This is a genomic window from Micromonospora cabrerizensis, assembly GCF_022230955.1.
Classification (GTDB): domain Bacteria; phylum Actinomycetota; class Actinomycetes; order Mycobacteriales; family Micromonosporaceae; genus Micromonospora; species Micromonospora cabrerizensis.
This window is the reverse complement of sequence record NZ_JAKKFI010000084.1, coordinates 1-113,435: the sequence shown is the minus strand read 5'-3', so window position 1 is coordinate 113,435 and position 113,435 is coordinate 1. Positions and strand designations below refer to the sequence as shown.

The 113,435-nt window shown below is 72.0% G+C and carries 103 protein-coding genes, 1 tRNA gene, 1 other RNA gene, 3 pseudogenes and 1 riboswitch (1 of these 109 running past the window's edge); of the genes and pseudogenes, 52 read left to right on the top strand and 56 right to left on the bottom strand.

Going from position 1 to position 113,435, the window contains the following annotated elements:
* Window positions 1-149, top strand: partial view of a hypothetical protein gene (locus LADH09A_RS22835; RefSeq protein WP_238647503.1) — the final stretch only. The gene continues 241 nt to the left of window position 1, outside the view; the window shows 149 of its 390 coding nt (coding positions 242-390); its start codon lies beyond the left edge, outside the window; its stop codon occupies window positions 147-149.
* Window positions 150-344: 195 nt separating this feature from the next.
* On the opposite strand, the gene rnpB is transcribed toward LADH09A_RS22835, so the two are convergent.
* An RNA gene (gene rnpB / locus LADH09A_RS22830) (RNase P RNA component class A) lies at window positions 345-760 on the bottom strand.
* Between the two features lie 127 nt (window positions 761-887).
* On the opposite strand from rnpB, the gene LADH09A_RS22825 reads away from it, so the two are divergent.
* Complete coding sequence (locus LADH09A_RS22825) at window positions 888-1,649, top strand: sulfite exporter TauE/SafE family protein (RefSeq protein ID WP_238647502.1); 762 nt, start codon at window positions 888-890, stop codon at window positions 1,647-1,649.
* Between the two features lie 111 nt (window positions 1,650-1,760).
* Here the strand turns inward: LADH09A_RS22825 and LADH09A_RS22820 are convergent, their stop codons facing one another.
* Window positions 1,761-2,993, bottom strand: a complete 1,233-nt coding sequence (locus LADH09A_RS22820; protein ID WP_238647501.1) for an MFS transporter — start codon at window positions 2,991-2,993, stop codon at window positions 1,761-1,763.
* A 54-nt stretch (window positions 2,994-3,047) separates the two neighbouring features.
* On the opposite strand from LADH09A_RS22820, the gene LADH09A_RS22815 reads away from it, so the two are divergent.
* Entirely contained in the window at window positions 3,048-3,506 is a 459-nt protein-coding gene (locus LADH09A_RS22815; RefSeq protein ID WP_238647500.1) for a MarR family winged helix-turn-helix transcriptional regulator, read from the top strand.
* Window positions 3,507-3,645: 139 nt separating this feature from the next.
* Here the strand turns inward: LADH09A_RS22815 and mctP are convergent, their stop codons facing one another.
* From mctP to LADH09A_RS22775, 9 genes are all read right to left on the bottom strand, one after another.
* The gene (gene mctP, locus LADH09A_RS22810) at window positions 3,646-5,295 is read right to left on the bottom strand and encodes a monocarboxylate uptake permease MctP (protein WP_238647499.1); all 1,650 of its coding nucleotides are present in this window, start codon (window positions 5,293-5,295) and stop codon (window positions 3,646-3,648) included.
* Complete coding sequence (locus LADH09A_RS22805) at window positions 5,295-5,537, bottom strand: DUF3311 domain-containing protein (RefSeq protein WP_238647498.1); 243 nt, start codon at window positions 5,535-5,537, stop codon at window positions 5,295-5,297. The genes mctP and LADH09A_RS22805 overlap by 1 nt, the downstream gene beginning before the upstream one ends.
* 238 nt (window positions 5,538-5,775) lie before the next feature.
* Window positions 5,776-8,235: a M14 family zinc carboxypeptidase gene (locus tag LADH09A_RS22800; RefSeq protein ID WP_238647497.1), complete on the bottom strand. Its 2,460-nt coding sequence runs from the start codon at window positions 8,233-8,235 to the stop codon at window positions 5,776-5,778.
* 107 nt (window positions 8,236-8,342) lie between these two features.
* Window positions 8,343-8,423, bottom strand: a complete 81-nt coding sequence (locus LADH09A_RS32125) for a putative leader peptide (protein ID WP_350874228.1) — start codon at window positions 8,421-8,423, stop codon at window positions 8,343-8,345.
* An 89-nt stretch (window positions 8,424-8,512) separates the two neighbouring features.
* The gene (locus LADH09A_RS22795) at window positions 8,513-9,658 is read right to left on the bottom strand and encodes a bifunctional RNase H/acid phosphatase (RefSeq protein ID WP_238647496.1); all 1,146 of its coding nucleotides are present in this window, start codon (window positions 9,656-9,658) and stop codon (window positions 8,513-8,515) included.
* A 3-nt stretch (window positions 9,659-9,661) separates the two neighbouring features.
* Window positions 9,662-10,399, bottom strand: coding sequence for a zinc ribbon domain-containing protein (locus LADH09A_RS22790; protein ID WP_238647495.1), 738 nt, complete (start codon window positions 10,397-10,399; stop codon window positions 9,662-9,664).
* Window positions 10,389-11,261 carry a Nif3-like dinuclear metal center hexameric protein gene (locus LADH09A_RS22785; protein ID WP_238647494.1) on the bottom strand — a complete coding sequence of 291 codons (873 nt, stop codon included), beginning with the start codon at window positions 11,259-11,261 and terminating at the stop codon, window positions 10,389-10,391. Before LADH09A_RS22785 ends, LADH09A_RS22790 begins: the two co-directional genes overlap by 11 nt.
* Before the next feature lie 69 nt (window positions 11,262-11,330).
* Window positions 11,331-11,903 (bottom strand): flavoprotein, encoded by a 573-nt coding sequence (locus tag LADH09A_RS22780; RefSeq protein ID WP_238647493.1) that lies wholly within the window; start codon window positions 11,901-11,903, stop codon window positions 11,331-11,333.
* 16 nt (window positions 11,904-11,919) lie between these two features.
* Window positions 11,920-13,149 carry a helix-turn-helix domain-containing protein gene (locus tag LADH09A_RS22775; protein ID WP_238647492.1) on the bottom strand — a complete coding sequence of 410 codons (1,230 nt, stop codon included), beginning with the start codon at window positions 13,147-13,149 and terminating at the stop codon, window positions 11,920-11,922.
* A gap of 248 nt (window positions 13,150-13,397) precedes the next feature.
* Between LADH09A_RS22775 and LADH09A_RS22770 the strand changes: the two genes are divergently transcribed.
* Window positions 13,398-14,069 carry a bifunctional DNA primase/polymerase gene (locus LADH09A_RS22770; protein ID WP_238647573.1) on the top strand — a complete coding sequence of 224 codons (672 nt, stop codon included), beginning with the start codon at window positions 13,398-13,400 and terminating at the stop codon, window positions 14,067-14,069.
* 277 nt (window positions 14,070-14,346) lie between these two features.
* Here LADH09A_RS22770 and LADH09A_RS22765 read toward each other — a convergent pair whose 3' ends face one another.
* Genes LADH09A_RS22765 through LADH09A_RS22745 form a run of 5 tightly spaced genes read right to left on the bottom strand, consistent with a single transcriptional unit; the run spans window position 14,347 to window position 20,642 of the window.
* Entirely contained in the window at window positions 14,347-15,072 is a 726-nt protein-coding gene (locus tag LADH09A_RS22765; RefSeq protein WP_238647572.1) for an FAD:protein FMN transferase, read from the bottom strand.
* Window positions 15,073-15,121: 49 nt separating this feature from the next.
* Window positions 15,122-15,724, bottom strand: a complete 603-nt coding sequence (locus tag LADH09A_RS22760; protein ID WP_238647491.1) for an FMN-binding protein — start codon at window positions 15,722-15,724, stop codon at window positions 15,122-15,124.
* Between the two features lie 12 nt (window positions 15,725-15,736).
* Window positions 15,737-17,155 (bottom strand): ferredoxin reductase family protein, encoded by a 1,419-nt coding sequence (locus LADH09A_RS22755; RefSeq protein WP_238647490.1) that lies wholly within the window; start codon window positions 17,153-17,155, stop codon window positions 15,737-15,739.
* The gene (locus LADH09A_RS22750) at window positions 17,152-18,534 is read right to left on the bottom strand and encodes a DUF1501 domain-containing protein (RefSeq protein ID WP_238647489.1); all 1,383 of its coding nucleotides are present in this window, start codon (window positions 18,532-18,534) and stop codon (window positions 17,152-17,154) included. Before LADH09A_RS22750 ends, LADH09A_RS22755 begins: the two co-directional genes overlap by 4 nt.
* Before the next feature lie 8 nt (window positions 18,535-18,542).
* Window positions 18,543-20,642 carry a DUF1800 family protein gene (locus LADH09A_RS22745; RefSeq protein ID WP_238647488.1) on the bottom strand — a complete coding sequence of 700 codons (2,100 nt, stop codon included), beginning with the start codon at window positions 20,640-20,642 and terminating at the stop codon, window positions 18,543-18,545.
* A 431-nt stretch (window positions 20,643-21,073) separates the two neighbouring features.
* On the opposite strand from LADH09A_RS22745, the gene LADH09A_RS22740 reads away from it, so the two are divergent.
* Window positions 21,074-21,331, top strand: a complete 258-nt coding sequence (locus LADH09A_RS22740; RefSeq protein ID WP_238647487.1) for a DUF3040 domain-containing protein — start codon at window positions 21,074-21,076, stop codon at window positions 21,329-21,331.
* 4 nt (window positions 21,332-21,335) lie between these two features.
* Here the strand turns inward: LADH09A_RS22740 and LADH09A_RS22735 are convergent, their stop codons facing one another.
* From LADH09A_RS22735 to LADH09A_RS22725, 4 genes and pseudogenes are all read right to left on the bottom strand, one after another.
* Entirely contained in the window at window positions 21,336-22,244 is a 909-nt protein-coding gene (locus LADH09A_RS22735; protein WP_238647486.1) for an SWIM zinc finger family protein, read from the bottom strand.
* A 60-nt stretch (window positions 22,245-22,304) separates the two neighbouring features.
* Window positions 22,305-24,473: pseudogene (locus tag LADH09A_RS22730) on the bottom strand (DEAD/DEAH box helicase); the annotation flags it as partial.
* A 65-nt stretch (window positions 24,474-24,538) separates the two neighbouring features.
* A pseudogene (locus LADH09A_RS32120) lies at window positions 24,539-25,589 on the bottom strand (ATP-dependent helicase); the annotation flags it as partial.
* 225 nt (window positions 25,590-25,814) lie between these two features.
* The gene (locus LADH09A_RS22725; RefSeq protein ID WP_238647485.1) at window positions 25,815-26,333 is read right to left on the bottom strand and encodes a DinB family protein; all 519 of its coding nucleotides are present in this window, start codon (window positions 26,331-26,333) and stop codon (window positions 25,815-25,817) included.
* 82 nt (window positions 26,334-26,415) lie between these two features.
* Between LADH09A_RS22725 and LADH09A_RS22720 the strand changes: the two genes are divergently transcribed.
* Entirely contained in the window at window positions 26,416-26,622 is a 207-nt protein-coding gene (locus tag LADH09A_RS22720) for a DUF8847 domain-containing protein (RefSeq protein WP_238647484.1), read from the top strand.
* Between the two features lie 10 nt (window positions 26,623-26,632).
* Here the strand turns inward: LADH09A_RS22720 and LADH09A_RS22715 are convergent, their stop codons facing one another.
* Complete coding sequence (locus tag LADH09A_RS22715; protein ID WP_238647483.1) at window positions 26,633-27,775, bottom strand: polysaccharide pyruvyl transferase family protein; 1,143 nt, start codon at window positions 27,773-27,775, stop codon at window positions 26,633-26,635.
* Between the two features lie 104 nt (window positions 27,776-27,879).
* Complete coding sequence (locus LADH09A_RS22710; protein WP_238647482.1) at window positions 27,880-28,359, bottom strand: GNAT family N-acetyltransferase; 480 nt, start codon at window positions 28,357-28,359, stop codon at window positions 27,880-27,882.
* Between the two features lie 123 nt (window positions 28,360-28,482).
* Between LADH09A_RS22710 and LADH09A_RS22705 the strand changes: the two genes are divergently transcribed.
* Genes LADH09A_RS22705 through LADH09A_RS22695 form a run of 3 tightly spaced genes read left to right on the top strand, consistent with a single transcriptional unit; the run spans window position 28,483 to window position 31,304 of the window.
* Complete coding sequence (locus tag LADH09A_RS22705) at window positions 28,483-29,730, top strand: glycosyltransferase (RefSeq protein WP_238647481.1); 1,248 nt, start codon at window positions 28,483-28,485, stop codon at window positions 29,728-29,730.
* A gap of 29 nt (window positions 29,731-29,759) precedes the next feature.
* Complete coding sequence (locus LADH09A_RS22700; RefSeq protein WP_238647480.1) at window positions 29,760-30,368, top strand: Pr6Pr family membrane protein; 609 nt, start codon at window positions 29,760-29,762, stop codon at window positions 30,366-30,368.
* Window positions 30,369-31,304, top strand: coding sequence for an aminoglycoside phosphotransferase family protein (locus LADH09A_RS22695; protein WP_238647479.1), 936 nt, complete (start codon window positions 30,369-30,371; stop codon window positions 31,302-31,304). It abuts the gene before it with no gap.
* Between the two features lie 10 nt (window positions 31,305-31,314).
* On the opposite strand, the gene LADH09A_RS22690 is transcribed toward LADH09A_RS22695, so the two are convergent.
* The 10 genes from LADH09A_RS22690 to LADH09A_RS22645 form a co-directional block, all read right to left on the bottom strand.
* The gene (locus LADH09A_RS22690) at window positions 31,315-31,944 is read right to left on the bottom strand and encodes an HAD-IA family hydrolase (RefSeq protein ID WP_238647478.1); all 630 of its coding nucleotides are present in this window, start codon (window positions 31,942-31,944) and stop codon (window positions 31,315-31,317) included.
* A gap of 156 nt (window positions 31,945-32,100) precedes the next feature.
* The gene (locus tag LADH09A_RS22685; protein WP_238647477.1) at window positions 32,101-32,649 is read right to left on the bottom strand and encodes a hypothetical protein; all 549 of its coding nucleotides are present in this window, start codon (window positions 32,647-32,649) and stop codon (window positions 32,101-32,103) included.
* Window positions 32,650-32,745: 96 nt separating this feature from the next.
* The gene (locus tag LADH09A_RS22680) at window positions 32,746-33,228 is read right to left on the bottom strand and encodes a hypothetical protein (RefSeq protein ID WP_274529967.1); all 483 of its coding nucleotides are present in this window, start codon (window positions 33,226-33,228) and stop codon (window positions 32,746-32,748) included.
* Between the two features lie 135 nt (window positions 33,229-33,363).
* Window positions 33,364-33,438: transfer RNA gene (locus LADH09A_RS22675), tRNA-Val, on the bottom strand.
* A gap of 77 nt (window positions 33,439-33,515) precedes the next feature.
* Window positions 33,516-33,980 (bottom strand): peroxiredoxin, encoded by a 465-nt coding sequence (locus tag LADH09A_RS22670; RefSeq protein ID WP_238647475.1) that lies wholly within the window; start codon window positions 33,978-33,980, stop codon window positions 33,516-33,518.
* Window positions 33,981-34,066: 86 nt separating this feature from the next.
* Window positions 34,067-34,504 carry a DUF3052 domain-containing protein gene (locus tag LADH09A_RS22665; RefSeq protein WP_007463483.1) on the bottom strand — a complete coding sequence of 146 codons (438 nt, stop codon included), beginning with the start codon at window positions 34,502-34,504 and terminating at the stop codon, window positions 34,067-34,069.
* Between the two features lie 112 nt (window positions 34,505-34,616).
* Window positions 34,617-37,190, bottom strand: a complete 2,574-nt coding sequence (locus LADH09A_RS22660) for a thiamine pyrophosphate-dependent enzyme (RefSeq protein ID WP_238647474.1) — start codon at window positions 37,188-37,190, stop codon at window positions 34,617-34,619.
* 51 nt (window positions 37,191-37,241) lie between these two features.
* Window positions 37,242-37,646 carry a MarR family winged helix-turn-helix transcriptional regulator gene (locus LADH09A_RS22655; protein WP_179783512.1) on the bottom strand — a complete coding sequence of 135 codons (405 nt, stop codon included), beginning with the start codon at window positions 37,644-37,646 and terminating at the stop codon, window positions 37,242-37,244.
* A gap of 626 nt (window positions 37,647-38,272) precedes the next feature.
* Entirely contained in the window at window positions 38,273-38,677 is a 405-nt protein-coding gene (locus LADH09A_RS22650) for a secondary thiamine-phosphate synthase enzyme YjbQ (RefSeq protein WP_238647473.1), read from the bottom strand.
* A gap of 23 nt (window positions 38,678-38,700) precedes the next feature.
* On the bottom strand, window positions 38,701-39,054 hold the full coding sequence (locus LADH09A_RS22645; RefSeq protein ID WP_238647472.1) for a hypothetical protein: 354 nt from the start codon (window positions 39,052-39,054) through the stop codon (window positions 38,701-38,703).
* A gap of 175 nt (window positions 39,055-39,229) precedes the next feature.
* Between LADH09A_RS22645 and aceE the strand changes: the two genes are divergently transcribed.
* Window positions 39,230-41,968: a pyruvate dehydrogenase (acetyl-transferring), homodimeric type gene (aceE, locus tag LADH09A_RS22640; RefSeq protein ID WP_308194662.1), complete on the top strand. Its 2,739-nt coding sequence runs from the start codon at window positions 39,230-39,232 to the stop codon at window positions 41,966-41,968.
* Between the two features lie 243 nt (window positions 41,969-42,211).
* Here the strand turns inward: aceE and LADH09A_RS22635 are convergent, their stop codons facing one another.
* Window positions 42,212-42,658, bottom strand: a complete 447-nt coding sequence (locus tag LADH09A_RS22635) for an SRPBCC family protein (RefSeq protein ID WP_238647471.1) — start codon at window positions 42,656-42,658, stop codon at window positions 42,212-42,214.
* A 187-nt stretch (window positions 42,659-42,845) separates the two neighbouring features.
* On the opposite strand from LADH09A_RS22635, the gene LADH09A_RS22630 reads away from it, so the two are divergent.
* From LADH09A_RS22630 to gltX, 3 genes are read left to right on the top strand one after another with little or no spacing between them, the layout of a single operon-like run.
* Window positions 42,846-44,195, top strand: a complete 1,350-nt coding sequence (locus LADH09A_RS22630) for a GH1 family beta-glucosidase (RefSeq protein WP_238647470.1) — start codon at window positions 42,846-42,848, stop codon at window positions 44,193-44,195.
* Window positions 44,192-45,469 (top strand): MFS transporter, encoded by a 1,278-nt coding sequence (locus LADH09A_RS22625; RefSeq protein WP_238647469.1) that lies wholly within the window; start codon window positions 44,192-44,194, stop codon window positions 45,467-45,469. Before LADH09A_RS22630 ends, LADH09A_RS22625 begins: the two co-directional genes overlap by 4 nt.
* A 50-nt stretch (window positions 45,470-45,519) precedes the next feature.
* A complete protein-coding gene (gene gltX / locus LADH09A_RS22620; protein WP_308194661.1) occupies window positions 45,520-46,929 on the top strand; it encodes a glutamate--tRNA ligase in 1,410 nt (469 codons plus the stop codon).
* Window positions 46,930-46,998: 69 nt separating this feature from the next.
* On the opposite strand, the gene LADH09A_RS22615 is transcribed toward gltX, so the two are convergent.
* Window positions 46,999-47,613: a copper resistance CopC family protein gene (locus LADH09A_RS22615; RefSeq protein ID WP_238647468.1), complete on the bottom strand. Its 615-nt coding sequence runs from the start codon at window positions 47,611-47,613 to the stop codon at window positions 46,999-47,001.
* Window positions 47,614-47,883: 270 nt separating this feature from the next.
* On the opposite strand from LADH09A_RS22615, the gene LADH09A_RS22610 reads away from it, so the two are divergent.
* Window positions 47,884-48,534: a hypothetical protein gene (locus LADH09A_RS22610; RefSeq protein WP_238647467.1), complete on the top strand. Its 651-nt coding sequence runs from the start codon at window positions 47,884-47,886 to the stop codon at window positions 48,532-48,534.
* A gap of 18 nt (window positions 48,535-48,552) precedes the next feature.
* On the opposite strand, the gene LADH09A_RS22605 is transcribed toward LADH09A_RS22610, so the two are convergent.
* Window positions 48,553-48,882, bottom strand: a complete 330-nt coding sequence (locus LADH09A_RS22605) for a hypothetical protein (RefSeq protein ID WP_238647466.1) — start codon at window positions 48,880-48,882, stop codon at window positions 48,553-48,555.
* Window positions 48,883-49,053: 171 nt separating this feature from the next.
* Between LADH09A_RS22605 and LADH09A_RS31985 the strand changes: the two genes are divergently transcribed.
* From LADH09A_RS31985 to fabF, 8 genes and pseudogenes are all read left to right on the top strand, one after another.
* Window positions 49,054-50,487 (top strand): sensor histidine kinase, encoded by a 1,434-nt coding sequence (locus LADH09A_RS31985; RefSeq protein ID WP_238647465.1) that lies wholly within the window; start codon window positions 49,054-49,056, stop codon window positions 50,485-50,487.
* Window positions 50,484-51,176 carry a response regulator gene (locus LADH09A_RS22595; protein WP_238647464.1) on the top strand — a complete coding sequence of 231 codons (693 nt, stop codon included), beginning with the start codon at window positions 50,484-50,486 and terminating at the stop codon, window positions 51,174-51,176. The genes LADH09A_RS31985 and LADH09A_RS22595 overlap by 4 nt, the downstream gene beginning before the upstream one ends.
* Before the next feature lie 96 nt (window positions 51,177-51,272).
* Entirely contained in the window at window positions 51,273-52,112 is an 840-nt protein-coding gene (locus LADH09A_RS22590) for a septum formation family protein (protein ID WP_238647463.1), read from the top strand.
* Between the two features lie 11 nt (window positions 52,113-52,123).
* Window positions 52,124-53,425, top strand: coding sequence for a PucR family transcriptional regulator (locus tag LADH09A_RS22585; RefSeq protein WP_308194660.1), 1,302 nt, complete (start codon window positions 52,124-52,126; stop codon window positions 53,423-53,425).
* 78 nt (window positions 53,426-53,503) lie between these two features.
* Window positions 53,504-54,427 (top strand): annotated as a pseudogene (locus LADH09A_RS22580) (ACP S-malonyltransferase); the annotation flags it as partial.
* Window positions 54,427-55,371, top strand: coding sequence for a beta-ketoacyl-ACP synthase III (locus LADH09A_RS22575; RefSeq protein WP_238647461.1), 945 nt, complete (start codon window positions 54,427-54,429; stop codon window positions 55,369-55,371). The pseudogene LADH09A_RS22580 and the gene LADH09A_RS22575, both read left to right, overlap by 1 nt.
* An 83-nt stretch (window positions 55,372-55,454) precedes the next feature.
* Window positions 55,455-55,694, top strand: coding sequence for an acyl carrier protein (locus LADH09A_RS22570; protein WP_030330276.1), 240 nt, complete (start codon window positions 55,455-55,457; stop codon window positions 55,692-55,694).
* Window positions 55,695-55,696: 2 nt separating this feature from the next.
* Window positions 55,697-56,923 carry a beta-ketoacyl-ACP synthase II gene (fabF, locus tag LADH09A_RS22565; RefSeq protein WP_088949571.1) on the top strand — a complete coding sequence of 409 codons (1,227 nt, stop codon included), beginning with the start codon at window positions 55,697-55,699 and terminating at the stop codon, window positions 56,921-56,923.
* 48 nt (window positions 56,924-56,971) lie between these two features.
* On the opposite strand, the gene LADH09A_RS22560 is transcribed toward fabF, so the two are convergent.
* Window positions 56,972-57,190 (bottom strand): hypothetical protein, encoded by a 219-nt coding sequence (locus LADH09A_RS22560; protein ID WP_238647460.1) that lies wholly within the window; start codon window positions 57,188-57,190, stop codon window positions 56,972-56,974.
* 134 nt (window positions 57,191-57,324) lie between these two features.
* Here LADH09A_RS22560 and LADH09A_RS22555 point away from each other — a divergent pair, with 134 nt between their 5' ends.
* On the top strand, window positions 57,325-57,990 hold the full coding sequence (locus LADH09A_RS22555) for a lipoprotein (protein WP_238647459.1): 666 nt from the start codon (window positions 57,325-57,327) through the stop codon (window positions 57,988-57,990).
* 15 nt (window positions 57,991-58,005) lie between these two features.
* Here LADH09A_RS22555 and LADH09A_RS22550 read toward each other — a convergent pair whose 3' ends face one another.
* The gene (locus tag LADH09A_RS22550; protein WP_238647458.1) at window positions 58,006-59,739 is read right to left on the bottom strand and encodes a glycoside hydrolase family 3 protein; all 1,734 of its coding nucleotides are present in this window, start codon (window positions 59,737-59,739) and stop codon (window positions 58,006-58,008) included.
* 86 nt (window positions 59,740-59,825) lie between these two features.
* Window positions 59,826-60,317: a DUF3145 domain-containing protein gene (locus LADH09A_RS22545; RefSeq protein ID WP_238647457.1), complete on the bottom strand. Its 492-nt coding sequence runs from the start codon at window positions 60,315-60,317 to the stop codon at window positions 59,826-59,828.
* 308 nt (window positions 60,318-60,625) lie between these two features.
* Here LADH09A_RS22545 and LADH09A_RS22540 point away from each other — a divergent pair, with 308 nt between their 5' ends.
* Complete coding sequence (locus LADH09A_RS22540) at window positions 60,626-60,955, top strand: hypothetical protein (protein WP_030330285.1); 330 nt, start codon at window positions 60,626-60,628, stop codon at window positions 60,953-60,955.
* A 227-nt stretch (window positions 60,956-61,182) separates the two neighbouring features.
* Here the strand turns inward: LADH09A_RS22540 and LADH09A_RS22535 are convergent, their stop codons facing one another.
* Window positions 61,183-61,830, bottom strand: a complete 648-nt coding sequence (locus LADH09A_RS22535) for a carbonic anhydrase (RefSeq protein WP_238647456.1) — start codon at window positions 61,828-61,830, stop codon at window positions 61,183-61,185.
* A 147-nt stretch (window positions 61,831-61,977) separates the two neighbouring features.
* Here LADH09A_RS22535 and LADH09A_RS22530 point away from each other — a divergent pair, with 147 nt between their 5' ends.
* From LADH09A_RS22530 to LADH09A_RS22510, 5 genes are all read left to right on the top strand, one after another.
* The gene (locus LADH09A_RS22530) at window positions 61,978-62,916 is read left to right on the top strand and encodes an alpha/beta fold hydrolase (RefSeq protein WP_238647455.1); all 939 of its coding nucleotides are present in this window, start codon (window positions 61,978-61,980) and stop codon (window positions 62,914-62,916) included.
* A 108-nt stretch (window positions 62,917-63,024) separates the two neighbouring features.
* The gene (locus LADH09A_RS22525; RefSeq protein WP_238647454.1) at window positions 63,025-65,139 is read left to right on the top strand and encodes a HelD family protein; all 2,115 of its coding nucleotides are present in this window, start codon (window positions 63,025-63,027) and stop codon (window positions 65,137-65,139) included.
* A 107-nt stretch (window positions 65,140-65,246) separates the two neighbouring features.
* Complete coding sequence (locus tag LADH09A_RS22520; RefSeq protein ID WP_238647453.1) at window positions 65,247-66,164, top strand: cation diffusion facilitator family transporter; 918 nt, start codon at window positions 65,247-65,249, stop codon at window positions 66,162-66,164.
* 113 nt (window positions 66,165-66,277) lie between these two features.
* A riboswitch (cyclic di-AMP (ydaO/yuaA leader) is annotated at window positions 66,278-66,409 on the top strand.
* A gap of 5 nt (window positions 66,410-66,414) precedes the next feature.
* Window positions 66,415-67,479 carry a coiled-coil domain-containing protein gene (locus tag LADH09A_RS22515; RefSeq protein ID WP_372492335.1) on the top strand — a complete coding sequence of 355 codons (1,065 nt, stop codon included), beginning with the start codon at window positions 66,415-66,417 and terminating at the stop codon, window positions 67,477-67,479.
* A 240-nt stretch (window positions 67,480-67,719) separates the two neighbouring features.
* Window positions 67,720-68,220: a hypothetical protein gene (locus tag LADH09A_RS22510; protein ID WP_238647452.1), complete on the top strand. Its 501-nt coding sequence runs from the start codon at window positions 67,720-67,722 to the stop codon at window positions 68,218-68,220.
* Window positions 68,221-68,367: 147 nt separating this feature from the next.
* Here LADH09A_RS22510 and LADH09A_RS22505 read toward each other — a convergent pair whose 3' ends face one another.
* Window positions 68,368-68,835 carry an SRPBCC family protein gene (locus tag LADH09A_RS22505; RefSeq protein ID WP_238647451.1) on the bottom strand — a complete coding sequence of 156 codons (468 nt, stop codon included), beginning with the start codon at window positions 68,833-68,835 and terminating at the stop codon, window positions 68,368-68,370.
* A gap of 162 nt (window positions 68,836-68,997) precedes the next feature.
* Between LADH09A_RS22505 and LADH09A_RS22500 the strand changes: the two genes are divergently transcribed.
* Both LADH09A_RS22500 and surE read left to right on the top strand, forming a co-directional pair.
* Window positions 68,998-69,993, top strand: a complete 996-nt coding sequence (locus LADH09A_RS22500) for a 1-phosphofructokinase family hexose kinase (protein ID WP_238647450.1) — start codon at window positions 68,998-69,000, stop codon at window positions 69,991-69,993.
* Window positions 69,990-70,817 carry a 5'/3'-nucleotidase SurE gene (surE, locus tag LADH09A_RS22495; protein WP_238647449.1) on the top strand — a complete coding sequence of 276 codons (828 nt, stop codon included), beginning with the start codon at window positions 69,990-69,992 and terminating at the stop codon, window positions 70,815-70,817. The genes LADH09A_RS22500 and surE overlap by 4 nt, the downstream gene beginning before the upstream one ends.
* Before the next feature lie 10 nt (window positions 70,818-70,827).
* On the opposite strand, the gene LADH09A_RS22490 is transcribed toward surE, so the two are convergent.
* A complete protein-coding gene (locus tag LADH09A_RS22490) occupies window positions 70,828-71,190 on the bottom strand; it encodes an STAS domain-containing protein (RefSeq protein WP_088949581.1) in 363 nt (120 codons plus the stop codon).
* Window positions 71,191-71,578: 388 nt separating this feature from the next.
* Here LADH09A_RS22490 and LADH09A_RS22485 point away from each other — a divergent pair, with 388 nt between their 5' ends.
* From LADH09A_RS22485 to LADH09A_RS22465, 5 genes are all read left to right on the top strand, one after another.
* Window positions 71,579-71,719, top strand: coding sequence for a hypothetical protein (locus LADH09A_RS22485; protein ID WP_157744063.1), 141 nt, complete (start codon window positions 71,579-71,581; stop codon window positions 71,717-71,719).
* 138 nt (window positions 71,720-71,857) lie between these two features.
* The gene (locus LADH09A_RS22480) at window positions 71,858-72,256 is read left to right on the top strand and encodes a hypothetical protein (RefSeq protein ID WP_238647448.1); all 399 of its coding nucleotides are present in this window, start codon (window positions 71,858-71,860) and stop codon (window positions 72,254-72,256) included.
* A 735-nt stretch (window positions 72,257-72,991) separates the two neighbouring features.
* Window positions 72,992-73,678 (top strand): BON domain-containing protein, encoded by a 687-nt coding sequence (locus tag LADH09A_RS22475; protein WP_238647447.1) that lies wholly within the window; start codon window positions 72,992-72,994, stop codon window positions 73,676-73,678.
* A 64-nt stretch (window positions 73,679-73,742) separates the two neighbouring features.
* Window positions 73,743-74,240: a redoxin domain-containing protein gene (locus LADH09A_RS22470; RefSeq protein WP_238647446.1), complete on the top strand. Its 498-nt coding sequence runs from the start codon at window positions 73,743-73,745 to the stop codon at window positions 74,238-74,240.
* Window positions 74,237-74,785, top strand: coding sequence for a DsbA family protein (locus tag LADH09A_RS22465; protein WP_238647445.1), 549 nt, complete (start codon window positions 74,237-74,239; stop codon window positions 74,783-74,785). The genes LADH09A_RS22470 and LADH09A_RS22465 overlap by 4 nt, the downstream gene beginning before the upstream one ends.
* A 67-nt stretch (window positions 74,786-74,852) precedes the next feature.
* Here the strand turns inward: LADH09A_RS22465 and LADH09A_RS22460 are convergent, their stop codons facing one another.
* Window positions 74,853-77,750 (bottom strand): winged helix-turn-helix domain-containing protein, encoded by a 2,898-nt coding sequence (locus LADH09A_RS22460; protein ID WP_372492334.1) that lies wholly within the window; start codon window positions 77,748-77,750, stop codon window positions 74,853-74,855.
* Window positions 77,751-77,895: 145 nt separating this feature from the next.
* On the opposite strand from LADH09A_RS22460, the gene LADH09A_RS22455 reads away from it, so the two are divergent.
* From LADH09A_RS22455 to serS, 5 genes are all read left to right on the top strand, one after another.
* Window positions 77,896-78,336, top strand: a complete 441-nt coding sequence (locus LADH09A_RS22455) for a hypothetical protein (RefSeq protein WP_238647444.1) — start codon at window positions 77,896-77,898, stop codon at window positions 78,334-78,336.
* Window positions 78,333-79,469 carry an alcohol dehydrogenase catalytic domain-containing protein gene (locus LADH09A_RS22450; RefSeq protein WP_238647443.1) on the top strand — a complete coding sequence of 379 codons (1,137 nt, stop codon included), beginning with the start codon at window positions 78,333-78,335 and terminating at the stop codon, window positions 79,467-79,469. Before LADH09A_RS22455 ends, LADH09A_RS22450 begins: the two co-directional genes overlap by 4 nt.
* Before the next feature lie 50 nt (window positions 79,470-79,519).
* Complete coding sequence (locus LADH09A_RS22445) at window positions 79,520-80,716, top strand: saccharopine dehydrogenase family protein (RefSeq protein WP_238647442.1); 1,197 nt, start codon at window positions 79,520-79,522, stop codon at window positions 80,714-80,716.
* Window positions 80,717-80,759: 43 nt separating this feature from the next.
* Window positions 80,760-81,824, top strand: a complete 1,065-nt coding sequence (locus LADH09A_RS22440; protein WP_372492338.1) for a DNA polymerase III subunit beta family protein — start codon at window positions 80,760-80,762, stop codon at window positions 81,822-81,824.
* A gap of 96 nt (window positions 81,825-81,920) precedes the next feature.
* Window positions 81,921-83,204 (top strand): serine--tRNA ligase, encoded by a 1,284-nt coding sequence (serS, locus tag LADH09A_RS22435; protein WP_238647440.1) that lies wholly within the window; start codon window positions 81,921-81,923, stop codon window positions 83,202-83,204.
* Between the two features lie 44 nt (window positions 83,205-83,248).
* Here serS and LADH09A_RS22430 read toward each other — a convergent pair whose 3' ends face one another.
* The 4 genes from LADH09A_RS22430 to LADH09A_RS22415 form a co-directional block, all read right to left on the bottom strand.
* On the bottom strand, window positions 83,249-84,136 hold the full coding sequence (locus tag LADH09A_RS22430) for a cytochrome c biogenesis CcdA family protein (RefSeq protein WP_238647439.1): 888 nt from the start codon (window positions 84,134-84,136) through the stop codon (window positions 83,249-83,251).
* A complete protein-coding gene (locus tag LADH09A_RS22425) occupies window positions 84,133-84,741 on the bottom strand; it encodes a TlpA family protein disulfide reductase (protein WP_238647438.1) in 609 nt (202 codons plus the stop codon). The genes LADH09A_RS22430 and LADH09A_RS22425 overlap by 4 nt, the downstream gene beginning before the upstream one ends.
* Window positions 84,742-84,809: 68 nt before the next feature.
* Window positions 84,810-86,273: an NADH-quinone oxidoreductase subunit NuoF family protein gene (locus LADH09A_RS22420; protein ID WP_238647437.1), complete on the bottom strand. Its 1,464-nt coding sequence runs from the start codon at window positions 86,271-86,273 to the stop codon at window positions 84,810-84,812.
* The gene (locus LADH09A_RS22415; protein ID WP_238647436.1) at window positions 86,273-87,913 is read right to left on the bottom strand and encodes a ferric reductase-like transmembrane domain-containing protein; all 1,641 of its coding nucleotides are present in this window, start codon (window positions 87,911-87,913) and stop codon (window positions 86,273-86,275) included. The genes LADH09A_RS22420 and LADH09A_RS22415 overlap by 1 nt, the downstream gene beginning before the upstream one ends.
* Window positions 87,914-88,198: 285 nt before the next feature.
* On the opposite strand from LADH09A_RS22415, the gene LADH09A_RS22410 reads away from it, so the two are divergent.
* Together LADH09A_RS22410 and LADH09A_RS22405 are read left to right on the top strand one after the other, a co-directional pair.
* Window positions 88,199-89,644, top strand: coding sequence for an alpha-amylase (locus LADH09A_RS22410; RefSeq protein WP_238647435.1), 1,446 nt, complete (start codon window positions 88,199-88,201; stop codon window positions 89,642-89,644).
* A gap of 85 nt (window positions 89,645-89,729) precedes the next feature.
* Entirely contained in the window at window positions 89,730-90,638 is a 909-nt protein-coding gene (locus tag LADH09A_RS22405; protein ID WP_238647434.1) for a L,D-transpeptidase, read from the top strand.
* Window positions 90,639-90,654: 16 nt separating this feature from the next.
* Here LADH09A_RS22405 and LADH09A_RS22400 read toward each other — a convergent pair whose 3' ends face one another.
* Genes LADH09A_RS22400 through LADH09A_RS22385 form a run of 4 tightly spaced genes read right to left on the bottom strand, consistent with a single transcriptional unit; the run spans window position 90,655 to window position 94,144 of the window.
* Entirely contained in the window at window positions 90,655-91,287 is a 633-nt protein-coding gene (locus LADH09A_RS22400) for a response regulator transcription factor (RefSeq protein WP_238647433.1), read from the bottom strand.
* Entirely contained in the window at window positions 91,284-92,414 is a 1,131-nt protein-coding gene (locus LADH09A_RS22395) for a sensor histidine kinase (protein ID WP_238647432.1), read from the bottom strand. The genes LADH09A_RS22400 and LADH09A_RS22395 overlap by 4 nt, the downstream gene beginning before the upstream one ends.
* Window positions 92,415-92,441: 27 nt before the next feature.
* Window positions 92,442-93,242, bottom strand: coding sequence for an ABC transporter permease (locus tag LADH09A_RS22390; protein WP_238647431.1), 801 nt, complete (start codon window positions 93,240-93,242; stop codon window positions 92,442-92,444).
* On the bottom strand, window positions 93,239-94,144 hold the full coding sequence (locus LADH09A_RS22385) for an ABC transporter ATP-binding protein (protein ID WP_238647430.1): 906 nt from the start codon (window positions 94,142-94,144) through the stop codon (window positions 93,239-93,241). The genes LADH09A_RS22390 and LADH09A_RS22385 overlap by 4 nt, the downstream gene beginning before the upstream one ends.
* 215 nt (window positions 94,145-94,359) lie before the next feature.
* Between LADH09A_RS22385 and LADH09A_RS22380 the strand changes: the two genes are divergently transcribed.
* Complete coding sequence (locus LADH09A_RS22380; RefSeq protein ID WP_238647429.1) at window positions 94,360-95,214, top strand: alpha/beta hydrolase; 855 nt, start codon at window positions 94,360-94,362, stop codon at window positions 95,212-95,214.
* 51 nt (window positions 95,215-95,265) lie between these two features.
* On the opposite strand, the gene LADH09A_RS22375 is transcribed toward LADH09A_RS22380, so the two are convergent.
* Both LADH09A_RS22375 and LADH09A_RS22370 read right to left on the bottom strand, forming a co-directional pair.
* A complete protein-coding gene (locus LADH09A_RS22375; RefSeq protein ID WP_238647428.1) occupies window positions 95,266-98,502 on the bottom strand; it encodes an ATP-binding protein in 3,237 nt (1,078 codons plus the stop codon).
* Window positions 98,502-99,125, bottom strand: coding sequence for a hypothetical protein (locus LADH09A_RS22370; RefSeq protein ID WP_238647427.1), 624 nt, complete (start codon window positions 99,123-99,125; stop codon window positions 98,502-98,504). Before LADH09A_RS22370 ends, LADH09A_RS22375 begins: the two co-directional genes overlap by 1 nt.
* Window positions 99,126-99,527: 402 nt before the next feature.
* Between LADH09A_RS22370 and LADH09A_RS22365 the strand changes: the two genes are divergently transcribed.
* The 5 genes from LADH09A_RS22365 to LADH09A_RS22345 all read left to right on the top strand — a co-directional run bounded on the left by LADH09A_RS22365 (window position 99,528) and on the right by LADH09A_RS22345 (window position 107,451).
* The gene (locus LADH09A_RS22365; RefSeq protein ID WP_238647426.1) at window positions 99,528-99,857 is read left to right on the top strand and encodes a CU044_2847 family protein; all 330 of its coding nucleotides are present in this window, start codon (window positions 99,528-99,530) and stop codon (window positions 99,855-99,857) included.
* Window positions 99,858-99,868: 11 nt separating this feature from the next.
* The gene (locus tag LADH09A_RS22360; RefSeq protein ID WP_238647425.1) at window positions 99,869-103,966 is read left to right on the top strand and encodes a WD40 repeat domain-containing protein; all 4,098 of its coding nucleotides are present in this window, start codon (window positions 99,869-99,871) and stop codon (window positions 103,964-103,966) included.
* A gap of 236 nt (window positions 103,967-104,202) precedes the next feature.
* On the top strand, window positions 104,203-104,967 hold the full coding sequence (locus LADH09A_RS22355; RefSeq protein ID WP_238647424.1) for a hypothetical protein: 765 nt from the start codon (window positions 104,203-104,205) through the stop codon (window positions 104,965-104,967).
* Complete coding sequence (locus LADH09A_RS22350) at window positions 104,964-106,289, top strand: 7-cyano-7-deazaguanine synthase (RefSeq protein ID WP_238647423.1); 1,326 nt, start codon at window positions 104,964-104,966, stop codon at window positions 106,287-106,289. Before LADH09A_RS22355 ends, LADH09A_RS22350 begins: the two co-directional genes overlap by 4 nt.
* 7 nt (window positions 106,290-106,296) lie before the next feature.
* On the top strand, window positions 106,297-107,451 hold the full coding sequence (locus LADH09A_RS22345; RefSeq protein ID WP_238647422.1) for a site-2 protease family protein: 1,155 nt from the start codon (window positions 106,297-106,299) through the stop codon (window positions 107,449-107,451).
* An 83-nt stretch (window positions 107,452-107,534) separates the two neighbouring features.
* Here LADH09A_RS22345 and bdeA read toward each other — a convergent pair whose 3' ends face one another.
* The 3 genes from bdeA to LADH09A_RS22330 form a co-directional block, all read right to left on the bottom strand.
* Window positions 107,535-108,446: a bis(hydroxyethyl) terephthalate hydrolase gene (gene bdeA, locus LADH09A_RS22340; RefSeq protein WP_238647421.1), complete on the bottom strand. Its 912-nt coding sequence runs from the start codon at window positions 108,444-108,446 to the stop codon at window positions 107,535-107,537.
* 201 nt (window positions 108,447-108,647) lie between these two features.
* Window positions 108,648-109,931 (bottom strand): FAD-binding protein, encoded by a 1,284-nt coding sequence (locus tag LADH09A_RS22335; protein WP_238647420.1) that lies wholly within the window; start codon window positions 109,929-109,931, stop codon window positions 108,648-108,650.
* Window positions 109,928-110,698, bottom strand: coding sequence for a hypothetical protein (locus LADH09A_RS22330; protein ID WP_238647419.1), 771 nt, complete (start codon window positions 110,696-110,698; stop codon window positions 109,928-109,930). The genes LADH09A_RS22335 and LADH09A_RS22330 overlap by 4 nt, the downstream gene beginning before the upstream one ends.
* 101 nt (window positions 110,699-110,799) lie before the next feature.
* Between LADH09A_RS22330 and LADH09A_RS22325 the strand changes: the two genes are divergently transcribed.
* Window positions 110,800-111,228, top strand: coding sequence for a hypothetical protein (locus LADH09A_RS22325; RefSeq protein WP_238647418.1), 429 nt, complete (start codon window positions 110,800-110,802; stop codon window positions 111,226-111,228).
* 111 nt (window positions 111,229-111,339) lie between these two features.
* Here LADH09A_RS22325 and LADH09A_RS22320 read toward each other — a convergent pair whose 3' ends face one another.
* Window positions 111,340-112,269 (bottom strand): LLM class F420-dependent oxidoreductase, encoded by a 930-nt coding sequence (locus LADH09A_RS22320; RefSeq protein WP_238647417.1) that lies wholly within the window; start codon window positions 112,267-112,269, stop codon window positions 111,340-111,342.
* A 293-nt stretch (window positions 112,270-112,562) separates the two neighbouring features.
* On the opposite strand from LADH09A_RS22320, the gene LADH09A_RS22315 reads away from it, so the two are divergent.
* Window positions 112,563-112,874 carry an ArsR/SmtB family transcription factor gene (locus tag LADH09A_RS22315; RefSeq protein ID WP_088949605.1) on the top strand — a complete coding sequence of 104 codons (312 nt, stop codon included), beginning with the start codon at window positions 112,563-112,565 and terminating at the stop codon, window positions 112,872-112,874.
* Complete coding sequence (locus tag LADH09A_RS22310) at window positions 112,875-113,405, top strand: SRPBCC family protein (RefSeq protein ID WP_238647416.1); 531 nt, start codon at window positions 112,875-112,877, stop codon at window positions 113,403-113,405. It begins immediately after the preceding gene.
* Window positions 113,406-113,435: the final 30 nt, after the last annotated feature.

Genomic DNA, 113,435 nt, shown 5'->3' with positions numbered 1-113,435 from the left:
CGGACGCGGATGCGGAAGTACTGATGCTGGACGACCCTGTCGATTTCACTGCGGACTTCATTCTCAACCTCGAACGCGCCTGGCTGGTTGTCGAGGAGTTTGTCCGCACGGGCGATCCTGGTCGGGCGGGAAAGTGGCGCGAGTTCTAGTGATGGCCATGGTGAATCGCTCCTGTTCGCCGGTGCGACGGCCAGCCGGCACGAGGCTTGCTGAGCCACCGCCCAGGGCGTCGTCAGGGCGTCAAACGCCGCCCAATGTTGACCATCAACAACCATCAACAACCATCGACACCCGAACATAGAACCAGCTCAGAACCCTGATCGAGGCTCTGAGCTGATAGGCGACGGACGAGTCGACCTGTACGCCGGATTCTGTGCGCGGCGCGTACCCCAAGGGGTTTGCGCCGGCGGCGGCCATCCATCTCGGCCTGCCGTTGCCGGCAGGCTCCAGCGGCCTACCCGCAGACATCGGGCGGGCAGCCCTCAAGCGTCTGCGCCGGGTCGTCAGCTTGCGTTGACGGCCCTTGCTTGGCCTTGCTCCGGGTGGGGTTTACCTAGCCACCCCGGTCACCCGGGGTGCTGGTGGGCTCTTACCCCACCGTTTCACCCTTACCGTCCCCGTTGGGGTCGGCGGTCTGTTTTCTGTGGCACTGTCCCGCGGGTCGCCCCGGGTTGCCGTTAACAACCACCCTGCCCTGTGGAGTCCGGACGTTCCTCGGCGGCGGGCCTGAGCCCGCCGACGCGACCGCCCGGTCGACTCGTCCGTCGCTCTCCCATCCTAACGACGGACGCTCCGTCGGCACTCCCGCCCCGCCTGGGCAAGATCGCGCAGCTCAACGGCGGTCCGGCGAATGTGTCCCGGGAAGCGGCGGCTAGCCTCGTGGGGCTATGGATCTCTCCCACGCCGCGCTGCTGCTCGCCGCCGGTCTCGCCGCTGGCACGGTCAACGCGGTGGCCGGTGGTGGCTCCCTGATCACCTTCCCGGCGATGATCGCGGTCGGGTTGCCCCCGGTGCCGGCGAACGTCAGCAACTCGGTGGCCGTGTTCCCCGGGTACCTGGCCAGTGTGGCGGGTAGCCGGCAGGATCTGCCGCGTCCGCGGGCGCTGGCCACGCTGGTGCCCACCACCATCGTCGGCACGATCCTCGGGGCGCTGCTGCTGCTGGCCACGCCAGCTCGCGCGTTCGAGCTGGTCGTACCGTTTCTGGTCCTCGGCGCGACCGCGGTCCTGGCTTTCCAGGACCCGCTGCGCCGGCTGGTCGGCCACCCCCGGGATCTGTCGCCCCGCCAGCGGACGGTCGCGGTGCAGACGATGGTCGCGCTCGGCGCGGTGTACGGCGGGTACTTCGGTGCGGCGCTCGGGGTGATGCTGGTCGCCGGGTTGGCGCTGGTGTTGGACGCGACCCTGGCGCGGGTGAGCGCGATCAAGAATCTGCTGTCCGCGGTGGTGGGGTTCACGACGCTGGTGGTATTCGCCCTGTTCGGCCCGGTGAACTGGGCGGCCGTCGCGGTGGTCGCTCCGGCCACGTTGATCGGGGGGTACGCGGGTGCCCGGCTGGTCCGCCGGCTGCCGCCGGTGCTGCTCAAGACGCTGATCGTGGTGTTCGGTACGACGATCGGCCTCTACCTACTCTGGCGCGCGGTGAGCTGACGCCAAGATCCGCGCAAGTTCGGGGAAAGTGCGCGGATCTTGAGGCGGGACAGCGGATCTTGAGGCGGGACAGCGAATCTTGAAACGGGGTGCGCGGATCTTGAGGCGGGGTCAGTAGACCTCGCCGACCGGCTCCTCGGCGGAGCGTTCGCCGTCCGCGGCGGCGCGGTTCCAGCGGGACCAGAGGACACGCTCGCCGTAGCCGGCGGCCATCAGGTGCGCGAAGGCCAGGTAGACCAGCACGCCGACGGCGAGCACCCCGAAGCCGACCCAGAACGGCAGCGACAGCGAGTGCTCGGCGAGCTTGCCGGAGATGATTGGTGCCGGCGCGGCGGCGCCCCAGCGGACCAGGTTGAACGCGCCGGTGGCGACGCGCCGGTCGCTGGAGCCGAGGCCGAGCGCCAGGTCGGTGAGGTTGGCGTTGGCCAGGCCCATGCAGAGTCCGGCGAGCACCAGCACCACGAGGGCTTCGGCGGTGCTGCTGGAGGTGGCGAAGAGGACCATGCAGACCAGTAGCCCGGCGATGGCCACGCCGACGGTCTGCACGGCGCCGATCCGGTGGGCCAGCCGGTGGCCGATCACCATGATGCCGGCGGCCAGGCCGAGCCCCCATCCGGTGAAGGCGAGCCCCAGCGGGATGACGTCCAGGCCGAGGAAGAGCGGCGTGTAGCCGAGCACCACGAAGAACACGAAGTTGTACGCGGCGGTCACCACGCAGAGGGCGATGAACGCCGGCCGGCGGTAGGTGGCGAAGATCTGGCCGACGCGTACCGGGGCCTGGCGGTTGGTGGGCTCGCGGAGCTTGCGGGAGGCCACGCCGAGGGCGAGGACCATGAAGACACCGCAGACGAAGAACGGCAGCCGCCAGCTGATCTCACCGAGCAGGCCGCCGATCAGCGGGCCGACGGCGAAGCCCATGCCCAGGGCGGTCTCGAAGAGGCCGACCACCCACTCCCGGTCGACGGCCAGGTTGACCAGCACCACCATGGCGGTGGCGAAGAACATCGCGTTGCCCAGACCCCAGACGCCTCGCAGCACGGAGAGCTGCACGATGTTGTCGCTGAACGAGGCGAGGATCGCGGCGAGGCCAACCACGGAGACGCCCGTGACGAGCACCGGCTTGAAGCCGAAGCGGCCGCTGGCCAGGGTCGCGGGGATCATGCCAAGGGCCATGACCGCGATGTACGCGGTGAACAGCAGCTCGACCTGCCAGGCGGTGACGCCGATCGCCTCGCCGATGGCGGGCAGGATCGGGTCGACGACGGCGATGCCGGCGATGGCGAGGAAGGCCACCAGCGTGGTGGCGTAGATGGCACTGCGGTTCGGTTCGGAACGCCGATCCACTCCGACTCCTCAGATAGCTGTATCGTACAGGTACTTATCCTGTATCGTACAGCTATGAGCGACGACGACGAGATCACCCTCGGCCGCATCGAGACCGAGGTCGCCCTGCTGATGCGCTTCGGCGAGGCGACCCGGCGGGCCACCGGCACCGCCGAGCACCGGGTGCTCGACCGGGCGGCGTACGTGATCCTGCGTCACCTGGACACCGCCGGCCCGCAGAACGTCTCCGCGCTCGCCGCCCGACTCAACCTGGACGGCTCGACCGTCACCCGGCAGGTGTCCGCGCTGCAACGCGACGGCCTCATCGTGCGCGCCCCCGACCCGACGGACGGCCGCGGCACGGTCATCTCCCCCACCCCGGCCGGGCTCCAGCGGATGGCCGCCGTGCAGAACGCCCGCACGCGGCTCTACGGCGACATGCTGGCCGACTGGAGCACCGAGGACCGCACCACCCTGGCAACCCTGCTGGGCCGCCTCAACCAGGCCCTGGTGAACCGCAACCGCCCCCGCTAACCCAAACCCCGAAACCCCACCCCACCCCTCGGTCGATCATGGAGTTGTGATGGGGGACGACCGGCGTGAATCGCCATCACCCGGGCACCACAACTCCATGATCGACACGAGAGGGCGGAGACTCCCCTCGTACCCGAGGTCAGGCGACCGGCTCCCGGGCGGAGTCGGCGTCGCGGTCGGGGCCGGCGGTGACGCGCGGGTCGCCCTCGTCGGCGAAGTAGTCGTCCGGCGTCGTGCCGTCGACTCCCTCGTCCACCTTCGCGGCCCGCAGGGCCAGCGTCACCAGTGCCGCGACGGCCAGGTTGACGGCCACCGCCACGATGCCGACGTAGATCGTCCTGGTGGTGTCGAACCCGAACTCCGACAGCGGGAACGCCGAGCCACCGAAGTGCTTCCGGGTCGGGCTGGCCACCTGGTAGAGCATCCACATGCCCAACCCCATGCCGATCGCCCAGCCGACGATCAGGCCGGTGCGGTGGAACCAGCGGGTGTAGAGACCCAGCGCCACCGCCGGCAGCGTCTGGAGGATGATCACGCCACCGATCAGCTGGAGGTCGATGGAGAACTGCGGGTCGAGGAAGACGATGCAGGCCACCGCGCCGACCTTCACCACCAGCGAGGTGATCTTCGAGACGTTCGCCTCCTGGGCCGGGGAGGCATCCCGCTTCAGGTACTCCTTGTAGATGTTGCGGGTGAACAGGTTCGCCGCCGCGATCGACATGATCGCCGCGGGCACCAGCGCGCCGATGCCGATCGCCGCGTACGCGACGCCGGCGAACCAGTCCGGGAACTGCTGGTCGAACAGCAGCGGCACGATGGTGTTGTTGTCCACCGAACCGGCCGAGTTGCCGGGCAGCGGCTTCACCCCGGCCGCGATGGCCATGTAGCCGAGCAGCGCGATCAGCCCGAGCAGCAGGCTGTACGCCGGCAGCGCCGACATGTTCCGCTTGATCACGTCGCGGTTCCGGCTGGCCAGCACACCGGTGATGCTGTGCGGGTAGAGGAAGAGCGCCAACGCCGAGCCGAGCGCCAGTGTCACGTACTGGAGCTGGTTGTTGCCGTTGAGCAGGATGCCGTCGTTCGGGTTGGGCGAGGCGTCGAACTTCGCGTCCGCGGCGGCGAAGATGTCACCCCAACCGCCCAGCTTGTACGGCAGGTAGATGACCGCCACCAGGATGACGATGTAGATCAGGCTGTCCTTGACGAACGCGATCAGCGCCGGTGCCCGCAGCCCCGACTGGTAGGTGTACGCGGCCAGGATGGCGAACGCGATGATGATCGGCAGGTGCCGGGCCAGCGCGTTGTCGCCGGTGACCCCCATCGTCTTGAGTACCGCCTCGATGCCGATCAGCTGCAAGGCGATGTACGGCATGGTGGCGACGATGCCGGTGATCGCGATCAGCAGTGCCAGCACCGGTGAGTCGAACCGGTTGCGGACGAAGTCGGCGGGAGTGACGAACCCGTGGCGGTGCGACACCGACCAGAGCCGGACCAGCACCAGGAACACCAGCGGGTAGATCACGATGGTGTACGGCACGGCGAAGAACCCGGCCGCTCCGGCACCGAACATCAGCGCCGGCACCGCCACGAAGGTGTACGCCGTGTAGAGGTCACCGCCGACGAGGAACCAGGTGATCCAGCCGCCGAAGCTGCGGCCGCCCAACCCCCACTCGTCCAGGTGCGCCATGTCCTTCGGCGCCCGCCAGCGGGCGGCCACGAAGCCCATCACGCTCACCAGCAGGAACAGGAACGAGAAGACGATGATCTCAGTGAGATGGTCGCGCCACATCAGGATCCACCCCGCTTCTTCGTCATCTGGTAAACCAGCGTCGTGGTGCCGACGCCGAGCAGGATGAACGCCAGTTGCAGCCAGTAGAAGCGCGGAAAGCCGAAGACCCGGGGCGAGTCGCCATTGAAGAAGACCGGGATCAGCGGCACCACGATGGGAATGAAGAGCAACCAGTTCCAGGGGCTGTGGTCCTTCGCCCTGGTCGGCGCCGTGGTCGGCGCCTCCGGTTCCGGTGCAGCCATCTGACACACCTCCGGGGAGTCGTGGCTCTCGATGTAACGGCCGGAGGCTACGACTCTGTGACGGCGGTCACCCGACCCGCCCGGAGGGTGCTGCGCCGAACGGCCGACCGGCTGCGCCGAACGGCGGCCCGGCCGTCCTGACGGATGAGCGGGTGCACCGGCCGACGACGGCGCGGGGCCCGGGTGCGGTCGGCACCCGGGCCCCACATCGGCCGATCGACGGCTCACCCGGTCGGGGTCACCGCTGCGCCGCCCACAGCACGGCTCGGCCGAGCTGCGACTGCAAACCCTTCGGGTGCAGGCGGAACGTCGGGTCGGTGCCGAACAGCACCACGCCGTTTCCGGCAGCGGAGACGCCCCGCACGATGCTGGCCTGGTTGGCCGCCGCCACCTGCCCGTTGGTGCCGTCGGCGGCCCACCAGCCGGCGAGCAACGGGTCGGCGGCGTACGACTGCTCGACCTCGACGCCTGCGCCCAGGTCGGTGAACCAGACGGGCTGGCTGATGAACGCGTGCGGGATGGCGGAGGTGGTGACCGGTCCCCCGTTGTTCACGATGTTGGCCACCCCGCTGGCCAGGCTCGGCGCCGCGGTGGCGGTCACCGTCAGCAGCCCGGCGGCGTTGCTGAGGGACGCCCCGGCGGTGCCCAGGCCGACCAGGCCACCGCCCCGGGTGAGGAAACGGTCCAGGGCGGCCCGGTTCTCGGCGGTCAGGGTCGCCAGGTTGACGTTGTTGGCGACCAGCAGCACGTCGACGTCGTCGGTCAGCGCGCCGACCAGCGTCGCGGCGGTCAGCTCCCGGCCCTCGAAGCCGAGGTCGGCGAGGGTGTCGCGCTCCTCGACCGTACCGAGGTAGCCGACCACGACCCGGTCCAGCGGGGTGCCCTGCCAACGGGCCGGCGCGCGTTCGAAGCTGACCGCGTGGGCGCGGACCTCGGCGGCGGCCAGCTTGCGGTTGGCCGGGGTGCCGGGAACGACCACCGACCCGTCGGCGAGCCGGTGGACCGTGACGCCCTTGGCGAGCAGCGAGTTCACGGCGAGCAGGTCGGCCGCGTCGCGCAGGTCCAGGCGCAGGTCGGACCGGCCGGCGGGCAGCGTGCCCTCGGCCCGCCCGTCGTAGGTCCGCTCCAGGCGTACCCGGGGAAGGTTGTTGTCCCACACGGTGTCCACGGTGGCGCCCCAGGTGAGCCCCTGACTCCAGGCGGCCGGGCCCGCGTACAGGTCGTTCACCCGGTCGGTGATGTCGGCACCCGGTTCGAGCAGCGAGCTGACCAGGCCGCGCTTGGGTTGGTGCAGGTCCACGACGTACGAGCCGGCCTGGTAGCGCTTACCGCCGGCGGTGAACGGCGTCTTCGCCCGCCACACCCGACCACCGCTGTCGATCAGCAGGTCGACCAGGCGTGCCGCGGCCGGCTCGGACCGCTGCCCGGTGCCACTCGGGATGACGTACGCCCGGGGGAAGGTGGTGTGGTAGTTGTCCTCCGGACCCCAGCCCGGCACATAGCCGTCGGGGATGTCACGCAACGGCTCACCGGCCAGGCCCCGGCGGTAGACCTCGGCCTGGTCGTGCAGCACCTCGGCGCGGTGCTCCTGGATGTAGCGCAGCGAGGTGCGGATGGCCACCTCGTGCACGTCGGTGTTGATACCGGAGCGCCGGACCCGCTCGGCGGGGGTGAGCGTGCTGCCGCGCGGGTTCAGCGGGGCCTCGATCGTGTACGGGATGCTGCTCTGGAGCATGGCGAAGGACGGCACGTAGATCGGTGGGAAGTCGTCCCACACTCCCGGTTCGTCGTCGCGGAAGGGGATCCGGGCCTGCTGGGTCTCGGCGTACCCGAGGCCGCGCAGGTCCGCCTCGATCGCCAACGCGTTGGGCAGGCCGTGCTTGATGTACAGGTCGTACTCGTTGTTGACGTTGTGCGGCGGGGTGCTGGGGTGCAACAGAGTCGGGTTGACGTAGCCGTGCAGGTCCAGCGTGATGATCGGCTTCGTGTCGATGATCAGGTCGCGGATCAGGTTGGTCTCGGGCTGCGCGACGATCGTCAGGTCACGGTTGAGGTCGTAGCCGGCCGAGTTGGCCCGGGTGCCGGCGACCCGACCGTCCGGGTTCGAGGTGATGTTGAAGACCAGGCGGTTGCGCCGCAGTAACTCGGCGACCTGCGGGCTGCTGTCGGTGGCGAACTCCTCGATGACCCGCAGCGCCGCGTCGGTGCCCTCCCACTCGTTGCCGTGGATGTTGGCGTTGACGAAGAGTGGGGTCTTGTAGCCGGCCAGCAACCTCCGGTCCCGTTGCGCCCGGGCCGGTTCGTCCTCGATGAGCCGTTTCCAGGTCTCCTGCTGCCGTGCCTCGGCGCGACTCTCCGGCGCGGTCACGGTGACCGCGTACAGGTCGTGGCCACCGGCGGACTTCCCGGCGACCCGGGCGGAGACCCGGTCGCTGGCCCGCTGGAGCGCGTTCAGCTTCGGCGCGATCTCGTCGTACGGGATCACACCGATCGCGATGGAGGCGTCGGCCGGGTTGTCCGGCCAGATCGGGAGGGTGCTCTGCCGGGGATAACCCCGAACGTCGGAGAGGTCGACGGGGGCCGACGGCACCGTGGGCAGGGCGCTGGCGGACACCGGCCCGGTCAGAGCCACGGTCGCGAGCAGCGCGGCGCTCACCGCGGTCGCGGTGAGGCGGGCGAGAGGTCTTGCGGACAGCATGGGGGGATCTCCTGTCGGAGGGGTACGCGCAGGCGAAGGCGCCGCCGGGCCGGAGACCAGCGGGATGGGAGACGCCTGAAGCGTGCGAGGGAGGGAGGGACCCGGCGTCAGATGGAGCGTCGACAGGCCGCGCTGGCGACGCGCAGGAGGTCGATGTGACCCCGCTTCGTCAGATGAACGCTTCGCACGAAACGATCGTGAAGCGGGGTCCATCCACTGTCAACACTTTCCCCACAGGTTCGGGCCCTCGACCCAAAACCCTCCCGACAGATGGGAATTACTCGATCTTCGCGAGGTGGGCGGTGTCGTTGACCGTGCGGACGGCGACGCCGCCGTCGGGCCACATGTCGAGCACCGAGATGCCGGCCGCGTCCAGGAAGAGCCGGTGCAGGAACCCGTCGCCGGCGGCGAGCGCGTCGCGCAGCACCAGCTTGATCGGCGAGACGTGCGAGACCACCACCACGGTCTCCCCGGGGTACGCGGTGAGCAGCCCGGTGACGACGCGGTGCGCGCGTTCGGCGACGTGGGTGAACGACTCCCCGCCCGGCGGGGCGATCCGGGGTGAGGCCAGCCAGGCGTCCATCTCCCCCGGCCACTGCTCACGGACCTCGGTGAAGGTGCGACCCTCCCACTGGCCGAAGTCGCACTCGATCAGGTCGTCCTCGGTGCGCACCGGCACGTCACCGTCGAGCGCTTCGACGATCGACGCCGCGGTGGCCGTACACCGGGACAGCGGTGAGCTGAGCACGGCCCCGACGGACGGGGCCAGCTCGGCCACCCGGGCGCCGGTGGCGCGGGCCTGCGCGCGGCCCTGCTCGGAGAGCGGCACGTCGCCGCGGCCGGAGTAGCGCCGCTGCTCGGTGTACTCGGTCTCGCCGTGCCGGACCAGGATCAGCCGGGTGGCCGTGAAGCTCGGCCGGGGCTCCCACGACGCCGGCGCTGTCGCCGGGTCACTGCCGGTCGCGGGCGTCGCCGGAGGTCGGCCCGCCGCCGGGGCCGACGGGGGCCGGCCGGCGGCGGCGTCCATGGCGGCGTTGGCGAGCGCGTCGGCGTGCCGGTTCTGCTCGCGGGGGATCCAGGTGAACCGGACCGCGGTGAACCGGCCCACCAGCCCGGCCGCCTGCGCGGCGAGGGGCCGCAGGCCCGGGTGCTTGATCTGCCAGCGGCCGCACATCTGCTCGACCACCAGCTTGGAGTCCATCCGGACGTCCACCTCGGCGGCGCCCAGCTCGGCGGCGGCGGTCAGCCCGGCGATGAGCCCCTGGTACTCGGCGACGTTGTTGGTCGCCGTGCCGAGCGACTCGGAGCGCTCGGCGAGCACCTCGCCGGTCTCCGCGTCACGCACGACCGCGCCGTAGCCGGCGGGGCCGGGATTGCCCCGGGACCCGCCGTCGGCCTCGACGCTGACCACCCGCGGTGCCACGACCTACAGACCCGACTCGTTGGTGCGGACCATGATCCGCCGGCAGTCCTCGCAACGGACCACGTCGTCCGGGGCGGCCTTACGGATCCGGGCCAGGTCGGCACCGGAGAGGTCCAACCGGCACCCGCCGCACCGGCCGGCGGTGAGCAGCGCGGCGCCCAGCCCGGTGTCCGCGCGGATCTTGTCGTACAGGGTGACCAGGTCGCTGGGGAGATCAGCGGCGAGTGGCTGACGGGCCCCGCGCTTGAACTCCTCCTCCTTGGCGATCTCGGCCATGGCCTCGTCGCGGCGCTGCTCGGTGGCGGCCCGCTTGTCGCGGGTGTCGGCCAGCCGCTGCTCCACGCCGTCCAGGACGCCCTGCGCGGTCTCCCGCTGCTCCATCAGCTCCAGCTCGGCGTCCTCCAGGTCACCCTGGCGCCGGTTGAGGGAGACCAGCTCGTGCTGGAGCGCCTCCAGCTCCCGGGCCGGGCCGGTGCCGGCGGCAAGGCGGTTCTCGTCCTTCTGCTTACGGGCCCGGACCTGCTCGACGTCCTTTTCCAGCCGGGTGATGTCCCGGTCCAGGTCGTCGACCGCCACCTGGGCGCGGACCCGCTCGTCCTCCAGCGACGACAACTCCCGGGCCAGCGACTCCAGCTCGGCCCGCTCGGCAAGCGTGCGCCTGCGGTGGGCGAGCTGGGCGAGGTTGGTGTCGATCGCCTGGAGGTCGAGCAGGCGGCGCTGCACCTGAGGGTCAGCCTTCACGGTCGGGCTCCTTGTCGTCCACAACGGGTGCGGCGGCGTGCACGGTCCACGGGTCGGTGGCCAGGTCGGACACCAGCGTCTCGACGCCCAGCGCCTCCCGGAGGAGGGCGGCCAGGTCGTCCAGCCACGGTCGTTCGGTCGCCCAGTGGGCGGCGTCGATCAGGGCGGGACCATCGGCGGCGAGGTGCTCGCCGGCCGGATGGTGCCGCAGGTCGGCGGTGAGGAAGGCGTCCACCCCGGCGGCGGTCGCGGCGCCGAGGAAGCTGTCCCCCGACCCGCCGCTGACGGCGAGGGTACGAACCATACGCCCGGGGTCCCCCGCGGCGCGAACTCCCCAGGACGTGACGGGAAGCACGGCGGCGGCGTGCCGGGTCAGCTCGGCGAGGGTCATCGGGTGGGGCAGCTCGCCGACCCGCCCGAAGCCCCGGTCGTCGCCGTGGGCGGGTGAGCCGGGCGCGGGCCGCAGCAGCGGGCGCAGCCCGGTCAGCCCGAACCGGGCAGCGAGAGCGTCCGAGACGCCCGGGGAGGCCACGTCGGCGTTGGTGTGCGCCGCGTAGAGCGCCACCCCGGCCCGGATCAGCTGGTGGATGATCCGCCCCTTGAAGGTCGTCGGAGCGACCGACGAGACCCCGCGCAGCAGCAGGGGGTGGTGCGAGACGATCATGTCGGCTTCGGCGGCCAGCGCCTCGGCGACCGTCTCGGGCACCACGTCGACCACGCAGAGCACCCGGCGCACCGGGGCGGACGGCTCACCGAGCACCAGGCCCACCCGGTCCCACTCCTCGGCCCAGACCGGCGGGAAGCGCCGTTCCAGCTCGGCCACGACGTCGGTCACCGTCGGCGCGGATCCGCTTGTGCTCACGGCGGCCCAGCTTACCGGCGCGGGGTCGCCTGGCGGTGACGCCCGGCCCGGTCGCGCCGAGCGGGAGCCCTAGACGGCGCTCACCGAGACGGCGCGCAGCGCGGCCAGCGGCTTCGCCCAGGGGAAGGCGGACAGGTGCTGCTCCCCCGTTCCGGGCGGGTGCAGGGCGATCACGTGATCACCGAAGAGCACCGTGACACCCCACTCGGCCAGCCGGGCCACCCCGGCCCGGAACGCCGGATGGGAGGCCATCGCGACATTGGTGTAGGGCACCGCCACGATGGGGACGCCCTTGCCCTGCGCCTCGACCAGCAAACCGAGCGCGAGGGTGTCGGTGATCCCGGCCGCCCACTTGTTGACCGTGTTGACGGTGGCCGGGCAGACGATCATGGCGTCGGCGGGCGGCAGCACGTCCGGGTCACCGGGGTTCTTGTAGTGCGTCCGCACCGGGTGGCCGGTCTGCCGGACCAGTGCCGACTGGTCGACGAACTTCGCGCCGTCCGGTGTGGTGACCACGCAGACGTCCCAACCATCCTGTTGGGCAAGGTCGACCAGACGGCCGACGTGCCGTGCCAACGGCGAACCGCAGGCGATGACATAGAGCACCTCGCGGCGCCCGCTGGTGCACGGTGATCCGGCCATCAAACCGGCTCCGCGCTCATACCCCTACTCCCATGTGCTCAGCCAACTCCGCTACCGGAGAAGGCGGCGCACCACGTGTGCGACGAAGGATGTCGGACATCACCTCGTGCGCGATCGGACGGCAACGGATCTCGGACGGGGCGAGTCGGTCACCGAGCAGCAGCATCTCGCCGGCGTTCGCCACGTCGCCGATCTGGGCGTACCCGCGGGCGATGTCGAGCAGGTGGTGGGCGCGACGTTCGGGCAGCAGCGCGTTGAAAGAGGGCTCCGCGATGCGCAGCTGGTGCACCTCCACGGCCCGACCGCCGTCGCCCAACTCCACCGCGGCGGCAGCCCGGTGCAGTTCGACATTCGTCGGGCCGAACGACGTCCAGTAGTGGTTGTGGTCGCCACCGAGCAGGACGGCGGCCTCCTGCGCGCAGTTGATCAGGTCGTCGACGCTGGCCGTGTCACCGATGCGCGACGCGGCCATCGCACCCTGGAGCAGCAGCATCCCGTAGACGGACAGGCGGGCCGGGGAGACCTCGTTGCTGCCGCCCGGTGCCAGCCGGTTGGCGATCTGGACGTTCAGCTCCAGCGCGGGACGGGCCCGCCCCATCGCGACCAGGGCGGCGCAGACCCGGGTGGTGGCGATCCCGGCCAGCAGCGGGTCGTCGGCCCGCTGGGCCACCGCCATCGACCGGTCGGCGGCCAGCCAGGCCAGCTCGCACTCGCCGAGCTTGCGCAGCACCGAGGAGGCGATCTGGTAGACCTGCCCGAGCAGGTGGGCCGCCTCGGCGGCCCGCTCACCGCCGTACGCGGCGTCGGCCGCCTGGGCGTCGCGCAGCAGCTTGGGCAGCGCCCGGGTGAGCATCCCGTAGCGGCCGTACTGGTAGGTGAGCCAGGCGTGGTTGACGGCCTTGCGCATGTCGTCCAGCGGCGGCGGGGAGGGCGCCGCGTCGAAGTACGCGCTCATCGAGTCGTAGCGTTCCAGCGCCGCCCGGATCTCCTGCACCTCGATCTGGTCGATGCAGTTCAGCGCGTCGGTGCGGCGCTCCGGGTCCTTACCCATCAGCAGTTGGACGTCCACCTGGAGGATGTCGGCGATCTCGTAGAGGACGGAGAACTTGTCCAGTCGACGGACGCCGCGTTCGACCTTGTCGACCCAGCTCTTCGACTTGCCGAGCCGGTCCGCGAAGACCTGCTGCGACATCTTGCGTCGCCCCCGCCAGTAGGCCACTCGCCGTCCTATGGGTAGCTCGTCCATCTGCCCATCCTCCCCTGCCGCGCACGACCCATTGAGTCGAGGCGATGTCCGCGGGTGCGGCGACTCTCGTTCATTTTCAGGTTTTCGCTGGTCGCACACGATGTACGTCAGCCGTACAGCCAGTCCTCGTACTTTTCGTGCAAGTTGCACGAGCCGTTCGTCAACCTCAACGATCGTGGGTTACGGCAGTGACGGTGCTCGACATGCGACCTGGCGACCGCCGGGCCAGAAGAGGGGAGATGGCACACATGTGGGGAAATGTCGCACCGCGCGTCGCCGAACTGTCGCCGCTGGAACGGGTCCGGCTGCGCCGGGTCGCCATGCGGTACGCCGCACACGGCTGGGAGGTGACCCCGGGTGCCTGCCTGGCCCGCAGCCGCTTCGTCTGCGGTCGGGCCGGCTGTCCCACCGTGGGCTGCCACCCCGCCCTGGAGAACTGGGAGCTGGCAGCCAGCACCGACCCGGCCCGGGTGGCGACCTGGTGGCGCAGCCGCCCGCACGGGGTGCTGCTGCCCACCGGCCGGGCCTTCGACGTGCTGGAGGTGCCCGCCCACCTCGGCCGGCACGTGCTCGACGCGGTGCAGATCCACCCCGCCGGCACCGGCGTACGCGGGCCGGTGCTGGTCACGCCCACCGGGCGGTGGATGTTCCTGGTCCGTCCCGGCGACCCGCTCCGGCCGGAGCTGGAGCACTGCTTCCACGTGGTCCGGCACGGGCCGGGCTCGTGGATCCCCGCGCCGCCGACCCGGCTGCCCGAGGGCACCGTGCGGTGGGCGGTCGCCCCCGAGCAGGCCCGCTGGCAACTCCCGGATTCCTACCTCGTGCAGAACACGTTGATCGGGGCGCTGCGCGCCACCGGGGTGACGCTCACCCCCGACCTGATCCCCGGCCACCTGCCCCTGCCCCGACGGGGCATGTGAGAAAAGCCCGGATCGACGATTCCATCCGGTGCCCGACAGCGTCTCCGGAGCGCCGGTCCTCGTTGACAGGGGGACGGCGCGAACGCGCGCCACGAACGGGGGAACGATGTCCACGGACGACAGAGCCTCTCATCCCGGCGGCACCGAGCCGCCCCGGCGCAACCACCCACGACACCGCTGGGCCGGCACCCGACCGTCCGGCTCGCGCCCCGGCCGTCCACGCCCCACCGGGTCCCGCCCTGCCGGCACCCACCGCCCGGTCCGCTAGGGCGCGTTTCTAGTCGGTCAGCGGGATGGCGGCGGAGTAGTACTGGCGGCCGTCGTCGGTGACGACGGAGTGGGTGTGGCCGTCGTCCAGGCGGTCCAGCCAACCCAGACCGGGGGCCCCCATGGCGAGGGCGGCGGTGGCGTACGCGTCGGCCACCCCCAGGTCGGTGCCGACCACGGTCACCGAGCGCAACCCGCTGGCTGGCGCGCCCCGGCGCGGGTCCAGCACGTGCCGACCCCTCTCGTACACGCCGGACGTGGCCACAGCCAGGTCGGTCCCGGTGAGCACCAGGCAGGTCGACATGGCGTCCCACGGGTGCCGGATGCCGATCCGCCACGGCTCCCCCGACGGCGACAGGCCGCGTACGCGCACGTCACCGCCGGCGTTCACGCAGTGGTTCGCGGCACCGGCGGCAAGCAGGCGGTCCGAGGCGACCTGGGCCGCCCAGCCCTTGACGAAGCCGGACGGGTCGAGCCGCCCGGTGGCGTACGCGTCGAAGAACCCGTCGGTGACCCCCCACAGGTCGGCGCAGGCCTCCAGCACGAACCGCAGGTCCGCGGACGCCTCGGAGAGCAGCACCTCACCCCGGTCGAAGCGGCACACCTCGCTGTCCGTCTTGTAGGTGCTGAACCGGGCGTCCACCTCACGCATCCAGGCGAAGACCTGGTCCGCCAGCTCGCCCAGGGTCGCCGGTGGCAGGTCGTCGGCGAGGTCAAGGGTGATCGCCGTACCCATGATCTGTTCGACCCGGCACAGCCCGGGTCGGGTCAGCGCGGCCGGCACGTCAGAATGCCTGCTCGATCGCGGACCGCAGCGACTGCTTGTAGGAGTTGCTGGTCTCGGTGGCACCGGAGACGGTGTTGAGGTTCGCGTTCTGCTTCTGCACGACCTCGCCGCCCTTGCCGTCGTAGCGGTTGCTGACGTCGCCGCTGTGGATGTCGGATTCACCCCCGCTGGGCAGCGACAGCGCGACAGCCTCGATGATCCGAGTACCGGAGACGACGATCTGCACCTGCACGTACCCGTACTCGTTGTCGAAGCCGTTGCCGGTGACCCGGCGGGTGGTCGACTGGGGCGCCTTGGTGGTGCGCGGCGCGCTGGGGGGCTTGGTGGTCGCCTTGGTGCCCGACGGGCGGGCGGTGGTCTTGCCGGGCTTGGGCGACACCGGGGCGCCGGCGCTCGTCGACGGCGTCGGCGCGCCGGCCTCCGGGTCGGTGCCCGGTGCGTCCGGGGCGGCGCTGGGATCGGTGCCCGGCCCGGAGGGGTTGACCGGCTGGGCGGTCGGCAGGTTCTGGGCGACCGGGGTGGCGCTCGGCGAGCCCTTGAACACCACCAGCGCGGTGGTGCTGGCGGCCAGGCCGGTGATCGCGAGGAACGCGCGACGCATGGGATGCCTTTCCTACAACTCGAACGTGGCCAGGTGGATCTGGCGTCGGGGCACGCCGGCTCGGCGCAGCGCCCGCACCGACTGTTCCACCAGACCGGGCGGCCCGCACAGGTAGACGTCGCGCCGGGCCACGTCGGGCACCAGCTGACGCAACCCGTCCGGGCTCATCACCTGACGGGGGCCGGGGTCGTTGCGGGAGCCGATGACGTACCAGACGGAGGTGTCGCGCTCCTGGGCCAGCCAGTCCAGCTCGCGGCTGAGCAGCACGTCGGCCGGGGTACTCGCGCGGTAGATCAGGGCCGCGCCCGGGGGCAGCTCCTCCAGCATGGCCCGGATGGGGGTGATGCCGCTGCCGCCGGCGATCAGCAGGGTCCGTTCGCGGACCCGGTGCGCGGCGGTGAAGGTGCCCGAGGGGCCCTCGGCCCAGACCCGGGTGCCCGGTTCCAGGTTGCGCAGGTCCGCGGTGTGCCTTCCGACGATCTTGACGGTGAGCCGCAGCCAGCGGCCGTTCGTGGCGGCGGAGACGGAGAACGGACGCGAGTGCCACCAGGAGCCCCGGGTGAGGAAGCGCCAACGGAAGTACTGGCCACCGAGCATCGCCAGCTGGCCGAGCCGCTCGCCGGTGAGGTAGATGGAGATGGTGTCCGGGCTCTCGGCCACCACGTCGGCGACCCGCAGCCGGTACCGCAGGTTGAACGCCAGCGGCGCGATCACCCGACCCCAGAGCAGGGCGGCGACCACCAGCAGGTACAGCGCGATCCAGCCGGTGCGCACCGGACCGGGCTTGTACAACTGGGCGCCGTGGGTGAACTGGTGACCGAAGCCGAGCAGCAGCACCAGATAGCTGGACAGGTGCAGGGTGTGCCACAGCTCGTAGGGCAGCGCCCGCCGGATCGCCCGGATGCTGCTGAACCCGACCGTCATCATGATGCCGGTCGCGACGAACGCCGAGACCATGTCCTCGTAGTCGCCGAGCAGCGTGCCGACCTCGGCGACGACCGACTGGTTCCGCAGGTCCGCGTAGCCCACGAGGATCAGCGACATGTGCGCCAGCACGGTGATCAGCAGGGTGGCACCGACGTCGCGGTGCCAACGGGCCATCTGCTCGCCGCCGATCCACCGCTCCAGCACCGGCAGCCGGCTCATCATCAGCACCTGCACCAGCAGCAGGTAACCGGCGATCAGACCGGTGATCCGGCCCGCCGCCGTGACCGTGGCGGCGGTGCTGCGCAGCGAGCCGGCGGGAGTGCCCAGCCACCACGGCAACACACTGGCGACCAGGCCGACCAGGAGCAGCACGCCCAGCAGCCGCCGGCCGCCGGGTCCGCGCCGCTCCGGGACCTGCGGGGGTACGGGCGCAGCCGACCGGCCGCCGTGCCGGGACGAGGTCCCGGTACGACGGCCGGCGGCGTGGGTGTGCGGGTACGTCACGCGTACAGCTTCATCGGGGCGTACTTCTGGCGGGGGAAGACCTTCTCGACCTCCGCGTTGGTGAGCCCGAACCGGCCCTGCGCCACCGCGCCGTAGACGTTGAACATGTTGTTGTACTCCGGCACGTCACCGGAGTCCAGCTTGTCCAGGCCGTTCCAGGTGCCGAGCAGCGAGCCGGCCAGCTTCTTGCCGGAGAGCACGGTGACGACACCGCCGTGACCGTGGTCGGTGCCACCGGTGTTGGAGCCGACCCGACGGCCGAACTCGCTGGACACCATGATCGTCACGTCGGCGGCCTGCGGGCCGAGGTCGGTGAAGAAGGCGGCCATCGCGCTGGCCAGCTCGTTCAACCGACGGTGCAACTGGCCGCCCGCAGCGGTGCCCTGGTTCTCGTGGGTGTCGTAGCCACCCATGCCGACGGTGGCTACCCGGACGTTGGCGCCACCCTTGATGAGCTGGGCGAGCTGCTTGAACGCGTTGCCGACGCCCTCGTACGTGACGCCCTCGACGGGCACGTACGGCTTGGCGGCGAGCTTCTGGGCGGTGGCCAGCGCGCCCATGCCCTCCTGCACGGCTTCCTCGACCGGGTGGTTGATCCCGGTGAACAGGCCCTTGATGGCCTTCTCGGTGGCAGCCCGGTACCGCTCGTCACCGTTGAGCCGCAACGACCCGATGTTGTTCAGCGAGATCGCGCCGTTGTTGCCGACCAGCGAGCGGGGCAGGGTGCTGCCAATGCCGACGCTGCGGAACGCGGTGCCCTTGCCCAGGTTGTCGACCAGACCGTCCAGCCAACCCCGGCCGCCGGTCTCGTTGGGCAGTCCGCCCAGGTTGCAGGCGTCCGCGGCCTGGAAGTGGCTGCGCGACAGCCGCTCGTCCGAGGCCGCCGGGATGAAGCCCAACTGGCCGGCGTTGAGCCACTTCTCCAACGGCTTGAAGGCGCTGGTCAGCTTGAAGCCCCGGCTCAGGGCCAGCGAGTCGTTGCCGAGCAGCAGGTCGGGGCGGGCCTTGGCGAGCACCGGGTCGTTGTCCGGTGCGACCAGGCTCAGCCCGTCCAGCCCGCCGTAGAGGAAGACGTGGATCAGGGTGCCCGTCTTGGTCGCCGCGAACGACGCCGACGTGGTCACGAACTGGGCGGTGGCCAGGGCGGTGGCGGTGGCCGCGGCACCGGCGACGAAGGTACGCCGGGTGACGCCACGACCGTCCTGCTGGGCCTCCTCGAGGTTCTCCAGGGTGCGGTAGCGGTCGAACTCGGCGGCGTTCTCGGCGGCGACGATGTCCGCCTCCGCGCGCAGCAACGCCTCGGCCGGATTGTCGGCGAGCCGTCGCACGTCGGGGCATTCGGGGTGCAGGGGGAAAGAGTTGTACACAGTCTTCTCCATCGGGTGCCTCACCGGAGGTGGTGCTGGGGGGAAGCGAGGATCGCCCGCGCGACGGCGGTGATGGCCCCGTTGAACGTGGCGTCGACCTTGGCGGTCGCCGGCACGCCGGCCACGCCGAGGATCAGATTTTTTTCCCGCGTGCTCAGCTTCTGGCCCACCAGCCGCTGGGACAGCGCGTCCACGTACGCACCGGCGGTGGCCGGCGGCTTGGCGACCAGCTTCTCCGCCGCCGTGTACGTGAAGGCGGTGCGGTAGCCGCCGAGGACCTCGCCCGCCTCGTTCCAGCCGTTGACCATGGTGCCGGCCGACGTCCAGGCGACGTAGACGTCCGGGTAGCCGTCCGGGGTGGGCTGACCCATCGGGTAGTGGCCCAGCTCGCGCAGCTTGTCGTGGATCTGCCGCAGGCCGCGGGCGTACGGGGTGCGCTTGTTGTCGCCGTTGTTGTGCTTCGGCGACGCCTCCGGCGAGACGCCCAGGGTGCGGTACGTGGCGACCAGGTACTCCATCGGCCGGCGCACCTTCTGGCCCACGCCGGCCCAGAACTCGGAGGAGCAGAACAGCGCCATCAGCACCGGCTTGATCAGGCCGTTGTTGGTGGTGTAGATCTTGGCCAGCCGGTCCACCAGGGACTTCGGCGGGGTGTCCGAGACGAAGCGGGTCGCCAGGCTCTGCGCCACGTACTTCGCGGTCGACGGGTGCAGCGCGATGTAGGTGATGTACGCGTCGATCGCCGCGTCGGCCTTCTTCGGGTCCGACGAGTTGTTCGGGTGGGTGAAGCCGAGGATCTTCACCTTGCCGACGTAGTGCTGCTCGGGCTTGAAGACGTACTTGCCGTCCTTGTCGATGCCGCGGCCGGTCTGGAGCATGGCCGCCTGGCGCACGTCCGGCTCCTTGTAGCCGCCGTCGACGCCCACCGAGTAGAGCTCGAGGTTCTCCCGGGCGAGGTTCTCGTTGATCGCGTCCTTGCGGGAGTCCTTCTGGTTCAGGTAGATCAGCAGCGCGGGGTGCTTGTTCGCGGCGACCAGCATCTCCGGGTAGCTGCCCAGCGCGTGCTTGCGCACCACGTCCTGGTCGAACGAGTTGCGGTACACCTCACCACCGTCGAAGTCGGCGGCGACGTGCAGGAAGTCGTTCCAGAAGTCGACCATCACCTCGAACAGCTGGCGCTTCGACCAGATCTGCCGGGCGATGGTGGCGTCGACCATCTCCCGCTCCGGCTGGGCGCCCTGCTCGTTGAGCTGGTCCCGCTGGGTGCGCAGCTGCTGCACGGTGAGCTTCTGCGTGGGCAGCTCGGCGAGCTTCAGCTCGGCCTTGCTCGGCTCGATCTTCTCCGGGGCCAGCTGTGCGCGGATCCAGGCGTCGATGCCCTGGTTCTTGATGTCGGCGATCACCGCGGGCGTCGGCCCGAAGGTGGCCCGCCGAGCCAGGTGCAGGATCGGGTCCTTGGCCAGCACCGTCTTCACGGTCACCTGGGTCGCCGCTGCGGCGGCGGCCGGGCCGGAGAAGCTCCGCCCACCGGCCGGCGCGTTCTTCTTCAGCGCCTCACCGGCCCGGGAGCCCATGTAGCTCTCGTTCTGCTCGGTGTAGGTACGCACCGTGCTGGGCTGCTGCCCACTGGGCCGCGCCGCGGTGCCGTCGGTCACCGTGCTGCCGGTGGCGTCACCGGCCAGGGCCTCGTCACCGAAGAGGCTGCGGATCTGCGGGGTCATGGCGAGCGCCGCACCACCGGCGACGACGGCGGCGGTGCCGCCGAGAGCCACCATGGCCTTGCGCCGGCCGACCTTGCGGCCCGACTCGTCGTCATCGTCCAGGGTGGGCAGTCCCGTGCCGGCGGGCCGCGCCGGGGCCGGGCGTCCGAGGCCCTCCGGGCCGACCCACTGCGGTCCGCGCGGGGCGGGAGCCGGGTGCCCGACGGGCGGGTAACCCTCGCCGTACTGCTCGCGGGGGTCGGCCTGCGCCGGGTAGCCGCCCTGGTAGGGGTGGGGCGAGTCGTACCCGTAGGGCGCGGACGAGTTGGGGTCGCCGTAACCGTCCGCATCGTGGTGCTGGCGTCCGTCCCAACCGCGGTCGTCCCGCGGTCGACGTGGTGGCACATTCTGGTCGGCCATGTACCAATCCCGATTTCTGATGAGCGCCGGAAGCTGCGACCGGACAGGTGCGGCAGGTGCGGCGACTGTTGCCTGAGGGGGTTGCTACGGCAAGGTAACCAAGGGCTCAGGGGCCTTCAAGGTGGGCCGAACACCCTCGTGAGGGCACTTAAGACAGCGCTCAGTGCGACGCCGGCGACCAACGGCCGGCCGGGCACGGGCACAGACCTCCCGAGCAGGGCGTACGTGCGGCAGCCGGGCACGGACCGGACCACGCGGCCCTACGCGACACTTTCCGCGCCGTTCACCACCACAGACAAACTTAAGGTTCAGATAAGCCGGACGTGAGGTGCCCTCGCGTGGAGGAAAAGTAGCAGCGGCGGTCGAGCGTGAGCCACCACCGCAGCGGGTATGCCGCCGAACCGCTGAACGCGTGAGGGGAAGGCAGCGCCATGCTCAGCAAAGAGGATCAGCGCAGGTTCGACCAGATCACCCGTCAGCTCCGGGAGAGTGACCCGGCATTCTTCAACCGGCTGGACCACCGGGCCCGGGCCCGTAGGGGCCGCTATCTGATGTTGTTGACCATCGTGTTGTGGGCGTCGCTGCCAGCGATCGCCGTTTTCGCCGGTCGACTGACCGGTGCGATCTGCGCGGTGGTGCTGGTGGCCAACGCCGCGATCATGTGGCGGTTCCGCCGTCGCTGGGCGTGACGGCTCAGCGCTCGGTTGGGCCGAATGCCCGGTACGCGCGGCGCAACCGTTCGAGCAGTCCCGGCCCGCCGATGGCCGGGGCCGGCGCCCCGAGCTGGCGTAGCAGCAGGTCGGGGCCGGTCACCAGTCGCGGCGGCCGATCGGGCAGCGGCACCGGTGGCAGCCAGAACCGGTCCGCCGCCTCGGGTAGCGGGGTGGTCGACAGCCCGGCGAGCGCGCGGGCCGCGCCGACCGGGGCCGCGACGTCCACTGTCGAGTCGTCACCGTCCGGTTCGGACGCCAAGGTGACCGGCTGGGGCGGTGGGGCGACACCGGTGGCCTCGACCCGACGGGCGCGCAGCTCGGCCAGCAGCTCGGCGCGGGACCGGCCGCGCCAGTGCAGCAACTCGAACGGGTCCGCGTCGAAGGCCTCGGCCAGCAGGTAGAACGTCGCCGCGAGGTGTTTGCACGGCACCGCGAAGTCGGGGCAGTTGCACCGTTGGGTCAGCTCGCCAACGGCGGCCGGGAAGAGCGGCGCGCCCGCGGCGACGAACAGCTCCTCCAACTCGTCGGGGAGGTCCCCGGCGAGCAGGCGGGCGCTGAAGAACGCCTGCCCGGCCAGCTCCTCCCCGATCCGGGACCAGAGGGCGGCCGGGAACGGCCGCAGCGCGATGGACACCTGGTACGGCTGCGGCCGGGAGCCCTGCACCACGGCGCTGACCAGCCCGGGTGTGATGTCGAGCGAGAGCACCTGACCGGCCCGCGCGTACGACCGGCCGCGGGTCAGCCGGGTGCCGAGCGCGAACGACTCCAGCACCTCCAGGAAGCGCCGGGACCACCAGGACCGGCCGATCGCGCCGCGGGCGCTGCGCGCCCGCAGACCCCCGTCGACCTTGCGGGGGCGCCCGTAGTCGGCGAACCGGTCAGTGCTCACGCCAGCGCTCCACGCTGCCGCGAGGCACAACCATGCTGTGTCTGATGGTTCGCTCGCTCATCACTCCACCACCGCCCCGGCCTCCAGGGCGAACAGCTCTCGCAACTGGCCGGTGGACAGCTCGGTGATCCACTGCTCGCCGGTGCCCACCACCCGCTGGGCGAGGGCCCGCTTGTCGGCGATCATCGCGGCGACCTTCTCCTCCACCGTGCCGGCGCAGACGAACTTGCGGACCTGCACCCGCCGGCGCTGCCCGATCCGGAACGCCCGGTCGGTCGCCTGGTCCTCGACCGCCGGGTTCCACCACCGGTCCACGTGCACCACGTGGTTGGCGGCGGTCAGGGTGAGCCCGGTGCCACCGGCCTTGAGGGAGAGGACGAACAGGGGCGGACCGTCCGCCGACTGGAAGCGCTGCACCATGGCGTCCCGCTCCGCCTTACCGAGACCGCCGTGCAGGAACAGCACCTCCCGGCCGAACCGCGCCGACAGGTGACCGCGCAGCATCGCCCCGAACTCGGCGTACTGCGTGAACAGCAGTGCCCGCTCCCCCGCCGCCAGCACCTCCTCCACGATCTCGGTCAGCCGGGAGAGCTTGCCGGAGCGGCCCTCCAGCGCCGAACCGTCGCGGAGCAACTGCGCCGGGTGGTTGCAGACCTGCTTGAGCCGGGTCATGGTGGCCAGCACCAGGCCGCGGCGCTCGATGCCGTCACTGGTCTCGATCCGGGCGAGCATGTCGTCGACCACCACCCGGTACAGGGCGGCCTGCTCCGCGGTGAGGTTGCAGAGCACCTCCATCTCCAGCTTCTCCGGCAGATCCGAGATGATCGACGAGTCGGTCTTGAGCCGGCGCAACACGAACGGGCCGGTGATCCGGCGCAACCGCTCGGCGGCCTCCGCGTCGCCGTGCCGCTCGATCGGCTCGGCGAACCGCTTGCGGAACGTCGCCGCCGGCCCGAGCAGGCCCGGGTTGGCGAACTGCATGATCGACCACAGGTCGGCGAGCCGGTTCTCCACCGGCGTACCCGTCACCGCCACCCGCTGCCGCGCCGGCAACGCGCGGACCGCCTCGGCCTGCCGGGTCGACGCGTTCTTGATCGCCTGCGCCTCGTCCACCACCACCCGGTGCCAGTCGATGCCGGCCAGGTCGACGGCGTCGCGGGCCGCCACCGAGTAGGTGGTGAGAACCAGGTCCGCGCCGTGCGCGGCCGCGGTGAACTCCGCCCCCCGCGCCCGCTCCGCCCCATGGTGTACGTGCACACGCAGCGTCGGCGTGAACCGTGCCGCCTCCCGTTGCCAGTTGCCGACCAGCGACATCGGACAGACCAGCAGGGTCGGGCCCGCCTCCGGCGGGTCCCCGGCGAGCAGCGCGAGCAGCTGGACGGTCTTGCCCAGCCCCATGTCGTCGGCGAGCACACCACCCAGACCGAGCGAGCGCAGGAAGGCCAGCCACGCCAACCCACGCTGCTGGTACGGGCGCAGCGTGCCCACGAAGCTCGGCGGCGGGTCCAGCGGGGTGAGTCGGCGCTCGACCGCACCGGCGAGCAGGTCACCCAGTGCCCCGTCGGCGGTCACCTCCAGCACCGGCAGCGCCCCGGTGGCCTCGCCGTCGGCCAGCCCGAGGCGCAGCAGGTCGGCGACGGTCAACTCACCCGCGGAGCGGAGCAGGCGCAGACCGGCGGCGAGCCGCCCCGGGTCCAGTTCCACCCACCGGCCACGCAGCCGCACCAGCGGGGTCTTCATCTCGGCCAGCGCCGCCAACTCGTCGGCGGACAGCGGGTGGTCACCGAGAGCGACCTCCCAGCGGTAGTCGACCACGGCGTCCAGACCGACACCGGCCTCGGTGCCACCCACCGTGCCGGGCGCGGTGCGACTGCGGGCCCGCAACCGGGCGCCGAGCCGCGCCGACGGGCGCTGCCACCAGGACGGCAGCAGCACCCCGAAACCGGCCGCGTGCAGCACCGGAGCACCCTCGCTGAGAAACCGGTGCGCCCCCTCGACGTCGAGGTCCATCGCCTCGGGGGCGGCGGTCCGCAGCGCCGCGTCCAGATCCGGCCAGAGCCGGCTGGCCCGACCCAACTCGGCCAGCAGCGTCTCCTGCGGGCTGGTCGTCCGGCCGGCCAGGCCGAGCGTCTGGGGCGCCCGCCACACCTGCCCGGCGTCGACGTGCAGACCGGGTTCGTCGGCTGCCTGCAACCCGAACTCCAACCGCCAGCGCCCACCGCCGGTCGGCTCGACCGACGCCGGCACCACGTCGGTCGGCCCTGGGCGGGTGGCCAGGATCGGCTCGGTGACCTCGTCGGGGGCCGGTTCCACCAGCCGGAAACTGGCCCGCACCGGGCCCCCGGCGGCGTCGCGCTGCCAGGCGTCCAGCTCGGCGTGCAGGGTGGCCAACGCGGCCGGGTCGAGGCTGAAGTCGCGCCGGGGGCCGGCGAGCGCCGCCAACCAGGCCGGCGCCGGCCCACCCGGCCGCAGCCCTCGCGCCAGGGTGGTGGTCGCCAGAGCGGCCCGCGCGGCGGCGTCGGTCAGCGCGTCCAACGCATCCGCGACCACGTCGGCGGCGGTCAGCTCACCACCGCCCGAACCGGTGGTGGCCGGCGTCGTGGCGGCCGGTGCCGTGGTGGCCAGATTCGTGGCGGTGAGGTCCGTGGCGGTGCTCGCGGTCAGCGGCCGAGCAGCGGCGATCGGCCTGGACCGAGAGGGAACGGCGGTGGACACGACGGCGGCTCGGGCGGCTGGCGGCAGGGCCAGCGCCAGCGAGCGCGCCCAGGCGGCGTCGGTGCCGGTCAGCAGCGGACGCCAGATCGCCTGGGCCGGCACCTGCGCGCCGGCTTCCGACAACGCATCCGCGCCCGACCGCGTGTTCGGCTCGATCGTGCGGACGCCGGGGAGAACTCGGCCACGGGTCACCAGGTCGGCGGCGAAGTCGGCCAGCTCGGCGAGGTGGCGCAGGGTGGCCCCGGGCACCGCCGGGAGTTCGTCCAGGGCGCGCAGGAGCGGCAGCGCGTCGTCCGGGGCGTACACCAGCACGGGGACCCGCCACCCGGCCAGGGTGAGCCGGCCGCGGGCCGGGGGTGCGACGGCGGTCCGGATCAGCTCGGGTGAGTCGGTCGGCGTGCCGCCCCGGGTGGGCAGGGTGAGCAGCGCGCCGTCCGGGCGGGCGGGCTCGGCGACGTCGGCGAGGACGGCGACCAGATCGGTGTGCCCGGCGGCGAAGGGATGTGGACGTTCCCGGGGCGGCCGACCGGCACGGGGAGGCTCCAGCGGCGCGGCGCTGTCCTCGGCCCAGACAGCCAGACCGCCGGTCGAGCTGTCGCCGGGCAGCCACAGCCCGTGGATGACCAGCACCTGCTCCCCCTCGTCGCCGCCCGCGCCCAGGATAGGCGGCCCCGGTGAGCTGGCGTCGGCACCCACCGACGAACCGGCGTATCCCGCCAGGGCTCACCGCGTCGCGGCAGAGCCTGCCCGGCGTGATCGACGCGGCTTCATTGAAATCGCGGTATCCCGGCGGGCCGGACACCCCGACTTCAGTGAATCCGTGTCAACCAAGCGGTTGCGGATGGCGGGTGGTGATCAGATCGCGCCGGACTCGCCGTCGGTCAGCTCGCGCAGGATGTCGGCGTGACCGGCGTGCCGGGCCGTCTCCTCGATCATGTGCACCAGGACCCAGCGCAGTGACACCTCGCCGAGCTGCGGGTGCGGCACCACGTGGTCGAGGTCGAGGCTCGCGGCGACCGACCGGGACCGGGCACAGGCCTGCTCGTACGCCTCGGTGAGCCCGACGACGGTTTCCTGCTCACCGAGCGTGAAGCTGGCCGCCGCGTCCTCCTCCGAGGTCAGGTAGACGTCGCCGGGCTCGGGGGCCAGCAGGGTCGGGAACCAGTTCCGTTCGACCAGGGTCAGGTGCTTGACCAGCCCGGCGAGCGTGGTCGCCGAGGGCACCAGCCGGCGGCGGGCGTCGGCGTCGGAGAGACCGCGCAGCTTGCGCAGCAGCACGCCCCGGTGGAAGTCGAGGAACGAGGTCAGGATGGCGCGCTCGTCGCCAACACGGGCGAGCACCGGACCGAGCATCGGATCGATCGTCTGCTCCATCCGCCGACCCTAGTCACGAAGCGGACTCCCCGCTGCCCCGCTATCCGCTGCGAGCGGGCGGCACTACAGGCAGGATGGGCGCATGGGTTCATCCGTGCAGATCCTTCTCGTCGGCGGCACGGCGGACGGGCAGACCATCACCGTCGAACTGGACAGCAACGGCCGTCCACCGCTGACCCACCACCACCTCGGCTCGGGTGGGCTCGCCGACGCACAGATCTACGAGTTGGAGACCGCCCGGGAGGACGCCCGCGAGTGGCGCTACCGGTGGACCGGCCCGGCGGTGTGACCGCCCCGGGTCAGACCCGGGTGAGGGCCTGACTGCGCAGGCTCTCCAACACGCCACGGATGACCTCCGAGGTGCCCCGCGCCTGGTCACACACCTCAGCCACCCGGCGGGCGGTGGCCTCGGCGCGTTGCTCCCGCTCGTCCCACAATCGGTCCACCTCGGCCAGCAGCGGCCCCTCGACCTCCCGCTCCACGCCGCGCAGGGCCGGCACGCCCAGTCGTTGGGCCAGGTCGAAGACCTTGCCGGCGTACGGCAGGGGCAGGAACGGTGTGCCGACCATCGCCGCGAAGATCAGGAAGTGCAGGCGCATACCGACAGCCAGGTCGAAGTGGCGCATCAGCCCGAGCACCTGTTGCGGCGAGTAGGTGCCGTGCAGGATCCGGCCCCGATCGGCGGCCACCATGTGCGACAGGACGCCGTGGGCGTGCCGGATGTCGTCGCGTTCCATCGGCACGAACAGGACGTACGCGTCGATCCGGTGCACCAGGAAGTCACCGATCTGGGCCAGCAGGCGGTGGTAGCCGTCCACGTCCAGGCGTTCGGCGGCCCGTCCCGGCTCCCGCACGCTGATCCCGACCAGGCGCTTGCCGACCGGCACACCCTCCTCGGCTAGCAGGTGCGCCGGGAAGTCCTCCGGCTGCAACAGAAAGGCCGGGTCCGCGGTGACCGTGATCGGGTTGAGCAGGCCCGCCTCCTCCAGCACCATCCGGGACTCCTGGTCCCGGACGGTCACCTGGGTCGCGCCGGAGAGCGTCTCCCGGACCATGCCGGTGTCCACCCCGTCGCTGAGCGGCCCGACCCCCACCGCGTACGTGATCAGCGGCAGGCCCCGCTCCTGCGCGACCCGGACCACCCGCAGGTAACGGCGGGCCTCCCGGTCGTAGAGGATGCCGCCGCCGCCCAGGATGAGCAGATCGAGCTGGGCCAGGACCAGGGCCGAGTCGGTGCGGCTGACGCCCTCCCAGGGCACCGCCTCGACGTCCGGGTGAGCGGCCCGGGTGTGCTCCGGGTTACGGGAGAAGACGATGATCCGGGCATTGGGCTCCTGCGTACGCAGATCGGTGAGCAGGCCGGTGAGGATCGCCTCGTCGCCGAGGTTTCGCCCACCGTACGAGCCCAGCACACCGATTGTCAGTCCGGCACCGTGCGTCATCCGTCGCTCCTCCCCAGGTGCGGTCCGCGCCGGTTTCCCGCTGGGCAGGTGAACAGTCCTGCCGGGGGGACCGTCCTGGATCTGCGTCCGGTCGCGCCGCCGACTCAGCCCGCCGGTTCGATGCGCTTCGCCATCTGCTGTGAGGTGACCTCGAAGCCCAGACTCCGGTAGAGCCCGATCGCCACGGTGTTCGTCCCGAACACGTTCAGGCCCAGCTCGGGCACCTTGAGCTGGGCGAGTTCGACTTCGATGAGCTGGATCATCCGCCGTGCGTAGCCGCGTCCCCGGTGCGCCGGCTGCACCTCGATGTTGTGGATCCAGGCGCGCTGGGAGTCGGTCGCGCCGGGCACGGCCACCCAGATCCAGCCGACCTCGGTGTCGTCGACCCGGGCCACGCGCAGCAGCGCCCCCTCGGTCGCCGCGCCCGCCGGCAGCGACTCCCGGATCTGGCTGGCCGACTGCGCGAGGGCCGCCTCCGGGGTCAGGCCACGGTGGGCCACCAGGTCCTCGGCGAACTCCTGCTCCAGCGCCACCAGCAGCCGGGCCAGGTCCTGCGCCGTCATCGGCGTCAACGTCAACTCCACAGTGGCTCCCCTTCGTCGTTGCCAGCGGGTAGTGCAGCAGAACCCACCCGGACTCGCCACCGGGTTCACCACGGCGGAACGGACGGGACGACCCGGGGGGCGCGACCCGGCCATGATGGCGACGTGCGGATCGCTCAGGTCAGCGACAGCCACCTCGACAATCCCGAGGGGGTGGCCACCTCTGTCGCCACCACCGTGGCTCTGCTGCGCGCCGCCGGGCACCGGGTCGTGCTGCACTGCCCCGGCCCCCTGTTCCGACGTCGCCGCCGACCGGGCGAGACGCCCTCGTTGTCGGTGCCGACCCGGCCGTACCGGCTGGCCCTGCCCCGGCCACCGGGCGCGCCGGTCGACGTGGTGCACGTGCACACCACCGGCCCGCTCGGCGTCGCCGGCCTGCGCTGGGCCGCCGCGCGGGGCGTACCGACCGTGCTGACCTGGCACACCGACCTGGTCGCGTACGCGGCGCACTACCCCGAGATCCCGATCGGGGCCGCGTACGCCGGCCTGCGGCTCGGCCTGCGCTGGCGGGTGCGGGACCTGTGGGCGCTCGCCCGTCCGGGGCGCGGGCGGCAGACGCGACTGGTGGCGCTCGGTCGGTGCCTGCTGGCGCACACCAGCGTCCTGATCACGCCCTCGGCGAAGACCGCGACGATGATGGCGGCGATGGGTGGGCGTACCCCCATCGTCGTCCTGCCGACCCCGACCGCCGCACCGCTGGCCGACGCCGACGACCGGCGGCGGTTACGGGCCCGGCTGGGCATCGCGGCGGACGCGCCGGTGCTGCTCGCGGTGGGCCGCGCCACGCCGGAGAAGAACCCCGGGCTGCTGCTGGCCGCGTTCGCCCAGGTCCGCCGCGAGTTGCCAGCGGCCCAACTGGTGCTGCTCGGTGCCCGGCGGCACCGGCTCGCGGTCCGCCGGACGGCCCGCCGGTACGGCGTGGCCGACGCGCTGCACCTGCTGCGCCCGGTGCCCCGCGACCGGGTCGGCGCCCACTACCGGACGGCGGACGTGCTCGCGTTCACCTCCACCACCGACACCCAGGGCCTGGTGCTCTGCGAAGCCGAGGCGTACGGACTGCCGGTGGCCATGGTGGACACCCAGTTGGTCGAGCGCCCCGGCACCGGCACCACCCGGCCGGTCGCCGAGCCCACCGCGGCGGCCTTCGGGGCGTTGCTGACCCGGCTGCTGACCGAGCGGGAGCTGCGCGCGGGCGTGATCCGGGACGGCCGGGCGGCGGTGGCGGCCTGGTCCGGTGAGCGTTACCTGGCCGAGTTGGTCAAGCTGTACGCGACGCTGCCGCCAGTCAGCGCAGCGGAGGCGACGACAGCCGGCCCATTCGGGGGCAGCTGCTCGTCGAGGCGGCGGTGGTAGCGCCGCGGGTGACCGGCCGGATCCTTCGGATGAGCACCGCGGTGGTGGTCGCCGCCGGGCTGGTCCTCTCCGTGGTCGCCGCCCGTGACGAGCCCGTCGAGCTGCTGTTCTACTTCACCGTGCAGGTCAACCTGGCCTACCTGGTGGTGCTGCTGACCGGCGGCGGCGACCGGGTGCGCACCGCGCTCACCGTCTACCTCGTCGGCACCGCCCTGGTCTTCGTCCTCGTGCTGGCCAACCCGTGGAGCGGCTACGCCATGGTGGCCGTCGCCGACGCTCGGGGGCCGGTCTCCGACGCCGGCAACCTGCTGCTGCACGTTGTGACGCCGCCGCTGGCCGCCGCCCTGTGGCTCAGGCACCGACCCCGGGTCGCGCTGCGCCCGGCGTACGCGGTCAGCCTGCTCGGTTATCCGCTGCTGTGGCTGACGGTCATCCTGGCCCGGGGCACCGTCAGCCGGGCCGAGGACCGCTATCTCTACCCGTTCCTCGACGTGCCCCGACTCGGCTATCCCACGGTCGCCCGCAACGCCCTGCTCTTCGCGGTCACGCTGCTCCTCATCGCGCTGGCCGCAGTGCACCTGACCCGGCGGCGGGCAATTGGGTTGTCCGGTGGCGTGGACGGGGCGCACGGTGAGTAGGTGACGCAGCAGACCACCAACCGGATCGGCTGGACGGACCTGCCCGAGCGGGTCCGGACGTCGGTGCAGGAAATCATCGGCGACCGGGTGGTCGAGGCGGTGTCCCAGCCGGGCGGCTACTCGCCGGGCACCGCGGACCGGGTCCGCACCGCGACCGGCCGGCGAGCGTTCGTCAAGGCGATCAGCCCGGCACAGAACCCGGACAGCCCCGGGATGCACCGAGCGGAGGCCCGTACGGCCGCCGCAATGCCGGCCTCGGCACCGACGCCCCGGTTGTTGGGCTGCCACGACGACGGCGAGTGGGTGGCCCTGGTCTTCTCCGACGTTGACGGGCGACACCCGGCCACCCCGTGGCGGTCCGACGAGCTGACCCGCGTCCTGAATGCCCTGGAGGTGATGGCCACCGCGCTGACGCCGAGCCCGGTGACGCACGTGCCGACCGCCGCCGACCGGCTCGCCGAGAACTTCGCCGGCTGGCACCGGATCGCCGCCGACCCACCGGCTGTGCTGGCCCCCTGGGCACGGGAGCACCTGGGCCACCTGCGCGCCGCCGCCGACCACGGCCTCGCCGCGCTGACCGGTGACACGCTCTGCCACGTGGACATACGGGCCGACAACCTGCTGCTCGACGCGACCGGCACGGTCACCGTCGTCGACTGGCCGTCGGCCTGCCGAGGGCCGGCCTGGCTGGACACCGCGCTGCTGCTGGTCAACGTCCGCCTGCACGGTGGGCACGACACCGAGTCGCTGCTGCGCCGGCTGCCCATCACCGCCGAGGTCGACCCGACGACGCTCACCGGGGTGTACGCCGGGCTGGCCGGGTACTTCGCCGACCGCGCGCGTCGTCCACCGCCGCCCGGCATCCCCACCGTCCGCGCGTTTCAGCAGGCCCAGGCCGACGCCCTGCTCCCGTGGCTGGCCACCCGCCTCCGCTGACCCGGCGGGGTCAGGGTGCCGTCGGCGTCGACTCCAGGTGACCCGCCAGGTGCGCCAGGTCGGCAAGGCGCAGATCGCCGTCGAGTCCCTTCAGCGCGGCGGTCATCGCGCCGGCCGCCCGCCCCGCCCGCAGCCCGACCTCGGCGTCCTCCACGACGAGGCACCGCGCCACGGGCACGCCCAGCAGAGCGGCGGCCCGCAGGTAGCCCTCCGGGTCCGGTTTGCCCACCCGCACGTCCTCCACCGTGACCAGCACCGGCGCGACGATGCCGGCGGCACCGAGCCGAGCCTCGGCCAGTCGCGCGTCGGCGCTGGTCACCACCGCCCAGGGCAGCCCCAACCGGGCCAGCGCGCTCAGCAGGTCGTGCGCCCCGACGGTGGCCGTCACGTCGGACAGGTCGTCGTACTGCAACGAGAGCTGCCGCGCCGCCGCCACGGCGACCGCGCTGTCGTCGAGCGCGGGCAGCAGCCGGCGGATGGTCCGGTCGGCGGGGCTGCCGTGCGCGATCGCCAGCGCCGCAGCCGGGTCGACGGCGTACTCGACGGCCCACCGCTCCCAGGCCCGCTCGACGGCGGCGTCGGAGTCGACCAGGGTGCCATCCATGTCGAACAGCACCGCGCCAATGCCTGCCAGGTCCACGCTCACGCTCCCCCTGTGACTCGTCGGACGACACTAGCCGCTCCCCCACCCCAAGATCCGCGCAACGTCGGGGATCCTGCTGCCTCGCCGACTGCTGAGGCAGCAACAACACTGACGTTGTGCGGATCGTGACGGGTTGGCGTGGGGTGGTGCGCTTCAGGCATCGTTGTGCAGCACCCCGCGTACCGCTTCTACGAACGAGATCCGGTGCTTCGTCCGTGCCTCGATCGCGACCAGCCAGCGTTCCCGATGGCCCTCACGCAGGGGCACCGGTGGGCCGCCCGGCTCCTCGCCCAACCGGCGCTGGTCCGCGTGCTCCGCACCGATGCTGGTCAACACCGACCGGGCCGCCGACACCACCTCCGCCGGCCCCTCCAGCAACACCAGGTTGTACGCCTCGTCCACGCCGCGCATCGCCGCGTACGCCTCGTCGTAGCCCGGCACCGGCTCACTCCCGCCGGCGTCGAGCCACCGCCGGTCCAACTGCCGGTACGCCTGGTCGCACGCGCTGAGGAACCCGACGTACGCGTCCCGCCGTAGCTCGTCCCGGCGCGTCGCCCGCCGTTCGACGCTCTCCTGACCGGCCACGGTGAGCTGGTGGGCCAGTTGCCGTCGGGTGCTCAGCGCGCCGACCAACCCGGTCAGGGCGGCGGCGGCCAACGTGGACAGTGAGGTGATCAGCGCGACGGCGACAGTGTCCTGCACCCGCCCATCATGGCGGTGCCCCGCGGCGGTCGTCGCAATGGCCGGCGGATGAGCGATGGGAGAGAAATTCCGTTTGCTCGCCGGCCACTCTCGCTCTTACTGAGCGAACTCCGCCTCCAGCAGATCAGCTGCCGCTTCGCCGATGGAGGTGAACTCTTCCCGGGGGATCCTGGCAACGAAGATTTTTCCCAGCTCATCCGGAAAGGGGTGGGTCCCTCGCCAGAACTCGAACATGATCACCAGATCGTCGTCCAGGTAGGCGAACGTTGACACGTTGTCGACGGTCTCGTTCCACCGCAAAAACCAGAACTGCTGCGCGAACTCCGTCTCATCCGTGCGGAGCAGCCGGAATATCTCCTCCGGTGCCCGGCCCGGGAAGGGGCAAGGGGGGACGTCGCCTCGGCGCACCCGCTCTGCCTCGAGCCGCAGGTAGTGAGCGAAGGAAGGAACGTAGGCCGCGTTGTCGTCGGTGGTGAGCCACTTACCAGCCGCCCACAGATCGACGACGCGGAGCGCGGGCGAGATGGCCTGGCCCACTTCCACGCAGAATCTTGCTCGATCACCGAATCGTCGTGCCATCAGTCCGCGAAGGTAGCAGCCTGCTGGGACTGACCCTCCCAGAGAGGTGTCGTCTCAACGTGGGCGGGTGCTCGCTGGACGATCAAGCGTGCGGAACGTGCTGGACGCCCTCGACGTTTTCCTGGTCGGAGGGGGTGGTGGGCGCGGCAGGTTTCGAACCTGCGACCCCCCGCTTGTAAGGCGGGTGCTCTCCCACTGAGCTACGCGCCCGGATCGCCCGTGCGGCGGGCCGGTGGTGGGCAAGCTTACCTTGCTCGCCGCCGGCCCGGGCGCACGGCGTACCCCGGTCAGATGGCCGCTTCGGCGATGGCCTTGCGCCAGCCCTGCTGGTCGCGGGCCTCGCCCGGGCCGTTCATCTCGGCGAAGCGGACCACGCCGGTCCTGTCGATGACGAAGGTGCCCCGGTTGGCGAACCCGGCGACGTCGTTGAAGACCCCGTACGCCTGGGCGACGCCGCCGTGCGGCCAGAAGTCCGCCAGCATGGGGAACTGGTAGCCCTCGCGGTCAGCCCAGATCTTGTGGCTGTAGGCAGAGTCGACGCTGACGGTCAGCACCTGGACGTCGTCGTTCACGTACTCGTCGAGGTTGTCCCGTATCTCGGACAACTCACCCTGGCAGGTGCCGGTGAAGGCGAGCGGGTAGAAGACCAGCAGGACGGCGCGGCGGCCCCGAAAGGCGGAGAGCCGGACCTCCTGGTTGTTCTGGTCCTTCAGCACGAAGTCCGGTGCCTCGGCACCAACCTCGATGGGCATACGAACTCTCCTCGGGTCGGGTCACGGAAACGGCACCGGCTTGCCACCCGGCGGTGCGGACCGCCGGGCGTGCGAAGCGGCACGGGCTACTTCTTGGCCTTGGCCCCTCGGCGCAGCACCAGGCGTGCGCCGCTCCAGTCCCGGCCGGCGTTGACGGTCGAGGTCTGCTGAAGGCCGGCGGTGGGCGCGGACTCCGCGACCTCACTCGGCTCGACGTGCCCGTCACGCCCCGCCTTCGGGGTGAGGAGCCACACGACCCCGTTGTCGGCCAGCGGGCCGAGGGCATCGACGAGAAGCTCGAAAAGGTCACCGTCGCCGTCGCGGTACCACACCAGCACGGCGTCGACCACCTCGTCGGTGTCCTCGTCGACCAGATCTCCACAGCGGTCGGTCAGGGCGTCTCGGAGATCCTGGTCGACGTCGTCGTCGTACCCCATCTCCATGACGACCATCCCCGGTTCGATTCCGAACCGGTCCGCCAGGCTGCGTACCCCGTCGGCGGCCTGACCAGCGGTCGCGCTCACTGTCGCGTGCCTCCTCATCTCGTCCCTGCTCGCGGCGTCGGTGCGACGCCGTCAGGCAAAGTCCACACAGTTGTGCGTCCGCGCGCAAGTGGCGCACCGGGTGGAACGGAATTTACCGTGCCAGCAGCGTACGGGCACCGTCGGTAATGGCTTCCGCGGAGACCAGTACGTGACGTGCTGCCGGACCTAATGGTACAAACGAGTCAACTCCCGCCACTCGCCGTGCGGCACCGACATATCCGGCGTCGACCAGCGCGGCGATCACCCCCTCGCCGACCCCGCCGGAGCGGCGTGTCTCGTCGACGACCAGCACCCGACCGGTCGCCGAGGACTCCCGGATGATGTCGGCCACCGGCAGGGGTGCCACCCAGCGCAGGTCCACCACCCGGGTGCCCACCCCCTCCTCGGCGAGGACGGCGGCGGCCCGCAACGACATCCGCACCCCGTTACCGAAGGTGATGATGGTCAGGTCGTCCGCCGAGCCGACCCGGTAGACCCGGGCCCGCCCGATCGGCACGTGCCCGGCCACCCACGCCCCCGGCTCCGGGTACCCGGCCAGCCACTCCCCGTCACCATCGGCGTACAGGTCACGGGTGTGGTAGAGCGCGATCGGCTCCAGGAACACGCAGACACTGCCGTCCACCGCCGCGCTGGCCAGGCAGGTCCGCAGCATGGGCGCGGCGTCGTCCGGCCGCGCCGGCACCGCGACCACCAGACCGGGCACATCCCGGAGTACGGCCACCGAGTTGTCGTTGTGGAAGTGCCCGCCGAACCCCTCCTGGTACGCCAGCCCGGCCACCCGCACCACCATCGGGTTGCGGAACGCCCCCTGCGAGAAGAACCGCATGGTGGCCGCCTCGCCGCGCAGCTGGTCCTCGGCGTTGTGCAGGTACGCCAGGTACTGGATCTCCGGCACCGGCAGCATCCCGGCCAGTCCCGCGCCCAGGCCCAGCCCCAGCACCGACGTCTCGTCCAGCAGGGTGTCGAACACCCGGGCCGCCCCGAAACGGTCGCGCAGCCCCTTCGTCACCCCGTACACGCCGCCCTTGGCGGCCACGTCCTCCCCGAAGACCGCCATCTGCGGGTGGTCGAGCATCCCGTCGGCGAGCGCGGCGTTGATGCTCTGCGCCAGGGTCATCGGCCCGCTCAGCTCCGGCGGCTTGCCACCGAACGCCTCCGCCCGGGCACCCGCACCCGGGCCGCTGGCCCGCGCCGCGGCGTCGGCCACCGCCCGCGCCACCCGCACCGGGCGGCGTGGCGCCAACGCCGACACCACGTCGGCCGCGGAGGCCAGCTTCGGCTCGCCCAGCACCTCCTCGGCCAGCCGGCGTACCTGCCAGCCGGTCTCGTCGTACCGGGCCAGCAGCTCCTCGCCGGTCGCCACACCGGCGTCGACGAGCAGCCGCGCGGTGGCGGCCACCGGGTCCCGGTCCAGGTCCTCGGCCAGCTCGGCCGTGCTGCGGTACGCCGACTCCGCGTCCGCCCCGGCGTGCCCCATCAGCCGTACGGTGCGCAGGTGCAGCACGGCCGGGCGCCGGTTGCGACGTACCCAGGCCGCGGCCTCCACCGCCACCGCGTACGTCTGCACCGGGTCGGCCCCGTCCGCGCTGAAGTAGCGGATGCCCGGCTTGGCCCGCAGGGTCGCCTCGACCCAGCCCTCAGGTGTTCGGACGCTGATGCCCAGCCCGTTGTCCTCGCAGACGAAGAGCACCGGGATGCGCAGGCCGGCGTGGTCGTACCACCCGGCGGTGTTGAAGGCGGCGGTGGCGCTGGCGTGGTTGACCGAGGCGTCGCCGAACGAACAGACCACGATCGCGTCCGGTGGCCAGGGGGCGTGGGCAGCGCCCGCACCGCTGCCGACCCGGACCCCCGCCCCGGTACGCCGCCCGGCGCTGTCCAGCCGCCGCAGCCGTTCCACGGCCAGTCCCATGCCGACCGCGCGGGGCAGGTGCGAGGCGATGGTGGAGGTGGTCGGCACGATGGCCAGATCGGCCCGGCCGAACACCTTGTGCCGGCCGCCGGCGATCGGCTCCTGGCTGGAGGCGACCATGCCGCGCAGCACGTCCCGTGCCGCGTCCACGTACGCCGCGAACCCACCGGTGGGCGGCTCGGTGCCGGACGGCTCGGACTGGTCGGCTGGCTCGGACTGGTCGGCTGGCTCGGGTTCGGCGGTCAGGTCCGGGTCCACGGCTCGCTGCGGGTTCGCGGTGGGCTGCGTGCCGGGCTGCGTGCCGGCGGCCTGCGTGCCGGCGACGGGCTGCGTGCCAGCGGCCGACTGCGTGCCAGCGGCCGACTGCGTGCCGGCGGCGGCCTGCGCGTGCACGACCGGGGTCGCTTCGGCGGCGGCCTGCGCGGCGCGCTGGCAGTAGAACGCGCCGGAGCGGTAGTGCAGCAGCGCCGGATCGGTGGGGCGCAGGGCGGCGGCGACCGCGGCGTTGCCCTCGTGCCCGGCCGAGCTGATCGTGTAGAAGCCCTCCCCGAAGCTGCGCAGCCAGCGGCCGGCCAGGTCGAGCTGCCGGCTGGTCACCTGGGCGTCGAACAGGTCCAGCACCTGGGCACCGGTCAGCGGGGCGTCGTCGGTGACCGGGTCAACGGGATCACGCCGTCGCTGCGCGGCGGGCAGCGCCGCCAGCGTCTCCCGGAATCGGTCGTCGAGGTCTTGCGGGGTGGTCACGTCGGACAGCATTACCGACGGGAGGCCTGGTCGCCCAGTGGGACACGGCCGGCGCGGGTCGACTCACTCCGGCCCGCAGGGCTCCGGAAAGCCACCGTCGGACACCTTCCACACCAGGTCACGAAGGGTGCTCAGCTCCCGGTCGGTCAGCCCCGACAGCAGTCGGGAGTCGGACATCACCTCGGTCACCCGGTCCCGTTCGACGCGGCCCTTCTCGGTCACCACCAGGGTCTTCTGCCTGCGGTCCGCCGGGTCGGTGCGGCGTTCGACCAACCCGGCCTGCTCCAGCTTGTCGACCAGCACCGTCACGTTCGACCGGTCGCAGCCCAGTTGACCGGCGAGGTCACGGGCGGGCAGCGGGTGGTCCGGGTCCAGTTCGCGCAACGCCCGGGCCGCCGCCGGGGTGAGTCCCAGCTCGGCGAACGCGGAGCCCTGCCTGTGACGCAGGGCGTCGCTCACGTGGGCCATCCGGCGCAGCACATCGGCGGCGAGACCAGCCCGGTCCACCGGTCCACCTGCTGCGGAACCCACCTCCTGCGTCACGGCCACATCGTACGCACGGCGCCCGGTCGGCAAGGCCAGCGATCACGTTGGAGCCCACCGCCCACGGCGGCGACTCGGTTCGCGCCGCGGCTCGCTCGATCGGGGGTCACCGCAACGGTCGAGCCGGTCGTTCCGGGCGTCGGCCGGGGTCCCGCTGACCTGCCTGCTACCGCAACCGGCTGTGGACCGGCACTGGACCGGCCGGCCGAGGCAGCACCGATCCTGGCCGCAATCGGGCCGAAACGGACCGACCTGAACCGACCTCGGAGGCAAGCCCCTCGCTGACAACCCGACCGAAGCCCAAAGATCCGCGCAACATCAGGGAAAGTGCTGCCTCGGCGCGCGTCGAGGCAGCACTTTCGGGGAAGTTGCGCGGATCTTGAGGGCGCGACGGCGGCGTGAGGCGGCGATCCGCCGGCAGGGACGGGGCGATGGGCCTCCGCCCCGCGCAACATCCTGGTTGTAGTGGCATCCCGCGGGACCGACACCACTACAACCAGGATCGAGCACGATCTTGGCGCGAGGCGCGAGGCGCGAGGCGCGAGGCGCGGTCAGCCGGGGAGGAACGAGAAGCGGACCTGGCGGGTCGGGTTGTCGCCGTTGGTGTCGACCAGGCAGACGGACTGCCAGGTCCCGAGGGCCAGCCGGCCGCCGAGCACCGGCAGCGTGGCGTACGGCGGGACGAACGCCGGCAGCACGTGGTCCCGGCCGTGGCCGGGTGAGCCGTGCCGGTGTCGCCACCGGTCGTCGGTGGGTAGCAGCGCGTCGATGGCGGTCAGCAGGTCGTCGTCGGAGCCGGAGCCCGTCTCGATGATCGCGAGGCCGGCGGTGGCGTGTGGCACGAAGACGTGCAGCAGGCCGTCGCCCTCACTGGAGACGAACTGCTGGGCCTCTGCGGTGATGTCGTGGACGCTCGGGCGAGACCCGGTCCGGACGGTGATGACGTCGCTGCGCATACGTCGCATTCTGCCCGAGCGGGTCAGGACCCGCCGCCGCCACCGCTACCGGAGTCGCCGCCTCCACCGGAGGAGCCGCCACCGGAGTCGCCGCCGGACCAGCTCCAGCCATTCGAGTCGCCGTAGTACGTCGACGGGATGCTGGTGTCGGCGTGCCGTCGACGTGGGCCGGGCACGGCGCGTGCGGCCCGGCGTGACGCCGGAGCCCGGAGCCCGTCGCGTAACCGAACCGCACCGAACACGGCGGCCCCGCCCCCGAAAATCAGGATCGGCAGTGTGGCGAGGTTCCCGGCCAGCAGCACCGGCACGGCGAGGGCCGCCGCGAGCGTGCCAACCGCCAGGAGTGTGCCGCCAGCCACCACTCGTCGCGCGTTCATGTCCCGCACCGTAGCGGGGCCGGACAAGAGGGCGGTTTGACCCGCCGTCGCGCTAAGTTACCGGTGGGTACCTGTGTTGAGCGTCGCGTCAGGGGGCCCTAGACGTGACGACAGGTGCCACCAGAGGGCAGGATGGCGCTAGAGACCTATCCCACACACAACCGAGGGAACGCCTGTGGCTACGGAACGCAAGCGCCCGGTGATCAGCGACGGCCTACCGAGCCAGCTTCCGGACATCGACCCTGAAGAGACAAGCGAATGGGTCGAGTCGCTTGACGGTGTCATCGACGAACGCGGCGCCAAACGCGCCCGCTACGTCATGCTGCGCCTGCTGGAGCGGGCCCGTGAGCGCCAGGTCGGGGTTCCGCCCCTGACCACCACCGACTACATCAACACCATCCCGTCGGAACGCGAACCGTGGTTCCCGGGTGACGAGCACGTCGAGCGGCGGATCCGGGCGTACGTCCGGTGGAACGCCGCGATGCTGGTGCACCGGGCGCAGCGCCCGGAGATCGGCGTCGGCGGGCACATCTCGACCTTCGCCAGCTCGGCGTCGCTCTACGAGGTGGGCTTCAACCACTTCTTCCGGGGCAAGAACCACCCGGGCGGCGGCGACCACATCTTCTACCAGGGCCACGCCTCCCCCGGCATGTACGCGCGGGCGTTCCTGGAGGGGCGGCTCAGCGAGCACCAGCTCGACGGGTTCCGCCAGGAGTTGTCGCACCCCGGCGGTGGGCTGCCGTCGTACCCGCACCCGCGGCTGATGCCGGACTTCTGGGAGTTCCCCACCGTCTCGATGGGTCTCGGCGGTCTGAACGCGATCTACCAGGCCCGGTTCAACCGGTACATGCAGCACCGCGGCATCAAGGACACCTCGCAGCAGCACGTCTGGGCGTTCCTGGGCGACGGTGAGATGGACGAGCCGGAGACGCTGGGCGCCATCGGCGTGGCCGCCCGCGAGGAGCTGGACAATCTCACCTTCGTGATCAACTGCAACCTCCAGCGGCTGGACGGCCCGGTCCGGGGCAACGGCAAGGTCATGCAGGAGCTGGAGTCGTTCTTCCGGGGTGCCGGCTGGAACGTGATCAAGGTGGTCTGGGGCCGCGAGTGGGACCCGCTGCTCGCCGCGGACACCGACGGCGCGCTGGTCAACCTCATGAACACCACGACCGACGGCGACTACCAGACCTACAAGGCGGAGTCGGGCGCGTACGTGCGGGAGCACTTCTTCGGGCGCGACGCGCGGACCCGCAAGATGGTCGACCCGCTCAGCGACGACGAGATCTGGAACCTCAAGCGGGGTGGGCACGACTACCGCAAGCTCTACGCGGCCTACAAGGCGGCCACCGAGCACACCGGTCAGCCCACCGTCATCCTGGCGAAGACGATCAAGGGCTGGACGCTCGGCTCGCACTTCGAGGGCCGCAACGCGACCCACCAGATGAAGAAGCTGACGCTGGAGGATTTGAAGACCTTCCGCGACCGGCTCTACCTGGACATCCCGGACAAGGCGCTGGAGGACAACCCCTACCTGCCGCCGTACTACAACCCGGGTGAGAAGTCCGAGGAGATCCAGTACCTCAAGGAGCGGCGCCAGCAGCTCGGCGGCTACCTGCCGTCCCGGCGGACCAGCACCAAGCGGCTGACCATCCCCGGCCCGGAGCGGTTCGCCGACGTCAAGCGCGGCTCGGGCAAGCAGAAGGTGGCCACCACGATGGCCTTCGTCCGCCTGCTCAAGGACATCATGAAGGACAAGGAGTTCGGCAAGCGCTGGGTGCCGATCATTCCGGACGAGGCCCGTACCTTCGGCCTCGACTCGATCTTCCCCACCGCGAAGATCTACTCGCCGCACGGTCAGCGCTACACCTCGGTCGACCGGGAGCTGTTCCTGTCGTACAAGGAGTCGACGACCGGGCAGATCCTGCACGAGGGGATCAACGAGGCCGGCTCGGTGGCCTCGTTCACGGCGGCCGGTTCGGCGTACGCCACGCACGACGAGCCGATGATCCCGATGTACATCTTCTACTCGATGTTCGGGTTCCAGCGGACCGCCGACGGGCTGTGGGCGGCGGCCGACCAGATGGCGCGGGGCTTCCTGCTCGGCGCCACCGCCGGTCGCACCACGCTCAACGGTGAGGGCCTTCAGCACGAGGACGGCCACTCGCTGCTGATCGCCGCCACCAACCCGGCCGTGGTCGCGTACGACCCGGCGTTCTCGTTCGAGATCGCGCACATCATGGAGCACGGCCTGCACCGGATGTACGGGGACGCGCAGGAGAACGTCTTCTACTACCTGACGGTCTACAACGAGCCGATCCTCCAGCCGGCCGAGCCGGCCGGGGTGGACGTGGAGGGCCTGCTCAAGGGCATCTACCGCTACTCCCCGGCACCGGCGGTCGACGGCCCGAAGGCCAACGTGCTCGCCTCGGGCACCGGCATGCAGTGGGCGCTCAAGGCCCAGCAGCTGCTCGCCCAGGACTGGGGGGTGGCCGCCGACGTCTGGTCGGTGACCTCCTGGACCGAGCTGCGCCGCGACGCGGTGGAGACCGAGGAGTACAACCTCCTCAACCCGGGCGCCGAGGCGAAGGTTCCGTACATCCAGCAGAAGCTGGCTGACGCGGACGGTCCGAAGGTCGCGGTCAGCGACTGGATGCGGGCGGTGCCGGATCTGATCGCCCGCTGGGTGCCCGGCGACTACACGTCGCTCGGCACCGACGGCTTCGGCATGTCGGACACCCGGCACGCGCTGCGTCGGCACTTCCACGTCGACGCGGAGTCGATCGTGGTGGCCACGCTGCGGCAGCTCGCCCGCAGCGGCGCGGTGGCGGCCACCGTGCCGGCCGAGGCCGCCAAGAAGTACGCGATCGACGACGTCAACGCCGCCCCGGTCGGCGAGACCGGCGGCGACAGCTGATCCAGCACGACCAGAAGGGCCCGGCGCACAAGCGCCGGGCCCTTCTGTTTGGTACGACCGATCATGGAGTTGCGGTAGGGGACGAAGCGGTCAAGCCCCCTCGAACCAGGCACCACAACTCCATGATCGACCGGAGTGGGGGGCCCAGCACGGTTCGGGAGCCGGAAGCGGCGGCGGTCCGGGGTCCCTGGCGGGGATCCGGACCACCGCCGTCGCGGGTGACGCCGGGAGGATGGGCGCTCGTCAGCCGACGGCGGCCAGGTCGGTGAGCCGGGCCAGCGAGTCCTCCAGGTCGGCGCCGACCCGACGTAGTCCGAGGCGCAGCAGGGCCGCCTTGACCGGGCCGGCCGGCCAGCGGACCACGATGAGCCGCACGATGGTCCCGCCCTCCTCCTCGTCGGTGGTGAGCTGGACGTAGATCTCGGTGCGCGCCTCCGCCCGAGAGCCCGCGCCCCTGGCCCGTTCCCGCCAGCCGATCAACGTCGGCTCCTGGTAGGCGATCACCTCGGCCTCATGCGCCGAGCCGCGCCCCGCCTGGACCAGTTGTCGCCGGCCGAAGCCCTCTCCCGAGAGCACTTCGGCCGCGCGGACCCCCGCCAGCCAGGCCGGCAACTGCTCGGCCCGCTGGACGACATCCCAGACCACTTCAATCGGCGCCGCCACGTGCGCACTGCGTTCAACGAGGATCATTTCCGTCTTCCTCCGGTGAGGACATCCCACGATATCGGCACTCTATGCGTTAAATCGGACTTACCTGGACGGGTTCGGAAAAAGACACGCCGATCAACCATTGCGGATTGCGCCAGGCCGGCCTATGGCGCATTCATCAGGAGCGCTTTAAAGTCCCGAGCACGTTTCACGTTGACCGGGAGGGCGCATGTCGACCGCACCGATGCCCCAGTTCCCCGCCGGGTTCCGTTGGGGTGTCTCCACATCGGCCCACCAGATCGAGGGCGCCACCGCGGCCGACGGGCGCGGGCCGTCCATCTGGGACACGTTCGCGCACTCCCCCGGCCGGATCGGCGACGGCAGCACCGGCGAGGTGGCCTGCGACCACTACCACCGGCACACCGAGGACGTCGGGTTGCTGGCCGGGCTGGGCGTCTCGGCGTACCGGTTCTCGATCGCATGGCCCCGGGTGCAGCCAACCGGGACCGGCCCGGCCAACCCGGCCGGCCTGGACTTCTACGACCGCCTGGTCGACGAGCTGCTGGCCGCGGGCGTCGACCCGGTGGCGACTCTCTACCACTGGGACCTGCCCCAACCCCTCGAAGACGCCGGCGGCTGGCTGCACCGCGACACCGCCGCCCGGTTCGCCGAGTACGCCGACCTGACCGCCGCCCGACTCGGCGACCGGGTCCGGCTCTGGATCACCCTGAACGAGCCGTTCATCCACATGAGCCTCGGGTACGGCATGGGCGTGCACGCTCCCGGCCGGATGCTGCTCTTCGACGCCTTCCCGGCCGCCCACCACCAACTGCTCGGGCACGGGCTCGCGGTCGCCGCGCTGCGGGCCCGCACCACCAGCCCGGTGGCTATCGCCAACAACTACTCGCCGGTGCGGGTGCTCGGCGACCGCGACGCCGACCGGGCCGCCGGAGCCGCCTACGAGGCGCTGCACAACCGGCTCTTCACCGACCCGCTGCTCGGGCGCGGTTACCCGGAGCTGCCCGGCCTCGACCCCGGCGTCATCCACCCGGGCGACCTCGACACGATCGCCGCGCCGATCGACGTGCTCGGGGTCAACTACTACAACCCCACCGGCGTACGGGCCGCCGAGGAGGGTTCACCGCTGCCGTTCGACCTGGTGCCGTTGGACGGCTATCCGCGGACCGCCTTCGACTGGCCGGTGGCCCCCGACGGGCTGCACGAGCTGCTCGGCTGGCTGCACGACACCTACGGCGACGCGCTGCCGCCCATCGAGATCACCGAGAGCGGCTGCGCGTACGACGACGTGCCGGACGCCGACGGCCAGGTGGCCGACCCGGACCGGGTCGCGTACCTCGACGGGCACCTGCGCGCCGTCCGGGCCGCCATCGACGACGGTGTCGACGTGCGCGGGTACTTCGTCTGGTCGCTGCTGGACAACTGGGAGTGGGCCGAGGGGTTCACCAAACGCTTCGGTCTGGTGCACGTCGACTACGCCACCCAGAGGCGTACGCCGAAGTCGTCGTACACCTGGCTGCGGGACGTGATCGCGGCCTCCCGGGCGGGGTCGGCGCGGTGACCACCCTCGACCCGACGCCGGCGTCGCTGCCGGCGGCGCTCGCCGAGCCGACCGTGCCGGTGCGGCGCGGCTGGATCGGGTTGATCTTCGCCGCCAACCTGGGCGTCTGGATGGCGTTCTTCACGCCCATCCAGGTGCTGCTGCCCCAGCAGATCGAGCAGATCGCGCCCGGCGACAAGGAGAACATGCTGGCCGTGGTCACCGGCCTCGGCGCCCTGGCCGCGGTGCTGGCCAACCCCCTCGCCGGCGCGTTCTCCGACCGGACCTGCCTGCGGGTGGCCGGCCGCGAGTTCGGTCGCCGGCACGTCTGGACGGCGGGCGGGGCCCTGCTGGGCGCGGCGGCCCTGGTGTTGCTGGCCCAGCAGCGGACCATCCTCGGGGTCGCCCTCGGCTGGGTGGCCGCGCAGGTCTGCTTCAACGCGATGCTGGCCAGCCTCAGCGCCGCCGTCCCGGACCGGGTCCCGGTCACGCAGCGCGGCGGCGTCTCGGGCTGGGTGGGCATCCCGCAGGCGCTCGGGCTGGTGCTCGGCGCGGTGCTGGTGACCGCCGTGGTCACCGGCAACGCCGCCGGCTATCTGGCCATCGCCGTGGCCATCCTGCTGTTGTCGCTGCCGTTCGCGCTGTTCACCCCCGACGAGCCGCTGCCCCGTACGCATCGGCCGGTGGTGCGCACCCGGGCGCTGCTGGCCTCGATGTGGATCAGCCCGCGCCGGCACCCGGACTTCGCCTGGGCCTGGATCACCCGGTTCCTGGTCCAGCTCGGCAACGCCCTGGGCACCCTCTACCTGCTCTACTTCCTCACCGACGGGGTGCGTCACCCCGATCCCGAGGGTGGGCTGCTGGTGCTGATCCTGCTCTACACACTCGGCATGATGCTGACCGCGGTGGTCGCCGGGAAACTGTCGGACCGTTCCGGACGCCGCAAGATCTACGTCATCGCGTCCGGGCTGATCATGGCGGTGGCGGCGCTGCTGCTGGCGGTCGCGCCGGTCTGGCCGATGGCGATCGTCGCCGCGCTGCTGCTCGGCGCCGGCTACGGCGTCTACCTCGCCGTGGACGCCGCGTTGATCACGCAGGTGCTGCCCCGGGCCACCGACCGGGCCAAGGACCTGGGCGTCATCAACATCGCGAACTCCGCCCCGCAGGTGCTCGGCCCGGCGCTCTCCGCCCCGCTCGTCGTGTACCTGGGCGGCTACCCCACGCTCTACGCCGTCACCGCCGTGGTCACCCTGATCGGCAGCGCGCTGGTCGTCAAGATCCGTTCGGTGCCCTGAGTCGAGGCCCCTGGCGGAATGCGCGCGACGGTCGCCGTAGGCTGGGGGACGTGACAGTACGTGTGCGCTTCGCCCCCTCCCCGACCGGCATGTTCCACGTCGGCGGCGCCCGCTCGGCGCTGCAGAACTGGATCTACGCCAAGCAGCAGGGTGGGGTGTTCGTGCTGCGTATCGAGGACACCGACGCGGCACGCAACAAGCCCGAGTGGACCGAGGGCATCCTCTCCGCGCTGGACTGGATCGGCATCTCCCGGGGCAGCTACGAGGGCCCGCACTTCCAGTCGGAGAACGCCGGCGAGCACCGGGCCGCCGCCGCCCGTCTCTACGAGTCGGGCCGCGCCTACTACTGCGACTGCACCCGCGAGGACGTGCAGGCCCGCACCGGCTCGCAGTACCAGGGCTACGACGGCTACCACCGCGACCGTGGCCTCGGCCCGGGCCCGGGGCACGCGCTGCGCTTCCGCACGCCCGACGATGGCACGACGGTGGTCGTCGACCTGATCCGCGGTGAGCCCACCTTCGAGAACAAGCTCATCGAGGACTTCGTCATCGCCCGGGGTGACGGCTCGCCGGTCTTCCTGCTGGCCAACGTCGTGGACGACATGACCATGGGGATCACCCACGTGATCCGGGCCGAGGAGCACCTGCCCAACACCCCCAAGCAGCAGCTGCTCTGGGACGCCCTCGGGGTCAAGCCGCCGATCTGGGCCCACGTGCCGGTGGTGGTCAACGAGAAGCGGCAGAAGCTCTCCAAGCGTCGCGACAAGGTCGCCCTGGAGGCGTACCGCGAGGAGGGCTACCTCCCCGGTGCCATGCGCAACTACCTGATGCTGCTCGGCTGGGCGCCGTCGGGCGACCGGGAGATCGTCCCCTGGTCGGTCATCGAGGAGGAGTTCCGCCTCGAAGAGGTCAACCCCTCCCCCGCGTTCTTCGACGAGAAGAAGCTCCGCGCGTTCAACGGCGATTACATTCGCGCGCTGCCGGTGGCCGAGTTCGTCGACGCCTGCCAGCCCTGGCTGACCGGCACCGGCACCATCGCGCCCCCGCCGTGGCAGCCGGAGGAGTTCGACGCCGACGCGTTCGCCGCGGTCGCCCCGCTGGCCCAGACGCGGATCACGGTGCTCAGCGAGATCGTGCCGAACGTCGACTTCCTCTTCCTGGCCTCGCCGCTGATCGACGAGGCGGCGTGGGCCAAGACGATGAAGGACGGCTCCGCCGAGCTGCTCGACGACGCCGTCGCGGCGTTCGAGGCGCTGGAGTCCTGGGATGCCGAGTCGTTGAAGTCGACGCTGGAGGCGGTCGGCGCCGAGCGTGGCCTCAAGCTCGGCAAGACGCAGGCACCGGTACGCGTCGCGGTCACCGGCCGCACCGTTGGCCTGCCGCTGTTCGAGTCGCTGGAGGTGCTCGGTCGTGAGCGCACCCTGACCCGGATGCGCGCCGCCCGGCTCCGCCTGGTCTGACCTCCGAGCACCGACTCTCGCGCCGTCTCCGCGGCCGGCCGCCAGCCCACCGGGCCGGTGCCCGGCCGCTCAGCGGCGTCGGGCTCGAAGCCGCCGCTGCAACCAGACGACGAGCGCGCCCACCAGCAGAGCCGACGCGATCGTCCACAGCCAGCCGCGCACCTGGCTGCGCTCCTGCGCGACCGGCACCGGGCTGCCCGCCGCAGTCGCACCGGCGGTCGCGGTGGGGGCCAGCGCCGACGAGGACACCCCGCTGGCGGTCGGGCCCGCCGCCGCGGTCGGGGCGGTGCCACCAGCGGTCGGGGCCGCGCCACCGGCGGTCGACGGTGAGGCGGACGGGTCGGCGGCGGTGCCGGTCGTGAGGGTGAACCGCACCTCGCCCTTCACCGGGTGCCCGTCGGAGGACGCGAGCTGGTAACCGATGGTGTAGAGGCCGGCCGCCGCCGGCTTGAACGGCACCCGCACCCGGCTGCCGTCGAAGGCCGGTGTGCCCCCGGCGACCACGTTGTCCGGCCCGGTTATTGTGATCTTCGTCGTAGCCGGTGCCGGCTTGGCCAGGAACCGCAGCTCGATCCGGGCGGGTGCCGTCGCCACCCGGGCACCGTCGCGTGGATCGCTGCCGGTCAGCGAGTTGTGCGCGGCGGCCGGCGTTGCCGGCGCCAGGAACGACACACCGAACGCCACGCCGAGCACCACTGGCACAACCCGCGCCGTACGTGTAACCCTGCCCCCCATGAACCCCTCCGTAAGGGTACGATCCGCCCGCTGATCTAACCGCTCCTCATTAGTCGAGCAGAGATCGCAGATAGTTCCAATTACTGTTCCACAAGCTGCAACTCATCGACGTTTTCCGGAGTCTGTAAGGGTGAGACCGACCAACTGGTCGGTGCCGCACCGGCAGACCGGTCCAGACGTCACAACGATGCCATCCATCGAACGGGGCGAGGAGGCGGGATGGTCCGTCACATGAGGTGGTTGGCAACCGTGCTGGCGGGCGCGCTGGCGACGGCGTTGCTGTCACTCGGCACTTCCGGCCCGGTCTCGGCGGCGCCGAAGCCGGCACCCGCCGGAGTGGACATCGCCGGCGTGGGCCTCTCCGCGCCGCTGCGCTTGCGGGCCGACACCCAGCCCACCCACGTGGGCGCGGTCATCGACCAGGTCAACTTCCTCGCGCACACGGGCGCGCCGAAGGGCCCGAAGGCGGCAGACCTCGGTCCGAAGTACACGGTCGTGGTGCTCGCCGGGGAGACGCCGAAGCAGACCTACGATCTCTACCCCAAGGCGATCGGCGGCCCCCGCGTCTTCCGGCCGGCGAAGCAGCCGGACGGCCGTAAGACCAGCGCCGGTTGGTTCCTGGGTCGGCTCAGCATGTCCGAGACCCTGCGCACCGCCGGTGTGCCGCTGGAGCGGCAGTTCGACACGGTCAGCGGTGGTGTGGGCGGCGGCGAGCGGGTGCTCCCGGAGGACACGCTCGACCCCGCGAAGGATCTCGACGAGGCGCTCGGCGACCTGCAACGCCTGCTGCTGCTCAACGTCGGGGTGATGCTCACCATCACTGTCGGCCTCGCCGGGATCGCCCTGCTGATCCGACGCCGCACCCGCTGAGCTACCCCCGCCTGGTGGTCAGCACCAGCGGCGCGGGGGGCGCTGCCGGCGGGTGGCCCGCGGCCGGGGTCGGACCGGGCCGTGCCGGTGCGCACCGGCCCAGCCGGGAAGTTCGCTGAGGCAACCAGCGGGAACGTCCGCGTCGGGCTCGGCGAGGGTGTTGGGCTCCCCGGAGCGCTGGCGCGGCAGGACGGTGTCGTCGTCGGCCCGGCCGGCGAGCGGCTCCACCGGGTGCGACGGCGCGCCGCCGACCGGCCGGCGGTGCTTGCCAGCCGCCTGCGGGTCGTGGTGCCCCGGTCGGCAGGGCTCGCCCTGGGCGCAGCCGTGCTCGGCCTCCCCGTGCGCCATCCCCGGTCTCCTCACGCTCGTCCCACCCTCGGGTCTCTCCCCCGACGTGCCCCTCACCGTACTGGCCGGGACCGACGGGCCGCGCGGCAGCGTACCCGGGGTCAGGGCCGGGGGGTTCACCACGACGACGGGGAGCGCGGGAGCCGGTTACGCAGTTCACAGCTTCTTTTCGTGCCGTTCACCGAGGGGCTCCCGGCCGGGGCGGACCGGCCGTCAGTGACCGGGGTGAGCCTCCGGCCGGCCCGGTGCGGAGTGCCGGACGCGCCGGGTTCCTACACGGTCGAGCTGATCATCGTCGCGGCGGCGACGGTCCGCGTACCCCTTTCGGCGCATCTCGACGCCGTCGGGCTCCTCCTGCGGGCGGTGCCCGAGGGTCGGCGGCTGTGGTGGGATCGGGGCATGCGTCCGCCACCGTGGCTCGGTTCCGGCACCCTGGCCCGCGACGTCGGCCTCGCTGGCGCGTCGCTCGTCGGCGGCCTCGTGCTGTACTCCCTGGGTTGGCAGCCGCAGGTCCGTCCGGGCACGGACGTGCCGTCGGTGCTGTTCCTGCCGCCGCTGCTGGCGATGTGCGTGGCCGTGGGGATGCGCCGGGTCGCCCCCCGCACCAGCCTGGCCGTGGGCACCGGTGCGCTGGTCGTGGACACGGCGCTCGGCAACTCGCTGGGCACGATCCTGGTCTACACCCAGGTTCTCTACGACGCCTGCGTGTACGGCCCGCCACGGCTGTGGCGGTGGCTGCTGCGGGTGACCATCGCGCTGAGCCTGGTCGGCGCGGTCCTCGGCGTGCTTCTCCTCGGCCACTGGCGCGGGGTCACCATCGGGGTGCTGGTGGTGCTCGCCGGGCTGTTGCCGGTCCTGACCGGGATCAGCGTTCGGCAGTACCGCGACCAGGCCGCCGCCGAGCGGGCACGGGCCGAGCAGACCGCCCGGCTGGTCGAGTTGGACCGTCGACAGGCGGTCAGCGCCGAGCGCGCCCGGATGGCCCGGGAGCTGCACGACGTGGTCGCCAACCACCTCAGCGCGGTGGCCATCCACGCCACCGCCGTGCTGTCCGTACCCGGGTTGGATCGCGGCCAGGTCGAGTCGGCGTTGCGGGTGATCCGGGAGAGCAGCGTGCAGGGGCTGGCGGAGATGCGTCAGATGATCGAGGTGCTGCGCGAGCCGGGGACCACCGGTGGGTCGGCGTCATCGGGTGACGATCCGACCGTGCCGGAGGTGATCAGCGCTCGGCTGGCCGAGGCGGACGGTCTGGTCGACCGGATCCGGGCCGCCGGCCTGGCGGTGCGGGTCCGCACCGACGGCACGCCGGGGCCGCTGCCGGTGGCGGTGGACCTGGCCGCGTACCGGATCGTGCAGGAGTCCCTGACCAACGCGCTCAAGCACGGCACGGGTGAGGCCGACCTGACGATCGCGTACGGGTCGGCGGAGGTGGTGCTGACGGTGGAGAACCCGGTGCGCCGGCACGGGCTCGGTCTGCCGGGCGCCGGGGCCGGGCTGATCGGGATGCGGGAGCGGACCACGCTGCTGGCCGGTCGGATCAGCGCGGGGCCGCAGGATGGTCGCTGGCTGGTCCGGGCCGCCCTGCCCACCGGGGAGGCCGGGTGACCGGGCCGTCGGGCGACGCGGGCACGGCGACGGTACGGGTGGTGCTCGCGGACGACCAGCCAGCGGTACGGGCGGGGCTGGCCCTGATCCTGGGCGGCTCACCGGGCATCGAGGTAGTCGGCGAGGCAGCCGACGGCGACGAGGCGGTGCGGTTGTGTCGGGAGTCGCGCCCGGACGTGGCCGTGCTGGACGTCCGGATGCCCCGCCGGGACGGGATCTCCGCGACCCGGGCCATCGTCGCCGACGGGCTCGCCGACGTGCTGGTGCTCACCACCTTCGACCTCGACGAGTACGTCTTCGGCGCGTTGCGTGCCGGTGCGGCCGGCTTCCTGCTGAAGGACACCGACGCCGACGGCCTGGTGGCGGCGGTGCGTACGGTGGCGCGCGGCGACGGCTTCATCGCGCCTGCGGTGACCCGCCGGTTGATCACCGCCTTCGCGGCCACCACGCCGGGCGCGTCCGCGGCCACCCGGGCCGCACTGGACACCCTCACCCCACGCGAGCGCGACGTGCTGGCCTGCCTCGGCCTGGGCCTGTCCAATCAGCAGATCGCCGATCGGCTGGTGCTGGCCGAGAGCACCACCAAGACACACGTGAGCCGGATCCTGGCGAAGCTGGGCCTGCGTAGCCGGGTGCAGGCCGCCATCCTGGCCCAGGAGCTGGGGCTGCCCGCTCCCCCACAACCGTGAACCGGTCTCAGTCCACTCCGGACGGTGGGGGATCGCCCCGCTGCCGTACGCTGCGCGCCACCGGCGTCGACGCCGGCCGCTCAGGATGGGGAAACCGTGCGACGGTGGTGGGGAACGACGATCCTGACGGCGCTGATCGTGGGAACGGGCGGTTGTGACGGCGGTTCCGCCGAGGAGCCAACCTCGGCCTTCGCCCCCAAGGCGGGCGGGTGCCACGCCACCGCTTCCGACGAGCGCAGCCCCGAGGCGTACACCCCGATCCCCTGCTCCTCGAAGCACGAGGCGGAGACGTTCCTGGTCGGCCGGATCTCCGGCGCGGAGGGTGCCGCGCCGAAGCCGCCGGCCGCCGACAGCGACGGGCTCTGGCGGCTGTACGAATCCTGCGACAGTGAGGCTGCCCGCTTCCTGGGCGGCGAGTGGCGCGAGTCCCGGCTGGCAATGCGGACGCTGACCCCGTCGGCCACGCGATGGGAGGCGGGTGAGCGGTGGTACCGCTGCGACCTGCTGGAGATGCATGCGGTGGACCGGTGGTTTCCGAACCCCCGGGCGAACAGTCTGCGCGGCGCACTGACCGGCGATTCGCCGCTGCGGTACACCTGTTTCACCGAGCTGGCCGAGACGGGTGATCTGCCGCCCGCCTCCTGCACTGGGCCGCACGAGACCGAGTTCGCCGGCATCTGGCGGGCTGACCCGGAGGTCGAGGAGCTCACCGACGACATCACCAAGGCGGGGTGCCTGTCCACCGTCTCCCGGTACGTCGGGTTGCCGGAGGGTGACCTGGGCAGCCGCTTCCAGGTGTTCGGGGTTTCGCCGGAGGGCGAGCCCGAGTGGCTGGCGGGCACGCTCAGCGTCCTGTGCTTCCTTTACAGCCCCGGTCGCGCGCTCGACAGCTCAGCGAAGGGTGGCGGTCGAGCCCTGCTTGCGGCGGCCCGCTGACCGGTGCCGACGTGGATGGCCTGCTCACCACGTGTCAGGCTAGGGCGGTGAGTACGCCGGGCGGTGGAGACCTGTCGGCCACGCTGCGCCGGATCGAACGTTCGGCGGGGGCGTTGGCCACCTCCAGCGTGGCCCGGATGGACGACACGCTGCCGTGGTTCCGGGCCCTGCCGGCCGACCAGCGCTCCTGGGTGATGCTGGTGGCCCAGGCGGGCGCCCGGTCGCTGGTGCAGTGGCTGCGCGACGGCGGCGGCACGGCCGACAGCACCCAGGAGGTCTCGGACGAGGTCTTCGCCGCCGCACCGCAGGCGCTGGCCCGCTCGATCACCCTGCAACAGACCGTGGCGTTGATCAAGGTGACCATCGACGTGGTCGAGGAGCAGGTGTCGCACCTGGCCGCCGAGGGTGAGGAGCAGCAGCTCCGCGAGGCGGTGCTGCGCTTCTCCCGGGAGATCGCGTTCGCCGCCGCCCGGGTGTACGCGCGGGCCGCCGAGTCGCGCGGCGCGTGGGACGCCCGGTTGCAGGCCCTGCTGGTCGACGCGCTGCTGCGCGGTGACTCACCGGACGTGCTGGCCAGTCGGGCCGCCGCGCTCGGCTGGGCGGACGCGCCGCCGGTGGCGGTCGCGGTCGGTCGGTCGCCCGGCGGTGAGGTCTCCGCGGTGCTGCACGTGGTCTACCGGCAGGCCCGCCGGATCGGCGTGGAGGTCATCGGTGGGGTGCACGGCGACCGGCTGGTGATCGTGCTGGGTGGCGCGGCGGACCCGTTGACGGCGACCGCCAAGTTGTTGGGCGCGTTCGGGGACGGCCCGGTGGTCGTCGGCCCGGCCGTACCGAGTCTGGACGAGGCGACCGAGTCGGCGCGGGCGGCGTTGTCCGGCTTCCGGGCGGCACCGGCATGGCCCAGCGCCCCCCGGCCGGTGCCGGCTGCTGACCTGTTGCCGGAGCGGGCCCTCGCGGGGGACGCGGAGGCCCGTCGGCGGCTGCGGCACGACGTGTACGCGACGCTGGTACGCGCCGGTGGCGAGCTGCTGGCGACCCTGGACGCGTTCCTGGCCGCGGGCGGCACACTGGAGAGCGCCGCACGGGCGCTGTTCGTTCATCCGAACACCGTGCGTTACCGGTTGCGGCGGATCGCCGAGGTGACCGGCTTCTCGCCGCTGTCACCGCGGGACGCGTTCGCGCTCCAGGTCGCGTTGACCGTGGGCCGGTTGGATCCGGTCGCCCCGCTCATCTCGCCTGTCCCGAGTCAGACAATGACCCCGGCCACCCGGAAAACCACCCAAAACGAGGATGATCCCCGCCGATCTTTGTAGGAAACCTCCAAAGGTACTAGTGCGGTTTGGTCGGAGGCGGCACAGCGTTACCCGCGCGTATCCGGGAGAGTCATAGGCGTGCTCGCCGTACTTAGTCCCGGCCAGGGTTCCCAGAAACCCGGCTTCCTGACCCCCTGGCTCGACCTGACCGGCACCGAGGCGCGTCTGCGCGAGTGGTCGGCGTTGGCCGGGGTCGACCTGATGCATCTGGGCACCGCCGCCGACGCCGACGAGATCAAGGACACCGCCCGCACCCAGCCCCTGCTGGTCGCGGCGGCGTTGCTGGCCGGCGAGCACCTGCCGTTGGACGACGTGACGCTCACCGCCGGGCACAGCATCGGCGAGCTGGGTGCCGCCGCCCTGGCCGGCGTGCTGTCGGCCGAAACCGCGATCACCCTCGCCGGGGTCCGCGGCCGGGAGATGGCGGCCGCGTGCGCGCTGGAGCCCACCGGCATGGCCGCGGTGCTCGGCGGCGACCCCGACGAGGTCCTCGCCGCGATCGAGGCGCACGGGCTGTACCCGGGCAACCGCAACGGCGCCGGTCAGATCGTCGCCGCCGGCTCGCTGGACGGGCTCGACAAGCTCGCCGCCGAGCCGCCCGCCCGGGCCCGGATCATCCGGCTCAAGGTGGCCGGCGCGTTCCACACCCCGTACATGGCCCCGGCCGAGACCGCGCTGGCCGCGGTCGCCGCCGAGATCACCCCCGCCGACCCGGCCCGCCTGCTGCTGTCGAACCTCGACGGCACCGCGGTCGACAACGGCGCGGACATGGTGCAGCGCCTCGTACGCCAGGTGACCGCACCGGTCCGCTGGGATCTGTGCATGCGTACGCTGGCCGACCTCGGCGTCACCGGCGTGATCGAGCTACCACCGGCCGGCACCCTCGCCGGGCTGGTCAAACGGGACCTCAAGGGCGACGGCGCCCCGGAGATCGTCACCCTGAACACCCCGGACGACCTGCCGGCCGCACGGGACCTGATCGCCCGCACCGGAGGTCGCGCATGACTGGCAGTCGCATCGTCTCGATGGGGCACTACCAGCCCTCCCGGGTGGTGACCAACGACGACATCGCCCAGCTCGTCGACACCAACGACGAGTGGATCCGCGACCGGGTCGGCATCGTCAGCCGGCGGATCGCCGACAGCGAGACGGTGGCCGACATGGCCGCCGCGGCCGCCGGCAAGGCGCTGGCCAACTCGGGCCTGACCGCCGCCGACATCGACCTGGTCGTGGTGGCCACCTGCACCTCCATCGACCGCAGCCCCAACGTGGCCTGCCGGGTCGCCGCCAAGCTGGGCATCACCGCGCCGGGCGCGTTCGACGTCAACACCGCCTGCTCGGGCTTCGCGTACGCGCTGGGCACCGTCGACCACGCCATCCGGGCCGGCGCGTCGCGCAACGCGCTCGTCATCGGTGCGGAGAAGCTCTCCGACTTCACCGACTGGACCGACCGTTCCACCTGCATCATCTTCGCGGACGGCGCCGGCGCCGCGGTGGTCAGCGCCACCGCCGACGACGAGCCGGCCGGGATCGGGCCGGTGGTCTGGGGTTCGGCACCGGAGAAGAGCGACGCGGTCCGCATCGAGGGCTGGCGCCCGTACGTCCAGCAGGAGGGGCAGGCGGTCTTCCGCTGGGCCACCACCGCGATCGCGCCACTCGCGTTGCAGGCCTGCGAGCGGGCCGGGGTCCACCCGTCGGAGCTGGCCGCGTTCGTGCCGCACCAGGCCAACACCCGGATCATCGACGGCATCGCCAAGCGGCTCAACATCCCCAACGCGATCATCGCGAAGGACATCGTCGAGTCCGGCAACACCTCGGCCGCGAGCGTTCCGCTGGCCCTGTCCAAGCTGGTCGAGCGCCGGGAGGTGCCCTCGGGCGCACCGGTGCTGCTGTTCGGCTTCGGCGGTGGCCTGACCTACGCCGGTCAGGTCATCCGCTGCCCCTGATGACCCCCTCGGCGCGTACGCGTCCAGGAGTGGCGGTCGGCGACGCCGTCCGCCGGAAACCCCGATGAAAGGAACCAACCGTAATGACCCGTGACGAGATCACCACCGGCCTCGCCGAGATCCTCGAAGAGGTTGCCGGGGTGAACCCGGACGACGTGGCCGAGGGGAAGTCCTTCACCGACGACCTCGACGTCGACTCGCTCTCCATGGTGGAGGTCGTGGTCGCCGCCGAGGAGAAGTTCGGCGTCAAGATCCCGGACAACGAGGTGCAGAACCTCAAGACCGTCGGTGACGCCGTCAGCTACATCGCGGCGCAGTCCTGATCATGAGTCGTCCTGACGTCGTCGTCACCGGGCTCGGCGCGACGACCCCGCTTGGCGGGGACGTCGCGTCGACCTGGGACGCCATGCTCGCCGGCCGCTCCGGGGTGAGTGCCCTCACCCAGGAGTGGGCCGCGCAACTGCCGGTCCGGATCGCCGCCCAACTGGCCGTGGAGCCGTCCGAGGTGCTCGACCGGGTCCGGTTGCGCCGACTGGACCGTTCCGAGGCGATCGCGATCATCGCGGCGCAGCAGGCCTGGGCGGACGCCGGCCTCGCCGGCTCCGACCTCGACGGGGAGCGGCTGGCCGTCAGCGTCGGCTCCGGCATCGGTGGCGCCACCACCCTGCTCGCCCAGGACGACATCCTGGAGGCGTCCGGGCCACGGCGGGTCTCCCCGCACACCATCCCGATGCTGATGCCGAACGGTCCGGCCGCCTGGGTCGGGCTGGAGTTGGGCGCCAAGGCCGGCGTGCACTCGGTGGCCAGCGCCTGCGCCACCGGCGCCGAGGCGATCGCCCTCGGGCTGGACATCATCCGCGCCGGTCGTGCCGACGTGGTGGTGGCCGGCGGCACCGAGGCGGTCATCCACCCGCTGCCGATCGCCGGCTTCAGCTCGATGCGGGCCATGTCGACCCGCAACGACGACCCCGAGCGCGCCTCCCGGCCGTGGGACCGGGGCCGCGACGGCTTCGTCCTCGGCGAGGGCGCCGGCATCGTGGTGCTGGAGCGGGCCGAGCACGCGGCAGCCCGGGGCGCCCGGGTGTACGCGCGCCTCGCCGGTGCCGGCATCACCTCCGACGCGTACGACATCGTGCAGCCTCACGCCGAGGGCGAGGGCGCCATCCGGGCCATCGCCAAGGCGATCGCGGACGCGGACGTGGCGAAGCGGGACATCGTGCACGTCAACGCGCACGCCACCTCGACCCCGGTCGGGGACATGCTGGAGATCAGCGGGTTGCACAAGGCGCTCGGTGACCACCCGGTGCTGTCCGCGACGAAGTCGATGACGGGTCACCTGCTCGGTGCGGCCGGAGCGCTGGAGTCGATCGCCACCATCCTGGCGATCCGCGACAGTGTCGTCCCTCCGACGATCAACCTCGACGACCCCGAGCCAGGCCTCACCCTGGATGTCGCCGCGCACAAGGCCCGCCACATGGAGATTCCGGCCGCGTTGAACAACGCGTTCGGCTTCGGCGGCCACAACGTGGCGCTCGTCTTCGCTCGCCCCTGAGATCACGCGGACGGGCCCCTCCTCGTCGAGGAGGGGCCCGTCCGTCGTTCAGGCCCGGTTGCGGGGGTGCTGCTTCGCGGTGCGCTCGTTGCCGTGGCGGTAGTTGCCCGTCCAGCGGGCCATCACCAACTGCGGATCGTCGTCGACCTCGGCGAGGAACGCCGCCGCCCGAGCACCGCGCAGTGTGCCCGCGACGCGGCCGTGGTGGGTGATCACCACCGTGCCGTCGGCCCGCCGCACGTGCCGGAATCCTTCTGCCGCTCCCATGCCTGGGAGGTTGTCAGGCCGACCGAACCGACGCGACCGATTATCAGCGCCCGTGGAGAGGTTCACGGTTGACGGTGCGAGGCCGTACGGCTTGGATGGGCGAACTGATGATCGACAAGCGGGGGACAGCCACTGTGGACACTCGTACCCGCGCTGCCGTGCTGGCCGCGGTCACCCTCGGCCTGCTGGCCGGCTGCGGCCACGATGCCGACGCTCCCACCGGGCAGCCGGCTGCCGGCACGGTCCCACGGGCCACGGGCGAGCCCTGGTACGACGAGGTGACCCCGGCCTCCCCCGCCGGCACGACCGGCGGCACCAGCTCGCCCTGCCCGCTCCCGGTGTCGTTCCCGCTGGCCGACGGGTGGACGGCGAAGGCGGTCGAGGCACCCAGGGGCGAGCTGGCGGAGCTGGTCGGCGAGGCGCTCACCAAGCGTGGTGGCACCACCGTGCGCTGCGAGGTCGACGGTCGGAAGGCCGGCGGCGGTTTCCTGCGGATCTGGGCGGCCGACGCGCCGGCTGTCACGCCGCGCACCGCGCTGGAGGGCTTCGCCGGCGGCGGCGACGAGACCGTCGGTGGCCAGCAGTTCAGGGACATCCGGGCCGGTGGCTTCGACGCCACGGAGATGAGCTGGCTGGCCACCAGTTCGTTGACCGAGGAGACGTCGCGGAACTGGGCGCTGGCCGTCGAGTCGGCGGGGCAGACGCTGATCTTCGCGGTCAGCGAGGGCATGGTCACCGAACGGACCGACGTGCTGCCGGCGTACCGGCTCGCGGCGCAGGGGCTCGCGACCGCCGGGTGAGGCCCGGTCCGGGTCTCAGGTGCCGCAGGTCGTCGCGGGCAGGCCGGGGACGGTCACTGGGGACCGGCCGCCCGGTCGGGCCTTCCCGGCCAGCACGGCGGCCAACCCGGTCATCGACGCCCGGCTGGAGGAGTACGTGGCCAGCAGCGTCGGTGACTTCGCGCCGCTCAGCACGTACGGGGTGTCCATCGCGACCGTGACCGCCGCGTCGGCGCGCAGGTCGTTGGCGCCGTCGCCGTAGCCCACCAGGTGCACGATCGTGCCGCCACTGGGCTTGACCTGCACCCCGGCGGCGGTCAGTGCGGCGGTGAGCACGGCCCGGGTGCCGTCGCGACCACCGGAGGAGGTGACGGTGACCGGTCCGCGTACGGCCCCGCCGCAGGCGCCCCGCAGCACGGTGACGGCGGCGGTGGCCAGCGCGTCGGCCGCCGCCCGGTGCGCCGGGGCGTTGAGCGTGGACATCTGCGCGGCCGGGGTCTCCGCGAGCCGGAACTTCATGGTCAGGACCCGGGTGACCGCCTCGACGAGTCGGGCCCGTGGCAGTGAACCGTCGCGCAGCGCGGCGAGCAGCCCGTCGTACGCCTGACCGACGTTCGGGGTCATCAGGATGAGGTCGTTGCCGGCGTTCAGCGCGCGGACCGCCGCCTCACCGGGAGCCCAGCGCTTCGCGGGCGGCATGTTCATCCCGTCGGTGATCACCACGCCCTTGAAGCCGAGCTGGCCGCGCAGGACGTCGGTGAGCAGCTTGTGCGAGAAGGTCGCCGGGGTGCCCGGGTCGATCGCGCGCGCGTCCAGGTGACCGGACATCACTGCCATCGCCCCGGCGTCCATCCCGGCGGTGAACGGCGGCCACGCGCCGCTCTGCAACGCCTCGGCGGACTGGGTGAGCACCGGCAGGTCCTTGTGCGAGTCGTCGGCGCTGTGGCCGTGCCCGGGGAAGTGCTTCAGGGTGGCCGCGACCCCGGACGCCTGGAGGCCACGAACGGCACCGCCCACCTGCGCCGCTGCCTGCTTCGGGTCGGAGCCGTACGACCGCGAGCCGATCACGGTGCTGCGGGTGGCCAGCACGTCGGCCACCGGGGCGAAGTCGACGTTGATCCCCATCGCCGCCAGCTCGGCACCGGCGGCCCGCCAGGCGGCCTCGGTCAGCTTCGGGTCGCCGGCCGCGCCTGCCGCGAGGGCGCTGGGCAGCACGGTGACGCCGTCGGTCACGCGGGTGACCACCCCGTACTCCTGGTCGGTCCCGATCAGCAGCGGCGCGGGGCCCGCGGCGAGCCGACCGGCGGCGGTACGCAGCCCGGTGGTGAGCTCGTGCACCTGCTTCGGGTTGTCGACGTTCGTGGTCTCCTGGTTGCCCTTGGTCGGGTCGTCGGCGCTGAAGCCGACCAGGATCAGGCCACCCAGCCGGTACTTGCTGATCATGTCGGCGGGGGTGTCGACCCCGGCCAGGGCCTGGTTGCCGGCGGCCGAGCCGGCCGAGACCTTGGTCGCCGAGTCGCCGTAGGCGTACGGCATCAGCACCTGACCGGCCAGGTCCTCGTCGGACAGCGTCGCGACCAGGGCTGCTGCCCGGGCGGTCGGGTCGCTGGCCGGTGTCGGGGCGGGGCCGCTCGGGGCGGCGGATGTGCCGACCGGGCTGGGCGTCGGCGCGGGGCGCTCGGGGTCGCTCGAGCAGCCGGAGGCGAGCAGGGCGGTCAGGGCGGCGACTGCGACAGTGGCGCGCCACGGGCGATTCGACACGCCGCCCATCCCACCAGCTTCCCCCTTATCGGGGCAACTTGACCTTACCGGTCGCTGCACCCCGGGGGCGCACGGCCAGCGGACCGACGGTCGGGTCAGCCGACGCGAGTGAGCAAGGTCACCGGTGCACCGTCGCCGGCGTACCGGTAGGGCTCCAGGTCGGCGTCCCAGGCGGTGCCGAGCGCCTTGTCGAGGGCGTGCGCCAGCGCCTCCGGGGCCCGGGAGGCGACCATCAGCGCCCGTAGCCGGTCCTCCCCGAGCTGGATGTCACCGGCCACGCCGACGGTGGCCCGGAACAGACCACGGGCCGGCACGTACATGAAGCGTTCACCGTCGGCGCCGGCGCTCGGCTCCTCGGTGACCTCGAAACGGATCATGGGCCACTGCCGTAGGGCAGCAGCCAGCTCGGCGCCCGTTCCCGGACGACCGGTCCACCCGCACTCGGCCCGGCGTGCGCCGGGGTCGACGGGCTGAGCCGTCCACTGCAGGTTGACCGGCGCGGCTAGGACGCGCGCGATCGCCCACTCGACGTGTGAGCACACGGCGAGCGGGGTCGAGTGGACGTATACGACGCCACGCGTTGGCACGGTGACCTCCCGGAGAGCGAGGTGCGTCTTCCCCTACGACCTCGGCCACCCAGGTGGTTTCTGCAACACATGATGACTCCTGTGACGCGTGGTGCGCCAGGGAATCGGAAAAATCGCCGGGTGGAATAGCCGGACGGGTGGTGGCCGTTGCCTCTCAGGACACCGCGACGACCAGCGTGATGTCGTGGTCATGTACAGTTCCACCGGCGGCTTATGCCGCGTTACACCTTCGCGAGCCGAGTCAAGTACGGCCCGCACACAGCCCCCGGACGTCCAGTCCTCCCGTACGTCTTGCAAGGAGTACCTCCGTGGCGAGCAACACCTCTAAGACCGCGCGCGCGTCCGTCCGGGCCGGCCAGGCTGGCCAGGGTGGCGCCCTCAGCGTGCTGGGCGAGTTCAAGTACCTCATCCCGCTCAACGGCGGCAAGCACGCCTACGTGCGGAACCTGACCAACGGCAAGACCGCGCACCTGCGCACGGACTCCGACGCCTTCGTCGAGGAGATCCGCGTGCTGGCCGCCGCCGGCCACGCCGCCAAGATCCGGGCGGAGATCAACAACCTGGCTGCCACCCACCCGGGTGACGGCTGGGAGGCCACCGAGAAGCGCCTGGTCGCGGCCGGCGTCTTCGAGGGCTGAGCTCTCCCCCACCGCACCACGCAGAGCGCCCGCCGGGAGTCCCGGCGGGCGCTCTCGCACGTCCGGAGCTAGGGCGAGATCCACTCGACTTCCTGGAAACCGGGGTGTCCGGCCTGCTGGGACACCCCGGTTTCGCCAAAACCGAGTCGATCATGCGCTCGGCGCGGGGATCGGGGACCGGCCGGGCCCGTCGGAGCCGGGGACCGGTCGAGCAGGTCGGGGCGGGTTCAGGCCGGGTCGAGCAGGGCGACCTCGCCGGTGGCCAGGTCGTAGAGGCCACCGACCACCGCCACCCTTCCGGCGGCGACCGGCCCGGCCAGCAGGTCGTCTTCGCGCAGCGTGCCCACCGTCCGCCGGACGTGCCGGCGGATCGCCAGCGGGTGCACCGCCGGGTCGTCGATCCCCACCTCGGTAACCGCCGGGGCGATCTCGTCCACCAGGTGTGCCAGCGACCCTCCGGGACGTTGCCCGCTGCGCAGCGCGTCCACCGCCGCGCCCACCGCGCCGCACCGCTCGTGGCCGAGGACCATCACCAGAGGTACGCCGAGCTGGCCGACCACGTACTCGATCGAGCCGCACACCGCGCGGTCGAGGACATGCCCACCGGTACGGATCACGCAGATCGCGCCGAAGGTCTGGTCGAAGATCGCCTCCAGCGGCACCCGTGAGTCGATGCAGCCGAGCACCACCGCGTACGGCTGCTGGTCGCCGGAGGCGGCGGCCGCAGCGGCCGTGACGTCGTGTCCGTGGATCGGCTGGCCGCTGACGAACCGCCGGTTGCCGGTGAGCAGGTCGGCCAGCGCGGCGCGGGGCGTACCCCCGGGCTGTCGCCCCTGCCCCGCCGTCCCGCCCATGGACGCCCCCGACGACCCCATGCCGTTCAGCTTGGTCCTCCGCCGGCGACCACGGGCGCGGTCGGGAATGTTAGTCCCGGCGCGATTGACGTGGTCTGATGGCGGGTAGCCGGTGTTACCGCCGGGTATCCCGGTGCTGGTGATGCTGGGCGGCCCTGGGAGGTGGCGATGCCGGAGCGGTTCGAGGTCGGTCTGCCGGACGGCGTGCGGCTCAACGTCGAGGTGACGGGGCCGGCGGACGCCCCGGTGACCGCCGTCCTGCTGCACGGCTGGACGCTGGACGGGCGAGCCTGGCACCGACAGGTCGACGCGCTCACCGCGACGCCGGTCGGCCCGGCGGTGCGGGTGGTCACCTACGACGCGCGGGGGCACGGTCGCTCCAGCTGCATGGCGCTGCCCACCGCCACCCTGGCCCAGCTGGGTGACGACCTGGCCGCGGTGATCGACGCGGTGGCGCCGACCGGGCCGGTGGTCCTGGTCGGGCACTCGATGGGCGGCATGACGATCATGGAGTACGCCCACCGCCACCCCGCGCACTTCGCCGCCCGTACGGCCGGGCTGGTGTTCGTCTCGACCACCGCCGAGGGGCACACGCACACCGTCTACGGGTTGTCGCCGCGGATCGCCCGGTTGATCCGGCTGGCCGAGACGACCGGAGCCGGAGTGCTGGCCCGGTGCGGCTCGTGGCGGGCGCCCCGGGCCCTGCTGAACGCGCTGCAACCGAGCATCCGGTGGATGCTCTTCGGCGACCGCTGCGAACCCTCCGACATCCGCCTGGTGACCTCCGCGGTGGCGCGCGCCTCGCTGCGCTCGATCGGTGGGTTCCGCGCCTCCATCGGCACCCAGCACCGACTGGAGACCCTCGCCGCGTTGGCTCACCTGCCGGCCGCCGCCCTGGTCGGCGACCGGGACCGGCTGACCCCGCCGCCGTGCGCCGAGTCGATCGCGGCGGCACTGCCGGCCACCGAGCTGACCGTCTGCCCCGGTGCCGGGCACATGCTGATGATGGAGCGCCCGGACGAGGTCAACGCCGCCCTCACCGGCGTCCTGCACCGGGTGCTCACCGCACCGCAGCGCGGGGTGACGCCCGCCGGAACGGGTGTCTGAGCGCGTTCCCGCACCTCGGGCGCGGCGGGCCGGGCCGGACGCCGTACCCTTCTGCGGTTGGCCTGCGCGGTTCCCGCCGCCTGCCGGCGACCTTCGAAGGAGCGTGCGTTGACCGACCAGACCGGCCTGGAGCAGGAGATCGCCGTCGAGCAACGCCACCTCGACCGGGTGTACGCCCGACTCGCCGAACTGCGGCAGTCGGCGGTCCGCGCCGAGCGCGACGGCTACCGGATGGCCCGGGTGGGTACGCACGGGGCGCTGGTCGAGCGCGACGCGATGGTCTTCCACGCGGCACAGCGACGACACACCCTGGACGCCGAGCACGAGGGTCTGGTCTTCGGCCGGCTGGACCTGCGCGACCGTCAGGTGCTGCACGTCGGTCGCCTCGGCATCCGCGACGAGGACGCCCGCACGCTGGTCGTCGACTGGCGGGCGCCGGCCGCCGCCGCCTTCTACCAGGCCACCCCGGCGCAGCCGCTGGACGTGGTGCGCCGCCGCACGATCCAGTCCCGCGCCGAGCGGGTCACCCGGATCGAGGACGACCTGCTCGACCCGAACGCGGCCCCGGAGGGGATGACCGTCGTCGGTGACGGCGCGCTGCTGGCCACCCTGTCCAAGGCCACCGGCCGGGGCATGCGGGACATCGTGGCGACCATCCAGCGGGAGCAGGACGAGGCGATCCGCTCCCCCGGCTCCGGGGTGACGATCGTCGCGGGCGGCCCCGGCACCGGCAAGACCGCTGTCGCCTTGCACCGGGCCGCCTTCCTGCTCTACTCCGACCGCAGCCGGTACGCGGGCGGCGGCATCCTGGTGGTCGGCCCGTCGTCGGTCTTCGTGGAGTACATCGGCTCGGTGCTGCCGTCGCTCGGTGAGGACACCGCGACCCTGCACTCGCTGGGCACCCTCTTCCCGGGCATGAGCGCCACCCGCACCGACCCGCCCGAGGTGGCGGCGGTGAAGGGCTCGCTGCGGATGCGTCGGGTGCTGGAGCGGGCGGCCCGCGACGCGGTGCCGGGCGGCCCGGGTGAGCTGCGACTGCTCTACCGGGGCACGCTGCTGCGGCTGGACCGGGCGGCACTGGACCGGATCCGGGACCGCGCGCTGCAACGGGGCGCCCGCCGCAACGAGGTGCGCCGGGCCGGCTTCGACGGGGTGTTCGCGGCGCTCTGGGCCCAGGCCCGCGAGGTGGGGATTCGCCTGCCGGAGCAGCGCACCTTCGAGGCGGAGATCGCCGAGCGCTCGGAGTTCCGGGAGTTCCTCAAGGCGTGGTGGCCCCGGCTGCACCCTCGGCACGTGCTCGGCTGGCTGGCCCAGCCGGATCGGCTGCGCCGGTACGCCGGGGGGATCCTCTCCACCGGGGAGATCCGGCTGCTCACCGCCGCGTACCGGCACCTGGACTCGGCCGGGCTGACCATCGCCGACATCGCGCTGCTGGACGAGTTGGACTCCCTGCTCGGCAAGCCGGCGCAGTCGGCCAAGGCCCGGCGCGACCCGTTCCAGCTGGCCGGCGGCGTACGCGAGTTGAGCACCCTCGGCGAGCGGCAGCGCGCCGCCCGCGCGGCGGCCCGGGAGCGCCCGGAGGACTACCGGGACTACGCGCACGTGGTGGTGGACGAGGCCCAGGACGTCTCACCGATGCAGTGGCGGATGGTGGGCCGACGTGGCCGTCTGGCCTCCTGGACGGTGGTCGGTGACCCCGCCCAGACCGCGTGGACCGGTGACCCCGACGAGCTGGACCGGGCCCGCGACCAGGCGCTGGGTCGACGCAAGCGGCACGATTTCACGCTCACCACCAACTACCGCAACTCCTCGGAGATCTTCGCGGTGGCGGCGGCGGAGATCCGCCGGCTCTACCCTGACCTTCCGCTGCCGACCGCCGTCCGCTCCACCGGGGTCGACCCGGTCGAGCTGGTGGTGCCCCCGACCGGGCTGGAGGGCGCGACCGTGGAGGCCGCCGCCGGCCTGCTGGCCGAGGTGGAGGGCACGGTCGGCGTGATCACGCCGGTCCCCCGCCGGGACGAGGTCGCCGGCTGGGTCGCCGCGCTCAACGCGCCGCGGTTGCAGGTGGTGACCAGCCTGGAGGCCAAGGGCATGGAGTACGACGGTGTCGTGCTGGTCGCCCCGAGCGAGATCCGGGCGGATCCGGGTGCCGGGGTGCGCACCCTGTACGTGGCGCTCTCCCGGGCCACCCAGCGCCTCACCACCATCGACCCGACCGGCTGATCCGCTCTGGCGAGCCGCCGGCGACAGCGGCGACCTCTACACTTGCATACATAGCGATGTGAGCATACATTTGACCGGGTCCCGACTGGCAGCGGAGGGTGGTTCTCGTGGGCGCAGGTCATGACCACCACCATGGGTCCGTCGCCAATGCCGCACACCAGCACCGGGGTCGCCTCTGGGCGGCATTCGGGCTGCTGGCCACCCTGATGGTGGTCGAGGCGGTGGCCGCCCTGCACACCGGCTCGCTCGCCCTGCTCTCCGACGCCGGGCACATGTTCACCGACGTGCTCGGCATCGGGATGGCGCTCGCCGCGATCACCGCGACCCGGCGGGCCACCGTCGACCCACAGCGCACCTTCGGGCTCTACCGCCTCGAGGTGCTCGCCGCGCTGGCCAACGCCGTCCTGCTCTCCGGCGTCGCGATCTACGTGGTGATCGAGGCGATCCGCCGCTTCGGCGACCCGCACGAGGTCATCGCCGGCCCGATGCTCGCGGTGGCCGTGCTCGGCCTGCTGGCCAACGTCGCCGCCTTCGCCCTGCTCCGCGCCGGAGCCAAGGAGAGCATCAACCTCCAGGGCGCCTACCTGGAGGTGCTCGGCGACCTGCTCGGCTCGGTCGGCGTGATCGGCGCCGCGCTGCTCATCACCGTCACCGACTGGTGGTGGGCCGACCCGCTGGTCGCCGTCGCCATCGGTGTGTTCATCCTGCCGCGCACCTGGCGGCTGGCGCGCGCCGCCGTCCGCATCCTCGTACAGGCGGCCCCGGAGCACCTCCAGGTGACCGCCGTGCACGACCGGCTGGCCGCGGTCCCCGGTGTGGTCGAGGTGCACGACCTGCACGTCTGGACGCTCACCTCCGGCATGGACGTGGCCTCCGCACACCTGACCATGGCACCCGGGGCGGAGGTCGGCGCGGTGCTCACCGCCGCGCGTACGGCCCTGCACGACGACTTCCGGATCGAGCACGCGACACTGCAGATCGAGCCGGGCGCGGCCTCCGGGGCGTGTGGCTCGATCGAGTGGTGACAGCGGTTTCTCGTGATGACGCACGCACCGTCCGTCACATTGGCTGCAGCCGCCCCACCCGCACCGGTAGGCTCGGTCCCGGCCTCCACCAGGCGGCGCCCTCCCGGCGCCGGTGATGGTCGCCGCCTAATCGCCCGCAGGGGCGAACCGGGGAACCACGTTCCTGGGGTGCATCCGCGTCAGCGGTAGGGATCTTCCGTCCCGAACCCGTCAGCTAACCCGGTCGGCGGCTGACGGAAGGACATGCACTGTGGCACCAGCACGACCACCCGCCGCCCGACTGGCGGCCCTGATCGTCGCGATGTTCGCCCTCGGCGTCGCGCTCCCGGCCGGCACCGCCTCGGCCACTCCCCCGACCGGCCTGCGGGCCGCCGCTCCCGACTCCGACGAGGAGGGCGGCACCCCCGCGCTGCGAGCCCAGCTCGAGGCCGCCAGCAAGGGTTACCTGGACGCCAAGCGCGCCCTGGACGCCTCCGTACAGCGGCAGCAGCAGCTCACGGCCCAACTGAAGACCATCGAGGTCGAGCTCGACCAGCGCAACGGCAAGGTCGGCGAGATCGCCGGCGTCGCCTACCGCACCGGTCGGCTCAGCGCCATGTCGGCGCTGCTCAACAGCGACAGCCCGGAAGGCTTCATGGACCGGGCCGCCGCACTGGACGCGGTGGCCGCCAACGAGGACCGGGTGCTGCGCGACCTGCTCACCAGCAAGGACCAGGCCAACCGCACCCAGGTCGCCCTGAACGGTGAGATCAACGAGCAGCGCAAGCAGGTCGCGGTGATGGCCAAGCGCAAGGAGCAGGCCGAGCGGGCCCTGACCGTGGCCACCGCCCCCAAGCCGCAGGTCGCCGCCGACACCGACTCCAACCGGGGCACCTCCGCCGCCAACGCGAAGGCCGCACCGCGCAACTCCGACGGCTCCTGGCCGTCGGAGACGTGCAGCGTCAACGACCCCACGCCGGCCAACGGCTGCATCACCCCGCGCACCCTGCACGCCCTCAACCAGGCCAAGGCCGCCGGCTTCACCCGGTACGTCTCCTGTCACCGGCCCAGCGGCTCCGGCGAGCACCCGAAGGGCCGAGCCTGCGACTTCGCCGCGCAGAAGAGCGGCTTCGGCGGAAACGCCACCGGCGGCGACAAGACGTACGGCAACAACCTGGCGGCGTACTTCATCCGCAACGCCGACCGGCTCGCCGTGCTGTACGTGATCTGGTACCGGCAGATCTGGCTGCCCAGCAGCGGGTGGAAGTCGTACAGCGGGGCGAGCGGCACCCCGTCCACCGACCACACCAACCACGTGCACCTGTCGGTCTACTGATCCGGCCGATCCCCGACGTGCTGATGCCTGTGAGTCATCGTGATGACTCACAGGCATCACGTTCGTCCGGACAGGTCCGGCCGCACTGACCCGTCAAGGTCTGCTCGATGCGCCGGGCCGGGCCGCGGCCCGCTCCCCAGGAGGGCGGTCGGCGGCTGTGGCGGGCTACGTCGCCGGGCGTACCCCTGATGTCGTCGCTCGTCGGACGACCCGGGCGAGGCCCGCGGGCAGCATCGCGGTATGCCTCGGATACCACCCGCCGCCCGCAAAGGGCTGCTCACCCTGCACCTGGTCACCTCGCTGGGGTGGCTCGGCGCCGACCTGGTGCTGCTGACCCTCGGCATCGCCGTGCAGCGTGGCGCCGACCCGGCGGTGCTCTACCCGGTCGGCGCGCTGGTCGGCACCGTCCTGTTCGCGCCGCTGAGCGTGCTGGTCTGGCTCGTCGGTGTCGCCAGCGCGCTGCTCACCCCGTGGGGGCTGCTGCGCTATCGCTGGGTGCTGGTCAAGCTCGTGCTCACCACGGTGATGGTCGGGCTGGTGCTGTTCCTGCTCACCCCGAATCTGCGCCACGCCGGAGCGTTGGGCGCCGCCCTGCCCGCACGGGACCGCGCCGACCTGGTGATCGCACCCGCGGTGTCGACCAGTCTGATGATCATCGCGACGGTGCTGTCCACGTACAAGCCGTGGGGACGGCGTCCCGCAGCCCAACCCGCCCTGGCGGGCCGCGCCCCCAACCGGTGATCCCGCTGCCGCGTCGCAGCTGTGCCGCGCTGCCAAGATCACGCTAGAACCAGGATGTAGTGGCCTCCCGACGCTCGTAGGCCACTACATCCACGATCGAGCACGATCATGAAGCGGGGCTGCGGGCGACGGGGCCGCGGGGGTGGGTCAGGCCGGGGGCTGCGGGTCGCCGCCGCGGTCCAGGGCCGCACCGAGGCGCGTGGCCAGGGCGAGGTGGGCGACCCGGGCCTGGCGGAACGCGTACCGGAACAGGGGGGTCGGCGCGGTCAGCGTGATCTCGACGTCGATCCGGGTCAGGCCGTCCGGCTCGGGGTGCAGCCGGGTGTGGTTACGCACGGTGGTGGCCGGCCACTGGCGGGCCACCATGACGATCTCGTCGTCCTCGCTGATCAGCACGTCCGCGTGGTAGGTGGTCCGGAAGCGCAGCGGGCCGGCCGCCAACTGGTCGTTGATCGTGTAACTGGCCTGCGCACCAGGTCGGGGTGGTAGTCGGCGGACCCGGACGATCAGCGGGTGCAGCTCACCCTGCCGGGTCAGGTCGCTGAGCATCGCCGCCGCCTCGGCCGGCGAGCACCGGGCCTGCACGGTGTAGCTGAAGGTATCGCTGCTGAGCACACCGTCTCCCGCCGTCGATGGTCGCACGATCGTCCCGTACCGATGTCTGGCTGGCAACGCCCGGCGCCGGACCGGACCGGTGCGATGGCACGCCGAGTTGCCGGTTGTCGCATTAAGGTCGTTTAGTGAAGAATCACCCGACCGTGCTGGAGGGCGGACATCATGAACGGCGACGATCCGGTGAGGGGGCACGTGATGGTCTTCGCGCCCACTCCACAGCTGACGGTGACCGTGGACCAGCCGAACGACCACCCCGAGCTGCACCTGCACCCCGGCGGGCAGGGCGTCTGGCAGGCCCGGATGGTGATCTCACTCGGGGTCGACGTGGTGCTCTGCGCCGCCCTCGGCGGCGAGATCGGCCAGGTCCTGGAGCCACTGCTGGTCAGCGAGGGCGTGGACCTCAAGGTGGTGGCCCGTGACTCCGGCAGCGGCGGGTACGTGCACGACCGCCGGGACGGCTCCCGGCAGGAGATCGCCGACGTGCCCGGTCAGCCGTTGAGCCGCCACGAACTCGACGAGCTGTACAACCTGGCCCTCGGCGAGGGCCTGTCGGCCGCGGTGAGCATCCTCAGCGGGCCCAACGAGCCATGGCTCGTCCCTGCCGACCTCTACCGACGCTTCGCCGCCGACCTCAGCGCCAACGGCGCTCGGGTGGTGGTCGACCTCTCCGGCGACCACCTCGGCTCGGCGCTGGAGGGCGGCGTCTTCTTCCTCAAGGTGAGCCACGAGGAGCTGATCCGCGACGGCCGCGCCCGCAGCGACGACAGCGCGGAACTGACCCGGGCCATGTACGAGCTGCACGCGGCCGGCGCCGAGACGGTGGTGGTGAGCCGGGCCGACCAGCCGGCGCTCGCGCTCATCGACGGGGAGCTGTTCGAGGTCGAGATGCCCCGGTTGGAGGCCGCCGACCCGCGCGGTGCGGGCGACTCGATGACCGCCGGGGTGGCAGCCGTCGTGGCCAGCGGCGGGGACATCCGGACCGCCATCCGGACCGGCGCCGCGGCCGGCGCGCTGAACGTGACCCGGCACGGCCTGGGCACCGGCCGACTGGATTCGATCACCGGCCTGGTGGACCGGGTCCGACTCGTGCCGGCGGACAGCCGACCGCAGGAGCGGACGACCCCGGACGAGCTGGCCGACCGGGTGGTCGACCGATGACCCTGCGGGTGCTGATCACGAACGACGACGGGATCGCCGCGCCGGGCATCCAGGCACTGGCCTGGGCTGCCCGACAGCGGGGCCTGGACGTGGTGGTCGCCGCACCGCTGGAGGAGGCGAGCGGCACCAGCGCCGCGATGAGCGCCGTGGAACGGGACGGGCGGGTCGTCGTGAACGAGCACCCGCTGCCCGACCTGGAGGGCGTGCCGGCGTACGGGGTCGGTGGCTCACCCGGCTTCATCACACTGATCGCCCTGCATGGCGCGTTCGGCCCGCCGCCGTCGGTGGTGCTCTCCGGCATCAACCGTGGCGCCAACGCCGGCCGGGCCGTGCTGCACTCCGGGACGGTGGGGGCCGCGTTCACCGCCGCCACGAACGGCTGCCGGGCGATGGCGGTCTCCCTCGACGTGCTCTCCGCGGGCGAGGCGACGGCGGCCAGCGGTGGGGCGGCGGTGGACGCGGCCGCCCGGGTACGCGACGCCGAGCGGCACTGGAGCACCGCTGCGCGGGTCGCCCTGGACCTGCTCCCCCGGTTGACGTCCGCGCCGATGGAGAGCGTGCTCAACGTGAACGCCCCGGACCTGCCGCACGAGCGACTGCGCGGGGTGCGGCGAGGCACGCTGGCCAGCTTCGGCCAGGTGCAGATGACGGTGGCCGAATCCGGCCACGGCTTCGTCCGTACCTCGCTGGAGGAGCCGGGGCAGGCCGCGCAGCCGGGCACGGACGTGGCGTTGCTGGCCGCCGGGTACGCCTCGGTGACGGCCATCCGAGCGGTCACCGAAGCAACCGACATCGACCTGACCGGGCTGGACGAGCAGCCCTGAGCCGGTGGGCTCAGGCGCCGGGCAGCACCTCGGGGGTCGCGGCACCGGCGAAGTAGGGCTCCGGGGCGCCGAACAGGCCGAGCAGACCGGTCACCCACAGCTGACGGTGCACGAACCGGCTCGGCTGCGTGACCACCAGCTTGACGTCGCTGACCTCGGCCGTCTGGAAGCCGGCAACCATGGCGCTGATGCCGACGGAGTCGATGAAGGTGACCAGCCTCATGTTCAGCTCGATGCGCAGCGGGCGGCCCTTGGCCAGCACCTCCGCGATCGCCTCGCGCACCTCGTACGCGGTGTCCACGTCGATCTCGCCCCGCGGCGCGATCTCCACGACACCACCGGACAGAACCGACTTCACGATCGACAGGCTCACGCGAGCACCTCCACCCGCCCGTCCCCCGGGCGCCTCATCAGTACGCGGGCCGCGACCGAGAGTATTCCTCCGACGGCCTCGGTCGCCACCCCTCGGGATGAGTAATTCGCGGATCCGGACCCACAAAGCCGCCCATATCCGTACTTTTCAGTATCTGATTACTTAACACTTTTCGTTATCTGACCCTCGGCGATCAGTCGTGACCGACGCGCCGCCGGACCAGGGTAGCCGCCCGGACCCGGCACGCCCGACAACCGGCCCACGACGTACAGCTGCCCCGTGTGCCACCGGCGTGTCGCCCGCGTCCGCCGCCGCAGATCGGTGCCCGTGGTTGCCGACGCGCCCTAGCATCGGGCCGGGACACCCACCGTGACGGAGAGGACCTTCGATGATCAAGCGACTTGCGGGGCTGGCTGGAGTCGGCGTCTTGCTCGCCCTCGTACTGGCCTGCGGTTTCGGCGGTGGAGGCGACGATGACGACGATGATGACGACTTCGCCCGAGGCGTCGCCGTGACAGTGGTGCGCTGAGTTCGGGTGAGCCGAAGGGCCGGCCGGGTTTGCGCTCGGGCGGCCCTGGGCACTGCGGGGTAGGCGAACCGTGACGCGCTGAACAGACGCCGAAGTCCGAAGTGGCCGCCGGCTTCGGCACCCGAGGAGGTAACCACGATGTTCGGAACCAACCTGCTGGACCGCCGCAGCAAGCCGGAGCGGATCGCGGACCAGGCCTGGGAGCACCTGATCTCGGCCGTCAGCTCCGCTGGAGACAGTGTGCGGGACACCGCCCGATCGGCCCGTCGCAACAGCGGCGACCTTGCCGATGGCGCTGGTGACCTGGTCGGCTCCGCCGCCGAGGAGGCACGTCGCCGCGCCTCGCTGGCCTTCGACGCGCTCGCCGGCCGCCAGCCGGCGCTGCCCTGGACGCTGCTGATCGGCGCCGCCCTCGTCGGCGCGGCGGTCGGCTGGGCCGTCGGGTCCGCCGCGCGGGCCGCCGGCAGCCACGACGATCGCGCCGTCGACGACGTGGAGTTCGTCGACGTCGACCGCCCCAACTCCCCCGCGGTCTGATCAACAACTCTGACCCGCACCGCCATGGGCCTCGCTCGACCCCGGTCGAGCGAGGCCCATTGCCATAAACCCCCCAGCCCGCCCCGCCCCACGTTGGCGTCGATCATGGAGTTGTGGTGGTGGGCAAAGGTGGCTAAGAGCAGCATTTGACCCACCACAAGTCCCTGATCGACGCTGCGGGGTGGGCACGGCGCGGCCCGGAGGCGGGGCCCGGGGGGCAGCAGGGGTGGGGCCGGGTGGGGCCGGTCCGCCGGGTGCCGGACCCCTCAGGCTGCCCGACGGACCGGTGCTCGGGTGGTGGTCCGGGTGCCACCGCGAAACCCGGACCACCCGGTCAGCGGCTCGCGCCAGTGGCCCCTGACGTGGGCAGCCGGCTGCCACCGTGGCGCACGGAGACTTCCGGGTGTGTGCGGGTCGAGCCCCGGGGGACGGGGTCGACCGGATGGGAGCGTCGCAGCCCGGGGGACGGGCACGACGTCGGGAACGGACGGAGCTGCCCCTGGCTCCACCACCCGACGAGAACGGCTCCCGAAATCGAGGAACGCAATTACCGTAACCGAAAGCGCCTCGCTTTGGAAGCGCTCCCACGACCGAAATCCGGAACAGGGGCAGCCCAGCCGTCACCCGCATCGGGCGAGGAGGGCTCACCCGGGTCGGCGGCAGGATCGGACGTCGGCGGACCTCCCGGCCGCGACCGCCGCCCGGTCCGCCGACGGAGCACGGGAGGAGGGACAGATGGCCATCGCGGAGATCAGCCGAACCGACCAGGACATCCAGTCCGCCGTACTCGACGAGCTGACCTGGGAACCGCGGGTGCAGCCGCACGAGATCGGCGTGACCGTCGCCGAGGGCGTCGTCACGCTGACCGGACGGGTGGACAGCTACGCCAAGAAGTGGGCCGCCGAACGAGCCGCGCACCGGGTCGCCCGGGTCCGGGCGGTCGCCAACGACGTGGCCGTGCAACTGGACAGCGGCGCCGAGCGCACCGATCCCGACCTGGCCGCCGCCGCCAGCCACGCGTTGGAATGGGACGCCTTCGTGCCCATCGAGAAGCTCCAGGTCACCGTCTCGGCCGGCTGGGTGACGCTGCACGGCGACGTCGAGTGGGAGTACCAGCGCCGGGCCTCCGAGCGGGCGGTCAGCCGACTGACCGGGGTACGCGGGGTGAGCAACGGCATCACCGTCCGTCCGGCCGCCCCACCCGACGGCCGGGACCTCGCCGAGCGGATCGTCGACGCCCTCGCCCGAGCCGGGGCGACCGAGGCCGAACGCGTCAGCGTCCGGGTGCACGGCGACACCGTGGTGCTCGCCGGGCTGGTGCACTCGATGCCCGAGCGGGCCGAGGTGGAGCAGGTGGCCTGGTCGGCGCCCGGCATCCGCGAGGTGCAGAACCACATCGCGGTCGCCCCGGTGCTGCGCTGAGCGGGCGCGGAACCACCCGGGGTGGGTGAGCCCGTCTCACCCACCCCGGGAGCAGGCTGGGGGCATGAGTGATCCGAACGGGCTGATCCAACCGGGGCGCCCCGCGCCCGGTTTCACCCTGCCGGCCACCCCGGACGGGGGTCTCGTCGGGCCTGAGCAGTTCCGTGGCCGGCCGGTCGTGCTCGCCTTCTACCCCGCTGACTGGAGCCCGGTCTGCGGTGACCAGATGTCGCTCTACCAGTCGGCGGCACCCGTCTTCGACCAGTACCGGGCGGTCGTGCTCGGTATCTCGGTGGACGGCATCTGGTCGCACCGGGCGTTCGCGGAGAGCCGGGGCATCGAGTTCCCGTTGCTGGCCGACTTCGAGCCCAAGGGCGAGGTGGCCCGCAGCTACGGCGCGTACATGTCGAACGGCGAGGCGGCCCGCGCGCTCGTGGTGCTGGACCCGGCGGGGACGGTGACCTGGAGCCAACTGTCCCCACCCGAGGTCAACCCGGGCGCGGACGGCATCTTCGACGCGCTGGACCAACTCGCCGCCGATCGGAAGGTGATGACCGGATGAGCACACCACTTCAGGTCACCGCCCGACTTCGGGACCCGGTGACGACCGACGACCACGTCCGGGGGCCGGCCGACGCGTCGGTGACCGTCGTCGAGTACGGCGACTTCCAGTGCCAGTTCTGCGGCGCGGCGTACCCGAACCTGCACGAGTTGCTGCGGCAACGGGCCGACACCGTGCGGCTGGTCTACCGGTACTTTCCGATCGCCAACGTGCACCCGTACGCGGAACGCGCCGCCGAGACGGCCGAGGCCGCCGGGGCGCGGGGCCGCTTCTGGGAGATGCACGACTGGCTCTACGAGCATCAGGACCAACTCGACCCGGTGCACCTCTCGCTCGGTGTCGAGCAGGTCGGGTTGCCGCCGGACGAGTTGAACGCCGAGGTGGAGGGCCGCAATCACGCGGACCGGGTGCGCCGGGACTTCGTGGGTGGCATCCGCAGCGGGGTGAACGGCACACCCACCCTGTTCGTCAACGGTGTTCGGCACGACGGCGGTTACGACCTGCCCGACCTGCTGGCGGCCGTGGACGCCGCCGACAACGCCTGACCGCCGACCCGCGCGGAACCGCCGACCCGTGCGGGAACCACCGACCCGCTCAGACCCGCCGATCCGCTCAGATGAGCCGCAACTCGCGCGCCCGCCGGACCGCCTCGCGCCGGCGGGTCGCGTCGAGTTTGCGGTAGATGTTGCGGACGTGGGTCTTGACCGTGTTGACCGAGAGCGACAGCTCGCTGGCGATCTCCACGTTGGACAGGATGCTCTGCAGGTAGCGCAGGATGGTCAGCTCCCGCTCGGTGAGCGGCTCGTCGAGTGCGCCCCTCGGCTCGGCGGCCGGCCGGGCGCTGCTCCTGCCCGCCCCCCGCACCAGGTCACTGACCAGCGCGAAGTGTGCGGTGCCGGCGTCCAGGTGGGCGGCCAGCAGGTCCCGCACGGGTGGTTCGGCGTGGGTGAAGACCCGCCGGCAGCCCTGCGGGCCGGCCAGGTCCAGCACCTGTTCCAGGATCCGGCCCGCCCGACGCCCGTCGCCGGCCCGTTCGGCCAGCAGGGCGTCCAGCAGCCCCGCGTCCAGGCGTACCGGCAGGGGCCAGGCCGTGGCCGCCGGTGACTGCCAGACCGGCAGGGCGCGCCCCGCGGCAGCCGGGTCACCGGCCAGCAGTTCCACCTTCGCCGCGGTGACCGCGAGAACCGGGTCGGTTCCGCCGTCGGCGGCACCGGCCACGAGGTCGCGGGCGGCGTCCAGGTCGCCCCGCTCGGCGTGCAGTTCGGCCTCCGCGGCCCGCAGCAGGCCGACCAGCTCGGTCGCGGTAGGCCGGTCGACCAGCGCCTCCCGCGCCCGGAGGAGCAGCCGTTGTCCGGCTGCGGGATCGCCGGAGTCGCGGTGCAGCCTGGCCCGGCACAGCGCGGCCACCGTCGCCGCGACGGGTTCGTCGGCGGCGGCGATCGGCCAGTCGTCGCCCGCGTCCGCCTCGGGACCGCCGACCCAGCCGCCGACGACGCCGAGTGCGGGGCCGGCGAGGGCGAGGTTCGCGGCGGCCTCCTCCGGCTGGTCGCGGAGCTGCGCCACCAGGGCCAGCGCCAGGTACGCGTAGGCGCAGTCGAGCCGACAGGACCAGCCCCGGCAGGGCGGCATTCCCAGCGCGTCCCGGGCCGCCTGCTCGGCCGCCCGCAGCTCACCGCGCACCGCTAGCAGCAGGGCGGCGCGGCTGGCGCCGACCAGTTCGGTACGCGGCCGGCCGGCTTCCCGCGCCGCCGCCCGGGCCCGGACGAACCGGGCGGCCGGCAGTGCGCCGTCGGCCAACTCGACCAGCCCGAGGGCGGTGCCGGTGAACGCTCTCAGGTCCGCGTCGTCGGCCGCGCCACCCCCACCGGCCGTCGGGGCGGTGTTGGCCGTCCCGGTCGGCGCCGAGTCGGTCACCCGCATCGCGGTGGCGCCCGGCGGGCGGCTGCGGAGCAGTCGGGCGGCGGCTGCCCGGACCTCCGCCGGGTCGTCGGCGAGGCGGGCGACGCTCACCTCCAGCGCGGTGACCAGGCGCAGGAACCGGTCCCGGCGTGGCACGGGCAGGCCCGCGGCGTGGTCGGCGGCCGTCCGCAGGTGACTGCTGGCGGCCGGAAGATCGCCGGCGTACGCGCGTTCGGCCGCGCAGGCCAACGCCACCTCCGGGTCGGCGCGGATCACCTCCGCTGGTGGGGCCAGGGGGGCTGGGGCGTGCACGGGATCCCGGTCGTACCGGGTGAGTTCCGGCCAGTGCGCGACGAACAGGTCGCCGGCCAGGTCCCAGCGGCCGGCGGCCAGCGCGTGCCGTAGACCGTCGGCCGCCCGCCCGTCGCCCGCGTACCAGTCGGCGGCCCGTGCGTGCAGCTCGCGCAGCTCGTCGGCGGGCAACCGGGCAAGGTCGGCGCGGAGCAGGTCGGCGAGCAGGGGCTCGCAGCGGTACCAGGGTGGGCGCGTGTCCTCCCGGTGCAGCAGGCCGCCGGTCCCGGCCAGGGCGGCCAGCGCCGGCCCGGCGTCGGCGCGACCGGTCAGCGCCTCGGCCAGGTCGGCGCAGACGGTCTCGACGACGGCGGTGCGGCGCAGCAGGTCCTCGTCCGCCGGGTCGAGTGTCGCGAGCACCTCCTCGTGCAGGTAGCCGGCGATCTCCGGCTGGTCACCGCCGAACTGCCCCACCCAGCGCTCCGGGTCGGGCTGCTCCCGCACGGCCAGGGCGGCGATGCGCAGCGCGGCGGGCCAGCCTCCGGTCCGATCCCGCAGTCGGTGTACGGCTGCCGCCGGCAGCGCGGCGGCGTGTGCGGTGAGCAGGTCAGCCACCTCGTCGTCGGTGAACGCCAGCTCGTCCGGGCCGATCTCGGTCAGCTCGCCGGCGAGGCGTAGCCGGTGCAGGGGCAGGTGCAACCCGGCCCGCGCGCCGATCACCAGGCGCAGCCGCTGCCCGGCATGGCGCAGCAGGAACTCCAGGCCGGTCAGCGCCGCCGGGTCGGCGACACGGTGCAGGTCGTCCAGGATCAGCAGCACCGGGCGGTCCGCGGCGGCGAGCGTGGCGGCCAGCAACTCCAGCTGCTCGGGTCGGGGCGGCCGGTCGGGCAGCGGGCCGTCCTGCGCCGACCCGGTCGCCGACCGCAGCGCCGCCGCGAGGTACGCCCAGAGCCGGTCGCCGTCGTCGCCAACCTCCACGGACACCCACGCCGGGACCGGGCGGGCCTCGGCCGACACCGACAGGTCGCCGGAGTCGGGCACGACCGCGCCCGGCTCGACGTCGGGCGCACCACCGTCCAGTCGTACCCAGGAGGCGAGCAGCGTGGTCTTGCCCCAGCCGGCGGGAGCGGCGATCAGGGTGACCGGCCCGGCGCTGCCCTCGTCCAGCCGGCGCAGCAGTCGGGGCCGGGCCACCACCGGTTCCGGCGGCACGGCCGGAGTCAGCCGGGACGCCAGCAGCGGTGACTCCGCCGGACGCCCAGGTGCCGTACCGACCGTTCCTGCGGTTTCGACCCGTACGCGATTCTGCTGTTCTGGCACCCAGCCCCACCCCCACCGCGCGCTCCACCCCCGGTCGGCGAGCGGTTACCCGGCGGGGGCCGGTTCACCCCTTCCGGGCGAGCACGCTTCACCCGGCCGGGACCGACGATCGGGGGACGTGGACCACGAGGACGGGTGGGGACGAATGGGACGGCTGGCGCGGGCGGGACCCGCCCTCGGCAGCGCGGCGCTGACCGGGGCGGCGCGGTTGCTGCGCGTACCCGGAAGGCGCGGCCGGACCGGCGCGGACGGCGACCCCGGCGCGCCGGCCCGGTGGCAGGTGGTGACGGTCGACCGGCCCCCGGAGCAGGTGCTCCCCGATGGTCGTTGGCCCGAACCGCTGCGCCGCCTGGGCGGCGCCGTCGAGGTGCGGGTGCGCCCGGCGCCCGGCGACCGGGGCACGGAGCTGGCGGCCCGGCCGCTGGCCGGCGGCACCCCGCCCGCCGGGCTGGCCGCGCACCTGGTGGGTGACGACCCGGGCCTGGTGGTGCGCCGCGCCCTGCGCCAGGTCAAGCAGCGGGTGGAGGCCGGTGAGGTGCTGCGCGCGGACCGGTCCGCGCTGGACCGCCGGAAGGCGCACGGGTGAGGGCGCTGTGCTGGGTCGCCGCCGACGAGGTGGCGGTCCGCGAGGTGCCCGACCCGGAGCTGCGCAACGAGCGTGACGTGATCGTCCGGGTTCGTCGCAGCACCACCTGCGGCGGTGACCTGCCGCTGCTGGCGGGGCGGGACCCGCTGCTGCGGGCCGGCGACGTGCTCGGGGCCGAGTTCCTGGGCGAGGTGATCGAGGTCGGGCCCGCGGTCCGCCGGCACCGCACCGGCGACCGGGTGGTCGTCGGCGCGAGCGTCGCGTGCGGCGGCTGCTGGTACTGCCGTCAGGGCCTGCACTCCTGCTGCGACAACAGCAGCGCCGACCTGGCGAGCGCCGACCCCGACCGGAAGGGGTCGGACGCGGGCGGTTTCGGTCGACCCCGGGCGGCGGGCGGGTTCGCGGGCGGTCACGCCGATTACGTACGGGTGCCGTACGCCGACGTGGTGGCGTTTCCGGTGCCGGAGGCGGTCGACGACGACCGGGCGTTGTTCGCCGCCGACGCGGCACCGGCCGGGTGGTCGGCGGCCGAGGTGGGTGCGGTGCGCCCCGGCGACGTGGTGGCGGTCTGGGGCGCCGGAGCGGTGGGCCAGTTGACCGCCTGGGCGGCGGTGCGGCGTGGTGCCGCCCAGGTGCTGGTGGTGGACCGGTACGAGGAGCGGTTGCGGATGGCCGAGTGGTACTTCGGCGCGGAGCCGCTGGACTATCGCCGGACTGACGTCGCGGCCGAGTTGCGGGAACGCAGTGGTGGGCGTGGGCCGGACGTGTGCGTGGTGGCGGTCGGCTGGTCGGCGGCCGGTCGATTCGGTGGCCGCTCCGCCGACCACCCCGATGCCCTGCGGGAGGCCGTGTACGCCTGCCGCAAGAGCGGTGTGGTGGTGGTGCTCGGCGGGTCGGCCGGTTTCGTCGACGCGTTTCCGCTGGGCACGGTGACCGACCGGCGGCTCACGCTGCGCGGGGCCCGGCGGCCGGACCTGCGGGACGTGCCGATGCTGCTGGACCGGATGGCCCGCGACGAGCTGCGCACCGAGCAGTTGGCCACCCACCGGCTGCCGCTGGAGGACGGCCCGCACGGGTACGCGTTGTTCCGGGACCGGGCCGACGGGTGCGTACGGGCCGTGTTCACGCCGTGACGGCCCCCTCGTGATCTGCCATCGGGCACCGCGAATGGCAGACTCTGGGGATGGCTGGGGAGCGAACGTACGACGTGGTGCTGTTCGGGGCGACCGGGTTCACCGGGGGCCTGACCGCCGAGTACCTGGCCCGGCACGCGCCGCCGGGGCTGCGCTGGGCGCTGGCCGGGCGCAACCCGGGCCGCCTCGCCGCCGTCCGGGATCGGCTGGCCGCGATCGACCCGACGCTGGTCGACCTGCCGCTGCTCACCGCCGACGTGACCGACGTGGCCTCGCTGCGCGCGGTCGCGGAGAGCGCCCGGGTGGTGGCCAGCACGGTCGGCCCGTACGTCCACCACGGTGAGCCGCTGGTCGCCGCCTGCGCCACGGCCGGCACCGACTATCTGGACATCACCGGTGAGTCGGAGTTCGTCGACCTGATGTACGTGCGCCACCACGCCGAGGCGTCCCGCACCGGCGCGCGGCTGGTGCACGCCTGCGGGTTCGACTCCATCCCGCACGATCTGGGCGTCTGGTTCACCGTCAAGCACCTGCCCGCCGACGTGCCGATCACCGTGGACGGTTACGTGCGCGCCGGTGGCCGGTTCTCCGCCGGCACCTACCATTCGGCGCTCACCGCGTTCTCCCGTACCGGGCAGGCCAGCCAGGCCGCCCGGGACCGGCGGGCGGTCGAACCGCGCCCCACCGACCGCCGGGCGCGGGCGGTGCCCGGCCGGCTGGCCCGCTCCGCCGAGCTGGGCATCTGGACCGTGCCGCTGCCGACCATCGACCCGCAGGTGGTCCGCCGGTCGGCGGCGGCCCGCCCGGAGTACGGCCCGGACTTCCGTTACCGGCACTTCGCCGCCGTGAAGCGGCTGCCCACCGTCGTGGCCGGCGCGGTCGGGCTCGGCGCGCTGGTCGGCCTGGTGAAGCTGCCACCGAGCCGACGCTGGCTGCTCGGCCGACTTGCCTCCGGGCAGGGGCCCACCGCCGAGCAACGGGCGGCGTCCTGGTTCCGGGTCCGGTTCGTGGGCACCGGCGGCGGGCAGCGGGTGGTCACCGAGGTGGCCGGAGGCGACCCCGGCTACGACGAGACGGCGAAGATGCTCGGCGAGTCGGCGCTGTGCCTGGCGCTCGACGAGCTGCCGCAGACCGCCGGGCAGGTCACCCCGGTCGCCGCGATGGGCGACGCGCTGCTGGCCCGGCTCGTCCGGGCCGGGCTCACCTTCCGGGTGCTCAAGCAGCAGACGGCGCAGCACTCGGCTTGACCCTCGACCGGGTCGAGGGGGCAGGATGCCCAGCGTGAGTGACCTGCACAGCATCGGTGAGCTGGCGAGGGCCAGTGGCCTGACCGTCAGCGCCCTGCGTTTCTACGATTCGGCGGGGGTGCTGGAACCGGCCCTGGTCGACCCGGTGACCGGCTACCGCTGGTACACCGACGCGCAGATCGCCCCGGCCCGGTTGGTGGCCGGGCTGCGTCGGATCGGTATGCCGGTGCCGGAGATCGCCGCCGCGGTCCGCGCCGAGCCGGCAGCGGTGCACCGGTTGCTCGACACGCACCTGCGCCGGCTGGTCGACGGGCTCACCGACGCCCGCCGGGAGGTGACCCGGCTCCGGGCGTTGGTCGACCCGGCCCAGCCGAGCGCCACCACGCTGCTGCTCTCCCCCGCCGACCTGGCCGTCGCGCTCGACGCGGTGCGCTTCGCCGTCGGCGCGGACCCGGAGCTGCCGATGCTCTCCGGCGTGCTGCTCGACGTGGAGCCCGACGGTGTCCGGCTCGTCGCGACCGACCGGTACCGGCTCGCATTGGCCCGGTCCCGGGCCGACGTCGACGGGCCGCCGGTGCGGGTGTTCGTCCCCGTGGCCCTCGTCGACCAGCTCCGGCCACTGCTCGACACCGCCGACGCCTGGCCGGTGACGCTGACCGTGGCGGGCGCGGACCTGCGGGTGCTGGTGGCCGACCGGACGTTGACCGGCGCCGCCCTGCCGTACGACTTCCCGGACTACCGTCGGTTGCTGCGCAAGGCCGTCGGCGAGCGCCGCGCCGCTCGCCGGATCACGGTCGACGTGGCCACGCTGCGCGCCGCGCTGGCCGACCCGGCCGCCCCCACCGTCGCCCGCGACCATGACGGCACGACCCGGGAGGTCACCGTGCTCGGCGTCGACGACCAGGGCGGGCTTCGGCTGCTCCCCGCCGCCGACCTGGGCACCGACGCGCTGCGGGTCGGGGTGGACGGTGGCTACCTGTTGGACGCGCTGAACGCGGCCGGCGCGCCGCAACTGGTGCTGGAGCTGGACGGGCCGATCGGCCCGCTGGCCGTACGCCGTCCGGACGACGCGGACACCTACTCCGTGCTGATGCCGATCCGGCTGTAGAAACCCCTCGCGCTCCCCGTCCCGGGGTGGAAACGTGCGCGACGGTAACATCTGATGGTTCACCAGTGAACCCCGGACGGAGGCGTACGGAGCAGCATGCTCGACATGGAGTTGATCCGGAAGGATCGCGAGGCGGTGGCGACCGCGCTGGCGAAGCGTCTGGATCCCGCCGAGGTCACCAGTGCCCTGGACGAGATCCAGCGGCTCGACCAGGAACGACGCGCCCTGATCACGGAGATCGACGCCGAGCGGCAGCGTCGCAAGGCGGAGGCCCGGGCGTACGCGCAGGCCAAGCGCGCCGGCGAGGAGCCGCGGGCCGTCGCGCCGGAGGCCGAGCGCCAGCAGCTCGCCGAGCTGGAGTCCCAGCTGGACGAGGTGCAGGCCCGCCTGCGCGACGCGATGAGTGAGCTGCCCAACCTGCCCAGCGACGACGTCGTGGCCGGCGGCAAGGAGGCCAACCGGGTCGTGAAGACCTTCGGCGAGCCGCCGGTGATCGACAAGGTCCGCGACCACGTCGAGCTGAGTCGCGCGCTGGGCCTGGTCGACTACGAGCGCGGGGTCAAGCTGGGTGGGTCCGGTTTCTGGATCTACACCGGCGTCGGCGCCCGGCTGGAGTGGGCGCTGCTCAACTACTTCATCGACCAGCACATCAAAGCCGGCTACGAGTTCCTGCTCCCGCCGCACCTGCTGCTGGACTCGGCCGGCTTCGCCGCCGGCCAGTTCCCCAAGTTCTACGACGACGTCTACCACCTCGACGCGGCGTCCGCCCCGCGCGGGCAGTTCCTGCTGCCCACCTCGGAGACGGCGATCCTCGGGGCGTACCAGGACGAGATCCTGGAGACTCCGAAGCTGCCGCTGAAGGCGTTCGCGTACACCCCGTGCTACCGGCGGGAGTCGGCCGGCTCGCACTCCGACGAGCGCGGCACGGTGCGCGGGCACCAGTTCAACAAGGTGGAGATCTTCCAGTTCACGCTGCCGGAGCAGGCCGACGCGGCTCTGGAGGAGATGCTCGCCCACGCCGAGGGCCTGGTCGAGGGGCTGGGTCTGCATTACCAGCGCACGCTGCTCTCGGCCGGTGACGCCAGCGCCTCGATGAAGAAGACCCTCGACATCGAGGTGTGGATGCCGAGCACCGGCAAGTACAAGGAGGTGTCGTCGGTGTCCTGGGCCGGCGACTACCAGGCGCGTCGGGCGGCCATCCGCTATCGCGAGCCGGGTGGCAAGCAGACCCGCTTCGTGCACACCCTCAACGGCTCGGCGCTGGCCACGAGCCGGCTCTTCCCGGCCATCCTTGAGCAGAACCAGCAGGCCGACGGCAGTGTCCTGATCCCGAAGGTCCTCCAGGACCGCCTGGGAACCGACCGCCTAACCCCGCGCTAACCCCACCCCGACCCCCGCCCCCGCCCCAGCGGTCGATCATGAAGTTATTGCCCCTCGCCTCGGCGCGTCGCGGCGATAACTTCATGATCGACGGGGTTGGGCGGGCGGTGCGGGCGCTTCGTGAGGAGTGCGAGCAGGATCAGGGTGGCCAGGCCGGCCAGCAGCATTGCCGGGCCGATCTCGTCCAGGGCGTCGGCCAGGGCCCGCTGCACCTGGGACGCCACCTGGACCACCGGGTCCCGCAGGGCGTCGCGGCGGCCGGCCGCCAGCCGTAGCTCGTACCAGCCGTACCAGGCGACGTAGCCACCGGCGAGCAGCAGCATCAGGCCACTGAGCCGGGGCACCAGCGCGCCGGCGACGCGCAGCCGCGCCACCAGGCCGTCGCGCACCAGCGCCACACCGAGCGCGGCGACCGCGACCACCAGACCCATCCCGAGGGCGTACGCCCCGAACAGCGCCACCCCCTGAGCGGTCGAGCCGGCCTGGAGGCTGGTCACCACGATGGCCAGGAACGGCGCGATGGCGCAGCCGAGCGACGCCAACGCGTACGCCGCACCGAACAGGACCATCGACGGCCAGGAACGGGTCAGCCGGGGCGCTCGGGCCGACCAGCCCGGGGAGGGCAGTCGGCGGCCGGCCAGCAGCCAGCAGCCCGCCAGCACCAGCAGCACGCCGAGCGTCACGGTCAGCCACGGCAGCCGGGGCCGCAGCCAGCCGGCGAGCGGCGCGAGCGCGAGACCGAACGCGCCGAAGACCAGCACGTACCCCAGGGTCAGCCCGGCCGCCGCGGTGAGCGCGCGGCCGACCGCGCCGCGGGCGTCCGACGCCCCGGCGACCAACAGCGAGAGGTACGCGGGCAGCAACGCGAAGCCGCACGGGTTGACCGCGCCGAGCATGCCGGCGGTCAGCGCGAGCAGCAGTGCGGCGGTCACGCCCCGGCCAGGGCGGCGACGCGGGCGGTGAGCGCCTCGCCGTCGAGGAAGCCCTGGTGGACCACCGTTCCGTTCCGGTCGATGATCACGAAGATGCTCTGTTCGGTCACCTTGAACCGCTTCCAGAGCGCGCCCTTGCGGTCCTCGATCTGCGGCGTTCCGGCGAGGTCGAACTCGGTGACGAACTCCTTCATGGCGCGTTGCTCGCCCAGCCCGGCGACGCCGATGATCGGCACGGTGTCCCGGTAGCGGGGCGCGACCTCGGCGACCGTCCAGGCCTGGCTGGCGCAGGTGGCGCACCACGGCGCCCAGAACCACAGCACCACCGGCTTGCCGGCGAGCTGCGCCGCGTCGAACGCGGCGCCGGTGAGGGTGGTGCCGGTGAAGCGCAGGATGTCCGGGACCTGCGCCGGGGCCGGGGGTGCGACGCTGACCGGCGCACCGGTCGGCGAACCGGTCGAGGCCGGGGCCGTTCCGGCGACGGCCGGCCCACGCGGGGCGGTGCCGGTGCAGGCAGCAGCGCCGGACAGGGCCACGACGAGCGCTCCGGCGGTGGCGGCGCGGCGCAGGTGCCCGGCCGCCGTCCATGCCATGCCACTGGGCATCCGCTTCTCCGTTCCGGTCAGGAGGAGAACTCTTCCTGACCCATCAGGCGTTGACTGGTTGCCCTTTCCTACTCGGCCTTGGCGAGGCGCAGAGCCAGCTCCGGGCACACCTTGACCGCCTTCAGCGCGCCCTCCCGCAGCCACGTCGGCACGGGGGTGGGCGGGAAGGCGGGATATCCGTTCGCGTCGAGCCGGATGAAGTCCGGTACGACGTGCGCGCAGAGGCCGTGCCCGTCGCAGCGTGACCAGTCCAGGGTGAGCTTCTGCGGGTTCGCATCGGGTGCGCCCGGCAGCCCCATCACGCCCTTGACCCGTCGGCCGCAGCCGTCGCCGGTGCTGTGCAGCCGCAGGTCCTCGGCGAAGACCTCGATGGCGGAGAGCGCGAACCGGGCGGTGCCGTCCGGGTGGCTGCACGCGCCCCGGCCCTTCACCTCGCCGGCGGCGGCTCGCACCACGTCCGCCGGCTGGCTGCCGGCGACCGCCAGGTCCACCGCGCGGGCCAGGTCCGGCAGGCCCATCTTGCACGGCCCGCACTGGCCGGCGGACTCGCCGGCGAGATAGCGCACCACCTGGGCGGCCTCACCGAGCGGGCAGGTGTCCACACCGAGCGGGACGATGATGCCCGCGCCGAGGGTGCCGCCGACCGCGGCCAGGCCCTTGCGGGACACCTCGGCCTTCTCCGCCGCCTCCGGGGTGATCCACTTGCCGTGGTAGCCGCCCATCAGGATGCCCTGGGTGTCCGGCACCTCGCACAGGTCGAGGACGTCGCGCAGCGGCATTCCGGCGGTGCACTCCACCACGGCCGGCCGGCCCGCCGCGCCGGTCACGGTGAGCAGCACGGTGCCCGGCTCGTCGTCGGTGCCGAGGGCCGCGTACTCGTACGGGCCGAGGCGCGCGCCGACGGCGAGCTGGGCGTACGTCTCGGCGTTGGAGAGCAGGGTGGGCAGACCGCTGACCCCGGAGTCGCTGGAGCGCTTCTTGGTGCCGGGCGGGATGTGCGGCAACCCGTTGATCCCGTTGACCAGTGCGCCGCCCTCACCGGAGATGAACCGGTGCGGCACGGTGACGATGGTCGTCAGCACCGGCATCCGGCGCTCTTCGAGGGCCTCCATCAGCGAGTCCCGGCCGACCCCGTCGTCGGCCACCCCGATGACGATCTCGTCGGCGTCCAGCGCGTACGCGGCCAGCGCCGCGCCGTCCAGGATCAGGTGCGGCGCGCGGGTCAGCAGCACCTTGTCCTTCCAGCTGGCCGGCTCCCCCTCGGTGGCGTTGACCACCACCACGGCGGCGAGGTCCTGCCGTTCGCAGGACTCCAGCACGGCCCGCATCTTGCGGGCGAACGGGAAACCCGCACCGCCCTTGCCCTTGAGCTGCATCCCCTCGGCGAGCCGGAGCAGCTGCGCCGGCTCCATCGGGCCGATCGGGCCGTGCACCTCCTCGTGGGCGGCCAGGTCGAGTCGGCCGTACTCGGCGAAGCCGGCGGTGAGCCGGGGCTCGCCCACGCAGGCGACCGGTGGCACGGCGGTCCGCATCACTTCGCCTCACCCCGCAGCCCGGCCCAGTACGCCCCGTCGACCGCGTCGGCGCTGGCCTTGCGGCGCTTGGCGGACCGGCCCTCGCCGGCTGCCCGGCGGGCACGGCGGGAGGCCAGGTCGACCAGGGTCGGGGTGTCGTCGACCGGCGGCGGCACCTCGTCCGGCACGTACCGGGCCGGCGGACGCCAGTAGTCCGGCTCCTCCGGCAGGTCGTCGTCGGCGCTGTGCCGGCCGCTGCCGCTGCGCGGCGTCGCGGAGATCGGGCTGCTGGAGATCGGGCCTGCGGAGATCGGCTCGACGGAGACCGGGCCGGCGGAGATCGGCTCGGCGGCCTGCCACCGGCGCGGGCTGTCCCACGGCTCCTCGGGCTCGATGGTCGGTGGGGCCGAGTACCGGCTGCCGTCGTCCTCGCTGCGGGACCGGCGGCTGGACCGTTCGACGACCGGGTCCTCGGCGCGTCGCCGGCCGGCCGGAACGTCCTCGTCGCGGGTACGCGAGCCGCGCCGCCGGGCCACCGGCTCCAGCTCCTCCTCGTCGCGGAGACGGGTCCCGGTGTCCTCCACGCTGCGGCGAGCCGATCGGCTGGTCGTGGTCTCCTCGGTCCGCCGGCCGCGCGAGGACCGTTCGGTGTCGCGGCGGGCCGCCGGCTCCTCCTCCCGCCGACGTCGGCTCGGCCGGGTGGGCTCGACGAGGGAACCGGGCTCGGGCACCACCGGGACGGTGAACCGTTCGGGGTCACGTCGCGCGGCCGGCGCGGCCCAGGTGGCGGTGGTGGTGTCCGCCCAGGCGGGACGCTTGTCGGCGGCCTTGCTGCGCCGGCCCAACCCGCCCAGCAGCATTCTGGCGGTCTTCGCCTCCTCGGCCCGGCCGGCCATCACCGCGTTGCGCACCGCGGCCTGGTGCTGCTCGCGGCTGCGCCGACCGACGGTGACCGAGAAGCGGACCAGCAGGGCCAGCACCACCAGCAGGATGCAGCCGAGGTAGCTGAACACCACCCAGGGCGCCGCGGCCCGACCGGCGTTGAGGCCGTGAAAGACAGCGAACGGCCAGGCCAGGTACGCGGTGGAGTGCAGCGTGCGCCACAGCCACTTCGGGCCGACGTCGGCGAAGCGGGCCCGGATGATCCCGGTCCAGATCACGCTGACCATGAGCAGGGCGGCCACCGTGCCGAGCCCGACGTAGAGCCCTCGGCCGCCGATGAACGGCACCACCGCGTCGGTCGCCGCCGCCCGGCCCGTGGCGATCTTGGTGAGGACGTGGAAACCGAGCCCGGCCACGCCCAGCACACCGGTGGCCCGGTGGGCCGACTGCATCAGCACCCGGTGCGAGATGCGCAGCACCAACCGGTCGGTGGCGAGCAGACCGAGCATCACGGTGAGGCTCAACGCCACCAGGGAGATCACCCCGGCGAAGAACTCGGTGAAGAAGAAGCCGTACGCGTACGCCTTCTGGCCGGTGCCGGTCAGCATGACCGCGGCCCACAGCGCGGCGAGCACCGACGCGATCAGCATGGCTGTCGCCGACCGCGACGGGGTACGCACCCCCCGACTGCTGGCGCTGGTCCGGACGGTCGCCGCCTTCTTGTCCTGCTGTGCCCGGGCCATCTGCTCCTCGATCGTCTCGCGGCGGCGTACCACCGGCCGACCCCTGCTCCCCCATCCAGTACGGACGGTGGGGGCGCGCGGATCACCCGCTGCCAAAAATTTCTGGGACGGGATCGAACCGACTGCCGTCGACGTGCGTTGCGCACGCTCACAAGCGCGAGTTGAGGCAGTGACGAATCTCCATTCGTTGACAGTCACTGCAACAGACTTGTAACCTTTCAGAAATTTTCAGCCTGGGTTGCAAGATTCCGGCAGCCCCGCATTTTCCCTCCGCGCCACCACCCCCACCCCCGCCCTCCGCGCTCGTCAGGAGTCCCGATGCACCGACGTCGCCGTGGCTCGGCGATCCTCGCCCTCGGCCTGGTCGCCAGCCTGCTTCTCCCCGCCACCGTGCCGGCATCGCCGGCCGTCGCCGCCCCGCCCGGCGCCAAGAAGGTCATCGTCCAGCTCTTCGAGTGGAACTGGCCCTCGGTGGCCAGCGAGTGCCAGAGCACCCTCGGCCCCAAGGGCTACGGCTACGTGCAGGTCTCACCCCCGCAGGAACACGTGCGGGGCAACCAGTGGTGGTTGGCGTACCAGCCGGTCAGCTACCGGATCGAGTCCCGCAAGGGCACCCGGGCGCAGTTCCAGTCGATGGTCAACACCTGCCACGCGGCCGGGGTCAAGGTGCTCGTCGACGCGGTGATCAACCACATGTCCGGTCAGGCCAACGGCGGCACCGGCTGGGCCGGCTCGTCCTACTCGCACTACGACTACCCGGGCATCTACCAGACCCAGGACTTCCACCACTGCGGCCGCAACGGCGGCGACGACATCGCCAACTACAACGACCGGTACGAGGTGCAGAACTGTGAGCTGGTCAACCTGTCGGACCTGAAGACGGAGTCGGACTACGTCCGTACGAAGATCGCCTCGTACCTCAACGACCTGCTCTCCCTCGGGGTGGACGGTTTCCGGCTGGACGCCAGCAAGCACATGCCGGCCGCCGACATCGCCGCGATCAGGGGCAAGCTCTCCCGCTCGGCGTACCTCGTGCAGGAGGTCATCCACGGCGCGGGCGAGCCGGTCCAGCCGACCGAGTACACCGGCAACGGTGACGTGCACGAGTTCCGCTACGGCAAGGACCTGGCCCGGGTGTTCCGCTCCGAGCGGTTGGCGTACCTGCGCAACTTCGGCGAGGGCTGGGGGCACCTGCCCACCGGGCCGGCCTCGGTGTTCGTGGACAACCACGACACCCAGCGCGACTCCGGCGGGGTGCTGACCTACAAAGACCGCGGCATCTACTCCCTGGCGAACGCGTTCATGCTGGCCTGGCCGTACGGCTCGCCGACCGTGATGTCCAGTTACACCTTCAGCAACCGGGACGCCGGCCCGCCCTCGGACGGCGCCAACAAGACGCTCAACTCCACCTGCTACTCCGGCTGGGAGTGTGAGCACCGCTGGCCGGTGATCGCCAACATGGTGGGCTTCCGCAACGCCACCGAGGGCGCCGGCGTCGCCAACTGGTACGACAACGGCAACAACCACATCGCGTTCAGCCGCAGCGGCAAGGGCTTCATCACCGTCAACGACGAGGACTCCGCGGTGAACGGCCGCTCCTACTACACCGGGCTGCCCGCCGGTCGGTACTGCGACGTCATCCACGGCACGTACGCGGGCGGCACGTGCAGCGGGCCGGTGATCACGGTGGACGGTAGCGGCTGGTTCGCGGCCAACGTGCCGGCGCACGACGCCGTGGCCATCCACATCGGCGCACGGGTCTGACCCGCCGCCAGGAAGGGCCCCTGTTATCGCTTTTTGTCCGACAAGGGGCTCTTCCTGGCAAAGGCATCTCCGATACAGTGATTTGGTGGAGTTTGCCGGAAAGTCCCCGTACCGCCGCCGTGGTGTCTGGGTGGCCGCCGCCATCGCCGTGGCCCTGCTGCTGGTGATGGCGCTGCTGATCGGCCAGGCCCTCACCCCGGGCACGACGGCTCCCGAGAAGGTCGTCGCGGCGGCCGACCCGACGCCGAGCAGCGTCGAGCAGAACGCCGAGGAGCCGATCCCCCCGGCGGCGCCCGCCCCGGCCGGGTTGCCGGTGGTCGACTACGACCCCGCCCCCGCGGGGTTTCCCGCCGACCCGGCCACCATGGACACCACGCCGCTGACCGAGGGCGCGCACCCGACCGCGCGGATCCCCGCGTACGACGCGCCCGGCGGTCGTCCGCGAGCCTTCCTCGAACCGACGATCCGTGGCGTCGAGCTGACCATGCCGATCGCCGAGCGGCACGCCGGCTGGACGGCCGTACTGTTGCCCTCGGCCAACCGGCGGCTCGCCTGGCTGCCGCCCGGTGGGTTCGACACCGTGCCGCTGCGCGACCAGATCGTGGTGGAGCGCAAGGTCCACCGGCTCACCTGGTACCGGGCCGGCAGGGCGGTGCGCTCCTGGCAGGTCAGCCTCGGCCAGCCGGGGCAGGACACTCCCCTCGGGCGGACCTTCGTCCTGGGTCGCACCCCACCGCCGGAGTCGGTCTACGGCGGGGTGGACATCTACGCCCTCGGTTCGGTGCCCGACGACCCGGAGTCGGTGCCGGCCGGGCTGCGCGGCGCGCACATCGGGGTGCACACCTGGCACAACGACGACGAGCTGGGCGAGAACACCACCAACGGTTGCATCCGGCTGACCCGCTCCGGCCAGCGGGAGCTGCTGGCGGAGGTCCGCCCCGGCAGCAGTGTGGTGGTGGTCGACCGGTTGCCCACCCCGCCGCCGACCGCCTGACCGTCAGCAGCCACTGTCACTCGCCGAGCAGCCAGCCGTTCTGCTCGGCGACCCGGATCGCGTCGGCGCGGTTGCGGGCACCGGTCTTGCCGATCGCCGCCGACAGGTGGTTGCGCACCGTCCCCTCGGACAGGTGCAGTGCCCGGGCCAGATCGGCGACGGTGCCACCACCACGGGCCGTCCGCAGCACCTCGGTCTCCCGCTCGGTCAGCGGGCTCACCCCGGTGGCCAGGGTCTCCGCGGCCAGCGTCGGGTCGACGACCCGCAGGCCGGAGTGCACCCGGCGAACCGCGTCGGCGAGTTGTCGGGCCGGGGTGTCCTTGACCACGAAGCCACTCGCACCAGCCTCCATCGCCCGACGCAGGTAGCCGGGCCGGCCGAAGGTGGTCACCACCAGCACCCGGCAGGTCGGCAGCGCGGCCCGCAACGCCGTGGTGGCGGCGATCCCGTCCATGCCGGGCATCTCCACGTCCAGCAGGGCCACGTCGGGTGCGGTGCGCCGGGCCTCGGGCACCACCTCGTCACCGCGGCCGACCTCGGCCACCACGGTCAGGTCCTCCTCCAGCGAGAGCAGCGCGGCCAGCGCACCCCGAACCAACGCCTGGTCGTCGGCGAGCAGCAGCCGGATCGGCGCGGCCCCGCCGCTCACCGGGCCTCCCCCGGCGTGTGCACCCGCAGCAGGAAACCGCCACCCTCCGGCCGGCGACCGACGGTCACCACGGCGTCCAGCCGTCGCGCCCGCTCCCGCAGACCGACGAGCCCGTGGCCGGTGGCGTCAGGGGTGGACGGACCACGGCCGTCGTCGCTCACCTCGACCCGGTCCGGGTGGACCCGGACCGTGCAGCACCGCGCCCCGCTGTGCCGGACCACGTTGGTCACCCCTTCCCGTACCGCCCAGCCGAACAACCGGTCCCACTCCTCCGGCAGGTCCGGCACCTCGGCCGGCAGGTCCGCCGCGATGCCCGCCGAGGCCAGCGCGGAGCCGGCGCCGGCCAGCTCCGCGGCGAGAGTGACCTCGCGGTACGCCCCGACCGTCTGTCGTACGTCGGCCAGCGCCGCCCGGGCCAGCGCCTCCACCTCGGCGATCTCGGCGGCGGCCCGGTCCCGGTCGACGTCGATCAGCCGCCCGGCCAGCTCGGCCTTGATCGCCACCACGGTCAGCGAGTGCCCGAGGATGTCGTGCAGGTCGCGGGCGGCGCGGGCCCGTTCCTCGGCGACCGCGAGCCGGCCGATCTCCTGCTGGGCGGCTCGGAGTTCGCTGTTGCGCTGGGCCAGTTGGGACACCCCGAACATGGCGAACGAGGCCAGCAGCACCGCGAAGACGATGCCGCTCTCCGCCTCCCAACCCGGCACCAGCCAGGACGCCAGCACGGGGGTCACGGCGCAGACCACCACGGCGGTCAACGCCTCCCGCAGCGGTAGCAGGAACACCGCCGCAGCCGCCACGTAGACCAGCGTGGCCAACCAGTCACCGTCGGTGCCCGGGAGGCTGGCCAGGCCCACCGCGAGCAGCAGCACCAGCCCGACCCGCGCCCGGCCCGTCGGAATCGGCCGCAGGGACTGTCGCAGCTTGCGGGCCCACTGGAACAGCAGCACGTAACCGACGCCGAAGACGACCAGGGCCACCACGCCGAGCACCCGCCGCCACAGCTCCGGCTGGTGCAGCGCGGTGGCGAGCGGCACGTTGAGGAAGAACAGCCAGACGGCGGCCAACAACCAGCCGGTGACCCGCCAGTGGCGGCTCACCGGCCAGGGCTGCCCGGTCGAGAGGTCCATCGGGATCACGCTAGCGGTCGCGGCCGGTCAGACCCGCGCGGTGTCCCGGCGGAACAGCCGCGCCGCACCGACGCCGAAGACCAGCGCCCAGCCGACGAGGTTGACCACCGCCGCCGCGCTCACCCCGTCACCGGTCAGTGGGGCGCGGGCCAGCACACCCATGCCGTACACCGGGGTGAACGTCGCGACCTGCTGGAGCACCTCCGGCAGCACCTCGACCGGGACGAACAGGCCGCCGAACATGGCCAGCACGGCCAGGATCGGGCCGATGAACTGCATGACGTTCTCGGCCGGCACCAGGTAGCCGATGAACAGACCGAACGCGGCGAAGACCAGCGAGCCGAGCCAGGCGGCGAGCCCGGACAGCAGCCAGACGTACGCCGGGACGCGGACGCCGGCCGCGGCGCCCACCAGGAACTCGACGACCACCGCGAGCAGGCCGAGGGTCATCGCGGTGACCAGCTTGGTGGCCACGTACGCGCTCGGGCGCAGCGGCGTGAGCCGCAACTGGCGGCTCCAGCCCAGTGCCCGCTCGGTGGCGACCGCGCCACCGGCGCTGGTGGTCGCCACCATGGCCGCGTACACGGCCAGACTGATCATGACGTACGCCGTCACCGGGCGGCCGTTGTCCAGGGTCTGCCCGCCCTGCGGCAGGCCGAAGATGAGGAAGAAGACGCCCGGCATGATCAGCGTGAAGGCGAGGGTGCGGCGGTTGCGCAGCACCCGGCGCAGCTCGATGCGCAGCACTGCCGGGGCGAACCCGCCCAGGGCGGGCAGCCGGCGGTCCGGCTCGACGGAACGGGTGGGGGTGGCCGGCAGGGTGGTCATCGCAAGGCTCCGGTCTGCGCGGTGGTCAGGGCGAGGAAGGCGTCTTCGAGGTTGCGGGAGGTGATCTCCACGTCCCGGGCGGCGGTCCGGGTGAGCAGGTGCCGGGCGATCGCGTCCGAGTCGCCGGTGCGCACCAGCACGCTGTCGCCGCGTACCTCCACGGCGTCCACACCGGGCAGCGCGGCGAGCGCGGCCTGGTCCGCGCCGGGCAGGGTGGCCCGGACGGTACGACCGGCAGCCAGGTTCTTGATCTCCGCGGTGGTGCCGTCGGCCACGACGCGCCCCTGCCGGACCAGCACGATCCGGTCGGCGTACGCGTCCGCCTCGTCCAGGTAGTGGGTGGCGAAGATGACGGTCCGTCCGGCCCGGGCGTCGCGGCGCAGCGCCTGCCAGAAGTCCCGGCGGCCCTCGACGTCCATGCCGGTGGTCGGCTCGTCGAGCACCATCAGGTCCGGGTCGGGCAGCAGGGCCAGCGCGAAGCGCAGTCGCTGCTGCTGGCCACCGGAGCAGCGCCCGACCACCCGAGCGGCGATGTCGGCGATGCCGGCCCGCTCCAGCACCTCGACGGCCGGGCGGGTGTGCCGGTAGAAGTGGGCGGACATCTCGACCGTCTCGCCGACGGTGAGGTCCTTGAGCAGCCCGCCGGTCTGGAGTACGGCGGCGACCCGGCCCCGGGCCACCGCGTTGTCCGGGGTGCCGCCGAGGATGCGGACGGTGCCCGCGTCCGGGCGGGCCAGCCCCAGCAGCATGTCGATGGTGGTGGTCTTGCCCGCGCCGTTCGGGCCGAGGAAGGCCACCACCTCGCCGGGCTGCACCCGCAGGCTCAACCCGTCGACAGCGGTGACCGCGCCGAAGGTCTTGGTGAGGCCGTCCAACTCGACAGCCGGATGCGTACTGGTCATGGCACTGATGCTCCGCCGGCGCGTACCCCGGTGCCCGGAGCGGCCGTCACGTCCCGGCCGTGACATTTGTCAGGGGCCCGGGCGGCGCAGAGGGTGACCGACACGCGGGCCGGGACCGCGACGGGCGGGCCGCCCCTGAGTCGTCAGAGCGGAGGCATTCCATCCGTGGCAGCGGGTATCCGCGGGGCCGGACACCGCGACACCGGGGGGACGCGATGGGTGCCACGCCGCAGGGCCGGACCGACACGGTCGTGCTGATCCACGGACTCTGGATGACGCCGCGCAGCTGGGAGGGGTGGGTCGAGCGGTACACCGCGCGTGGAATGCACGTCATCGCCCCCGCCTGGCCCGGAATGGACCGGTCGGTGGAGCAGTTGCGGGACGATCCCGGCCCGATCGCCGAGCAGAGCATGGCCACGATCGTCGCGCACTACGACAAGATCATTCGGGCGCTGCCCCGACCGCCGATCATCATGGGGCACTCGTTCGGCGGACTGTTCGCCCAGGTCCTCGCCGACCGAGGGCTCGGCGCGGCGGTGGTGGGGGTGCATCCCGCAGCGGTGAAGGGGGTGCTCAAGGTGCCGCTGAGCCAGCTGCGCTCCGGCTTCCCGATCCTGCGCAGCCCCGCCAACCGGGGCAAGGCCGTCCCGTTCACCCCGGACGACTTCGCCTACACCTTCGGCAACACGATGAGCCGGGAGGACTCCGACCGGGCGTGGCAGCGCTACGCCGTCCCCGGTGCCGGGCGGGTCTTCTTCGAGGGCGCCTTCGCCAACGTCGACCCGCGTTCACCCGCCCGCGTCGACGTCGGACGCACCGACCGCGCGCCGCTGCTGCTGATGGCCGGCGATTCCGACCACGTGGTGCCGGCCTCGGTGGTCCGCGCCAACGCGGGGCTCTACCAGAAGTCCCGGGCGCTCACCGCGTACGAGGAGTTTCCCGGCCGCACGCACTTCACCGTGGGGCAGGACGGCTGGGAGCGGATCGCCGACTACGCGCTGGACTGGGCGCTGCGCGCGGCGGCCCTCCCCCGCGAGGTGACCATCGCGAGCGAGACCCCGCGCCGCTGAACCGAGCGAGCGCCTTGTGGTGGACCTCCGGCACGCCGAGTCAGTGCGTTGTCACGACTGCCGCGGGCCAGTCGCGCCACGGATCGCCCGATCGACGACCTCTTCGTTGCTCAGAGGACTTTTCGGATGGTGACTGAGGCAGATCGGCGCCTGCATCTTCACGAATTCGCCCCCTGCGATGGCGGCGTAGAACTGACCGGTGGTGAGCCGACCCACGTCGGTGATTGGGCTGCCCTTCGCCCTGGCCATCTCCTGCGCCGCGTCGATCTGGGTCATGCTCGTGAGCAGGCCGAAGAACTGGGTGGCCGCGTTGCCGGGTATCCGGTTGTGCAGGCCCTTCGGCGCCTGGGTCGCGAAGACCAGGCCGAGCCCATACTTGCGGGCCTGCGAGGCGAGCGCCAGCGTGCTTTGCGTGCAGGCCGTCATCGCGCCTGAAGGGGCGAGCGTCTGCGCCTCGTCCATGACGAAGAGCCCGCCGAGAGGGCTGTCTCTCGCCGGGTTGCGCTTGATCCAGGCGAACAGGGCGAGTTGCAGCTGATTGACGAAGGTCTGCCGCTGCTGGTCGTCGGGGAGCCCCAGGAAGCTGATCACCGAGATGCGGGCTCGAAATCCGGGCGGTGGGGTAAGCAGTTCGCCGGGGTCGACAGCGCTACCGGTGCCGCCGAACAGCGGGTCGTTGACCATGGCTGCAGTCAGTAGCTGGGCCATCTTCGCCCCGAGCTTGACGCCTTCGTCGAGCTGGCTGACGCCTTCGGGTAGCGCACCGAGCAGCGCGATGAACTCCCGCAGATCGCTCGCGCCGGTCCGGGCGTAACTGGTCAGGGCCTCACGGAGCACGGCTCGACTCAGCCGTGCCCGGTCCGTCGGCCCGTCGGCGCGGGCGTGCGGCGCGAGCGCGGCCACAGCAGCGTCGACACCGGCCGCGAAGGCATCCGAGTCGTTGAGGATGTCGGCGAACTGCGGCAACGGCTGGAAACTCAGCGGCCGCCCACCGTGCCAGCGGGGTGTCCACACCACGACGTCGGTGTTGGCGAGATAATCAGCAGCCAACCGAGCATCCTCGGCTCCCCATAATTCAGGTGGAATCGGCCACGGGTCACCGAGACGGGCCAGGTCGTTGTTGGGATCGAGCACGATGGCCGAGACGCCTCGTAGGGCACACTCCTCGACAAGCCGCCGGATCAACACGGTCTTGCCGGAACCGGAGCCGGCGAAGATCGCCGTATGTCGCCGGAGTGCCTCCAGGTCAACTGAGACTGATTCGTCGCTGCCGACCACCACACCGATTGGAACGATGTTCGCCGCCGAGCTGACGTGGGCTAACGGCTCGGCGTTCGCCGTGGCCAGTCGGGCCGAGCCAGCCGTCGGGTCAGGCTCGGTCGACGCCAACGGCTCAACCGCACGGTCGGCATGACCCGCATCGGGGACGACGTCGGCGAGCGCCTGCCGGAGCAGCGCGACCTTCTCCGTTGGACGTCGACTGACGAGCCACGGTCGCAGCGTCTCCGAGCCGTGCCTGCCGATCAACTCCCGCAGGGCCATCAATTTCGTCACGTCTTGCTCGCTGAAGGCCAGGGTGCTACCCCCGGCGGCCGCGAACGCCGCGAGAACCTCCTTGGTCCGGGTGCCCGTCGACCAGTCTGGGGTGCGGAGCAAGTAGAGGCGTCGTCTCGACACCCCCTCAGCCAGACCAGCAGTGGTGCTCGCGACGCGGATCCGATTGAGCGCCGCGATATGGTGCCGTGCGCTGACCGCTCGAAACGACCAGTGCTGTTCGTCCTCGATCTCCTCATTGAGGGTGAGGCGAAGTCGGGCGTGTAGGGCAGGCTTGCCGCCGGCCTGCGGGTCGATACTGAACCCGTCTCCTGCCGGGCCTCGTTCCGCGATCCACGCAGTGAGCCCGGCCTTCAACAGATCCGGTACGACGAGGTCCTCAGTCTCCTGCCGGAGGGCCGCACTCGGGTCGACCTGATCACAGAGCTCGGCAAATTCGGTGTCGAATCGGGCCAGTTTCGCTCTGGCCGCAAGGTCCTCCTCCGACCCAGGGACACTGTCCGCCGCCGGCCAGCCGGGCAACGCCACTTCACCGGGGCGCGACTCCCTCGCAAGCAGATGTGACATTTCGCGAACTTCACCGACGGCGAGGCAACCGCGGACGTGCCGGTCGATGACGCGCAGCATCTCGCGCGGCGTGAACTGCACCGCCTCCGCGAAGGCAGTCGGTAGTACCGGCCACGTCGGGTATGGCGCGGTGAAGGCAATCTCCTCGAAGCGTGCGGTGAACCGCCGTTGAATGAGCGCCCGGCCTAGCTCGGGAGACGGTATCTCCTTGAGCCGGACCGCCTCCCGGAATCGGTCCTGGATGGTGTCGGTGGCCTGGGACTTGATCTCCACCCAGGTGTGTGGCAGGCAGGCCACCACCGACAGGGTTCGACGAGTTTCCTCACGCAACGCCATCAGGCCGCCGGCGATCTGTTCCAGCAGCAGCGAGGTCCGCCACTGTTCGGACTGGCCCTCGCTGCCGGTAGCCTTGACTGACTGGGCGATCAACAGGTCGATCTGGTCGACCGCGATGACCGTCGGGCCGGTCAGGGCCAGCAGCCGCGAGATATCCCGAACAATTTCCTGTGCGGACCGCTTGCCGCGCCGGATCCCCCACGCGGCGCGCTCACCCGGCTCCTCCTCGTCGTTGGCGCAGAGGAAGCCGTAACCCACATCCTGCACACCCGGTGACTCGGCCGCTTGGAGCACGAGTGCTCGCACGGTGCTCTGACACTCAATGCCGACCTGTCGGTTGTATTTGCGGATGAGGTCAACGAACGCGTCGAGCGCCGTCCGGCTCAGCTCGTACTCACCGATGATGGCGCGTCGGACCGGCCGTGGCGCGTCGACCTGCTCCGCCAGCTTTCGTAGAAAGAACCTGAGCTGGGTCTTGCCGTCCGCGCCAGGTCTCGCGAAGCCGTCCAGGATGGATAGCACTGCGTTGTTCCAGAAGGTACTTGCTTCCAGAAGACTGATCAGGAAAAAGTAGCCGCCTTCGGCCTGCACCCGCTCTCGGACGTACCCGAGCAGGTGGGTTTTGCCGGTGCCGCGCTGCCCGAGCAGAGCGACACCGATCGGGCTGGAGTGAACGCTCCGGTCCGCTTCTGCGACGCCCTCCAGGATCAGGTCAACCGCGTGCTCGTGCAGGCCGGCGACGTGAAAGGTGGGGGGTTGCCAGACGTCGTCCGGGGTCGGTGCCCAGTTGAACCGGAGCGCCGTGAGTGCGCGCCGTTCAGCCTCATCCATCACAGGCCGATGGCGAGGAGATGCTTGTCCTGGTTACCGATGCTGACCGCAGCAGCTCGCTGCTCAGCCGTCAGAGTCTTCTGGTTTGACTCGGGCACCAGGTGTACGTCGGGAGCGCGATTCAGATCAATGAGCGCCGCGTCGATCTGCGGATCGGACACCCCCTCCAGCGCGGCTCGTAACGCGGCCAGGGCGATGTAGTCGCCGGGACGGGGTGCGAGATTGTTGTACGCCGCGCGGATGTCATGCGCCAGGTCGGTCCCCTCGGCGATCTCATCGGATGCCGGCTCCGGCGCGACGATCGGGCGACTTGTCGCCAGCCGGAGCCGGAAAAGATCCTTCGGCTCCGTGCCGCTGTGCTTCAGGAGCCGCCGGATGAAGTCGAGTGTGGCGTAGAGGGTCTCGCCGGCCGTGCCCGCTCGCTCGGGAGGCTCGGCAGCGAGTTCGTCGACCGCCCGGTCGTGGCCCTTCTGGGTCAGGTCCAGCGTGATCGGTCGCTCAGTGGCGACGACATAACCCCGGTCGACCAGGTCCTTGCGCTTGTCCGCCTTCAGGCTGCCGAAGAGCTTGAATGGCAGTGCATCCGCGTTGATCATCAGCCGGACCAGTACGTAACGCTGCACGGGGGTGAGTCCGTCGTGGGGCATTGTGCTCCTGAGGGTGCGAAAGCCTGCCGCTGGCCACGGCGGACGTCTGCGATGGGTACGGAGGGGTTTGATCGCCAACAGCGTGCGCAGGCTACGGTATACCGGGCCGATTCTCTCTATCGACGGTGCGTGGCGCAAGGTCCATTCTGGATCGGCAGATACCCGACAGCGAGATCGCCGCCTATTAGCAAATTGCCTGGTCGAGGACGTTCACCGTCGTAGCAGGGGGATCCACGGACATTCGATCTTGCTTGGTTGCTTGCCAATCAACTGAACCCCCGGGCAGCATTGCGCTCGTTACCAGCGGGGCGTGCGTGGTGGTCGTCGTCTATCCGATCGCCGGCATTGTCCTGCCCATTCTCACGGTGGAGGTCAGGTGTGTCGTCTGAGGTGGTCCGCTACGAGGTGGACAACAAGACGATCGCCCAGATCGAGATAGAGCCGATTGCCGGTTTTCAACCGGCCGGCACCGGTGACGTCGCGGGCCGGGTCAGGGACGCTGCCGAACCCGCGATCCAGGCGGCCCGTGAGCTGCTTGAGCAGGTCAGGGTCCTGACGCCCGACGCCGTGCAGGTGAAGTTCGGTGTGAAGGTGACCGGCACCGCAAGCTGGCTGATCGCCAAGGCTGCCACCGAGGGCAACTTCGAGGTCACCCTCTCCTGGCAACCCGGGATGCCGCCGGTTGACGGCAGCACGTTCGACAGTTAGGGGTCTCTCGGGTGACCTCGGCGCCGACTGCCCCGTGGACCGTCGCGATCCATGCCGGCGCGAAGAACCACGGCTCGATCGGTGCCGGCTTTGTCATCGACTCGAATCTCATACTTACCTGCGAACACGTGGCCTTTACTCAGGGCGATCTCCGCGAGGACCTGTGGATTTCCTTCCCCAAGGCGGGGGTCGCCTACTGGGATCGTAGGAAGGTCCGTCAGTGCCTGCACAATGCTCGGGCCGAACAGCACCTCGACCTCGTGCTTCTCGAACTCGTCGAGCCCGTGCCCACCTGCGTGGCCGCGGCCCGGCTGAGGGTTGTGCCGGGAGAGACACTGACCGGTAAGCCGTGGTGGGCGTACGGCTTTCCGCAGGACACTGAGGGCGGCCGTGCGGCACATGGCCGGGTCGGCGACGAAGGTGGCTGGGGGCGAGTTCGCCTTACCTCGGAGTCTGACCCCGGCGTTGCCAAGGGTTTCAGCGGGACGGGCCTGTGGTCGCCGGACTACGAGGCCGTGGTGGGGATTCTGCTGGAGGCCGACGCGGCAGGCCACGGGCAGGCGCTGACCTTCGCCCACGTTGACACGCTGATGCCGGAACTGAAGCTGACCTCGCTCGCCCGGTGGCGAGCCCAGGACGCCGATGACGCCGCCCTCGCCGCCTGGGGTTGGACGCTGACCACGGACGACGAGGCGCGGCGACACTGGTTGCCGCGCGGACGCGGAGTTTCGGTCGCCACCGAGACTGGCTCCCGGTTCCGAGGCCGCGAGGTCGCGCTGCGGCGGTTGACCGCTTTTCTGGGCAACGAGCAACCGGCAGGTCAACCATTGATCGTCACGGGCTCTCCCGGAGTCGGCAAGTCGGCGGTCCTCGGGCGGATCGTCAGTACCGCCGATGCGACGATCAGAGAGACGTTACCGGCGTCGGACTCTGCCTGGCGAGCCACCGTCGGCTCGGTGTCCTGCGCCGTGCATGCCAAGGGCAAGAGCGCGCTGGACGTGGCGACCGAGGTCGCCCGCGCCGCCGGGGTCGGGCTCCCGGAACGCGTCAGCGACCTCCTGCCAGCCCTTCGGGGGCGCCTCGCCGGGCGGCCGACACGGTTCAACCTAGTGGTGGACGCGTTGGACGAAACATCAAGTCCAGAGCAGGCCCGGCTGCTGATCGACGAGTTGCTCCTGCCGTTGGCTCGCAGTGCTGACGTCGGAGCCCAAGTCGTCGTCGGTAGCCGACGGGCCGACGACCACGGCAACCTGCTCAGCCACTTCGGTGATAACTCAGATCTGATCGACCTCGACGCCCCGGAGTTCTTCGCCCAGTCGGACCTGGTCGACTACGCGTGCGCGACTCTCCAGCTTCGGGGCGCCGAACGTCCCGGCAACCCCTACGCGGACGAGACTGTCGCCGCCCCGGTGGCGCGGCGGATCGCTGAACTCGCGAACGGCAACTTCCTCGTCGCCGGGCTGGTCGCGAGAGCGCGGGCGCTGCGGGACACTGTGGCGATCGAGCCATCCCGCGTGTCGTTCAGTGGAACGATCGCGGATGCATTGGACACCTACCTGACCTGGCTCCCCGGCGCGGGTCTCGCTCCGGCCCGGCTGGCGCTGACCGCACTGGCGTACGCCGAGTCGCCCGGGTTGCCGCTGTCGCTCTGGCAGATCGCTGTGGCGGCGCTCGACGGCTTTGCCACCGAGGCCCAACTGGGAGAGTTCGCCCGAACCTCGGCCGCAAATTTCCTGGTCGAGACGGGCGGTGCCGAGCGACCCGCGTACCGGCTGTTCCACCAAGCTCTCAACGACGCCCTGCTGGCTGCCCGTGCGGACGTGACAAGCCAGGCCGAAGACGAACGGCGCCTGTTCCAGGGATGGTCGGCAATCGGCAGGGAGAGCAACTGGGCGACGGCACCCGACTACCTGCTGAGGTCGCTTCCGGGGCACGCTGCCCGTGCCGGCTGCGTCGACGACGTTCTCGCCGATGACGACTATCTGCTGCACGCCCGGCTCGACCGCCTGCTTCGGGTGACCGGCTTAGCGCAGAGTACGGCCGCCCGCGCCCGAACACACCTGCTGCAACGCACGCCTGCCGCGATCGGCGCGGCACCGGCCGAGCGGGCCGCGCTCTTCTCCGTGGTCGACAAGCTCGACGGTCTGCAGGCTGCCGTCTCTCCAGCCGATGCGCCCTACCAAGCCCGCTGGGCGCGGACCCCGCCTCGGCAGGAGCGCGGAGTACTGGAAGGCCACGCGCAGGGCGTGTACGACGTCTGCCCAATCAACGTGGCCGGTCGCACATTGCTGGCCTCCGCGGGCGAGGACGGGACCGTCCGGTTCTGGGACCCGCTCACCAACCAGTCCGAGAGCCTGCTGAGCTGCCACGATGACCGTGTGCGCAGCATGTGCACCGTTCGGGTGGGCGGGGAGCTACTCCTCGCCACCGCCAGCGATGACGGCTCGATCTGTGTCTGGGATCCCCACAGCGGCCAGTCGGTGCACACGTTTCACGGTCACAACGACTGGGTCCGAGGCGTCTGTGCGGTCCCGCTTCCCGCCGGTGACCTGCTCGCCTCGGTCGGCGACGACCGGACGGTTCGGGTGTGGGATCCGGGATCCGGGACGCTGCGCCACACCCTGACCGGGCATACCGGCTGGGCGACGGCCGTGACGCACCTGCCGCTCGGGGGACCAGGGATGCTCGCGTCAGCCGGGTTCGACGGGTCCGTGCGGCTGTGGGATCCAACGACGGGCGAAGCCCTCGCCACGTTGTCAGGGCACTCCGGATGGGTGACGACCCTCTGCACGGTCCGCGATGGGGCGCGGACGTTGCTCGCCTCGGCCGGCCACGACGGCATGGCGCGCCTGTGGGACCCCGTCGCCGGAAGGCTGGTTCGCGAGTTCACTGTCAGTCCCGGGCCGGTGACCGACCTGTGCACGATAGACACCGGCGGCGTGACACTGCTCGCGTGCACCCGGGAGGATGGCGTCATCAGCCTCTGGGACGTCGCGTCCGGTGTCGAGCATCCCAGCCTGCGAGGACACGCGAGCTGGATCCGCGCGGTCTGCGAGTTATCGATGACCGATCGCAAGGTGCTCGCAACCGCCGGGGACGACGGCACGATCCGCTTGTGGAACCCGGACGCCGAACTTCCTGACCGGTCGACTGCCGACGGGCAGGTCGGACGGGTCACCGCACTCTGCACCATTCCGATGGGAGGCGAACGGCTGCTGGCCTCCGGCGGCAGCGACGGCAGCATACGACTCTGGGATTCAGCTGACGGCACCTCGCGCGGAGAATTCCACAGCCGTTTCGGCCCAATCCACGGGATGAGTCCCATCGGCGCCGACCCGACACTGCTGGTCACCGGCCACGACGACGGAAGCATCCGGCTCTGGGACACCACGCCTACGCCCAAGCAGGTGATGGGCGGCCACTCCGATCCCGTCAATGCGATCTGTGTGATCGACGCCGACGACGGGCAGATCGTGGCATCGGCCGGGGACGACAAGATGGTGCGCCTTTGGATGCCGGCGACAGGGGCCCTACGGGACAGCCTTCCGGGGCACCCGGGGTGGCTCACCGCCCTCACGGTCGTCACCCGTCAGGGACGCCAGTTCCTGGTTTCGGCGGACGACACCGGCACCATCCGACTCTGGGACAGCGACGGTTCTTCGCTGTGGCAGCAGCGCGGTCACCACGATGCGGTGCGGGCGCTCTGCGTGGTCACCGCGGACGCCGACACAATGCTTGTCTCGGGCGGGGAGGATGGCACGATCCGGCTGTCGGACCCCACCGATGGTCGCCCGATCGCCACCCTGTCCGGGCACACCGCTGCGGTCACCGCCGTCCGTCCGATGCCGTATGGCGATCGGGAGATCATGGCATCGACCAGCCTGGACTGCACCGTACGGCTCTGGGACCCGCAGACGCACCGGCTGCTCCGGAGCATCCCGGTCCGGCATCCGGCGCTCACCTGCCACTTCGTTGAGGGCACGTTGGTCGTCGGGCTGGAACACGGGCTACTGGCTTTGACGATCACCGACCACACCCGAGCTGGCTGGAACAGGTCAGGAGCGGTGGAATTGGTCCAGCAGCACCGGCCAGCGGTACCGGCTCGCTGATCAGCATTGATCGTCGAGCCCTTCTGCCCGAGAAAGCACGAGTTGAAGCCGATCTTCTCCCGGCGCGGTCTTCCCGTCATCGCGCCTCCAGCCTGGGCTTCCGCCTGCCAGGACAGCCTGCGCACCTGAGATCCGCGTCTTCGGCGACACAGTTCGCGCACGGAAAGCATCTGTCCAAACACATAACGTGCCCATAGACTCCCCACAATGCCTCTCCCACCCCTCCGGGAGGTTGCGTGGGCACCTCGTCCCGTCTGCCTGGGCCAAAAAATGCCGGCTGGACCGGCGCCAAGAACCGACTGAGCAGATGGACGCCGGACGCCTCCAGCCGGCCCGACCGACTGGTTCCGGCTGATAGGCAGCGTGGCGAGGTTATTGCCGCCCGGTACCAGCAAGCATTGCGGGACGCGCTGTCTACAGACCCGGAGGCGTTCGGCATTCAAGCGGCGGCGAAGCAGGCTGGCGAGCGACTTGTTGAGCTGCTGGATGATCTCGGCCGAGCGCAGGCCTCACCAGCGGCGAACCTGAGAACGCAGGGCGACGCGGACGAGTTCGTTCGAAGGTTCGTCGGCCACGTCGCTGGCGATGGCCAACTGATCGTGGACGCCGCCATCCGCCGGGCGGCCCGGCGTGTCGCGGAGAACCTTGCCGTGCCTGGCGGGCCACTGAGCGAGGCCAACCATCCGGCACGGCTGACCGGCGAGTTGTTCTGTGCGCTGTACCAGACGTTCTTCGGAGAGATGGTTGGCGAGTTCGTGCACATTCTCATCGCCGAGAACGTCAAGCTAGCGATGCCAGCGCTGATCATCCTGGACCCCACTGATGTAGTGGCTGACTTCGTTGCCGAGCAGGTTGTGCGTGTGCTGCCCAGCCCGTGCGCTGAGGCGACCAGACGTGGGCCCGAGTCGGCACCGTTAGCGGACGTCGCAAGGGGCCTACTTGCCACCACTGTGACTGCCGCTCTCGGGCTCGCCGGAAGCGAGTTGGAGTTGGCGGCATGAGTTCGGCGAGCTTCGCCTACCATTACGCCGCTGGCGCCCGCATCTCGGCGGCTCCGACGCGGAAGACGATCGGCTGGCCTCTACTTGCCCACGCCAATGGGCGGTTGCAGAGATTGGCCGAGGTACCCGAGGACCGCCCCGACTGGGCGCAGGACTTGCTGCAGATCGCACGAGCCGCGTACCTGGCCGACAAGCTGTCACTTCGCGAGAGCGCTGTCGATGGCTGGACGCGAACGATTGACTTATCCGTGGACGTCATCTCTCCCGATGCCTGGGACCCGTCGACCCTGCGTCTGTTGTCCCGCCTGTTGGAGACCTTGAGCGCGGATCGATGGAATATCTCTGTACGTCCCGGCGCTCAGCGATGGCCTCAACAGGGACGCACCACGTACACCGAGGTAGAAGAAGTCGCGCTGTTCTCGGGTGGGCTCGATTCCACCGCTTGGGCAGCAGAACGCGCAGGGGTTGCGAGGGGTCCCCTTCTGCTCGTCTCGTACTTCGAGCCGCAGTGGAGCTATCAGCAAGACCGGGCGCTCGCCGCAGTCAGGTCGCTGACCCGCCGAGACATCGCACAGCTCAAGGCCTCCCAACAGGTGCGGTTGAACAGGAGACTTGAGAAATCGGCCCGTACGCGCGGTCTTCTCTATCTCGCCACCGCCATCTATCTGGCAGCCGCTCACGGTGTCTCGCAGGTTGCTGTGCCGGAGAACGGGCAACTCGCCATCAACCCGCCTCTCACCCCGGCACGGGTGGCCGCGTGCTCTACGAAGTCGGTACACCCCGGCACACTGCACCTGCTCAACTCGCTCGTACGGTCCCTCGGCAGTGGGGTGACCGTCGTCAACCCATACCTGGGCCTGACCAAAGGACAGGTTTGCCAACGCGCCCTCAAGGCTGGGTTGAGCGCAACGACACTGAACCATGCAACCGTCAGCTGCGGGCGTCCGCCACGGGACCGACCGGACGCCAAGCACTACCACTGCGGGCACTGCTATCCCTGCCTCGTGCGCCACTCGGGTCTCATCGCCGCCTTGGGGAGTGACAGCACCCCGTACAAGACGGATGTCTGGTTGCTTGATGATCAAGCGGATGGGGCTGTCGATCGCCGGGCGCTGGAGCGATGGTTGGGTAATCCCTTCTCGGTTCGGGACCTGACCACCGACACGCCCCTGCCATACGACGTCGATCCCGCTCCGCTGGCCGACGTTGTGCAGTCCGGCCGGGTGGAATTCCGACAGATGTTCGCCCGACACGGCCGCCCAGTCACACCCGCCGAAACACCGGGACGCCCGTGGGCTTGGGACCGCCACTTACGGGTATGAGCCGGCAATGAGGGCCAGTTTCCGGCTTGGCCGGATCGCGGGAGTGCCGGTCGGCGTCAACTGGAGTGTCCTGGTCATCTTCGCGCTGATCGCGTGGGGGTTGGCCGCCAACCAGTTCCCCCGCTCGTACCCGGACCGCTCGCCCGTCGCGTACGCCATTGCCGGGCTGGCCGCCGCGGTGGTGTTCTTCGTCGGCCTGCTCGCCCACGAGGTGTCGCACGCGGTGGTGGCCAAGCGCAACGGGCTGGAGGTCGACGGCATCACGCTGTGGTTGTTCGGCGGCGTGGCCGAGTTGCGGGGCGAGCCGCGCGACCCCGGCGCGGAGCTGCGGATCGCCGGCGTCGGCCCGCTGGTCAGCCTGCTGCTCGGGGCGCTCTTCGGTGTCGTCGCCGCGTTGCTCGCGCTGGCCGGTCAGGGCGGGCTGCTGCTCGGGGCGGTGGCCTGGCTGGCCGGCATCAACGTGCTGCTGGCCATCTTCAACGTGCTGCCGGCCGCGCCCCTGGACGGCGGCCGGTTGCTGCGCGCCGCGGTCTGGAAGGCCACCGGCGACCGGACCAGGGCTTCCGTGGTGGCTGCCCGGGCCGGCTGGGTGCTGGGTGTGCTGCTGATCGGTCTGGGGCTGTGGCAGTTCCTGTCCGGTGTCGGTTTCGGTGGGCTGTGGCTGGCCCTGATCGGCTGGTTCCTGATCGGGGCCGCCGGCATGGAGGAGCGGCAGGCCCGCACCGGCAGCGCGCTGCGCGGCATCCGGGTCGGCGACGTCATGACGTCGCAGCCGCAGACCGCCTCGGCGGAGATGACGGTCGCCGACTTCGTCGACCACTACCTTTTCGCGTACCGGCATTCGGCGCTGCCGCTGACCGAGGACGGCCGGCCGACCGGCCTGGTCACCGTCGACCGGGTGCGCGGCGTGCCGCCCGAGCGGCGGGCGTCGACCACGCTGGCCGAGGTGGCCTGCCGGGCCGAGGACCTGGTCCTGGCCCAGCCCGGTGAGCAACTCAACGACCTGCTCCCCCGCCTCAGCCAGTGCGCCGACGGCCGAGCCCTGGTGGTGACCGAGGACGGCCGCCTCACGGGCATAGTCTCCCCGTCCGACATCAGCCGAGCCGTCCAGAGCAGCACCCTCCGCACCCCCACCCCCTCTGCCCAGACCCCGTCCCGTTGATCATGAAGTTAGCGGCGCGACACGCCGACATCGACGCCGCCAACTTCATGATCGACCGGGGAAAGGGCGGGGGCGGGCTGGGGTTAGGCGTGGGGGCAGGTGTTTCGGTATTCCTGGATGGTGGTGGAGGCAGGGGGTGCGGGGCACAGGAACTGCTCGTAACGGGTGTCGTCGTCCACGAAGCGCTTCAGCCAGGAGATGCTGTACTTCGCGACCGTCACGTTCGAACTCGTGGGCGCGGAGTGGCTGGCGTTGTTGAGTTCCAGGTACGCCTTGTCCAGCGTGGACGGCAGACTGGTGTAGAAGGGCTCCGAGTGCGACGAGACCGGCGCCACCGAGTCGTTCTCCGCGCCGATCACCAGCGTCGGCACCCGTACGCCGGACCAGTTCTTCACCGAGTGCCAGCCGGTCAACGGGATCGCCGCCTGCAACTGCGGCCGCGAGTTCGCCGCCGAGAGGCTGCCACCGCCGCCCATGGAGTGCCCCATCACGGCGAGCCGGTTGCGGTCGATCCGGGTACGCACGCCACTGCTGGTGGTCAGGTAGTCCAGGGCCGCGAGCAGTTGCGTGCCCCGGCTGGCCGGCTGGTCGTAGCGGGACAGCGTGTCGATCGTGATCACCACGAAGCCCTGCGAGGCGAGGCGCGGCCCGAGCCACGCGACGCTGGACTGGGTGGCGGTGTAGCCGGGTGAGATCGCCACCGCACCGAAGGTGCCCTCGGCGGTGCTGGTCGGGTAGTAGATCGTTCCGCCCCGGAAGCCGGTGACGCTGCTGGCGGCGACCGTGGTCTGGGCGATGGTGAACGCGCCCCGGCTGGCCTCGATGCTGGTCACGGTGGGGGCAGGGCCGCGCTCGTACGGGCTGGCGGCGGCATGGGCGGCCGGCGCGGCGCCCACTCCGGCACCGAGCACGACCAGGGCGAGTGCCCAGCGCAGGCCGCGATGCGTGCGGCGGCGGGCGACCGGGCTGGGGGTGATGGCGGGCAAGGGCTGCATGTCTCGCTCCGAGGGGGTGGAGCCGACGGTCCCGGGGACGGGGACCGGCCGATGAGGTCCATCGACACCGGTCAGTGTCCAGCGGGGCGTGTCGCCCCCACCAATCCCAGCCAACCCATGCCACCGCGCTATGGCACCCTCACCGGCAGCCGGCAGCCGGCAGCACTGGCAGCACCGGGAAGCAGCCGGCAGCACCGGATGTCAGCGGGGAAAGTAGCGGTCCAGCAGTTCGGTGCGGAACGTGCCGGTCGGGTCCAGGTGACGCAGCAGGGCGGCGAAGTCGGCGTACCTCGGGTAGCGGGCGGCCAGCTCCGCAGGGTCGGTGACGAACACCTTGCCCCAGTGCGGGCGGGGCGCGAACGGTGCCAGACGCTCCTCCACCTCGGCCACCACCGGCAGCACGGCCGCGGTGTCGTCGACCCAGGTGAAGTGCAGCACGAAGCTGTCCCGCCGGTGGTTCGGGCTGAGCCACAGCTCGTCCGCCGCGACCGTACGCAGCTCGGTCACCAGCAGCACCGGGGCGATCAGGTGCGCCACGTCGTCCAGGGCGGCGAGCGCGGCGGCTGCCGCCGTACGCGGCACGTGGTACTCGGACTGGAGCTCGTCGCCGCTGCTCGGGGTGAACCCGAGCTTGAAGTGCGGCAGCCGCTCGTGCCACGGACCCGGCTCGCCGAGTTGCGGGGTGCAGTTCTCCGCTGGCATCCCGAGCACCGGGTGTCGCGGCGCGTCCGCGGCGGTGGTGCCGAGCCAGTCCGCCGAGGGCTGAGGCTGGTCCGCCGCCTGTTTGCGCCACACCTCCCGCAGCCGGGGAGAACGGAAGTCGGTGAAGACACTCACGCTGTACGCCGAGCCGAGCGCCTCGTCCAGCGCCTCCCGGTCGAGGTCGAGCCGCACGTACTGGCGCAGCTCGAAGGTCGGCACCACGTCCAGGGTGACCCGCGTGACCAGGCCGAGCGCGCCGAGCCCGACCACCATGCCGGCGAACGTGTCCCCGTCGGTGTCGCGGTCGACCCGCAGTAGGTGGCCGTCGGCGGTGACCAGTTCCAGGCCGGCGACCGCGCTGGCGAGGTTGCCGTGGGTCTGGCCGGAGCCGTGGGTGGCGGTGGCAACCGCGCCGGCCACCGAGATGTGCGGCAGCGACGCAAGGTTTTCCAGCGCGTACCCCTGGGTGTGCAGGTGCCGGGCGAGGTCGCCGTAGCGCATCGCGCCACTGACGGTGACCCGCCCGCGCTCGCGGTCCAGGTCGACGACCGGGGGCAACCCGGCGAGGGTGACGAGGTCGCCGTCTGTGTCGCCGAAGCGGTTGAAGGAGTGGCCGCTGCCCACCGCCCGGATCCGGGTGCTGCCGGCGACCAGCCGGCGCAGCTCGTCTACGGAGGTGGGGCGGTGGAACGCTCGAGCGGCGTACCGCACGTTGCCGGCCCAGTTGCGGCGCGGGACGTCGGCCGCGCTGGTCGACGTGGCGTGCTGTCCCTGGGCGGTCATGTGGCGGTCTCCCGATCGGTGGACTGGTGGTCGGCCAACGCGGCGACGAGGGCGTCCAGAACCGTATCCGCCTGGAACGTGTTGTAGCCACGCTGGGCGACCGGCAGACCGGCCGCGCACACCCGTTCGATCTCCCCCCGGGCCGCCCGCCGGGTCTGCGCGTCCCCGGACACCAGCGCGTCCTGGCCGCGCCGGATCATCTGGTCGACCCGGTCCATCCGGTAGCCCCGCAGGCCGACCGGGAGGTCCGGGGTGGCGAAGGCGGCGCGGCGCAGCGCGGCCAGGTCGACGAAACGGCTCCCGGCGTAGCGGGTGAGCGCGGCGGAGACCTGCTCGGGCTGCTCCCGAACCTGGTCGAGGACGAGCAACTCGGTGGCCGGGCGACCGTCGAGCGGGTGGCGGGCGGTCACCGGCTCAGGCGTCACACCCGGCACAGGCACCAGCAGCAGTCGCGGTGGTGCCGAGTAGCCGGCGCGTCGGGGCGGGTCGTCGAGGACCAGCGCGTCGACCTCCGCCCACGGGATCTCCCGGCGCAGACCGGGCCGCCGGATGCTGAGCCCGTCGGCGTCGATCCGGAACCGGAACGGCCGCAGCGCGCTGACCAGCGCCACGCCGCCGAGCGCGACGGCTCCCACCGCGATGATCATCCGTAGCGGGGCGCCGTCGCCGGGATAGACCAGCAAGAGCACTCCGCCGAGTACGCACACCAGGGCGAGCGCACGGGCTCCCCGATTCCGGCGCAGTTCCACGCTCGGACCCCCGTTCATGACCGTGGCGTCGGTCCCCGCATCTTCCGCCAAACCCGGCACCGAGGACACCGGTCGATCGGGCACGGTTGTTCTCGTCATCGTCGGGGAACCCTACGCCCATGAGCAGCTACCGTGATCCGGCCGCGAGAGGCGACGTCTACCCCTCCGAGGAGGAGCTGGACCCGACCGGCACCGGGGTCGAGCAGGCCAGCGCGCCAGCGGCCGACGGGTTGCCGAGCCACCCGTCCCCCACGCCCGGTCCCCGCCCCACACCGGCGCCCGCGCCGGCCCCGACACCGGTGCCGGCACCCGGTCCACCGCCGCGCACGCCCGCCGCCGGCCCACAGTCGATCGTGACCCGGCACCTGGACGGCTCGGTGGAGGTGGTCACCGACCTCGACGGCGACGGCGTCGCCGACGTCGTGCAGATCGACGTGGACGGCGACGGGATCCCCGACATCACCTATGTGGACAGTGACGGGGACGGGCGGCTGGACACCGTTCTCGGCGACCCGGACGCGGTCGGGACGGGCGCCCACCGGGCCTGACCGCCGGCGGCGTCCCGCGGCCAGGCGGCCGAGCGTCGTCCTCCGGCCACCCGGCCGAGCGGCGTCCTCCGGCCACCCGGCCGAGCGGCGTCCCACGCCCATCCGGCCGACTCAGAGCTTCGTCATCACCTCGCTGGCGACCAGCTCCAGGTGCGCCAGGTCGCTGAGGTCCAGCACCTGGAGGTAGATCCGCTCGCTGCCGATGTCCGCGTACCTACCGATGGTGTCCAGGACCTCGGCGGGGGTTCCGGCCAGCCCGTTGGCCCGCAGCTCGTCGGGGTCGCGGCCGATGGCGGCGGCGCGCCGAGCCACCTCGGCGTCGTCCCGCCCGCAGCACAGGACCAGTGCGTTGGACCAGACCATCCCGGCCGGGTCCCGGCCGATCTCGGCGCACGCTGCGCGAACCCGGTCGAACTGCGCCGCCGTGTCCGGCACCGAGGCGAACGGCAGGTTGAACTCGTCGGCGTAGCGGGCAGCCAGCCGAGGAGTGCGCTTCGGGCCCGTCCCGCCGAGCAGGATCGGTGGGCGCGGCTGCTGCACCGGCTTGGGCAACGCGGGCGAGTCCGTGACCGGGTAGTACCGACCCGGGTGGTCGAACCGCTCGCCGGTCGGCGTGGACCACAACCCGGTGATGACCGCGAGCTGCTCCTCCAGACGGTCGAACCGCTCGGCCAGCGACGGGAACGGGATGCCGTACGCGGTGTGCTCCTCGGCGTACCAGCCGGTGCCGATGCCCAGCTCCACCCGGCCGCCGCTCATCTGGTCGACCTGCGCCACGGTGATCGCCAGCGGGCCGGGCAGCCGGAAGGTCGCGGCGGTCATCAACGTGCCGAGCCGGATGCGGCTGGTGTCGCGGGCCAACCCGGCCAGCGTGGTCCACGCGTCGGTGGGGCCGGGCTCGCCGCTCGCCTCACCCATCATCAGGTAGTGGTCGGACCGGAAGAACGCGCCGTATCCGGCGTCCTCGGCGCAGCGGGCGACGGCCAGCAACTGGTCGTAGCTGGCGCCCTGCTGGGGTTCGGTGAAGATCCGCAGTTCCATGATCCGAGCATAGGGAGCCGATCGGCGGTGCCGCGCCGGGACGGAGACCTCCGGCCGGACGTGATCCACTCGTCTTCAGGGAAGTCGGGGTATCCCAGGCGTCTGAATGCCCCGATTTCTTGAAAGCCGAGTCGATCAAGGCCAGGGCGTGCGTCTGATCGCTGTGCGAATCGGTCAATTAGCCCAATCGGGACCTCTGACCGTCGGGACGGGACCGCCACGCGCTGGCCCCGCGCCGAAGACCCCCGCCATATGCCTTGACGGTCATATGAAGTGAGAGGCATATTGGTTCGGTGTCCACCGACGCCTTCACCGTCCTCGCCGAGCCCACCCGGCGCCGGATCCTCGATCAGCTCCGCGACGCCGAACGCAGCGTCGGCGAGCTGGTCGACGGGCTCGGTGTCAGCCAGCCGGCCGTCTCCAAACACCTGCGGGTGCTCCGCGACGCCGGCTTCGTCACCTGTCGGACGGCCGCCCGACAGCGGATCTACCGCCTCGACCCGGGCCCGCTGCGGGCCGTCGACGGCTGGCTGGACCCGTACCGCCGGCTGTGGGCACGCCACCTGGACGCCCTGGAACGGCACCTCGACAGTCAGGAGCAGTGAATGAACCGCGACGCGTTCCGCCCGAGCCCACCCGCCGAGGTGCGCGCCGAGCCCGCCCACGACGGCACGACCCTGGTCTTCGTCCGTGACCTGCGGCATTCGCCAGCCACCGTCTGGGCGGCCCTGACCGACCCGACCCGGCTCGCGCAGTGGGCTCCGTTCCTCGCCGACCGCGATCTCGGCCACGTCGGCGCCGCCGTGCTCACCCTCGTCGACGGCGAGACCACCCAGGAGGACCCGGCGACGGTACGCCGAGCCGAGCCGCCACACCTGCTGGAGTACACCTGGGGCGACGACCTGCTGCGCTGGGAGCTGAGCCCACTGGGCAGCGGCACCCGACTCATCCTGCGGCACACCGTCACCGACCGGGGCCTGCTGCCGATGGTCGCGGCCGGCTGGCACCTCTGCCTCGACGTGGCCGACCGGCTGCTCGACGGCGACCCGGTCGGCCCGATCCGAGGCGCGGAGGCCAAGGATTTCGGTTGGCCCGAGCTGCGCGACACGTACGCCGAACGGCTCGGTGAGAGCTGATCGCCCTCGTCCCGGCGGCCCCGGGATCCC

Coding starts and splice junctions, on each gene's coding strand:
- LADH09A_RS22465 (WP_238647445.1), top strand. CDS start 74,237: ATGAGCACACCACTTCAGGTCACCGCCCGACTTCGGGACCCGGTGACG.
- LADH09A_RS22645 (WP_238647472.1), bottom strand. CDS start 39,054: ATGAACGCGCGACGAGTGGTGGCTGGCGGCACACTCCTGGCGGTTGGC.
- LADH09A_RS22480 (WP_238647448.1), top strand. CDS start 71,858: ATGTTCGGAACCAACCTGCTGGACCGCCGCAGCAAGCCGGAGCGGATC.
- LADH09A_RS22800 (WP_238647497.1), bottom strand. CDS start 8,235: ATGCTGTCCGCAAGACCTCTCGCCCGCCTCACCGCGACCGCGGTGAGC.
- LADH09A_RS22610 (WP_238647467.1), top strand. CDS start 47,884: ATGGTCCGTCACATGAGGTGGTTGGCAACCGTGCTGGCGGGCGCGCTG.
- LADH09A_RS22420 (WP_238647437.1), bottom strand. CDS start 86,273: ATGCGGACCGCCGTGCCACCGGTCGCCTGCGTGGGCGAGCCCCGGCTC.
- LADH09A_RS22530 (WP_238647455.1), top strand. CDS start 61,978: ATGCCGGAGCGGTTCGAGGTCGGTCTGCCGGACGGCGTGCGGCTCAAC.
- LADH09A_RS22410 (WP_238647435.1), top strand. CDS start 88,199: ATGCACCGACGTCGCCGTGGCTCGGCGATCCTCGCCCTCGGCCTGGTC.
- LADH09A_RS22825 (WP_238647502.1), top strand. CDS start 888: ATGGATCTCTCCCACGCCGCGCTGCTGCTCGCCGCCGGTCTCGCCGCT.
- LADH09A_RS22325 (WP_238647418.1), top strand. CDS start 110,800: ATGAGCAGCTACCGTGATCCGGCCGCGAGAGGCGACGTCTACCCCTCC.
- LADH09A_RS22605 (WP_238647466.1), bottom strand. CDS start 48,882: ATGGCGCACGGGGAGGCCGAGCACGGCTGCGCCCAGGGCGAGCCCTGC.
- LADH09A_RS22560 (WP_238647460.1), bottom strand. CDS start 57,190: ATGGGAGCGGCAGAAGGATTCCGGCACGTGCGGCGGGCCGACGGCACG.
- LADH09A_RS22345 (WP_238647422.1), top strand. CDS start 106,297: ATGAGGGCCAGTTTCCGGCTTGGCCGGATCGCGGGAGTGCCGGTCGGC.
- LADH09A_RS22630 (WP_238647470.1), top strand. CDS start 42,846: ATGTCGACCGCACCGATGCCCCAGTTCCCCGCCGGGTTCCGTTGGGGT.
- LADH09A_RS22475 (WP_238647447.1), top strand. CDS start 72,992: ATGGCCATCGCGGAGATCAGCCGAACCGACCAGGACATCCAGTCCGCC.
- LADH09A_RS22510 (WP_238647452.1), top strand. CDS start 67,720: ATGCCTCGGATACCACCCGCCGCCCGCAAAGGGCTGCTCACCCTGCAC.
- LADH09A_RS22700 (WP_238647480.1), top strand. CDS start 29,760: ATGAGCACCGCGGTGGTGGTCGCCGCCGGGCTGGTCCTCTCCGTGGTC.
- LADH09A_RS22350 (WP_238647423.1), top strand. CDS start 104,964: ATGAGTTCGGCGAGCTTCGCCTACCATTACGCCGCTGGCGCCCGCATC.
- LADH09A_RS22660 (WP_238647474.1), bottom strand. CDS start 37,190: ATGCTGTCCGACGTGACCACCCCGCAAGACCTCGACGACCGATTCCGG.
- LADH09A_RS22385 (WP_238647430.1), bottom strand. CDS start 94,144: ATGACCAGTACGCATCCGGCTGTCGAGTTGGACGGCCTCACCAAGACC.
- LADH09A_RS22650 (WP_238647473.1), bottom strand. CDS start 38,677: ATGCGCAGCGACGTCATCACCGTCCGGACCGGGTCTCGCCCGAGCGTC.
- LADH09A_RS22445 (WP_238647442.1), top strand. CDS start 79,520: ATGGCTGGGGAGCGAACGTACGACGTGGTGCTGTTCGGGGCGACCGGG.
- LADH09A_RS22550 (WP_238647458.1), bottom strand. CDS start 59,739: ATGGGCGGCGTGTCGAATCGCCCGTGGCGCGCCACTGTCGCAGTCGCC.
- LADH09A_RS22485 (WP_157744063.1), top strand. CDS start 71,579: ATGATCAAGCGACTTGCGGGGCTGGCTGGAGTCGGCGTCTTGCTCGCC.
- LADH09A_RS22780 (WP_238647493.1), bottom strand. CDS start 11,903: ATGGCCGGATCACCGTGCACCAGCGGGCGCCGCGAGGTGCTCTATGTC.
- LADH09A_RS22775 (WP_238647492.1), bottom strand. CDS start 13,149: ATGGACGAGCTACCCATAGGACGGCGAGTGGCCTACTGGCGGGGGCGA.
- LADH09A_RS22320 (WP_238647417.1), bottom strand. CDS start 112,269: ATGGAACTGCGGATCTTCACCGAACCCCAGCAGGGCGCCAGCTACGAC.
- LADH09A_RS22335 (WP_238647420.1), bottom strand. CDS start 109,931: ATGACCGCCCAGGGACAGCACGCCACGTCGACCAGCGCGGCCGACGTC.
- LADH09A_RS22745 (WP_238647488.1), bottom strand. CDS start 20,642: ATGGCCGACCAGAATGTGCCACCACGTCGACCGCGGGACGACCGCGGT.
- LADH09A_RS22425 (WP_238647438.1), bottom strand. CDS start 84,741: ATGCCCAGTGGCATGGCATGGACGGCGGCCGGGCACCTGCGCCGCGCC.
- LADH09A_RS22770 (WP_238647573.1), top strand. CDS start 13,398: ATGTGGGGAAATGTCGCACCGCGCGTCGCCGAACTGTCGCCGCTGGAA.
- LADH09A_RS22455 (WP_238647444.1), top strand. CDS start 77,896: ATGGGACGGCTGGCGCGGGCGGGACCCGCCCTCGGCAGCGCGGCGCTG.
- LADH09A_RS22760 (WP_238647491.1), bottom strand. CDS start 15,724: ATGCGTCGCGCGTTCCTCGCGATCACCGGCCTGGCCGCCAGCACCACC.
- LADH09A_RS22570 (WP_030330276.1), top strand. CDS start 55,455: ATGACCCGTGACGAGATCACCACCGGCCTCGCCGAGATCCTCGAAGAG.
- bdeA (WP_238647421.1), bottom strand. CDS start 108,446: ATGCAGCCCTTGCCCGCCATCACCCCCAGCCCGGTCGCCCGCCGCCGC.
- LADH09A_RS22535 (WP_238647456.1), bottom strand. CDS start 61,830: ATGGGGTCGTCGGGGGCGTCCATGGGCGGGACGGCGGGGCAGGGGCGA.
- LADH09A_RS22500 (WP_238647450.1), top strand. CDS start 68,998: ATGAACGGCGACGATCCGGTGAGGGGGCACGTGATGGTCTTCGCGCCC.
- LADH09A_RS22470 (WP_238647446.1), top strand. CDS start 73,743: ATGAGTGATCCGAACGGGCTGATCCAACCGGGGCGCCCCGCGCCCGGT.
- LADH09A_RS22815 (WP_238647500.1), top strand. CDS start 3,048: ATGAGCGACGACGACGAGATCACCCTCGGCCGCATCGAGACCGAGGTC.
- LADH09A_RS22765 (WP_238647572.1), bottom strand. CDS start 15,072: ATGGGTACGGCGATCACCCTTGACCTCGCCGACGACCTGCCACCGGCG.
- LADH09A_RS22740 (WP_238647487.1), top strand. CDS start 21,074: ATGCTCAGCAAAGAGGATCAGCGCAGGTTCGACCAGATCACCCGTCAG.
- LADH09A_RS22750 (WP_238647489.1), bottom strand. CDS start 18,534: ATGGAGAAGACTGTGTACAACTCTTTCCCCCTGCACCCCGAATGCCCC.
- fabF (WP_088949571.1), top strand. CDS start 55,697: ATGAGTCGTCCTGACGTCGTCGTCACCGGGCTCGGCGCGACGACCCCG.
- LADH09A_RS22390 (WP_238647431.1), bottom strand. CDS start 93,242: ATGACCACCCTGCCGGCCACCCCCACCCGTTCCGTCGAGCCGGACCGC.
- LADH09A_RS22805 (WP_238647498.1), bottom strand. CDS start 5,537: ATGGCTGCACCGGAACCGGAGGCGCCGACCACGGCGCCGACCAGGGCG.
- LADH09A_RS22670 (WP_238647475.1), bottom strand. CDS start 33,980: ATGCCCATCGAGGTTGGTGCCGAGGCACCGGACTTCGTGCTGAAGGAC.
- LADH09A_RS22330 (WP_238647419.1), bottom strand. CDS start 110,698: ATGAACGGGGGTCCGAGCGTGGAACTGCGCCGGAATCGGGGAGCCCGT.
- surE (WP_238647449.1), top strand. CDS start 69,990: ATGACCCTGCGGGTGCTGATCACGAACGACGACGGGATCGCCGCGCCG.
- LADH09A_RS22725 (WP_238647485.1), bottom strand. CDS start 26,333: ATGGAGCAGACGATCGATCCGATGCTCGGTCCGGTGCTCGCCCGTGTT.
- LADH09A_RS22715 (WP_238647483.1), bottom strand. CDS start 27,775: ATGACGCACGGTGCCGGACTGACAATCGGTGTGCTGGGCTCGTACGGT.
- LADH09A_RS22395 (WP_238647432.1), bottom strand. CDS start 92,414: ATGGACCTCTCGACCGGGCAGCCCTGGCCGGTGAGCCGCCACTGGCGG.
- LADH09A_RS22380 (WP_238647429.1), top strand. CDS start 94,360: ATGGGTGCCACGCCGCAGGGCCGGACCGACACGGTCGTGCTGATCCAC.
- mctP (WP_238647499.1), bottom strand. CDS start 5,295: ATGTGGCGCGACCATCTCACTGAGATCATCGTCTTCTCGTTCCTGTTC.
- LADH09A_RS22635 (WP_238647471.1), bottom strand. CDS start 42,658: ATGATCCTCGTTGAACGCAGTGCGCACGTGGCGGCGCCGATTGAAGTG.
- LADH09A_RS22575 (WP_238647461.1), top strand. CDS start 54,427: ATGACTGGCAGTCGCATCGTCTCGATGGGGCACTACCAGCCCTCCCGG.
- LADH09A_RS22720 (WP_238647484.1), top strand. CDS start 26,416: ATGGGTTCATCCGTGCAGATCCTTCTCGTCGGCGGCACGGCGGACGGG.
- LADH09A_RS22680 (WP_274529967.1), bottom strand. CDS start 33,228: ATGGCACGACGATTCGGTGATCGAGCAAGATTCTGCGTGGAAGTGGGC.
- serS (WP_238647440.1), top strand. CDS start 81,921: ATGCTCGACATGGAGTTGATCCGGAAGGATCGCGAGGCGGTGGCGACC.
- LADH09A_RS22375 (WP_238647428.1), bottom strand. CDS start 98,502: ATGGATGAGGCTGAACGGCGCGCACTCACGGCGCTCCGGTTCAACTGG.
- LADH09A_RS22655 (WP_179783512.1), bottom strand. CDS start 37,646: ATGGCCCACGTGAGCGACGCCCTGCGTCACAGGCAGGGCTCCGCGTTC.
- LADH09A_RS22310 (WP_238647416.1), top strand. CDS start 112,875: ATGAACCGCGACGCGTTCCGCCCGAGCCCACCCGCCGAGGTGCGCGCC.